A 115,343-nucleotide genomic window follows, 5' to 3' on the forward strand; every position below is an offset into this window, starting at 1 on the left:
TAACTTTAGGCTTGTATTTGACAAATGGATCTCTATCAAGCCAGCCGTTTGCTATACAGATCAGAATGATCTTCTTAAAGTTTTTTAGGTACTTAACGGTTGAGTTATTGTTGCAACTCCTTTCCGAACGTAGATAAAAATCATAAGCCATGATAAACTCGTGATCAATCGCGCGGATATCAATATCTGATGAATTAAATTTCCATTGCAGAAACGCCTGTGTATGTTTGAGGCTTGTTTCGTACCGATCAAGCGTCCCCTTTGCATATTCTTTGCCAATAAGCACAGCAACCTGACGGTTATGTTCCTGGAATATCGGCACCAGCATTTTTCCAGGCGAGGGTTTTCCGCCAAGGAGTCTGTCTTTTAAGTTGGGGGCAGTGATCAGCAACTTACGTTCTATCATGTCCCGGTGGACATCGTACACCTGGTGTTCTAATGTTTTCAGGTAAGTATTGATGCTTTCTGTATCCTTATTGTTCCCGGTTAACTTCTGAGCGTTTGTATTCCATTTGTCGGGATTGATATAGCGTTTAGAGGAGCGCAAGCCATCAATAGTGATACGCAGGTAAACAGGGGCGAGGCCTTCGGCATTTGTTTTTGATCTCTTTACGTAAAAGAGGAGGTTAAAAGATTTGTTCATCGCTGAAGCTTTTAAGTGAATAAAATTAGTTACATATCCTCCTGTAATCAAGATGTTTAAATACTAAACCAGCTCAATAACAGTAACTTATAAGCATTCCGGTGACCTGCAAAAGTACCTTGAAAAAGGTCACCGGCAGGTCACTGGAGCAAAGCGATTCATTGGTTTATTTTGGTGTGGGCTAAAAACAGAAAACGCCGTAAATAATTCATTTACAGCGTTTTGATTCTAATTGAATAATACTTGGCGGAGAGTTAGGGATTCGAACCCCAGGAACCTTTCACAGTTCAACAGTTTTCAAGACTGCCGCAATCGACCACTCTGCCAACTCTCCGGGCGCAAAAGTACAAATCTGAACCGAATTGCCAAATCCTAATTGGTACTTTAAGCTTAGGTTAAGTAAATGTTATAATACAATGCCTGTTTATCAGGTTATTATAAATGCATTTTTTTTTAAGGCCGGCCATTTTTAACTGCGAAAAATGGCTAAAAATGCCCGTTAAATGCCTTTAATAACTTTGCAGGTCATGCTCAGCAGGTCTTATGTTTTCAAATAATGTGGCAAAGCCGTCGGCCATCTGCTTAAATAGTTGCTCATCGAGGCTATACTTAATTGAGCCGCGAAACCCATGCGCCTTGATTATTCCCATCCGTTTTAATTCGGCAAGATGCTTGGTTGTTGTTTCATGGTTAAATGGAATTGTGTACAAACTTTCTTTAGATATTGAATTGTTGTTAGCTATGATGATGCGGACAATAGCAATCCTGACAGGTAAAGCCAGGGCTTTTGCAAAGTTGGCCAGCTCGTTATCGGTATTTGAAAATTTTAAGTTAAAATAAGGCATAACTTATCCGTACGTTTTTTTGCATTTGACATAGCAGCGATGGTGGCCGTAAAATGCAGGTGATAAAAATTAAGAAACATTGTAAAAGGTATCAGCAGGAGAGGAGCGATAGCTCAGATTTTCCAGGTACGGATAATGGAAAAGATATTGGCGGTGTAAAATATCTTGTGGGCCCTAAATCTATTCTGAACATCATTTTTTGTTAAATATCGGAACGGACAAAACTCAAAAGCGCGTATTAATCTGAATTGATTAGTTAAGGCTACCAGGTTTTTACCAAAGACAACACGAGGGCGCGATAAAAAAAGAACCGGTATAGATTTGCTGTTAGTGGTACTTGAAATGACAGTGTTACTTTGTTTTACCTGATTGTTAAATAAGTAATACGCTCCGGTTTTAGTATGGCCGGCAACTTTAGGACACCGTGTAACATACAGGCATGAGAAAAAGAAGTACCCAATTGCTATAAATAAACAAAGTATTCTTTTTCCTAATGATACTGACCTCATAAACCGGATTTTCAAAATACAAATTTAGCTGCGCAGTGTTATTATTGTGTTTATCAATGATTAAAATAATATTAATTGAATTGGCGTTTAATTGTTAACTTGTATAAAAGTTATAAGCCCGGGCTCTTTTCAATTCTTTTGCAGGTAATAATTCCTTTTTGATGAACGAATATGTTAAGCTTTTATTAGCTTGTTTGTCGCTTTTTAGTACGATTAACTTGTATGCTCAAAACAACAGGAGGCTTTGCTTTGCTTTTTATGATGGTACATTTAATGCTGATGCAGGTACCTTGCTTCTTTCCGATACTGCACATGAGCCATCTTTAAAAAACATCGAAAACTTTTATGATAATGTCAACGCGGGTAATTATAATTCTTTACTTCAGGCATTGTTAAGTTATAAAGAGGAGCACAAATTAAACGACTGGCTTTACTATCAGCTTGTGCGCAAAACTGCACAGCAAATAAGCCCCAAAGAAAAAAACTATAGTAACTATACCTTATATAAATGGTTCCTGATGGTTAAATCTGGGTATGATGCCCGGTTAGCACTGGCTGGGAAAAAGATCATTTTTTATGTGTACAACAACGAGGATATATCCGATATACCTTCATATACCGTTGACGGCAAAAAGTATATGTGCCTGAATATTCATGATTATCCGGGTACAGATCTCACAACAGAGCCTGCTATGCCTGTTAATATCGATGTACCTGGGGCTGTTAACCCGTTTTCATATAAAGTTACACGGATGCCTGAATTTACGCCGGCGGATTATATTGAAAAAGATTTGCAGTTTACCTACAGGCACAAGGCATACTATTTCAAAATTAAGCTTAATCCATTGGTTGATTCTATTTTCAGGAACTACCCGGTTGTTGATTTTGAATCATATTTCAATATCCCTTTAAGTAAGGAAACTTATGGATCACTGATCCCTTTACTTAAACAAAATGTGAGCAGGATGGATGTCACAAAAGGAGTTGATTACCTGATGCATTTTACCCGGTATGCCTTTTTGTATGAAAATGATAATATAAATTTTGGCAAGGAGAAGCGGCTAAGCCCGGAAGAAACCTTGTTTGCACAGTATAGCGACTGCGATGACCGCGCTGCGCTGTTTTTTTACCTGGTAAAAGAGATCTACAATTTGCCTATGATAGCTGTGTTATATCCTACGCACATAACTATGGCAGTGCAATTTGAAAAACCGGTTGGGAAACCTTTGCTTTATAAAGGAAAAGCTTATTCATTTTGTGAACCTACACCACAATTGCACGATTTAAAGATAGGGCAGGTGTCAGCCTCGCTTACACAAATACCGTACAAGGTTGTGTATGAATATACCCCATAAACTAAATTCGGGGAATATGTCAGGCTTGTTGTTCTGCGTTGTTAATGGCACTAAGCATATTCTCAAACTCAGCTGTATACCTGTTCCAGGTGGGCCAGTTTACATCATATAACGATTTTTTGCCATCAATTGCAACGGTGATTAGCCGGGCATCCAATAATTCTTTTAAATGATGTGATACAGTTGGCTGCGCTAACGGAAGTATTTCAACTATTTCGCCGCAGGTAAAATGTTTATGCTGCGCCAAAATGCGCATAATGGCAATCCTGGCGGGGTGAGAAAGCGCCCTTGCTACCATTGATATATCCTGATCTGTTGCGGCAAACTCAGCCTTTTTGTGATTAGCCATGTTTAAATGTGTGCTGCAAATATATAATTCATATTAAAATCGAAGTCATTAGAAATTTGCCTCTTCATTTAATCTTCATGATATTAGATAAAATCCATTCTTTTCTATTTAATTTAATATTTAAGATATTCGATTTGATAATTCTGACTTAACATGAATTTAATTTAACGGGAATACTTTTGACCCGTCATTAAAAATTTATGAACAGAATCAAAACGCTACTCCTGTTAACCTTATCCGTATTTTTCATTACCTCCGGTGCTTTTGCCCAGGGTAACGGGAAAATAGTTGGTAAAATCATTGATCAAAAAACAAGCGAGACCCTTATTGGTGCTACTGTTGGTATTGAAGGTTCCCAAAGGGGGGCAGCCACTAACGTGGACGGAAGCTATGTATTAACTGATGTAAAACCAGGAAGATATACCTTGATCATTAAATATATTGGTTATCAAACCAAGTCAATTTCGGATGTTGAGGTAAAAGCCGGGGCCGCTACTTCACTTGATATTGCTTTAAGTGCAGCAACTTCAACTACACTTAAAGAGGTGGTTGTGAAAGCTACTTATAGGCAGGCTTCTGTGGCTGCCCTGTATGCGGTTCAAAAAAACAGTGCTTCAATATCCGATGGCATTTCATCAGAATTAATTAAAAGGTCGCCAGACCGTAGTACAAGCGATGTTTTGAAAAGGGTAAGCGGCACAACCATACAAGACAACAAATTTGTGGTGGTAAGAGGTTTGAGCGATCGTTATAATACGGCCTCGTTAGATGGCTCTCCGCTGCCAAGCACCGAACCCAACCGCAAAGCCTTTTCTTTTGATATAGTTCCTGCAAGTTTGATCGAAAACATCATTATCAGCAAAACTGCTACGCCTGATATCCAGGGAGATTTTGCAGGTGGTAACGTGCAAATCATAACAAAGGATATACCCGATCAGAACTTTGTAAGCCTCGGAGTAGGTGTGGGGTATAATTCACAAAGTACCTTTAAAGATTTTCAAAGCGGTTTTCGTGCTACCAGCGACTACTTTGGTTTTGACGACGGAACACGTAAGCTGGTGAGCAATTTTCCCACAACAACTCAAATTGTTAACAAACAGTTAAGTACCACTCAAACAATCCAGTCTATAAGGAGCCTGAATAACGATTTTAATATTTACAAGAGCACTGCCTTACCAAGTCAAAATTACCAGTTTACCATAGGGAATGTAAAAGAACTTGGCGCTAATAAAAACAGGCTGGGTACCACGGTGGCGTTAACTTACCGCAACACACAGACTATAATACCCGACCTGATACAACAATTTGATAACTATAATTATAGCAATACGCAATATAAGTTTTCGACCAATGTTGGCGCCCTCGCCAACCTGGCATACAGCTTTGGTAAAAATAAGATCACTTTAAAAAATCTCTACAATCGGGTTTTTGATGATCAGTTTACTTACCGTACAGGCTCAAACTCCAGCAACGGAAGCTATGACAGTCGTTTTTATGCTAATGACCTGCTCGAAAAATCGTTGTTCAAAACTACACTTGAAGGCGAACACGCCCTTGGCGCTAAAAGCTCAAAGTTGAAATGGAACCTTGGCTATAGTAATATCATTAATGATCAGCCCGATCAGCGTAAAACCAATTACAGGCAAAGCGCTGCCAGCGAGCCATTTTATGCCCAGGTTACCAACCTAAGCAAAGAAAACGCCCGTGTTTTCTCTCACTTAAACGAAAATATCTACTCTGGTAAAGTGGATTTTAACCTGCCCGTTAACTTATTTAAACAAAGTACACTTAAGCTGGGTGTTAATTCGCAATACCGCGACAGGAAATTTGATGCAAGGTTCATCGGACTTGTTATCAATACTAACAATCCTGATTATGATATCAATACCATATTGCAACGTCCAATCCAAACCATTTTTGGGCCAAATCTTGTCAATACCGGTCTTTATTCGCTTGATGAAATTTCAAACCCGACAGATAGGTATAACGCACATAGCTTAACTAACGCCGGCTATGCAATGCTTGATAGTAAGTTCAGCGAAAAAATCAGGATAGTATACGGTTTAAGGGTTGAGAAGTTTAATTTAAAGCTTCGTACAGAAGAGGTTGCTGTTCACCAACCCCGCGCCCAGCTGGATAATACAGACTTTTTACCATCGGTAAACTTTACCTACAGCCTAACGCAAAAAGCAAATTTCAGGGCTTCATATTACCGAACTGTTGCCCGTCCCGAATTCAGGGAACTTGCACCTTTTGCTTATTACGATTACGAACTATTGGCAACCCTGCAGGGCGAGCCTGATTTGAAACGTACACTTATCGACAATGCCGATTTGAGGTATGAATTTTATCCTTCAGCAGGGCAGATCTTATCCTTCTCTGTTTTCTATAAAAAATTCCAGAATGCTATTGAACCTAAGATCGAAGATCAGAATTCTTCAACTACTATCAGCTACTTCAACTCAAAATCGGCATACGTATATGGTTTTGAGATGGAAGCCCGTAAAACGCTTGATTTTATAAATGGTGGTTCTTTCTTTAAAACTACAACGGCATATGCTAACCTTTCCATCAACAAATCAAAAGTAACCAACCCTGATGACGGGGTAGTGAGGCTTGAAAAAGACCGTGCCCTGGTAGGACAATCGCCTTATGTGGTAAATGCAGGTTTGCAACATACCGAATTTGACAACAAATTATCGGTGAATGTATTATTCAACAGACTTGGTAAAAGGATCTTTTATGCTGGCGGCGAAAGGTTTTCAAGCGTTTACGAACAACCGAGAAACGTGCTCGACTGCCAGATTGGCTACAAAGTGCTGAAAAGCAAAGGCGAAATAAAGTTAAGTGCTACGGATATACTTAACCAGAAATACAGTTTCATATATGAGCTTGATGGCAAGCCTTATATCCCATCCGGATCGGGCTATATATTCAAAAGCTACCGCACAGGCTCAAGCTACGCACTTTCATTCAACTATACCTTTTAACAACGGATAAGAATAACTTAAAACAAACTGATTCAAATCGAAAAAAGCAAAATTATGAAAAAACAAGGATTATTATTAGCGTGTATTGTGGCTCTTTTCACAGCTGCTTGTAGCAAGAAAGAAGCTGTTATTGACACTAATCCGCCAAAAGATACTACCAAAGTAAGTAATGTTGTTACTGTAACCGGCGATATTGCTGCCAACACTACCTGGAAAGCTGATAAAATTTATTTATTGAAAGGGTTTGTGTACGTTACCAATGGTGCTACACTTACTATTGAGCCAGGAACAATAATTAAAGGCGAAAAATCAAGCAAAGCTGCCCTTACAATAACCCGTGGCGCCAAGATCATGGCGGTTGGTACTGCCGATAAGCCGATTGTATTTACATCGCAATTTGATGCCGGCGCACGTGCAAACGGCGATTGGGGTGGCATTATCCTGTTGGGAAAAGCCCCTGTTAACCAGGGCGATAACGTTGGTATAGAAGGTGGCCTGGACGCAAAAGGCGACCCCGCCAAATATATCCAATACGGTGGTACAGATGTTAACGACAACTCCGGTACTTTGAAATATGTACGTATAGAGTATGCCGGTATCCCTTTTTCGCCTGATAATGAAATTAACGGTTTAACTTTCGGTGGTGTTGGTAAAGGAACTACTATTGATTATGTTGAAGTTTACCGTTCAGGTGATGACGCTTTTGAATGGTTTGGTGGTACAGTACAATGTAAACACCTTATTGCAATGGGTAGTTTAGATGACGATTTTGATACCGACTTTGGATTTGCCGGTAAAATACAGTTTGGTTTAAGCCAGCGCTTCAAAACCATCGCCGATATCTCTGGCTCAAACAGCTTTGAAAGCGATAACGATGGTTCTGGTTCAGACAAAACACCGCAAACTTCTGCGGTGTTCACTAACATGACATTGTTAGGCCCAATCACTAAAGATGGCGAAACTAACGTTAACGCTAACTATCAGCACGCTGCTCAAATTCGTCGTAACTCAGCTATAAGTATCTTTAATTCAATCTTCTCAGGTTATGTTGAAGGCATTTATATCGATGATACAAAAGAAACCACACCTAACTCAACTTTAGCTAACTACACTGCAGGTCGTTTGGTGTTCAAAAACAACATTATTTTAGGCAGCAACAAAAAAAGCAACGAGGTTAAAGGCGAAAACAAAGCATCATTTGAAACCAAACTTAGGGCTGATAACGTTTTTGATGCTCTTAAATATGCTGATTTAGTTATCAATGCCCCATTCAAATTCTCATCTGATTTTGCTAATGCAGGTACTCCTGACTTTACTGTGAAAGCAGGTTCAATTGCTGCCACCGGTGCTTTGTTTACTGATGCAAAATTAACCGATGCCTTCTTTGATAAAGTTGATTACAAAGGTGCTTTCGGTTCAACCGACTGGACTGCTGGTTGGGCTAACTTTGATCCTCAAACAATGCCATATACAACACCCGGCGCTGTTAAAAAATAATTAAACTACATGTTGAAAAAGGTCTCTCAGCAAGCTGGGAGGCCTTTTTACATTCATGAATATCATCCTGTTTTTTAGTGCTTATCTCATATCTATGCTTACATTAAAATCAAAATTTACTGAAACTGATAGTGAACTGGCCCGCTTTGCCCGCATACTTGCACTTCCTGTAAGAGTTTATATCATCAGGATGATTGTTGAAAATGGTAATTCCATCAGTAAAAAGGAGATTTGTAATGTGCCATTTGAAATGGAAAATATCCTGAAGCACGTAGCCGAACTTAAAGCAACAGGAATTATAAAAGTAAGCGGGGTAAAACCTAATACAATATACAGTATAGATATCCCTCTGTTTAACCGGATGGTATCGCGTTTTTTTTCGTTGTTTGATAATTTAAACAACATTGAGCAATTGCAGGCGCCAGCCTTAAAAGAAACCCAAACCGTAAGTAACATAGCCGGCACGGCATTGGAAACTCCTGGTAACAACCTTAGTTTTGGAGCATTTATAAAGAAACATCGTTTAGCATTAAAAATTTCGCAGGAAAAATTGAGCCGGGAAATGAATATCGACAGGGCCGAATTAAGCAGGATTGAATGCGGAAAGAAAAACCCCGGTTCTGAAAAGCTAATATTACTGTCGAAAGCCCTTTATATCGATCTGGATAGCCTTACCAGGGAGTACTACAGCTCAAGGATAGTAAATATGGTTGAAGAAAGCGGTTTTAGCGATGTAATATTAAAAAGTGTATTAGCCAGGCTCAATTATTTTTTGCCTGCGGTTTGATAGTTTTTGGATATGTGTAAATTAATATAAAATTAATATAGTTAATTGTAGCACAATAGGTTATCTGTACGTTATATTCAGTATAAATAACCTTTAATATGAAATCAAAACTTATCCTGCCATTATTATTACTAAGTAGCGCCGCTTTTTTTAGCTCATGCAGTAAACAAAAGAGTGAAAAAGACGAATTAAAAATAGACGACAAGAATTTGACTACATGTACAGCAGGCGCCAATTGTAGTTTCATGTTTACCGAACAAGCTGATTTTGAAGGCTACACTACGCTTAAACCAGGTACATACCGTGTATTTTGGAGCATTCAACAGGGTTCAGGTATTACCTCTACTTTATATATCAAAGCCCCTATGCCGGGTAAAAGTTTTTCGCTCACAAAAGCCGACATCCTTGCCGGTAAAATACAAGTTAACAGTTCATGTCCCGCTTGTTATATGATCCCATTTAAGCCGGTGGATGGTTACGTAAAAGGTATTAATACCACTCCGGGTAAGCCGGCCGATCAAACAAAATGGCTTGTAGAGGCAAAGATATTTTTACAGGCCGATGAAAACCCTCAATTAAAAGACACTGTTTTTATTAAACAATATTTTTATCCAAATTTTGTAATTGATTAGTCGTAATAATTGATTTCTTCCGTGGCACTCCAGGTTAATAAGAGTACCGTTTCATTGTATAGGTTCAGCTAAATTCCTTGAAAAAAGCTGAACGTTATGGATCATGCTGAAATTTGTAATAATTCTTTTTATGCACATTTGTTAATTGTAACGTGTTTTTTGCATTGATAGCATAACTTTTAAGAAAATTATAGCGTATAAAGAAATGCCTAAAAACAACGAGCGCAAAACAATTTGAAAACGAGCTATCTGAAAATAACCCTGCTGTCAATCTGTGCACTCTTAATAAATATACGCGCTTTTGCAGCTACTTTTGATTGGAACGGAACTATTTCAACAAGTTGGACCACCGCCGCAAACTGGACTGTAGGAGGGGTTGTCGCACTCGAATATCCAGGTCAAAACAGGAATACCGACGTCGTGCAGTTTGGTGTAAACATAATCGCTTTATACCTTACTCAACCCACTTTAACATTAACCACCAATCAAACATTAACCGTAGCGTCAATTACATTTGGGCCAAGAGAATATAGCATCACCTCTGGTGTTACCGGCACTACTTTAACAGTCAATGGCACAACAGGGAAACTAATGGTAACAGGCGATATCAGCCAAACCCCTAATACCACCAATGGCTCCAATACAACCGTTAATAACTTTATAAATGGCACAGCTTCCGTTCAATGTGCCAACATAAGAGTTGGTACTTCCGGCACTACAGGGGGGCAAAACAGTTTCCTTTTTTCGCATGTAGCTAACTTATATGTAACCGGTAGCGTTTATCTCATCCCGAGTACAAGTTTAGTTAATGGCAGTGGTTTCAGATTAGAGGATGGCATTATGAAGCTTGATGGGCAGATAGTCATTACAAATCCCAATGGGTATACTTCAGGTAATAACCTGGTATATTTCACTGTAAATGGAACCTATAACACAAACTCCCCTAAAAGTAGTCCAAGTCTGTATCTTAGTAACAGTAGTGCGATAGCTTCAATAACGCCTCCCTACGGTTCTGTTAACTTTAATGGCAACAGACAGGGGGGGACTTCGGGGGGCAGGGTTACTATTCACTATACAGGGGCAAATCCTACAATTTATACTTCATCTTATACTGGCTTTGGATCTGGTGGAGGTTCATATAATGGCACTACGCCAACTTATGATAACCTCGTTATAGAAGGTACGGGTACTGCCACAATAGGTACCTCAGGCGCAACCAATGCTAGTACCTTAATACTTGATTCTGCATTTACAACTACAAGCAATGTAACGTTTGCTACATATAGTACTGCTACCACTGTAGGTACCGACTGGACCAATAGCGCTACCGTTACAGGTGGTGCAGGTACAACAGATATTAACCGCGACCTTAGCAATTCAGGAACAATGACCATGGGGGCGGGGAATGCAACCATTGCCCGCAATTATACCAATACAGGCACTTTTACACCAAACGTGTCTGCACTGATATCATTTGATGGTACAACGCAGACTCTTACAGATGCAACAAGCACCGGTACGAATTTTTATAACGTAACCTTTACAGGTGGTAATACCAAAACAATGGCATCAGGCAGCAAATTTACTGTTGCTCCATTATATACATTAAATGTAAATTCATCGTCAACTCTTGCGGTAGGTAGTAGTTCAAGCACAACGGCGCTTACCTTACTATCCACACAGTCAGGAGATGCCAGTATTGGTACACTTGCGGCTGGTACTATTACTGGCAATATAAATGTTCAACGTTATGTGAAAGGTACTTTACGCCGGTATATGTTGCTTTCATCGCCGGTGCTTAATGGTACAACTACGTTTTTAACAACTGGGTCGCTTTCTACTTATAATCTCCTTCCACTTATTGCAACAACTTATATCACCGGGCCTGGCGGTTCAACAAACGGGTTTGATAATGCCACCGCCACGAATAATAGCCCTTCGGTTTTTGTTTATGATGAAAACGCACCTGCCAGTACAGATCCCAACCAGGTCGTAAATAATGAATATAAACCATTTAGTTCAACAAGCCAGGGGTTACCGGCCGCCAACGGTTTTTTATATTATTTCAGAGGGAGCAGGAGCGTAGCTAATCCATTTGTAAGGCCATTCCCCGCAACAGATAACGCCACTTTAAATTTTTTTGGAGCAGTCATTAAAGGTTCAGGAGCCACCAACGCACAACTAACAGCCAATATTGTCAATTTTCCTTCTACGCCGCCAACTTATTATACCGCTACAGCGGTAAGTGCTCCGCAAACCCTGTCGTTCAGTTCAAGTAATTCTACAAAAAAGGGGCTTAATCTTATTGGTAACCCTTATGCCTCGGTAATTGACCTGCACGCACTTTACCTGGCAAATACTACTAATAAATTTTACTACATGCTGGTAAAAGATGCCAGTACCGGAACCAACAGTTCGTCTACCAAGTTTGCGTTGTATGATGCCAGCACAGGCTCTGTAGGTGCGGGCTCAAGCCGTTATGCTTTATCCGGGCAGGGTTTTTTCACTTTAGCAGCTTCGGCATCGGCCATCAAATTTGATGAAAGTATGAAAGTGGCCTATTCGGCATATACAGGCGCCCCTTCATCCAATCCGATATTTAATGTGGTAGGTAATCCTGGTAAAAATATTGCCGCTTCATTTGCAAGCAAGGCTACCAATGATATTGAAAGCCCCTTGCCCCGCCTTACTATGGAACTGGTGCAGGATACAGTAGTTCACAACTCAACCGATATTAATTTCGATGGTAATGCCAGCTCTAAATTTGTTCCGGGCGAAGATGCTCCATACTATCAGCCATCCGGGCAGGGCGATTTGTTCTACTCGTTAAGCAGCGATTCGATAGGTTGCTTTGCTAACTACACCGGCAATCTCGAAAAATTAAAACGGGTAAACCTGATTGTTACTTTCTCCAATTATGGAACATATAAACTTACCTCGCCGGTAAAAAAGAATATCGACGCAAGGTATTCAATCTACCTCAAAGATAAATACACCAACGATTCGCTTGATGTTGTGCATAATGCCGAGTATGCATTTAAGGTTGAGTCAAACCCGGCGAGCTACGCTCATGACAGGTTTTATCTTAAAATTGGCATAGTACCCGGACATGATTACCGCCTATTGACCTTTACAGGGAAGAAAGTTACTGAAGGGATAGCCCTGAACTGGGAAACCAATAATGAAAGCAGCTTTACCAAATTCGCGGTTCAGAAAAGTGCCGATGGCGGTAAAACTTTTTTAACTATTGATAGCCTGCAATCAACAGGGGCGGGTAAATATACCTATACCGATCAAACTCCGGGCAGCGGCCGGATCATTTACCGGCTGAGCCAAAACCTGGTAACCGGCGAAAATAAATTGTCTGATAACCTCAGTTTTGAAATACAGCCAGGCCCTGGTTTAAATAAATTCCTGGTATATCCAACCGTAGTTTCGGCCAGTACCGTTAATATAAAGTTAGAACAAACATCCTCCAGGCCTGTTAGGATAAGTATAGTTAGTCCTTCGGGGGCTATTGTCAGAAAGCTGTCGGCAACAGGTACAAATACCTTACAGGAAAATGTTAATAGCCTGGGCAGGGGACTTTACATAGTGGTTGCAGTTAATGAAAGCACGGGAGACAGAATTGGAAGCGGAATGTTCTTTAAACAATAACAGCATGTACATATTACCTATGATTACATCAAAATGGAAAACAATATTAGCTATTATAATAATCAACCTATTCGCTGTATCCTGGAGTTTTGCCGATCCGGGAGATGGTCTTTGCGATGGCAATGATGGCGGGCCGGATGGGTGTCCGTTAGATACATGGGTTTGGGTGTTAATTTTAGTAGCTGCGGCGTTTACCATAAAGCACCTGAGCCGGAGAAATAACGTAAAGACAGCGCCGCAACAAGCCGGCTGATCTGGGTACTCATTTTAAACCAGGGCGCAATGGCATGCGGGTTGGGGCTTTCATTCTTTTAAGGAAGCCTGCTATCATTGTATCGGTAACTCAACCAAACCTTCCCGCATATTTAAGGACATTAGCATGGTACCAAACCTCATAGCGCTTGTATTAATACAAAGCGTATAGCATGAATAAATTTATATGGGTTGTTTCCATAGCCCTTTTTTATAGTTCGGCTGTTGTAAATGCACAAACCGGTAAGGCAATAATGATCAATACCGATAATGTAAGCATGGTGCTTAACATTGGTGCAAATAGCAGGGTGTATCAATCGTACCTGGGTAAGCGGCTTTTAAATAGCGAAGAAATCAGCCTTATCCCTATCGGAAAACATGAGGCATATATTACCGGTGGGATGGAAGATTTATTGCAGCCTGCCATCCGTTTAATACATAAAGATCATAATCCTTCGCTTGAGTTGAGATATGTTAGCCATGTCACGAAAAAGTTCGACTATAATGTTAGTGAAACAACCATTAAGTTGCAGGACCCGAAATATCCCATACAAGTGATTTTGCACTACCTGGCCTATAACAGGGAAGATGTTATAAAAGCATGGACCGAAATCACCAACAATGAAAAAGGAAGCGTAACCCTCGAAGACTATGCCTCATGCATGCTTCACCTGGATGCTAAGGACTATTGGCTTACCCAATTTCACGGCGACTGGGCATCTGAGATGAAAATGCAGGAAAGCAAATTGACCAGCGGCGTAAAAGAGATTGAGAGCAAATTAGGTACAAGGGCCGATATGTATCAAACTCCGGTTTTTTTTCTTGCAATGAATAAACCGGCAGATGAAACAAGGGGCGAGTTAATAGCCGGAACGCTGGCCTGGACGGGCAACTTTAAATTTCACTTTGAAATTGATGAGCGCAACGCCTTGAGGATCATACCGGGTATTAACTCTTATGCATCGGCATATGAGCTAAAGAATGGCGAAACTTTTACAACTCCGGCCTTTATTTTTACTTATTCGGCTAAAGGAAAAGGGCAGGCCAGTCGTAATTTACATAAATGGGCCCGTAATTATGGGGTACTTGATGGTAATAAACCGCGCCTCACTTTGCTCAATAATTGGGAGGCTACGCACGTTAATTTCGATGAAAAGGAATTAGTTAATTTATTTGATGGCGCCAAAAAGCTGGGTACCGATCTGTTTTTATTAGATGACGGATGGTTTGGAAATAAATATCCCCGCAATAATGACAAAGCAGGATTGGGCGACTGGCAGGAAGATAAATCAAAATTGCCAAATGGTATTGCTTACCTGGTGAAACAGGCCGAAGCCAAAGGCCTTAAGTTTGGTATCTGGCTTGAACCTGAAATGGTAAACCCCAAAAGTGAACTATATGAGCAGCATCCCGACTGGATCCTGAAATTGCCCAACCGTGATGAAAATTACCAGCGAAATCAACTGGTGCTTGACATTACCAACCCCAAGGTGGCAGATTATGTGTATCATATTGTAGATGATATGCTGACTAAAAATCCTGGTTTGGCTTATATCAAATGGGATTGTAACCGCAATATGACCAATGCCTGGTCGCCTTATTTAAAAGATAAACAGTCGTCTTTATATATTGATTATACTTTGAACTTGTATAAGATCCTGGATCGTTTACGCCAAAAATATCCGCATTTGCCGATTATGTTATGTGCCGGAGGCGGCGGGCGCACCGATTACGGAGCTTTAAAATATTTCACCGAATTTTGGCCCAGCGATGATACCGACCCTTTGGAGCGTGTGTATATTCAATGGGGCTACAGCAATTTCTTTCCATCGTTAACGATATCGAGTCATGTTACTTCGTGGGGTAAGCAATCCATTAAATTTAAAACGGATGTTGCCATGATGGATAAGTTGGGATATGATATCAAGGTTAATAAAATGACGGATGAGGAGCTCCAGTTTAGCCAACAGGCGGTCAAAAACTATAACCGCCTCAGCAATATCATTTGGTTTGGCGATCTGTACCGTATTATCTCGCCATATGAGGAAAACCGTATGGTGGCTATGTATGTAAATGACGAAAAATCAAAAGCTGTACTGTTCAACTATAACCTGAATACACGTTACAAAGAAGTACTTAACCGTGTACGTTTACAAGGGTTGGACAGCCACAAATTGTATCGGATAGAAGAAACAAACCTGATGCCGGGCATTAAATCAAGCCTTGCAGAAAACGGTGGCACATTTAGCGGGGATTACCTGATGACCATCGGACTTAATTTAACTCCCGGAAAACTGATGCCTTTAAGCAGCATGATAATAGAAATAAACGCCTCAAATTAAAAATATCTCATAACACTAAGCTATAGCCCGTTGATTAAACAGGGTACGTACACGTTATTACTGCGTTTGCAATAGTCATAACGCAAACGTTTGCGTATTTTGTAGTAAATTATCATTTTACTATTAAATTTTATCTCTACTTTAGTTTTACCAATTATAGCCCGGCAATGCATAATCATAACTTTTGCAACATGGTTGTTGATTTTTAACATTGATAAGGGTATTAATAAAACAAATAACATTGCCGCCATGTTTAAACTCCGTTTGTTTATTGTTGCTTAAACGCAAAAAAGGCAGGGTTTAATGTGTATCCAATACACTAAGTTGGGCGGGTTGTGTTGTTTGTTGTTGTTTAATTTTAGTAAACTTAAAGTTTGATGTTTATGCCTGAAGCAATTTCAATGGTGGCATTTCAAAATGGGGACAAGGAAGCTTTTAATCATATTTTTAATATGTTTTATAAGCGGGTGTGCTTTTTTGCCGCGGGGATTGTTAGTGAAGATGCTGCGGAGGATCTTGTTCAGGATGCGTTTGTAAAGTTATGGGAGCGCCGCTTAAGTTTCGATAGTTTAACATCAATAAAAGCTTTTTTATACTTAACCACCAAAAACAGTTGTCTTAATACCTATAAGCATCAAAAGGTGGTTGAAAAATTTGAGAGCTATCAGGCTGAAAGCACAGATGAATCAAACATAATTTATCGGCTTATAGAGGCCGAAGTGTTGGATGAAGTTCAGCAGGCCGTACAGCAGTTGCCGCAAAGCTATCGTAAGGTTATTTACCTTAGTTATTTTGAGGGACTTAGTAATCAGGAGACTGCCGATTACTTAAATGTTTCCATCAATACAGTTAAAACACAAAAAGTGCGCAGCCTGCGCATCCTTCGTGAAATATTGAAGCATTCTCCAACAGCCTTGGTATTGCTGATGCATAAAGTTCTGTAATAGCGTTAACTTCTTTCTTTTTTTAATAAGATTTCGGTTCCGAAAGGCTGCAAATTGTGATTGTTTACAGATAATCATTAACCCATAACCATAAATATTTTAATGGTTACTGGGCAACTGCGTGACAGGATTTGAACTTGACCAATGCAACGGTTCACGTTGTTTAATTACCGGCTCTTTTTTGTTCTTCCTCTGACCCCGACCGTTGCTGGGTCTTCCGGGTCTTGCCTATGCCGAAACGGTAGGTCAGGGTAGCGATGAGCGCCTGCGAGTAAATATGCGAAGAACCATGCTGGTAAAGGTTCAGGTATCGGTCCGTCGAGCGGCGCCGGTCTGTATTCAGCGCATTGATCGCGTTGAGCGTGAGCGATCCCTTGCCATGAAACAGCTTTTGCCGCACTGCCGCGTCTACCGTTGCATAGGCCCCGAAAATCGAGCCCACAAACTGGCGTTTGGATTCATATTCAAAATCGGCTTCCAGCGATAAACCTTCATTGCAGCGGAAGGTATTATTAGAAACCAGGTCAATGGTCGCCATACCCGGATCGTTCAGGCTATAACCTTGAAAGGTACTGCCGTTAAAGTAATTCTGATAGATCGTCGCACTGGTGTTGGTAGTTAACCATTTCGTCAATTCTTTTGTATAACTGACGTCTAAGTTCCAGGAATGTGCGCCCTGTATGTTGGTCGGCATCCGGGTGATCGTCGTTTGATTAGCATCGAGATAATACAGCGTGCGCATATAATTGCGGTTGATATCATAAGCCGCGGTGATTGCCAATGTATGCTTCCACGACCAGGTGAATTCCGTATGCCAGTTGAAGGCAGGCAGCAAGTTGGGATTACCCTGGAAATAGATTGTGGGGGAAAGCGCTCTTCGGAAAGGCACATATTCGTGATAATCGGGGCGGTCTGTCCTGCGCCCAAACTGAAAATTCAAAGTCTGCTGGTCGTTTAACTGATCACTCAAAAACAGGGTTGGAAACAGGCCAATGTAATTTTGATCGACTGATTCACCGGTCAGCACTTGCTGCCCTTTCAGCACGGTTTGCTCAGCACGCAAACCCGCCTGCACGGTTAGCTTTTGATATTGGCGATTAAAGTTGATATAAGCCGCGTTGATGTTTTCAGTGTTGATATCATCATCGCTTTGCGAGGGGTCAGGAATATTTTGCCCGTTCAACTGGTTGTAATAGATGCTGTTATTAACAGTTTTGACATAGCTGGATTTCAGCCCGGCCTCCAGCTTGCCGCCGCCGCTTAGCGGCCGGACATAATCCACCCTTGCACCAAACACCCTCAGCGTCCGCGATTCATCGATAAACACATTGTCCTGGCTTGCGTAATTACCGGCTGCGTCAAAGTTTAGTGCCGTATTATACTGACCTGGCTGGTAACGGTAACTGGCATAATTCACATCAGCGGACCACTGCCTGCCTGCCGTGTCCAGTTTGTGTAATAATTGCAGCCCTGCCGTGTAATTCAGCGGCTGATCCCGGTTGAGCGCGGAAAAGTTTTCGCTGCCAGTTTTGTTCCGGTTGCTGTCCGCGAGCGTCATCCCCGAAGTCAGGAGATTATAATAGCGGCGTGCCGACACGCTGCCCGTCAGGCTCAGGGTTGTTTGTTTAGACAAAAACAGATCCAGCCCGCCCGATGTATTGCACGTGCGGTTCATTGTAACACCCGTATTAACAGACATCTGTTCCGAAGCCAGTGCGTTACGATTCAGCACGTCGGTCGTCACCTGGTTCAGGTTATAACCCTTGTTATAGCCATAGCTGTTATTCAGGTACACATTGTATTTGCCTGTTTGATAAGCCAGCGCCAGGCTACTACTATTTCGGCCGTAAAAGCCTTGTCCCGCGCTTGTAGTAAAACTGCCGTTCAGCCCGTTTTGGTGGCTTTTTTTGCGGATGATATTGATGATACCACCGGTGCCCTGTGCATCATACTTAGCTGAAGGGTTGGTCATCAGTTCTATCCTGGAAATGTCTGAAGAGGGCGTATTAGTCAGCAGGCTTGCCAGGTCATCAGCTGATAAAAAAGTGGTCTTGCCATCCAAAATGACATTCACCCCCGATTTCCCGTTGAGAGAGATCTGCCCCTCCGGGCCCACCGTCACACCCGGCAGCTTTTTCAGTAGTTCCAGCGCGTTTGTACCGGTATTGGTAATATTCTGTTCGATATTCACGACGGTTTTATCCAGCTGCCGGTCGATCAAAGGCATGGTTGAGCGGATCGCAACTTCCTTTAGCTGCGTGGCAACTGGTGTCAAAGCGATCTTGCCAACTTCCAAAGTATCCGCCGAACCCATGACCAGTCCCATCCGTACAGTGGTTTGATAACCTATCATCAAGGTTTGCAGCCGGTAGTTTCCCGGAGCAACTTTTTTAAAAACGAATCTCCCGGAGGTGTCGGTGGCCGCCGCTTGCAGCAGCGCCGTATCCGGCAGCTTTTGCAAACGCACGACCACGCCCGGCAAAGGCAAGCCCTTGTCATCGGTAACGCGGCCGCTCATGTACCCTTGCGCATAGCATAGGTTCGCATAAACCATACCTGAAAAAAGGAGGAAGTAACGGAATGCAGATTTCATTTGTCAATAATAAACTACACTGGCATCCGAAAATCAAAATGACGGCAGACCGTCTGAGTCCGGTGACAGATAGGCCCATACGACCTTTCAATCCGGTCTGTGCGCAAAAAACGCCGGTTCAGGGGGCGCTTTTGCCTTTTTGTCGACGATACAACTGGAACGGTGTTCAGATCGTTATACTTGTATATGAATTTGCTGGACCGCCTCCTTGAGTTTCACCGCAAGCACCGCTGGCCGAGCCACGTGGCTTACTGGACGGCGGTATTGCTTGTGGACGTGAGCTCCAGCAAGTACAGCGACGGGGCAAAAGGTAGTTATGGCTTTGAGTTCCTGTCAGATTTTTTGTATGAGCTGACATATATGATCGCCGCTTATACGGTAGCCTATGTGATCATCCCCAAACTGTTTGAGCGAAAAAAATATGTCTGGTCTGTCCTCGCCTTCATTGGCATCAGTTATCTCACCAGTGCACTTGGCCGAATCATCATTGTCAAAGTCTGTGAGCCGCTGGCGGGCGTCCCTCCAAAAGCCTTTGAAACGTATAAAGAAATTCTCACCGATATCCCCAAACTGATCTACGTCTATTTTTTCCAGATCATGGCCGGTGCCTTTGTGTTCGTTTGCTTTAAACTATTCAAAGACCAGATCGAAGTGAAACAACATGCCCTTGAACTGGAAAAAGGAAGAACCGAAGCCGAACTCAAGCTGCTGAAGACCCAGCTTCACCCGCATTTTTTGTTCAACACGCTGAATAATATCTATTCACTTTCTTTAACCGGTTCACCTGTAGCCCCGGTATCCATTGCGCGGCTGGCCGATATCTTGGATCATATCCTGTACCGCTGCAACAATCCGCTGGTGCCGCTGTCCGCCGAGATCGAACTCATCAACAATTATATCGGCCTGGAAAAACTGCGTTACGATGAACGCCTGACCATCGACTTTCACACGCATATCGAAAACGAAGTTTACATTGCGCCACTGATCCTGCTATCCCTGGTGGAGAACGCTTTTAAACACGGCGCTGGCCACGATGCAGGTGCACCTACCATCCATATCCGGCTGTTAGTTAACCGCGATGCACTTCAATTCAATATCACCAACTCCATCGCAGGCGCCGCCGAAAAGCAGCTAAAGGGTGAACGGATCGGGCTGAGTAACCTGCGACGGCAACTGGACCTGATCTATGGAGACGAGTACCGGTTAGTGGTAACACCGGAGGAAAAACAATTTATGGTAACCCTGGATATTCCATTAAACCAGCAATACGCATGAAAAAGATCAGGTGTTTATTAGTGGACGACGAACCACTGGCGATTTCGTTGCTGCAAAACCATATCAGGCAACTGGATTTCCTAGAAGTCGCAACCACCTGCCCGAACGCACTGAAAGCGGTTGAAGTACTGAAAAACACCACTATCGATCTCCTTTTCCTGGATATCCGCATGCCTGCCATCAGCGGTATCGATTTCCTGAAAACACTCCACCATCCGCCCAAAGTCATTCTTACCACCGCTTATCGCGAATATGCCCTGGAAGGCTATGATCTCGACATCGTTGATTACCTGCTCAAGCCTATTACCTTCGAGCGTTTCTTTAAAGCCGTGGAGCGCTATCTGCGCACCCATGAACTGCCTTCGTCAGCATCTGAAATCTTACCGGATTCGATCTGTATCAAATCCGGGAGTAAAAATATCAGGTTACAGACCGATAACATCCTGTACATCGAAAGCCTGAAAGACTATGTCAAGATCGTCACCACAGGCGAAACCCTCCAGGCGAAATACCGGATCAGTGACCTGGAAACCGAACTAACACCTAAAGGCTTCCTCCGCATCCACCGTTCATTCATTGTCAACCCCCAAAAAGTAACGGCCTTTACCGCAAATGATGTGGAAATTGGTAAAACCGAACTGCCCATCGGCGAAAGCTACAAGGCTACGGTGATGAAACTTTTGAAGGGGTGTTGAACAGTAAAAACAGATGCAGTAAATACTTGCAGACTATCTGTGAATCCTCACACAGATCAAAAAAATAAAAAAATATCACGCTGCTGTCACCCGTTGGCTTCCTTTAGTTGTTTGTATAGTATTAAATGGAAAAAAACGAGCGTGAATTTTATGTAGCTGAGCTAATCGGCAAACTTTTAAAAGGTGATATATCACCGGAGGAAGATCTGTGGTTAAAAGGCTGGATTAATGAAAGCACTGAAAACCGGGTACAATTTGAAAAGCTGACGGATGCTGGTTCCCTCGAAAATAAACTAAGCTTTTGGAACAAAATTGATAATGATAAAGCGTGGAATGAGTTGCTGGGGAAGTTACCTGAAGCAGAGCTGGGGCCGGCAAAACGTTTTAATTATTTATCGTTATTGAAATATGCTGCTATTGTGATATTGGTATTAAGCGTTTCCGTTTTACTATATCGTGACAACACAAGCAGGATGAAAAATTATGATAGTAAGTCTATCGCTCAAAATCAAATCCGCCCGGGAAGTAATAACGCTATACTGATTTTAGGCAACGGCCAAAAGGTGGCGCTTAAAAATCACACACAGGTATCTATCAATGAAGATGATGGAACTGCAGTATCTAACAAAAATGAAATATTGGCTTATAAACATACCGGAAATGCAAGCGCCGGACGGGAGGTAATATATAATACTATTGTAATTCCACGCGGGGGCGAATATCAACTGGTATTAGCCGATGGATCAAAGATCTGGATGAATTCCGCATCCTCATTACGTTACCCAACTTCCTTTTCGGGCAGCGAACGTAAAGTTTATTTAACAGGTGAGGCATATTTTGAAGTGGCTAAAAACGCCAGGATGCCTTTCATTGTTAAAACCGATAAAGCTGAGGTTCAGGTATTAGGAACTCATTTTAATGTGAAAGCTTATAACGATGAAGACCTTTGCAAGACCACGCTTTTGGAAGGGGCTGTTAGGGTACGGTCATCGGCTATGATAAATGAGATTAAGCCGGGGCAGCAGGCAATAATTGATAACGGTGGCCAGCAAAAAATAACCAGCGACATTGACGTTGATGAAGAGGTAGCCTGGAAAAACGGATTGTTCATGTTCAATAAGGCTAATATTAAAGATGTTTTGCAACAGGTTTCGCGGTGGTATGATATTGAGGTGGTTTATGAGGGAAAGGTGCCAGAGCTTCAGTTTTCGGGCCAGCTATCGCGCAAAGTTGATTTTTACGGATTTACCAATATATTAAAATACGCCGGATTAAACTTTACCATCAAAGGTAAAACGGTAATTGTAGCAAAATAATGACAGGGGTTAATGTGTGAGAAGATTAACCCGCTGAATATATATATAACAACCAGTTATTCACTTAAATTAAAAATGATGAGAAAACAAATACTTATCTCTCCCTAAAGGGAATTTACTCCGCCCGTATTTATAGCAGCAGATGCTTATAATGCGATTTTACGAAAAACGAAGATAATAACCGGGAAGTGCTCGTAACACCGCCCGGTAGTATCTGGGTAAACCAATTAGCCCTGGAAAGCATAATTGAAATTCAACGTCTAACCCAAACCGTACAAAAGTATGAAATTCATTTCTAAGTCTGTAGCGGGCGTGTGGCCTGCTATAACTAAAGTTTTATTGGTTATGAAACTGATTGCCATCATCATGATTACTGTTTTTACCAGTGTAAGCGCCAAAAGCTTTAGTCAAACTGTTACCCTCCATGAAAAAAATGTATCTGTTAAACAGGTGCTGAAATATATTGAAAAACAAAGCGGGTACCACGTTATGCTGGTAAATGTGAAGCCCGAAATAGCCCTGATGGGCAAGGTAAATATTAACCTGGAGAATGCCACGGTAGAAGAGGCGTTAAACGTATGCTTCAGGGATAAGCCAATTACTTATACCATAATCCAGGGGACTATCATCGTAAAAAAAAAGGAAGAGGAGATAAAGGCAGAAGCAACGGCAAGCATTGAGATCCGCGGTAAAGTAGTTGATGAAAAAGGGCAGCCTTTACCCGGCGTTAATGTAAAAGTGAAAGGGGCTACATTGGGGAGCATAACCGGGGCACAGGGAGAGTATACCATAAAAGTACCGGATGAGCAAGCGGTGTTAGTATTCTCCTACGTGAGTTTTGAAACCCAGGAAGTGGTAGTAGGTGATAAAAGGGCCATCAACATCACTATGAAAGAAGCTTCTAACAGGCTTAGCGAAGTAATAGTTGTAGGTTATGGAACGCAAAAGAAAGTTGATTTAACAGGCGCCGTTGTTACTGTAACAGGATCAGAGTTAAATAAAAGGGTAGCTACAGACCCAACTCAATTACTGCAGGGAAAATTGCCGGGTTTGTCGGTTGTACAAGGCTCTGGTGAGGCCGGTAATGAAGGAACGTCGCTTCGCATAAGGGGCACCGGCACTTTCAGCAGCGCGGGCAATTCGCCGTTCATCATTGTTGACGGTTTACCCGGAAGCATTACGGCCCTTGATCCGCAGAATATCGAATCGGTAACAGTATTAAAAGATGCGGCTTCTGCATCTATATACGGTACCCGCGCTGCAAACGGCGTTATATTGATAACTACCAAGCAAGGCAAAGAGGGTAAGATGCAGCTCTCTTATGATTATAACCTTGGCATCACCAGGGCTACTTCACTGCCCAAAAATCTTATATATAATTCGGCCCAGTACATGACCCTCTGGAACCAGGCCGCAACCAATTCAAATTATCCCAATAAATATAGCGATGCGCAGATAGCACTTTATACCAATGCTACGGATCATAAATTATATCCGGATTATAACTGGTTAGATGCCATATTCAATACGGTTAATGTGCAAACACATCATTTGGGGATAACCGGTGGCAGTAACGGAACTACCTATAATGTAGGTTTAGGTTACGTTGATCAGCCGGATGTTATGCTGGGTTACTATTATAAAAAATACAATATTCAATTAAATCTCAACTCAAAGCTAAATAAATGGGCAGCATTTGGCGCAAGTGTTACTTTAAACAGCAGTGAAAGAGGTTATACCTCAAGGGGAAGCCAGGATCAGTTTTTATCGGCGTTGTCTCAACAACCGATGTATGGCCCCATATTGCCCGATGGCAGCGGAAGGTATACCAATTCGGTGTTCCCGAGTGTTCAAACACCCAATAAAAACCCAATTGCAATTGCCCAAAATGCCATCAATAAGCAAAACGACTATTATTTACAAAGCAGCTTTTATTTAAACATCCATCTTTTAAAAGGGCTGGAATGGCGAACCAACGGTGGTTTTAACTTTGATTATAATAAAACCATTGATTTTAAGCCCGTAATTAATCAGTATAACTGGTTTGCAAAACCCGGCGATGCACCCGAACGCACCCTGGATGTAAACGGACAGGGCATTGATGTAACCGATAACAATTCATTTTACCCGGTTGCCTATACGCAGTTTACATATTCACGGTCAATCAATAATGAGCATAACTTTAAGTTGTTAGCCGGTACACAGGTTGAATATAATAAATCACAAAACCTGGAAGGGTTGCGCAATTTGCCCTTTGCATCCAATACTTTACAGGAAATTGATGCCGGGCCGATAGCTTCACAACTAACCAACGGAACAAGTAATATTTACTCACTGCATTCATACTACGGCCGTTTAAATTACGACTACCAGGAGAAATACCTGCTGGAGGCCAATGCCAGGTATGATGCTTCGTCACGTTTTCCGGCAAACAACAGGTGGGCGTTCTTTCCATCAGTATCATTAGGTTGGGCAGCTACCAAAGAAAAATTTCTGCAAAATGTAAGTTGGTTAAATAATTTAAAGGTAAGGGCGTCGCTGGGTAACTTAGGCAACCAAAATATTGGTAACTATCCTTACCAGGAAACTTATAACTTCAAAAGCTACTATAATAACAAAACAAGCTACGCTTATCCGTTTGTTGGCACTACAGTAACAAGCGGCGTTATTAATAATTCACTAACCAATCCTAATATTAAATGGGAAACCACCCGGGTATTTGATATTGGTACAGATGTTACAGTGTTGAATAATAAACTCAGCTTTTCATTCGATTGGTATGATAAATTAACATCGGGCATTCTTGAAACGGCCACCACGCTTACCCCGCTTTATTTTGGTTTGAACGCGCCGGTTATAAACTATGGTAAAATGAAAAATACCGGTATTGAAGCCTCATTTGAATACAACGACCGCTTTGGAAACGTGGGCTTTTCATTCGGCGGAAATATTCAGGCCAATAAAAATACTTTAGTTTCTTACGGTGCTCCGGCCATCAGCACCGGTACCAATACCATTAACCAGGAAGGGCAACCCTATGGCAGCTTTTACATGCTCAAATACGTGGGCATCTTTCAGTCGGCGGCAGAAATTGCAGCCTCACCAACACAGCAGTATAACCCTCAGCCAGGTTACATGAAATATGCGGATACGAATGGCGATGGAAAGGTTGATGACAGTGACAGGGTAATAGTACCTGGTGCCTATCCTAAATTTAATTATGCTTTCAACACTGGTGTCAACTGGAATAATTTTGACCTCACGGTGTTTTTTTATGGATCATACGGGCAAAAATTATACGTTAATGGCTGGGGCATACAGCCGTTTAACCAGGGATCGCCTCCGCCCAAAGAGTGGTTAAATGCCTGGACACCATCAAACCCAAGTACAACCATGCCTATGGTATATGTTTTGGGCCAGGGAAACATCAGCAGCAACGCCAACACGGCATCTACCTATTATTTAAAAGACGCTTCCTTTTTAAGGTTAAAAAACGTTCAGCTTGGCTATAATTTACCTAAGAATTTTGTTAAACACCTGTTTATGTCGGGATTGCGGATTTATTTTGCAGGCGATAACCTTGTTACGTTCACCAAGTTCCCCGGTCTTGATCCCGAACGGATAGTTTCCAACACAAGGTATGTTACCCACCCGCAAAATCAGGTTTACTCTTTTGGTGTAAGAGCTACATTTTAACATTTATTATTTGAAACGATCATGAAAACAACGATAAAATATTTGATGCTTTTTTTGACTGCCGTTTTAATGGTTAGTAGTTGTAAAAAGGACCTTTTAGATCAAAACCCACCGGCGGATATGGCCAGTTCAGTATATTGGAAAACACAAAACGACGCTGATCTTGCTTTGGCCGGGATCTATAGCTTTTTTATCCAGGGTTTTAATTATACCGCATCAGGTAATACCGGGCAAGGCTTTGGGGCAGGTACACCTTATTGGGATAGCCTTAGCGATAATGCGTATAGCGGCGCATACTCAAATATTGCGCAAGGTGCAATAACCCCAACTGTTGGCGGTCTGCAAACAGATGCCTATTCAACTGCATACAGGGCTATTCAGGCATGTAATACTTTTTTAGATAACGTACGTAAGATCAACCTGCCACCGGCTACATTAAACCAATATTTGGCTGAAGTAAGGTTTGTAAGGGCTTATTGGTATTTTATGCTTACGCAATTATATGGGGATGTTGTATTATCACTTCACCAAATCACCATTAACCCGGTAAATGCCCAAATGGGGAGAACCCCAAAATCAGTAGTAATTGACACCATTTTAAACGATCTCACTTTTGCTGCTAATAACCTGCCCAATACCGCTTATACCGGCCACGCTGTTAAAGGCACTGCTATGGGTTATATGGTTAAAGTGTATTTGGCCAGGCATCAATATCAGTTGGCAGCCACTACCGCCAATACTATTATAACAGATGGTAAGTTTCGTATTTATACAGGTGGGTACAGGAATTTATTTTTAAAGCCGGGACAAAACAGCAACCCCGAGATCATGTTCTCGGGGCGTTACCAGGTGCCTACAGCTTTTAGCCCGGCAGATTATTTATATACCTACAGCTCAAGCTTTCAGCCTTTAAGTTACCTGGTTAATGATTATGAGTGTACCGATGGGCAGCCTATCAGCACATCGCCGTTATATAATTCGGCAACACCATACGCCAACCGCGACCCGAGGTTATTAGCTACCATATTAACTCCAGGCGTTTTATATAAGGGCGGAATCCCATTTGTTCCTGCAGCTATTGGCGCTTCAGCCGGATTTCTGAACAAGAAAGGAGTTGACTCCACCCGGGCGACAGTTATCGGTACCCAAAGCGACCAGGACTGGGTTTATTTACGCTACGCAGATGTTTTACTGATGTATGCCGAGGCGCAAAATGAAGTTGCAGGCCCCGATGCCAGTGTGTATGCTGCAATTAATGCGGTTCGTACCCGCCCCGGGGTGAATATGCCGCCAATACCCGCCGGACTTTTACAGAATGATATGCGTACACGGATCCGTCACGAACGGCGGATTGAGCTGGCGCTGGAAGGGCAAAGGTATTTTGATTTAAAAAGATGGGCATTAGACAGGGTAATTATACCAACCATTAAAGACCCAAATGCTGCGCAGCGAACATTCCCGCTTCGGGATACCATTTGGCCGATTCCGCAAACAGAGATTGATATTGCCAAAGCAGTGGGCAACACTGCATTTACACAAACGCCGGGCTATTAATCAAACCGGAGACAATGAAAATTATTAAACGTGAGAGTGGCTACACGCATAGCACTCTCTTTGATGAGGTGTTCGTCAGGTTTGTTTACTGCCGCTAATGTGGCAGTAAACAAACCTGATAACCCGGGGGGTAGGTGGCGATGCTTGCCGGTTAGTGTCCCGGCCCATTTTAATACGGATAATATTAATGATTACGATATACAAAGCCGATGCAATTTAATATGAGAAAGATTAAAAGTTACATCATACTACTGGTATTTAACTTACTGGCAGCACCTGCGATAATGGCGCAGAGTAAGACGGTTACTTTAGACTATTTTTTTAACAACGAATACCGTAAAAACTCAGCCGGTGCTTTAGAACGATACCATTATACCTGGGAAGACCAAAGGAGCAGTGGTTATTCTATATGGGGAGAAGTATTTAAAAAGAATGGCGCCAGTCTTAAAAGCCTTGAAACAGAGCCAACTGTTCAAAGTTTAAGCGCGACGGATATCTACATTATAGTCGATCCCGATACTAAAAAAGAAACAGCCAACCCCAACTATATTGAAACCAGGCATATTAAAGCTATTACCGATTGGGTTAAGCGCGGAGGGGTACTGGTATTGATGGCAAATGATAGTGCAAACGCTGAGCTACCTCACCTTAATAAACTGGCCGAAAAATTCGGGATTCATTTTAATGATGATTTATACAAACATGTAATTGGTACCCAGTTTGAAATGGGCGCTATAACAGTTTCTGCAAATGATCCTGTATTTAAAACCGCAAAAAAGATTTATCTCAAGGATATCGCCACGCTTAAATTATCATCTCCGGCAACCCCGCTGTTAACCGATAGTACACGGGTAATTATCGGCACAGCCAAATACGGAACAGGTACAGTAATGGCTGTTGGCGACCCCTGGTTGTATAATGAGTATACCAACGGGCGGCTGCCTGCAGTAATGGGTTTTGATAATGATAAGGCCGCCGATGACGTAACCAAATGGCTGTTATCCAAAATTCCTGCAAAAATTAAATAATAAGATACGGCAATTAATGCCTGTTGTTCAGGCAAAAGCTATTTATATACCGATGATAATTTAAGTCAATTAGTTTAAAGTAATGCTTTCAGAAGTTGAATTAATCACATTAATAAAAGCCGGGGACATAAACGCCTTTGATGAGTTTTACAAACGGAATTGGCGGCCTTTATATCACACAGCTTATCGTTCAACAGGCTCATCTGATGATGCGAAGGACCTTGTGCAAACTGTTTTTATTAATTTATGGAATTGCCGGTACAGCTTACAGCCGGACAGATATAATGGCTCATATCTATTCAGAAGTTTAAAAAATAGTATCATCAATTTCCACAAAAAGGACTCAGTAAGAAAAAGAGGTATGGATAACCTGTTATACCTGGAAGATGATGATCAGTACACACAGGAAGATAGTTTAATTGCAAAAGAGCTTTCGGTAACAATAGAAGGAGAGATTAGGGAACTACCCAAAAAAATGCAGGAGGTTTTTATTTTATCAAGGCAGCAAAACTTATCCGTTAATGAAATTTCGGAAACCCTGAATATCACTCCCCGAACAGTTAAGAACCAGCTCTCAAACGCATTGAAGATATTACGGACGAAGCTGGGGATGTTTTGAAGGCGGGTTGAAAATATAGGAGTACCATTATGTTCAAAATCCTGATAGCTTTTTTACCCAGGAAGATAATTTGTTTATTTAAATGGGTTCTTTAAAATGAAATGCCTAACTGCAGCCCTGTACTGATGGAAGCAGGCAAGTCATTGCCAAATCTTACCGGAATAGGAACCGAAACAAAAAAACTGGCATCCTTACCTTTCTTAATAACCTGGTTAAAAACCGGTGTTACACCGAAGCGGCCATTTGTTTCAAATGCCATGCGCCCAATAAAAGTAAAACCATGCTTAAAACGAAACATAGCACCGGGATGGAATAAAACTGTATTAACCTTTGAAATATTTCTTTCTGTGCGGATTGCAGGAGCAACTTCAAAGCTTATACCAAACCGATCACTTTTAAGAATATTCATCCCGAAGGGAAAGCCAACCGTGTAGACATCACGAAAATTACTCTTAAAGCCATCCTTCGTCCAGGTGCCGATTGGGTTGAGGATACTGAAATACCCCGTTACCCTTGGATAGGCTGGCTGCTGCTGGGCGAAGCCAATCTTGAAAATGAACAATAATAAAACAATAGTGGTAAGGTGTTTAAACATGTTAAAGGGTTTTGATCAGGAAGCCTATGATAGCGGCGATCCCAATGATATAAGGTTCCTGTAGTTTTTTTACATAAATCAACGCTAGTACAGCAGCAGCGGCAATCAGTAGGGTAGGAATATCTATCACCGACCGTAATCCAATGACAATCACGGACCCTACCAATGCGCCGATCACAGCAGCAGTTATACCGTCCACAAATGCCTTGATACTTGTATTTTTGGCTATCTTTTTAAATGATGGCGCAAGGGCCACTGTAAATACGTAACACGGTAAAAATGTAGCCAACGCGGCCACACACGCCCCGGGAAAACCGGCTACCACGTAACCGATAAAGCCTACTGTTATAACCACCGGGCCGGGTGTGATCATAGCTACAGCAACCGCATCAATAAATTGATGTTCATTCAGCCAGCCAAATTCTTTCACCACCCCCCCATGTAAAAATGGTACGATAGCGAGGCCGCTGCCAAAAACAAATGCGCCTGCTTTAGCGAAAAACCAACCGATCTCCTGCAAGGTTTTTCCATCATATTTCCAGAAGCTTGTACTTACTAAAATTCCGGTTGGCAATACCGACGGCTTTTTGAGCCATTGCGGCGGTGCTTTAATCAACATGTATAAAACACCACAAGCCAGGAACAAAAGGATTTCTTCACGCTCGGTAATTACGGTAATTACTATACCTGCGATATAGAAAAGCCACAAGAGCCATTTGGCTTTCATGACAGGTAATTCAAACTTACTGATCGACTTAATGGTCAATTTATAGGCGCTCATAGCTATAATTCCGATAACAGCTGCGCCAACGCCATAAAATACCGCCTGCATCCAGGCCAAACCTCCATAAAGCTGATAGGCCATACCCAGCAATACCACCATTACAAAGGAGGGTAGCACGAAAGCCAGCCCGGTCAATGTAGCGCCGATAAGGCCATAATGCACAAAGCCGATATAAATACCTAACTGTGCTGCCAACGGCCCCGGAGCCAGTTGGGCAAGGGCTAAGCCCTCTTTATATTCTTCTTCGGTAAGCCAGCCTTTATTCTCTACGAGGTCGCGCTGCATATAGCCAACTAAAGCAACAGGGCCGCCAAAACCCCATGTACCTAACTTGAGGAAATACCTGGTGATATCCAATAGCGAGTAGGCTGGTTTAATGAATTGTCCTTTCATTACATCTTCATATTATCCATACCGCCATTTTTCTTGCCTAATACATCCAATGCTGCCCGAAAGCCCTGCGCCAGCGTTGCGGCGTTGCCACGGCCATAATAATGCAGAAAGATCATATGTGGTTCATCGCCCAGCATATGATTATGCACGGCCACAACTGCCAGGTTATGCGCACGGAGGATTTTGATCACACCATTCACTTCACTCTGCAGCATCGCGATATCACCTGCGATATGCGCATCCTCCTGTTTACCAGCGAAAGAAGCCCAACTGTTCAACCCAATATTGGTCGTCATTTCCACACCCATCGCTATGATCTTTAGATCAGCACGTCCAATGGTGTATTTATATGTAGGGCCATTCACAGTTCCGGTATATTTTACAATAGCATCCAAAGCAAGCAGATCAAAGTTCTCTTTACCTGTGATAGTGGCAGGTGCGGATGGTGCTGGTTGATTAGCTGGAAACAGCTTACTGTCCCTGATCGTATCGGCATACTTTTTAGCTATTTCTGCAACGGTGCCCATTCCGTGGATGTGCATATAGAAGATGCGTGGTTCTTCGTAAAAGAAGTGGTTATGAATGGCAGCGATTTCCAAACCATTAGCATGAGCTGCCGAAATGAGCGGGTTAACTTCGTCCATTTGCAATACTGTATCGCTCATAACCATAGCTGATTTACCATCAACAGTTTTCTTAAACGACACCCAGCCACCAAAACCAAAAGGAATTGGCACCGGCTCCCCCTTAATCTTCATCTTTAGGTCATTACGGGGCAACGGTATGGTGTAAACAGCTTCAACCTCCTTATAACTGCCTTTTTTACCCAAAGCAGCATCTATCGCAGCTATTTCATCAGGAGTTAAGGGCGGTGTGTTGTCCGCTGGAGGTAATACAGCAGCTTCTGTTTTACCAATCGGTAAAAATAAGGCGGTACCCAAAACCGCAGTGGCCTGTAAGGCTTGCCTGCGCGTAAACATATTTGTTTTCATGAGAGGTAAATTGTGTTGATAATACAATACTACCTACTTGAAACTCCTTAAACTTGTATGGAATTAACTATTTGTATCCTTTTTACTTTTCAGGATACTTTTTTTATAAATGGATGGGGTTTGCCCGGTTTGCTTTTTGAAGATCCTGTTAAAATGGCTTTGATCAGAAAAGCCGGTAAGGTAAGCGATCTCAGTTAATGAATAGGAGGTACTTGTCATCAAACCAATCGCTTTCTCTATCCTGAGTTTACGGATATAATCTCCAAACGAAAGGTTATCAAAATACTTGGAGAACTCACGCGACAGATAAGCCGGATTGATCTCCAACTCATTTGATACTTGCTGCAAACTCAGGGTCATGTTGGTGTCAAGTTGATCCTGTATCATTTCCCTGAGATCTTTCGTCCAATCAGGTGCTTTCTTTGAGGTACTTTGTTTGATGTATTTATGAAACACTTCCAGCAGTATCCGTTCAACCGGCCCTGCCTGGGAATGTTTTAACTGGTGCAGGTGTTTTGCCCAACTATATAATCCATCATAAATAGTCATCCCCAATTCCAGCAGTTTCTGGTCGTCTTTGATATTATAGGCCAATCCCGAAAAAATTGCTTCGAGTCCTGCAGATTGTGGTGCAAAATCATGCCGGTCGGTATCTGCCCCACGCACAATTGCGGCAATCCTGTTTAGCGCCTCATTTTTGAGCTGGTGTTTTTTGATAAAGTAATCAAAAGTGCATTGATCTTCATAATGGGTGTACTCCACATCGGGCAGGTCAAATGGGATCGCTTTCAACTCGTCGGCTTTTGCCAGTACCTGGTGAAAGGGGACAAAGATGATCTCAGCTTCGGCATCAATAAATCGCTTGATGAGCCAGGGACAAGCAATGCGGTCAATCTTCGGGCGTTCGCGGGTGATCCATTTCATCTGTTTAATTCGAGCTACAAATGTAATCAAGAACCTGACAGTCTCATTAATGGAGAAAAATCACATTTAATAAAAAAATGCAAATTGATCTGGTACCAATGCCGGTTAGCCCTGTATATAGTATCAAAGCCAAAAACTGCTTTAAGCGGTTGAGATAAACTTAAAATACTAATCATAATGATACAAAGGCGCAAGCCTGGCCATAATCCCGGAGACGACCATCTTCAGGATGAAAAAGCAATGCTGGCCATAGAGAAGGAAATGCTTCATAACATCCATAAAGAAATTTATGGCAGATGGCATTTTATAAAAACATCAGCAGCTAAATATGCCATCGCCGCTTCATTGGTATTGATGTGCAGTGCGGTGCTTTTTTACTTCAAATTGTCGGTTAAAGATAAAGCCGCCATGATTGCCGTAACTGCAAAAAAAGGCAATCTCAAAACAATAACACTTCCCGACGGATCAACTGTATGGTTAAACTCAGGTTCAACAATAAAATTCCCCGAACGCTTTGGCAAAACCAGGGAGGTACAACTGGTTAATGGCGAAGCTTACTTCGATGTAAAACACGATAATTCTTCTCCTTTTATTGTTAACTACGGCCGGTTACATGCGCAGGTATTGGGGACGGCTTTTAATGTAAAGTTTTACAAAAACATCAGTGATGTAAGGTTAACAGTTACAAGAGGTTGTGTAGCCGTTGGTAACAAGGGCGAAACCTTCGGTTTGCTTACAGCTGATAAAGAAATGGTTTACGATCAGGAAAAGACTACCCATCACATAAGGACAATTGACGCAGAGAAAGTAGCGGCCTGGAAATCAAGTGAAATTAATTTATACAGTGTTTCATTTGGCGAATTAGTGATGAGGCTGGAAAATACCTATGGCGTTCATGTAAACTACAACCATAAAAAGAATGATCACTTAATAACAACTATTCATTTTTCAAATAATAACACGCTATCCTATGTGCTTGAAATCATCAAAACCATCCATCATTTAGATTATGTTTTGAAAGGAAAGGAGGTTTACCTGGCAAAAAACGAAAACAGTTAAACCCAAAAAGCCAGTACCCCCGAAGCCGGGCTGCAGGGGTATAGGCAGAGAGTGCAGATATAAATTATTGGCAGGTTCCAAGCTAATCCAATAATTCATATAGTTTTTTAGGATAAAAACCTCGTAAAGATGAAAAAAAAATCGACTAAATTTTTTAATTTTTTCATGAAGGTATCGATGGTTGTTATGGTTAGTTCACTGGTTTTTTGCCAGGTGTTGCTTGCCAAACATGCAGAGAGCCAGATTTCAGATTTCCCTGTAAAGATTACGTTTGATAACGAATCGTTGCAAAGTTCAATTGATAAGCTTGAAAAGCAAACCAACATCAAATTTTCTTATAACCCGGTTGAATTAAGCGGATATAAAGTAAACCCGCGTAAATTCAAAGATGAGCCGCTGGGCAAAATCCTTAATTATTTATTTGCTAAAACCCGTTTGTCATTTAAAGAGATCAATACCGGAATTGTAATTTATGATAAATCAGCTTCTGCTAAACCCACCGTACTAACCAACAAAACCAATGAGCAAAATATTGAAGCTGCTGATATTACAGTTACAGGTAAGGTGACCGACGCAAATGGCGCGCTGCCGGGTGTCTCTGTAAGTATAGAAGGCGGGGGAAGAGGGGTGATCACGGACCCTAAAGGCGAGTATACTATTAAAGTACCTGCCAATGCCACGCTGATATTTTCTTCAGTGGGCTATAAAACCCAAAAAATCGCTGTAAACAATCAAACAACCATCAACGTAACCATGACAGGCGACCTGAAGTCATTAAGTGATGTTATCGTCGTTGGTTACGGTGTTCAGAAAAAATCTGATGTAACGGGTTCAATCGTTTCTGTTAGCGAGCAATCGCTGCGTGATGTTCCGGCCGCTAACCTTGGCCAGGCCTTACAGGGGCAAGCCGCGGGTGTGGACATTCAGAAAAGCGCGGGTAACAGTCATCCGGGTGCTTCTCCATCTATCTTAATCCGTGGCAACAGGTCTATAAACGCCTCCAACTCACCCTTAATCGTAGTTGACGGGATCCCGTTTAATGGCAGTTTGAATGATATCAACCCTGATGATATAACCTCATTAGAGGTATTAAAAGATGCTTCATCTACAGCTATTTATGGTTCAAGAGGTGCAAACGGCGTTTTGCTGGTTTCTACCCGAAGGGGTAAAAAGGGCGGTACAGCAATAACTTACAGTGCTTATGCAGGTTTTAATAAACCGCTGGGCCAATATAATATCATGAACGGCCCTCAGTTTGAAGATCTGAAAAAATGGGGCCTGATCAACGGTAATCCCGGTAAATATACCGGGATTGATGATCCTGCCTTTTTAACCGATGGTTCTTTCGCGCCGCAGGAGGTGGCTTCTATAAAAAGCGGACGCAGTACCGACTGGCAAAAACTGATCTATAAAAACGGCTTTGTGACCGATCATCAGTTGGGTGTTGCGGGAGGCAATGAGCTTACCCAGTATGCCATATCCGGCGGATACTACAACGAAACTGGTATTTATTTCGGTCAGTCATTTGTACGTTATTCTGTTAAACTTAGTGTTGACCAGCAATTGGGCAAATATGTAAAGGTTGGCTTAAGTAGCTTAAATACTTTGAGCTATACCAATGGAGAAAATGCAAATCCGCTTGGGCAGGCGCTTAGGGCAAGTCCGCTTTCAACACCTTATGATGATGCTACCGGCACCCTGGTAGGTTTTACAGCCGGAAGTGCCAACCAGGTATGGAACCCGCTTGCAAATTTTGTTCCGGGCGCTGCTGTTGAAACCCGTAAAAGGTTTGGAACTTTTACAACAGCTTACCTCGAAGCCACGCTTGCACCAGGATTAAAATACAGGTTTAACGGCGGTGCCGAAATAAGGCCCGACATCTACGGTAACTACTACGGCAGCGCCACTACCAATAACCTTGGCGGTGCATCAACAGCAAATAACCAAAGTACTTACAGCTATAACTATACGCTTGAAAACATATTGACTTATGATAAAGTGTTTGCGCAAAAGCACCATGTAAACTTTACCGGCCTTTACAGCCTGCAGGAAAGCCAGTCGCAGTCAAATTCATTTAGTTATAATAATATCCTGTCGGATGGGATCCAGTATTTCAACCCACAGTACGGAGCAAACTTAAGCGGCTCGGGATCATATTCTAAGTGGGATATCATTTCTTACATGGCCAGGGTGAATTATGGTTACGCCAATAAATACCTGCTTACCTTAACCATGCGTTCAGACGGCTCATCCCGCCTGGCGCCGGGAAATAAATATCATGTGTTCCCTTCGGCGGCAGTTGCATGGAATGTTACCAAGGAGCCTTTTTTAATGAACTCAAACATACTGTCAAATCTTAAATTGAGGGCAAGTTATGGTACGGTTGGTAATACAGCTATTAACCCTTATCAAACTTTGGGTGCTTTATCATCGGTTAACTATAATTTTGGTTCTACAAACCTAACCGGAGCTTATCCAACAAACGTTCCTAATCCAAAGCTAACATGGGAGTATACTTCTACATTAAATGCAGGTGTTGATTTCGGCCTTTTCCAGGGACGGATTACAGGTACAGTTGAAGCTTATCATCAGTATACCAGGTCTTTACTATTGCCATTATCATTGCCGCCAACATCCGGTATTCCAAACAGCATTTTAACCAATGTGGGGCAAACGCAAAATAAAGGTATCGAGGTAAGCATAAGCACTATCAACTTACCCGGCAACGGCAGGAACACGGTTAGCTGGACAACCAATTTCAACATCGCCTTTAACAGGGGAAAAGTGACCAAATTAGCAAGCGGGGTTACCCAGGATATAACAAACGGCTTGTTTGTAGGGCAACCTATCAATGCCATATTTGATTATAAAAAAATTGGCATCTGGCAAAACACAGCAGCCGATACAGCCCAGGCTAAAAGTTTAGGACTTACAACCACCGGCACAGGCTCTGTAATTGGTACCATCAGGGTAGAGGATGTAAATAAAGATGGAAAGATCAGCGCTGCCGACAGGATCGTGCTTGGATCTGATCAGCCTACTTATACCGGAGGTTTCACCAACCGCATAGGTTATAAAGGGTTTGATTTTACGGTAGTGGCTGCCTACAGGGTGGGGGGATTAATCACCTCTAAAATGTTCCAGAGCGGGAGCTTTATTAATACTTTCCAGGGTAATTATAATAACCTGAATGAGGATTACTGGACACCAACCAATCATCAAAATTATTATCCTAAGCCAAATTCCGCTTCAACCAATACGCCTTATTCATCAACACTAAGTTATTTTGACGGCACATTTTTGAAGATCAGGAGCCTCACTTTGGGCTATAATATGCCTGAGTCAATAACTAGGCGTATCAGTGCACGGTCTTTAAGGGTATATGCTACGGCGCAAAATCCATTTATTCTTTTTTCTCCGTATCGTAATACTTATCACGGCCTCGATCCTGAAACAGCCGGGGCTTTAAACGTAGATACGCCTCCTACAAAGTCATTTACATTCGGTATTAACATGACACTTTAAATTTAAATAAGATGAAAAGGATATCTATATATTTATACACCTGTTTGTTTTTAGGTCTTGCAACTACAGCTTGTAAAAAAACACTGTTAGAAGATCCAAAATCAACACTTACCCCAACTTTTTTTACAACAAGCCAGGGTTTTCAAGCCGGCCTCACTGCAGCCTACGCTGGTTTCAGAACTATTTGGGGCCCGGATACCTATTTTGAAATGACCGTTCCCGGCACCGATGAATTTATTGCCGGTAACGATGGTAACAACGGCATGGTGAAATACAACAGTAACTTTAATACTGCCGATGGTACTGTTGCCACGATCTGGAAAAACTGTTACACGTATATCAACACCTGTAACGGTTTGATCGGTAGCGTTCCGGCCGGTATTGACGCCACATCGGCAGCAAGCATGGTTGGTGAAGCCAAATTTTTGCGGGCAAATTATTACTTCATATTAGTTCAGTTTTGGGGCGATGTAACTCTAAATAAAACATTCCAGTCGGTACCCACAACATCAGCCACCAGGGCCCCTATGGCTGATGTTTATAATTTTATCGTTCAGGACTTGAAGGATGCCATAGCGGCTCTTCCTGCAACTCCTTTAACCAACGGCGTGCAGCCGGGCAGGGCAACAAAAGCCGCAGCAATGCATATGCTTGCAAAAGTATACTTAACAAGGGCAGGCTCATCGGCCAAACAGGCAGATGATTATAAAAATGCTTACAATACAGCAATTGACCTTATCACCAATGTTGCGCCTGCAGGTAGCTTAAAGCTGCAGCAGGATTTTGGAAAGGTTTTTGCCGAAGGTAACGAGGCCAACAGCGAAATACTTTGGACTGTACAGCATACCACTACACTGGCCTACAATGGTTCGGCTACACAAAATAACAGTGGCCCGGACAACCTGTTGTGCCACTTATTTGTACCTAAATATGAAGTGCAGCCTGGTATGCAGCGTAGCACCCTTTATGGGCGCCCTTACATCCGCGTGGTGCCTACCCATTGGCTTACTGATACCGTGTTTAGCGAAAGGATTAATGACCAGCGTTATACTAAAACGTTTCAAACAACCTGGTTATGTAATAATGCTGCCTCAATACCTACCTGGTCTAATCCACTGCCGGCCGGGGCTCCAGCTGGTGCGCAACCTGGTGCTCCTAAATTTACAGTGGGCGATACTGCTATATGGATGCCCGGTTATGCTATGACCTCAGCTCAAATTGCAAAGTATCGTTACCAGGTTATTCCGCCTGCTAAATACAGCATTGCTTTGTCGCCCGCTATGATCAAGTATTTTGACACTAAACGTCCCGATCAAAATTCACCCTCAAGCAGGCCGATTATTATCTACCGCTTAGCCGAGACTTATTTAATTGCTGCCGAAGCATTATTTATGGATGGTCGTGCGGCAGACGCGGTGCCTTATATCAATGCCATCCGCGAAAGGGCTGCTTATCCTTCGGGCAACGCCGCAGCAATGGATATCACTGTTGATAAGCTTTCACTGGATTTCATTTTGGACGAACGCTCAAGAGAACTGTGCGGTGAGCTTGTGCGCTGGCTTGACCTTGCTCGGACAGGTAAATTACTGGAAAGGGTAAAACTGCATAATACAGACGGCAAAGCTAATATTAAGCCATTCCACGTACTGCGCCCTATCCCACAAACCCAAATTGATGCAACAATTACAGGTACTCCATATCCGCAAAATCCGGGCTGGTAGGCCGGGGTAAATTAAACGTGTAGATAAACGCAAGCGATAAAAATACCATGAAAAAACACAACACGATACTTCGTATTCTTTTAGTTTTTCTTTTGCCTTTTTGTTTTATTGAAGCGCAGGCAAATGGTAATGCATCGCCCGAAACATCCCCATATAACGTAAAGTTATATGGGGCAAAGGGCGATGGAAAAGCCATTGATACCCAAAATATCAATAAAGCAATTGAGGCTGCAGCAGCGGCTGGTGGCGGAACAGTTTATTTTCCGGCCGGAAATTATTTAAGCGGTTCCATTCATCTGAAAAGCGGTATCAGCCTATATATCGATCAAGGAGCTACCATAATAGCCGCGCCTATTGAAGCCAGTTCTGGTTATGACGAGCCCGAAGCCAAAATCGATAATAACTACCAGGATTTTGGGCACAGGCACTGGCATAACAGCCTGATCTGGGGCGAAAACCTGCATGATATTTCCATATTGGGTCCCGGTACCCTTTGGGGAAAGGATTTGGTGCGGAGCAATAAAGGCGAAGACGATAAACGCCCTAACAAAACCATCAGTCTTTATTTATGCCGTAATGTAATTATCAGGGACATTTCCATATTGCATGGCGGCTGGTTTGGGATCCTGGCGACGGGGATAGACAATTTTACTATTGATAATGTAAAAATGGATACCAACCGCGACGGTATGGATGTTGATTGCTGCCGTAACGTACGGATCTCAAATTGCAGTATAAACTCGCCTTATGATGATGGTATTTGTTTGAAAAGCACCTACGGGCTTGGATTTGCCAGGGCTACCGAAAATGTTACCATTACCAACTGCCAGGTAAGCGGCTATGATGAGGGCTCATTTTTGGCCGGTACTTTTACCCGTAATGAAAAAAAATATTCGGACGGTAACCCTACGGGCCGCATAAAAATGGGTACCGAATCAAACGGAGGCTTTAAGAATGTCACTATTTCAAACTGTGTGTTTGATTATTGCCGGGGCCTGGCGCTTGAAACTGTTGACGGTGCACTTTTAGAGGATGTCACTATCACCAATATCACAATGAGGGACATTGTTAATGCGCCAATTTTTGTAAGGCTTGGTGCACGCATGCGCGGGCCGGAAAGTGCACCTGTGGGCGCGCTCAGGCGTGTGATTATCAGCAATGTGGTATGTTATAATGCTGATAGCAAGCATGGGGCGATCATAAGCGGGATCCCCGGCCATGATATTGAAGATTTGCGCTTAAGCAATATCCGAATCTATTATAAAGGCGGAGGAACAAAAGAACAATCTGCACGCGAAGTACCTGCGCTTGAAAAGGAATATCCCGAGCCTTATCGTTTCGGTACGATGCCTTCTTATGGCTTCTTTATCCGCAATGTTAAAGATTTGAAAGTGAGTGATGTGGAAGTTAGCTATATCTCGGATGATTTTCGCCCGCCATTTATTCTTGATCGTGTAACCGGAGCCGATTTTCAACATATCAAGGCGCAAAAAGCGGTGGGCTCGCCAACCTTTATGTTAAATGAGGTAAAGGACTTCAATATTTATAACAGCCGCCCGATAGCAGATACTAAACTGGCGAATGCCAATAAAAAAGAATTATAATCAAATAAATAGCATGAAAAATATCCTATTTAAATGGGTGATGATACTTTCCATCCTGCCGGTAAGCATAGCACTTTATGCCCTGAAACCGGGCACAGAAGTAGTGCCCGATGCCGACAACGGAGGTTTAAAATTACCTGCAGGTTTTGGCGCCCTGAAAGTTGCCGAAACCGGTGCGAAGGCCCGGCATTTAGTAGTTACTCCACAGGGGGATATTTATGTAAAGCTGGCCAAACCCAATAAAGAGGGGAAGGGGATCTTAGTATTTCATGAAGCGCCCAATGGTAAGGCTGAACTTAAATCGGGCTTTGGTACTTATGGTGGTACCGAGGTTTATTTAAAGAACGGGTACCTGTACGCATCGTCAAATACCGAGGTCTTCAGGTATAAGGTAAATGATAAAAATGAAGTGATCAACCCCGATCAACCTGAAAAAATCATTACAGGCCTAAAGGCCGGCCGCCAGCATGAAACCAAATCATTTGCTTTGGATAACGATGGCAATATCTATGTAAACATAGGAGCCTGGTTCAACTCCTGCCAGGAAAAAGACCGCGGCCTGCATTCGCCGGGAATACCGGGATGCCCGATACTGGATTCGATGGGTGGGGTATGGCAGTTTAAAGCTGATAAGCTAAACCAAACCTATGGCGATGGTGTACGGTACGCAACCGGCTTAAGGAATATGGTTGGCATGGACTGGAGCCAGCAAGATAACCAGCTTTTTGTGATGCAGCATGGGAGGGACAACCTCAACAGTTCGTGGCCAGAGCTTTACACTACCAAACAATCTGCAGAATTGCCTGCCGAGTGTATGTATGCCCTTAAAAAAGGCGACAATGCGGGCTGGCCATTTATGTATTACGATCAAATCCAACATAAAAAGATCCAGGCCCCTGAATATGGCGGCGATGGCAAAAAAGAAGCTGATGCAAAGTTTCTTGATCCGGCTGCCGCCTATCCAGGACACATGGCCCCTAATGGTTTGCTATTTTATACCGGAAACCAATTCCCGGCGAAATATAAAAACGGCGCCTTTATAGCATTTCACGGCTCATGGAACAGGGCGCCTGAACCGCAGGCAGGATATTTTGTGGTTTTTCAGCCATTTAAAAATGGAAAACCTGATGGCGCATGGGAAGTATTTGCCGATGGATTTTCAGGTTCGCCCGAGAAAACGGCTGCCGGGCGTGCCGATCATCGTCCCTGCGGTCTTGCCCAGGGTGCCGATGGTTCATTATATGTAACGGACGATTCAAAAGGTACCATTTACCGTATTATCTACCTTAAAAAGTAATAAGCAAATGACTAAATACTTATTGATCCTCTTTTTTGCGTTTAGCTGCTTCCAGTTAAGGGCGCAGGTTAAAACCAGGACAAAAACAAAAGCGAAGCCGGCTACAGGGCTGGCTGCGTCAATAGCAAATGGCAAAGCTGTCTATGTAAATCATTGTTTAACCTGTCACCAGGCCGATGGTGGTGGTGTGCCAAATATGAACCCGCCATTAATCAAAACTTCTTATGTAACGGGCGATCATACACAGCTAATTAAAGTGGTGCTCAACGGATTTTCAGAAAACGTTGATATTGACGGCGAATCATACTCAAATGTGATGCCCGCGCATGACTTTTTAAAAGATCGTGAAATTGCTGATGTACTAACTTATGTAAGGAAAAGCTTCGGTAACAAGGGTGGAGCGATTACCGCAGCACAGGTAAAGGCGGTTCGCGCGAAGAACAAAAAGAAGACGGCTATTAAAAATATCTAACACCAAAAACAGCTAAAATGAAATCATTTTTATACTTATTACTAATTGCCTGCACGTCGGCAGCATTTGGGCAGGACGTAAATACCGGCGATGTTGTGCGTCGAGTTGCCGATAATGTTATTAAGGAAACTTCTTTCCAGTTTGTGAATAGCAAAACAAATGAAAAATATAATTCAACAAAAGGTTTGGCTTCATCGGCAGATCTTAAGGTTGACAGTAAATACAATAAGTGGGCATACGTAAATGGTGTTTTAACCATTGGCATGATGCAAACCGCGGATGTGCTTGGCGACAAAAAATATTCAGACTATTCCCAGCGCAATTTTGCATTCATTTTTGACAACCTTAATTATTTCGAAACGCTTTATAAAGCAAAAGCAGGTAAGGTTGAATATGGTTCTGTATTTAATATCACCAACCTTGATGCCTGCGGCGCGATGTCGGCCGGATTGTTTGATGTGGATGCCCTCGCACAAAGAAAGGATTATAAGGCTTATTTAGAAAGATCTGCCAATTATATCTTAACTAAACAAATGCGCTTGCCTGATGGTACACTTGCCCGTCCGCAGCCCCGCTTTGGTACCCTTTGGGCCGATGATATGTTTATGAGTATTCCGTTTTTGGCACGTATGGGCAAACTTACCGGCGATAGTAAATATTTTGATGATGCCATTAAGCAGGTTGAGAATTTTAACAAATACCTTTATGACCCGGCAACAGGCCTGTTCTTCCATAATTATTATGCTGATGATCAAACCAATGGTGTAGGCCACTGGGGCCGCAGCAATGGTTGGATAGCCATGGCACAGGTTGAACTATTAAACAATTTACCTGCAAACCACCCAAAACGTGCAGAGCTGATTAAATTGCTGTTGAGACAAATAGTGGGATACGCCCGCTACCAGGATCAAACCGGTTTGTGGCACCAGTTATTGGACAAGCCCGATTCATACCTTGAAACATCAGTCACTGCTATGTACACTTACGCGGTAGCCAGGGCTGTAAACCAGGGCTGGATAAATGAAAAATATATAGCCATTGCCCGTGAAGGATGGAAAGGCCTGGCCTCAAAAGTAACTGCTGAGGGGCAATTGCAGGATGTTTGTATTGGTACCAATATGGATACGGATATTAAATTTTATTACACCCGCCCAACCGAACTCAACGATACTCATGGCTTAGGCGCTTTGTTATTAGCCGGAACAGAAATGCTTAAAGCCGAAAAGAAGAAATAACCATGCAGAGGCTAACGAGGTTTTTGTTATGTATTATCGTAATAGTGCTGGCATCTGATTTTAATTTGTTTGCCGCCGATGTGAATATTACGGCTTACGGAGCTACCGGGAACGGTACTACCTTAAATACCAAAGCTATTCAAAAAGCCATTGACGCTTGTTATAAGAGCGGTGGTGGCAAAGTGGCGGTTCCTTCAGGGGTGTTTTTGACAGGTACCATTGCACTGAATGATAATATTACCCTTCATCTGGATAAAGGCGCTATTTTATTAGGGAGTACCGATGTTAACGACTATAAAAACCTCGATCCTTTTGTTGAGGGCCTTGGCATTAGCGTGGGCTGGGCGTTGGTTGTAGCTGTTGATAAAAAGAATATCAGTATTGAAGGCGAGGGTATTATCGATGGGCAAGGATCAAAATTAAAAGCGCAGCAAATACTAACTGATACCCGCGCCGAATCACAGCGCTGGGGGAGGCGCCCTTTTCTATTACGGGTTGTACGCTGTCAAAATGTTTCGGTAAAGGGAGTCACTTTAAATTACTCAGCCGCCTGGACCTCACATTACTTTCAATGCAAACAGGTAAACATTCAAAATGTAAAAATTGAAAGCAGGGGAGTTGCCCATAATGACGGCATGGATATAGACGGCTGCCAGGATGTAACTATCAAAAATTGCGATGTGGTAAGCGGCGATGATGCCCTGTGTTTTAAAACTACATCAAGCAAAATGGCCTGCCGGAATATTGTGATCTCGGGCTTGCGATTAAAAAGCGGCCAGGGGGCCATCAAGATCGGCACCGAATCAATGGCACCATTTGAAAATATCAGCATTTCAAAATGTTATATCTATGATACAGCCAATGGAGGGATCAAGCTGCTTTCTGTTGATGGTGCAAATATCAGGAACGTTGAAATTGATGATATTACCATGGTTGAAGTAAAAACGCCCATCCTGATCCGTTTAGGGGCAAGGTTAAGTGTGTTTCGCAAAGACCAGGATACGCAGCAGCCAATAGGAACGCTTGAAAACGTAACCATAAAAAATGTAAAGGCAAAAGCAGCGGATAACGCGCAACTGATGCCACCTTCAGGGATACTGATAACCGGCATCCCCGGACATAATATTAAAGGGCTTACTTTAAAAAATATCGGGATAAACCTTGCAGGTGGCGGAACTGAAGAAAATGCCCGGCAGGTTGTACCGGAAGCTATTGATAAGTACCCCGAAGTAAAAACATTTGGCCCCTTGGTACCTGCCTATGGCGTATGGGCACGTCATGTAGAAGGATTAAAACTTGATAATGTAAAATTCACATTAAGTCATAATGACCTCCGGCCGGCTTTCATTTGTGAGGACGGGAAAAACATTGAACTTAAATCCTGTGTAATTCCTGAAACTACAGGGGCCCAGGCTGTGATCAGGTTAGATAATGTTGCCGGAGCTTACATCAATAATACCAACGTTGCCGGCTCTGCCGATGCATTTGTGCGTATTGAAGGCAATGCAAGCGGTGACATCAGGATCCTGAAAAATAAAACACCGGGCATACAAAAAAAAGTCGACCTATTTGCCGGTCTGCAAGCAGGCACTGCCATTTTAGATTAATATTAATGAGCAATCGAATACAGCAAATGGAGATAAACACACATAAGATATTTTTAGCACTCCTGACATTTTTGTTCCCTTTTATGGTTTATGCCCAACAGGTTACTTTGCCCGCGCAAACAGATCGCTGGGTTATCCAGTCGGATGGAAGTATCAAATGGGCCATCAACGGCCGCTTGCCCCATACCGATCATATTGAAATGTCGGGCGAAAAGGTATCTGTATGGGTGCAGTATGGATTGGATAGCGCCGGCAGTGCTTCGGTTTCACGTACCGTTGTTTTCCCAACCTTCAGGATGCTGCCCGATGGCACCCGCACCCACATTGATTATACATTTCAGGATAATGAGTTGCCACGGTTCTTTGTTAATAACCGTAAGCTCAAGACAGATCTGGCCAACGGGAAAAAATCAGGTGATCTTTCGTACAATGTCACCGGTATCAGCCATAAGGGGATTATGAGGATAGCCGCCGCGGCAGGTAATCCGGCTCTGGTAAAAATAGACCGGAGTATTTTTCCATCTGTAGACAAACCACTGGTAATTGAAAAGTTTGTGTTTACCAACATAACGGATAAACCTGTTACCGTTACTATGGAATATCTGCGCCGTGAGGTACGGACGGATAGCGCTAAAAGCAAAGTAAGGCCCCATTCGGTAATTATGGGTTCTGTTGATCATGGCAGCAGGGTGGTACAACCCGGAGCAAACACCACCTTTTCAGTTTATTACCTGGCTACGGATTTTCCCGCCCAAGCGGTTAAAATTGATGCCGATGCTGAAGAAAAAGCCCGTGAAAATCGTATAAATACTATTTTATCACCATTACAATTAAAAACACCCGATACTTTATTGAATACAGCGTTCGCTTTTGCCAAGATCAGGGGAACGGAGAGTATTTACAAAACCAAGGTCGGTTACCTGCATGGCCCCGGCGGGCTTGCTTATTATGCCGCTATCTGGGCAAACGATCAGGCAGAATATATCAGTCCGTTTTTCGCTTTTTCCGGAGATAGTATAGGCAACCTCTCGGCAATGAACTGTTACCGGCTATTTGCAAAGTACATGAACCCGGAGTATAAACCAATCCCCAGCTCAATAGTAGCCGAGGGCGACGCCGTATGGAAAGGTGCCGGCGACCGGGGCGACCAGGCCATGATTGCCTATGGAGCATCAAGATATGCATTAACCTATGGTAAAGCCGATTCTGCCAAAAAGCTCTGGCCGCTTATCACCTGGTGCCTGGAATATAGTCACCGGAAATTGAACGATCAGGGGGTTGTTCTTTCAGATCATGATGAACTGGAAGGGCGCTTCCCATCTGGTAAAGCCAATCTGTCAACCAACAGCCTTTATTATGATGCATTGATCTCTGCCGCATACCTTGGCAAACAATTGCATCAGCCAAAAGCACAAACAGATGAATATTTAAAACAGGCCGCGACGCTTAAAAGTAATATCGAAAAGTACTTCGGGGCAACTATTGATGGGTTTGAAACCTATAAATACTACGAAACGAATGATGTACTGCGTGCCTGGATCTGTCTGCCGCTTACCATGGGTATTTTAGACAGGAGCGAGGGAACCATAAATGCCCTGTTTTCGCCCCGCCTGTGGACAGCCGACGGCTTAGCCACACAGGCGGGTAAAGAAACCTTTTGGGACCGTTCAACGCTGTACGCGCTTCGAGGTGTATTGCAGGCAGGCAAAACCGAAAAGGCAATGGAGTATCTGCGTTATTATTCGCGCAGGCGATTGTTAGGTGAACATGTTCCTTACCCGGTAGAAGCCTATCCTGAGGGAAATCAAAGGCATTTATCGGCCGAAAGCGGGCTTTATTGCAGGATCTTTACCGAAGGCTTATTTGGTATCAGGCCGACAGGTTTCAGCAATTTTAACTGTACCCCCCGTTTACCAAAGGGATGGAACGAGATGGCTTTGAATAATATTCATGCATTCGGCCATGTTTTTGATCTTCAAATTTCACGGATAGATAAAGCGAAATTGCTTATCTCTATTATAGAAAGTAACAAAGTGGTTAAATACAGGATAACTGATGGAGCAACGCAATCAGTCGTGTTATAAACTGTATCTTGATTTATAAAAACACAAGCTATGAAAAAAATATTGAAATGCACATTGCCTGCTTTAATTGTATTTATGGTACAGGGCGCTTTTGCTCAAACTCATCAATTGGAGAAACTTTGGGAAACGGATACCGTAGTGCGGATCCCGGAATCGGTTTTACCTGACTTTAAAAAGAAGATCTTATATGTATCAGAAATTGAAGGAAACCCCAGCGCTGTTGATGGTAAAGGAGGGGTCGCAAAGATCGGGCTGGATGGAAAGATCATCAACCTTGATTTTACAACCGGCTTAAACTCCCCCAAAGGCCTCGGGCGGGTTGGTGATCAATTGTACGCGGCAGACCTGTCGGAAGTGGTGGTTATTGACATCAAAATCGGTAAAGTGATCAATAAGATCCCGGTTGACAGCGCAAAAATGCTAAATGATATTACTGTGGATGAAAAAGGAATAGTTTACGTATCCGACAGTAAAACCAAAAAGATCCACCGGATTGAAAAAGGCAAGGTAACTACTTTTTTAACCAATGTAAATGGTGTAAACGGTCTTAAAGTTATTGGTAATGATCTTTATATCCTCGGCGGGCCAAAGTTCATGAAAGCTGATAGCAAAGGTAATTTAACCCAAATTACTACGCTCAGCTGCGGAGGTGATGGACTTGAGCCTGTTGGCAATGGCGATTTTTTGATCACCTGCTGGTCGGGCCATATATTTTATGTAACAGCTGATGGCAAAATAGAAACCCTGCTTGATTTGGAGGCACAAAAGATGAATACTGCCGATTTGGGTTACGATACCGTTAACCATATTTTGTATGTGCCCATGTTTTTCGGAAAAAAGGTAGTGGCTTATAAACTAATCACCCGTTAATATGCAGTTGAAACACCTGAAACTGTATTTAATAATGATCTGTGTTTTAAGTACTAAAACTTTATTCGCGCAGCAAAGTACCCGTTTAAATAACGGCTGGGAATTTTTGCAACGGGATTTAGGCGGAATCTGGGAGGCTATCCGCCCGGAAGATAAAGGCATTCCGCATGATGTTCCGCATTGGCAGCAGGTAACGCTTCCACATTGTTTTAACGCACGTGATGCGGTTGATCCCGATGTGAACTACTACCAGGGGCCGGGATGGTACCGTACACAGGTAAGCATTAATAATCCGTATACGGGAGGGCGTACACTGTTGCATTTTGAAGGTGCCGGGCAAAAAACGGATGTTTATGTGTATAATACGAAGGTAGGCTCGCATTTGGGCGGGTATGATGAATGGACAGTGGATATAACCGAGGCTGTTGATGATTTTAAGAAAACGGAGATTTGCCAAACTCAATTTAAGGGTAGTGTTCCTATCGAGATAAGATGCGACAACTCGCGTGATTTGGAAAGTATTCCTTCACGTTTGTCGGACTTTACGGTGTACGGAGGGCTTTATCGATATCTCAATTTGGTATACGTACAGGCTGTTTCATTGGATAAGGTTTTTGCCAAAGCAGCGGTTGATAAGGATGGTAAACAAGGTAGCTTAAATGTAGGTATCCGGATCTATGATCCTGAAAATATCAATGCAGTCGGAGGTGACATCAAAATCATTGATCCGCAAGGTAAAGTTATTCAGCAATCAAAATATAATTTATCATCCACCAAAGGGGATTTACCAATTGGTTCATTTATAGTAAAAAAACCGCAATTATGGTCGCCGGATCATCCTGCATTGTACACTGTTGAAGTTACTGCCCGTACAAGCGGAAGCATCTATACCCAAAAAGAAAAGATAGGGTTCAGGAATTTTGAATTTGTTGATCATGGCCCTTTTATGCTGAACGGCAAACGTTTATTGTTAAGAGGTACTCATCGGCATGAAGATCAGGCTGGTGTTGGCGCTGCCATGACAGAGGACATGATAAAGCGGGAAATGCAGTTGATGAAGGATATGGGCGTGAACTTCATTCGCCTGGGGCATTACCAGCAATCCCGTATTGTACTTAACCTGTGCGATAGCCTGGGGATCTTAGTCTGGGAGGAAGAACCCTGGTGCCGTGGCGGTTTAGGAGGAGAAGCTTATAAAAACCAGGCCCGGCAAATGCTTACCAATATGATTGAGCAGCATTATAATCATCCCGCCATAATTTTATGGGGACTGGGGAACGAGAACGATTGGGAAGGGGATTTCCCGGAGTTTGACAAGGCAAAGATCAGGGCATTTATGAGCGAGCAAAATGATCGGGCCCATAAGCTTGATCCATCGCGCAAAACCACCATTCGCCGCTGTGATTTTTGTAAGGATATAGTTGATGTGTATTCGCCTTCTATATGGGCAGGCTGGTACCGGGGTATTTATAACGAGTACAAGCAAACTACCCTTGATGAGTTTAATAAAGTGAACCACTTTTTTCATGCAGAGTGGGGAGGGGATAGCCATGCATTGAGGCATTCGGAAGATCCCGATAAAGCTTTTGTAAATATTAAAACTGGCGGCGGTGCCGATGAACGTGCAGGAGACGCATCACTTTCTGGCGGAGACTCACGGGTTTCAAAAGACGGTGACTGGAGCGAAAGCTATATCTGTAATCTGTTCGACTGGCATCTGAAAGAGCAGGAAACAATGCCCTGGCTCACCGGTTCTGCCTTTTGGGTGTTCAAAGATTTTGCTACACCCTTACGGCCTGATAATCCGATACCATATATGAACCAAAAAGGCGTTCTGGAACGGGACATGACCAAAAAGGAATCGTATTACGTTTTTCAATCGTATTGGGCAACCAAACCTATGGCACATATTTATGGCCATACCTGGCCCGTGCGGTGGGGAAACGATGGCGAGCAGAAAGTGATTAAGGTTTATTCTAACTGTGAAACGGCCGAACTGTTTCTGAACGGCAAAAGCTACGGTGTAAAAAAACGTAACAGCCAGGATTTTCCGGCCGCCGGTTTGCGTTGGGTGGTGACCTTTAAAAAAGGAGCCAATAATATCCGCGTAGTAGCCAAAAAAGGAAAAACCATAGTAACAGATGAGATCAACCAGGTGTATCAAACCGAGAAATGGGACAAGCCTGCTAAGCTGATATTGGAGAAAATAGCCGACGAAAATGGCTTTGCCACAGTGCAAGTGAAGGTTTTAGATAAAAATGGTGTCCAATGCCTTGATGCCGTGAACTGGATCAGTTTTTCATTAAGCGGAGATGGCATCCTACAAGATGATCTGGGCACATCCGGCGGATCAAGAAAAGTGCAGGCTTATAACGGGCGTGCTACTATAAAAGTGCAAACCCAAAATGGTAAAAGTGTCGTCGGCGTACAATCGCCGGGATTACAAACCGTATTTATAAACCTTTAATATGCATCAGCTTAAAAGATATTTAGTTTTTGCAGGATTGATAAGTGCTAAACTTGCTGTTGCGCAAACACAAAGCAACAGCACTGTATTAAAGCTTTGGTATAACAGGCCAGCGGCCGCCTGGGAGGAAGCGCTGCCTTTAGGCAACGCGACTACAGGGGCAATGGTATTTGGCGGCGTTAATCACGAGCGTTTTCAACTGAATGACCATAATCTTTGGTCAGGTTATCCCGAACCTGGAAACAATCCCCAGGGGCCTGCTCATTTGCCAGAAGTACGCAAAGCTGTATTTGAGGGCGATTATGATCAGGCGGCAGCAATATGGAAAAAGTATTTGCAGGGGCCTTACACCGCCCGGTATCTTCCCTTAGGTGATTTGTTACTCAATTTCAACTTGTCGGATAGCACTTGCAGTAATTATTATCGCGATTTGGATTTAAATAGTGCAGTATCTACAGTAAAATATAAGGTTAATGGAGCTAACTTTTCGCGTGAAACATTTATAAGTTATCCCGATAAGGTAATGATGGTGCGCATTACTGCCGATAAAAAGGGCGCAATAAACTTTACAGCTAACCTGCAAAGCAGGTTACGCTTTACTGTTACAGCTGAAGGCAGCAACAAATTGGTCTTGACCGGAAAAGCGCCCACTTATGTAGCCAATCGTGATTATGAACCCCGGCAGGTGATTTATGATGAGCCTAAAGGCGAGGGTATGGACTTTCGGATCAACCTCAAAATAAAGAACAAGGGCGGTAAGGTAATCGCTGTTGGTAATGCGTTGGAGGTAAGGGGAGCAAACGAAGTTATACTATATCTAACTGAGGCCACCAGTTTTAATGGCTTTGATAAATCGCCCGGATTACAAGGGAAAAAACCCGCTATCGAAGCTGAGGGAAACCTGTTGGCTGCGGAGCAAAAAACATATGAACAGCTTAAACAAAGGCATGTATCCGATTATCGGCATTTGTTTAAACGTGTGAGTTTTAATCTGGGGACAGATAACGCCATGGTAAATTTGCCTACGGATGAGCGGCTAAAAAACTTCAATATATCAAATCCTGACAGGCAACTCCAAACGCTGTATTATCAGTTTGGGCGTTATCTGCTCATTGCCAGTTCAAGGCCGGGCAGTGCTCCTGCCAATTTACAGGGGATCTGGAACGACCAGGTAATACCACCCTGGGGCAGCAATTATACCACCAATATCAATACAGAAATGAATTACTGGCTGGCCGAGAATACCAATCTCTCAGAATGCCATCAGCCTTTGTTTGATTTTCTGAAAGAGCTTGCGGTAAATGGTAAAGTTACAGCTAAAGTGAATTATAATATTGATGAAGGCTGGGTTGAGCATCACAACACGGATATCTGGGCTAAAACATCAACAGTCGGCAATTTTGACCAGGACCCTAAAAGTTCGGTAAGATGGTCGGCCTGGCCAATGGGCGGGGCCTGGATGAGCCTTCATCTGTATGATCATTATCTTTTTACCGGCGATAAGGATTTTTTAAGTAAAACCGCTTACCCGGTTATGAAAGGCGCCGCGCAATTTATGCTGCATTGGCTGGTTACTGATCCCAATACAGGTTACCTGGTAACAAATCCCTCAACATCACCCGAAAATACGGTAAAGATCAATGGTAAAGAATACCTGGTAAGCATGGCTTCTACCATGGATATGTCAATTATTCGCGAATTGTTTCAGGACTGTTTGAGTAGCGCTCAGGCCCTCAATGCTGATAAAGCCTTTGCAGCCCAGGTAAGAGAAGCATATTCCAAATTATATCCATTTCACATCGGCAGGCACGGTCAGTTACAGGAGTGGTTTAAAGACTGGGATGACACGGCAGATACACACAGGCATATTTCCCATCTGTTCAGCCTGTTTCCCGGAAAGCAGATCTCTGTATTCAATACGCCGGAGTTAGCAGCGGCGGCTAAACAATCCATGATCTACAGGGGAGATGTAAGTACCGGCTGGTCAATGGCCTGGAAAGTGAACTGGTGGGCGCGGATGCATGATGGTAACCATGCTTATAAAATACTGGCCGCTGCATTTAATTATATGGACCCATTGCAGCAAAAAGCGCAAATGAGCGGTGGCGGCACGTATCCCAACTTGTTTGATGCACATCCCCCTTTCCAGATAGATGGAAATTTTGGAGGAACAGCGGGCATGACCGAAATGCTGTTGCAAAGCCAGAACGGAGAAATTGAATTGTTACCGGCCCTGCCCGATGCCTGGCCCAATGGTAGTATCAAAGGTATTAAGGCGCGCGGAAATTTTGAGATAGCCATCGACTGGAAAAAAGGAAAGTTGAGTAAAGCGCTGATCAAATCAAACATTGGAGGAAATTGCAGGCTGCGTACACCTATCCCTGTAAAGGTTGTGGAAGTAAGCAGTAAAACTGCTGTCAGTACCAATGATAATGTATTAAATGTGGCACCCCCGATACCTGTCTATCAAAAAGCGGATGATGCAAAGCTTCCGCAAGTATCATTTAATAAAGGTTGTTTAATTGATTTTGCCACCCAAAAAGGCAAAACCTATACTGTTATTCCCAGGTAATACCATGAAGAATTTAAAATACTATTTGCTGTTTTGTTTGTTTTTAGGTTTGGCTGCAACAATCCACGCACAATCGCAATCCATCACATGGACGGAGGTGGAACCCGGAATCTGGAAAGGTGTAGTCGGCAAGCCCGAAGAGTTTGACCTGTTGAAAGCTTCAGGTGCGCAACCTTATCATGCCGGTTTACAACAAATGCCTGTAGCCGGTTTCCCTCTGGAACAGCAGGAAATTACCGCTCGGGTACAGGACGGTAAAACCTACCTTAGGTTCCCTCTCGAAAAAAAAGAACAGTTATTTGGGTTTGGTTTGAATTTTCAGACTGTATTTCAACGGGGCAAGGTGCTTACCCTACATGTTGATAATTATGCCGGTAAGGATAATGGCCGTACACATGCACCAACGCCGTTCTATGTATCATCAAAGGGCTATGGTGTATTTATTAATTCGGCTAGGTATATCAATGTATACGCCGGTACAGCGGTGAATCGCGATAGCAAAACCCCGCCTGATGTGAAAGACCGCAACCTGGATAAAACATGGAGCTCGCACCCGTATTCAGATGGTGTAGAAATGCTGGTACCGGCTGCAGGTACTGAGATCTACGTATTTGCAGGGCCAACCATGCTGGATGCTGTAAGGCGGTATAATTTATTAAATGGCGGTGGCTGTTTGCCGCCACGCTGGGGCTTGGGCTTTACTCAACGGATGCAGCGTTTAACCGATGCGCAGGGTGTTGAGGATGAAGCGGAGGCATTTGAAGAAAAAGGTTACCCGCTTGATTTTATTGGTCTTGAACCCGGCTGGCAAAGTAAATCGTATCCCTGCACTTTTGAATGGGATGCAAGCCGTTTTCCTGATCCCAAAACTTTTGTACAGGAGATGCTGAAAGAGAATATCAGGCTTAATTTATGGACTAATCCTTATGTATCGCCACAAGCGCCGGTTTATAAAAGTATGTTACCTTACAGTGGCTCGCATACGGTTTGGAACGGCATCGTGCCGGATATCAGTATGCCCGAAGCCCGGAAAGTATTCTTCGGCGAGTTGGAAAAGGGGAAGATAGATATCGGGATCAGCGGCTATAAAATGGATGAGGTTGACGGTGGCGACAATTATTTATGGCCCGATGTTGCTGTTTTCCCATCAGGGCATGCTGCCGAACAAATGCGCCAAACCTACGGGTTGATGATGCAGCGCTATACCAGCGAAATTTATCATCAGCGCAATCAACGCACATTCGGCCTGGTACGCGCGTCAAACGGTGGCGGGTCGTCGTTTCCTTACGTGATCTATAATGATTACTATGATCATCATGACTTCATTACCGCGTTGGTGAACAGCGGTTTTGCCGGGGTGCTTTGGACGCCCGAAGTACGATCATCCAAAACAGGCGAGGAGTGGCTGCGCAGGTTCCAATCTAACGTGTTTTCGCCCATGGCCATGATTAATGCCTGGGCAAGCGGCACCAAACCATGGTCGTTTCCCGAAGTTGCAGAACAGGTAAAAGCGATGGCTAATCTGCGCATGCAAATGATGCCATATTGGTACAGCGAATTTGCTAAATATCATTTTGAAGGCACGCCGCCTTTCAGGGCCATGTACATGGAAGACGGTTTTGGAAATTCGGAGGCGAAAACTGAAAAGAAGCAGCTTAACCTGGAAGAAAACCCCTATGAAGAAGCTACGACCAAAGAAGTTAAAGACCAGTATATGGCTGGCGAATATTTACTGGTAGCCCCGGTATTTGCGGGTGAAACCGGCAGAAAGGTGATATTACCCAAAGGTAAATGGTACGACTTTTATACCGGAAAGTATGCCGGTGATGGCGAAGTGATCGGTGTTACACCGGGCCTGGATAAAATCCCTGTATATGTAAAGGATGGCGGAATTATACCCATGATGCCTGTAATGCTGCACGCGCCAAAAGCAGGACAGAAGGTAGACCTCGAGATCAGGTATTATGGCAATAAACCAGGTGTGTATTCATTATATGATGACGACGGTGAAACATACAACTATGAAAAAGGCGATTACACGTTTCGTAAAATTACTGTAGTTAAAAAGAATGGGAAATTAATGGGTTCTATCACATCTGCAATAAAAGGTAAGCCCAATAATATCGGAAAAGTGACCTTCAAAGCCATGACCGAACAGTAAATTAAGGAAAATAAATTAGCGGCCGGTTGTATCAGCTCGAATGTTGAGGTTTTAAAGCCAGGGGATTAGGATAATTATCGCTCTGATCTTCGGCTACATTGTCAAGGCATTTAAAATCTTTTTCAACCAGCAGGTACATCTGGCTGTTGTTGTTTTCGTAACCAACCCGGTCGGTACTTGTCCATTCAATAGCCATGTTAGCCGGCATGTGCATAGTTATCGTATTGTTGCCAAAATCTGCAGTTAAAAATTCGGTTGCAGAGCGTTGCAGCGCATATTTAAATGTTTGCGAACCAAAATTAGTGCTTTCTTCCAGATATCCGTCCCTGTCAAAGTTTTCAACATCTGTTTTAGTTAAGCGATAGCGTAGCGAGTTGCCTTTTATTCTGATCTTCATTTTTTTAATTTTTTACGTTAACAACGTCACCTATAATAATAATAGCGGGGTAGGTAAGCTGATGATCTGCAGCGATTGCTTCCAGATCACATACTTTTCCCTTTGCCGATTTTTGATTCGGCAATGATGCGTGCTGAATAATAGCTGCCGGTGTGTCTCCTTTACCAGCCTTTATATAGGCCGAAGCTATTTCTGCCAGCTTTTTCATTCCCATATATATAACTACTGTTGCATTGCTATGCATAGCGCAGGTTAAATCGGCGGATAGGCTGCCATCTTTTTTGGTGCCGGTAACCATCCAAACGCTTTCACTTACCTGCCTGTGGGTTAGGGGGATGTCTTCCAGCCCGGATGCCTGCATGCTGGTTACACCTGGTATATAGTGGGTAGTGATACCGTGTTGACGGGCATATATAATTTCTTCGAACCCGCGGCCAAATATAAACGGGTCGCCACCTTTTAACCTTACTACATTGCCTTTGGTAAATGCATAATGCCTTATCATTTCATGAATGGTTTCCTGCGGAGTATAATCGCCGTAAGGTTGCTTGCCAACGTATACTTTCTCGCAGTCGTCCCGGCTTATGGCCAGTAATTCTTTGTTAGCCAGGTTGTCATATAATATAACATTTGCTTGTTGTAATGCCTTAAATCCCTTGATTGTCATCAATTCCGGGTCTCCCGGACCTGCTCCAAGTACAAAAAGCTCTGGTTTTTGTATATTTTTTTGCATTTTATTAAATTAGTGATTAAAAAAACAGACTTTTTGGCCTTTTAATTTTGCTGATTTTGCTAAAAATTCAAAATAAATCAAAATATTGTCTCTTAATAATGATGTAAATTATATTAATAGTACTAATTTATGAAATTAAATGCCAATAATCATGATTTAGCTAATAAAAAATTGAAATTAAATTTTTATTTGATGTTTTTTTGAGTTATAATTGTGATATAAATGAAATCAGGGTCGCAGTTGGTTCATTTTTAGTTTGAAAATTGCTTTAACATTTAAAAAATTTCGATATGTCAAAACCAACCATCATTGTTGTTGGCAACGGTATGGTAGGTTATAAGTTTTGTGAGAAACTTTTAGCCAGATCAACGCAGTTCCAAATAATTGTTTTTGGCGAAGAGCCGCGTCATGCTTACGACAGGGTGCATCTTAGCGAGTATTTTAACGGCAAAACCGCTGATGACCTGTCGCTCTCTACTTTATCATGGTATTCAGATAATGGCATTGCGCTGCATTTGGACGACCCGATCCAGGAAATCAATCGCTCCGAAAAAACAATTCACTCTTTAAAAGGCGTTACTTTAAAATATGATTACCTGGTTTTGGCAACCGGCTCCTCTGCCTTTGTGCCCGATATTCCGGGCATTGAAAAGGAAGGTGTATTTGTGTATCGCACCATTGAGGATCTGGAGCTGATTAGGGCTTGCGCTGCTAATGCAAAATCAGGTGCCGTAATGGGTGGTGGTTTGCTGGGGCTGGAAGCTGCCAAGGCTTTAATAGATCTTGGTATAGCTGAAACTCATGTTATTGAATTTGCGCCCCGTTTGATGCCGCGCCAGATAGACTCTGCAGGAAGCAATATGCTGCAGATGAAATTAAGTCAGCTGGGCTTGCATGTGCATCTCAATAAAAGTACGGCTGCTATTACCGGCGATAAAAAAATTCATGCATTAAAATTTAATGATGATAGTCAGCTTGCGGTAGATATGCTGGTGATTTCTGCAGGTATTCGCCCACGCGACGAGTTGGCTAAGCTTGCGGGTCTGCATGTGGGTACCCGTGGCGGCATTGCAGTGAATGAGAAAATGCAAACCAGCGATGAATGCATTTATGCTATCGGCGAGTGTGCTTTATACGAAGGTATGATCTATGGCCTGGTTGCGCCGGGCTATGAAATGGCCGATATTGTAGCTGCTCATCTAACCGAGGCCGACAAAAGCTTTTACGGCTACGATATGAGCACTAAGTTAAAGTTGATTGGTGTCGATGTGGCCAGCTTTGGTGATGCTTTTATTACCGAGCCTGATTGTCGCACTATTTTGTTTGAGGATACGCATAAGGGTATTTACAAGCGCATTAATATTACAAACGATGGCAAGAATCTTTTGGGCGGCATCTTAATTGGTGATGCGGATGCTTATAATATGCTGCTCCAAACCGTTAATAATAAAATAGTATTACCGCCCGATCCGGAAGATTTAATATTAGGGTCAAGAGGAGGCGAATCTAATGCGGGGGCGGGTGTAATGAGTTTGCCTGATGACGCACTAATTTGTTCATGCGAGGCGGTTACTAAAGGGGTGATCTGTTCGGCTGTGAATGATAGCGGTGTAACCGGTATTGATGGTATGAAAAAATGCACCAAGGCTGGCACTGGCTGTGGTGGTTGCGTGCCGTTGGTGAAAGATTTGATTGCCGGCACCATGAAGGCGAATGGTCAGTATATTAAAAATGTTATCTGTGAGCATTTCGATTACTCGCGCCAGGAGCTGTTTGATCTTGTTAAGATAAATGGCTTAAAAAACTATGATCTCGTATTAGACCATTATGGCAAAGGTGATGGCTGTGAGGTTTGCAAGCCGGTTGTAGCCAGTATTCTATCCAGTTTATGGAATGATGTTATTGTGAAGCAGGAAGTTATACAGGATAGCAACGATCGTTTTTTAGCTAATATTCAAAAGGGTGGTACTTATTCTGTTGTGCCCCGCATTCCGGGTGGTGAAATTACACCTGATAAATTGATTGTAATAGGCCAGGTTGCCAAAAAATACGGATTGTACACCAAAATAACGGGCGGACAGCGTATTGATATGTTTGGCGCACACCTGAGTGATCTGCCTTTGATCTGGGAGGAGCTTATTGATGCTGGCTTTGAAAGTGGTCATGCTTATGGTAAGGCGCTTCGTACTGTAAAAAGTTGCGTGGGTAGTACCTGGTGCAGGTTTGGCCTGCATGATAGTGTGACTTTTGCCATAGAGGTAGAGGATAGATATAAAGGTATCCGTGCGCCGCATAAAATCAAGGGTGGCGTAAGCGGCTGTGTACGTGAGTGTGCCGAAGCGCAATCGAAGGATTTTGGAATTATCGCTACCGAAAAAGGCTGGAATTTATATGTATGCGGTAATGGTGGGTCTAAGCCGCAACATGCTCAGTTATTGGCTACCGATATTGATAAAGAAACTGTAGTTAAATATCTCGACAGGTTCCTGATGTTTTATATAAAAACCGCAGACCAATTAACGCGTACTGCAACCTGGCTCAATAAGCTGGATGGCGGCATGAGTTACCTTAAAAATGTAATAGTAAATGATAGTCTTGGTTTGGGCGAGCAGTTAGAGGAGGAAATGCAGGCATTGGTAAATAGCTATCACTGCGAGTGGAAAGAAGCTATTAATAACCCTTCAATGCGCAAGCGTTTTGCTCATTTTATAAATGCACCCGACGAAAAGGATCCTCATGCGCAATTTGAACCAATGCGCGAGCAGGTGCGTGCTAAGGAATGGTAGGTTTTAATCTCAAGTTAGATTGGTATTATTTAAAAGAAAACACAATGGAAACAACAATAGTAACTCAATGGATAATGGCTTGTTATGTTGATGATGTGCCCGAAAATGGTGGTTCATGTATTAAGCATGGCGATGAGCAGATAGCAATTTTTAATTTTGCACGCCGCAATGAGTGGTATGCTACTCAAAATCTTTGTCCGCATAAGCAACAGATGGCTATATCGCGCGGGATGATAGGTAGCGCAGGTGAAAGTTGTGAGCCAAAAGTGGCTTGTCCTTTTCATAAAAAAACATTCTCACTCCTTACTGGCGAATGTTTGGGTGAGGAGGAATTGGTTATAAAAACCTATCCCGTAAAAATCGCCGACGGGAAGGTTTTTGTAGGAATTGATTAAAAAAGGGTATCTCCGGACTAAAGGCCGAGTAAAATTTACATTAAGCGTCGTTGTTAAATAGGGCAATGGCGCTTTTTTATGCACTTTTTTCAGGGATTGATGTGTATTAGATACACTATTGGCAGTGTTTTGGATTTTTGTTTCTTTTTTGAATGTTATTCTTTTGATTTTTTAAGCTTCTATGAAATTTTAGCGCTTATTTATTGTATTATTTGGTTTTCAATGATGGTTTTTATTGTTTTTATGGATTTTAATTTGGGTTTGGTAGTTATTTGTCTGCTTTTTATTCATTAAAAAATTGTTAAAAATACATTTCAGTTGTTTTTGATTATTTAAGAAATGAATTTTTGTTAAAAAAATGTGTTTTTAATGATTTTTATCATAAAAATTCATTTTAAAATTCAATTACTTGTACTTAATCATTAAATAAGTTATATTTATCATAATTAAACGGATAAATAAATCAAAAAAAGATTGAGCCTATGGTAAAAACCCCAAACGCATAAAAAAGCCCTGCCGGGAGGTCGCATTCCCAGACAGGGTTAAATAGTTTTTAATCGCTTTAACAAATAAAAAACCAATTCAAATGTACAAAAATGTATCTAATCAATACACTATTGGGAAAATTCTATTAATTATATCATGTTTCGTTTCTTACAGCGCTTCAGCGCAGCTGTCTTTAACCGGGCAAATTAAAACAAGAGGCGAATTACGTGATGGTTATGGAACTTTAGAACCGATAGGTAACAAAAACGCGGCCTTTGTGTCACAACGAACGCGGCTTACCTTCAATTATAAAAGCAGCAAGCTTATTTTTCAAACATCGGTACAGGATGTTAGGCTTTGGGGTCAGGATGCCTCAACCATTACTATTAATGACGGCAGCCGGCTAAGCCTGCATGAAGCCTGGGCCGAACTGATCCTCTCCAACAAAAAAGATACTTCCTTTAAAAAATCACCTGTCGATTACTTTGCTATCAAAGCAGGCCGCCAGGAAATTAGCTATGACGATGAACGCTTGCTTGGTGCTACTGATTGGATCCAGCAAGCCCGCCGGCACGATGCCATCGTGTTAAAGCTCCTTCAATCGGGCTGGCAGGTTGATCTCGGCGCAGCCTTTAATCAAAGTTCTGACGCTATTAACTATAATGGCACCTATTATACTCCCGCCAATGTGCCCGCTACAGTAAAGGATAGCAAAGGTAATTTGGCAAATACGCCCGCCGGGCTTATTCCGCTGGTAAACGCTTCGGGTATTAGTTCAAAAACCGGTAATCTTTCATTCTTAAACCCGCCCGGTACTAATGGGCAAAACCAAAACTATAAAGCACTTGAATATCTCTACTTTGCAAAGAAATTTAATAAAACTAAACTAACAGGCCTTTTCCTTGCCGATCAGTTTGCCAAATACAAACTCGACTCGGTAAAAAATGTATCCGGCGAGGATGTTGGTTATATCTATGGCCGCCGGTTTAACCAGCCAGGTGTTAATACACGATATACAACCGGGCTGCTTGTAAATCCCGTTTTCGGCAGTAAAGATGAATGGGCTGCCACCGCTGGATTTTATTACCAGGGAGGTCATGATCGCGACGGCGCTGAGTTGAGTGCCTATACTTATACCGCATCTTTATCATACAAAAGCAGTAACCTGGCCTATACGGCCGGCTGGGATTATCTGTCAGGAAATGATGCGCTATCTACCTCAAAAACCAATCATCGGTTTGATCCATTGTATGGCACGCCGCATAAGTTTTGGGGCTACATGGATTATTTCTATGCAGGCAGCGGATCTCCTACAGGCGGCTTGAGCAATCCTTATGTTAAAGTTAAATATCTGTCAGATAATAAGCGCTTTAGTGTCGATTTAGCCAATCATTACTTCTTGTTAGCTAAAGATCAGAAAGGGGTAAACGGGCAGCCGATTAACAAATATCTGGGTACCGAATTTGACCTGACCAACAGCTATAAGCTTAACAAATTTACTGTTGTTGACCTGGGTTTATCTTACATGGCGGCAACCCACAGTATGGAATATGCCAAAGGCTTAACACCTGACAATAATAAGCTACACCCCTTTTGGGCATACCTGCAGCTTAATATCAAACCCGAGTTTTTAAACAAGTAATACATGGGCTATAATCCATAAGATAATATTTAATGACCTGCTTTTAATTTAAAACGATCATGGAAAAACAACTTACCAAACTCAACATATTCTCATTTAAGGGTGTTCAAATGCGCACCTTCCATATTACCTGGCTCATGTTTTTTGTGTGCTTTTTTGGATGGTTCGGTTTGGCGCCGTTAATGCCAACCATACGTGCCGAATTACATCTGAGTAAAGGACAGGTGGGTAACACCATCATTGCATCGGTGGCTGCAACAATTATAGCCCGCCTTATTATAGGTAAACTTTGTGATACCTGGGGCCCGCGTAAAACAGCGGTCAGGTTATTGATTGTTGGGTCGTTACCTGTGTTTTTAGTAGGCCTGGCTCATGATTACACTTCATTTTTATTGTTTCGCCTGGCTATTGGTGTAATTGGTTCATCGTTTGTAATTACCCAGTTTCATACTTCCATGATGTTTGCCCCTAATATAAAAGGTACTGCCAATGCAGTAACCGGCGGCTGGGGTAACCTTGGCGGCGGTGTAACTAATATGGTGATGCCTTTAATATTTGCAGCCATAGTAGGTGCAGGCTTTACCAAAGCCGAAGCCTGGCGATATGCTATGATAGTTCCGGGTATAATGATGCTGATAATTGCCTTTTTATATTGGAAGTTTACCAAAGATACCCCTAACGGCAACTACGACGAAGTAGGCTACGCCAAAACCAATCCATCAAAAACCGATTGGTCAATATTAGCCGACTGGCGCGTTTGGGCATTGACCATGGCCTACGCTATGTGCTTTGGTATGGAAATCACTTTTGATAACGTGGCTTCATTACATTTTGTAGATACTTTCCACTTGTCGCAAAGTTCTGCCGGTTTCTGGGCAGGTATATTCGGCTTCATGAACATTTTTGCCCGTGCCTTGGGCGGTATTGTGTCTGATAAGGTTGGTGGCAAATTCGGTATGCGGGGCAAGGGCCTGCTTTTGGCCGGGGTGTTACTGTTGGAAGGTATCGGCCTTATCCTGTTCGCTCAGTCGGGTAGCCTTACAATGGCCATTATTTCTATGCTTTCATTCGCGTTGTTCCTCAAAATGTCAAACGGTGCTACTTACGGTATAGTGCCTTTTATCAACAGCAAAAATGTGGGGATGGTAAGCGGCATTGTAGGCGCCGGTGGTAATCTTGGCGGAATGCTGTTCGGGTTTCTTTTCAAATCGGAGCATATTACCTATATACAAGCATTTACCTACATCGGTATAACTGTTATGGTGATTTCCGCAATTGTTTTGATCACCCGTTTTCAAAAACAAGCCGAACCTCAAACAGTAGAGGAACCTGCTTTAGCCTTATAAGCCTAAAGCAGAAGGCCGAAAGCGAAAAGCTGTAAGGCTGATTAAAGCTTTCGGCCTTAAGTACAGAATAAATAATAATATATAAAGAGCTTTCGGCTTTCAGCCGTAAGCTTTTAGCTTAAAAAGAATGTCTAAACGCCCTCAAAATACATTTAAAAGTACTTGCTGCTACTGCGGGGTAGGCTGTGGCGTGGTAATTAACAAAGAGAAAAATGGCAGCATAACACTTGAGGGCGACAAGGATTATCCCGTAAATAAAGGGATGCTGTGCAGTAAGGGGCTTAACCTGCACTATACAGCCAATGATAAAACCGACAGGCTGCTGTACCCTCAAATGCGCTACAATAAAAGCATGCCCATGCAAAGGGTAAGCTGGGATGATGCTCTGGAGCGTACAGCAGCCATTTTTAAAACCTTCATCAATAAATACGGCCCGGATTCGGTTGCGTTTTACGCTTCCGGTCAATGTCTTACTGAAGAGTATTATGTTGTAAATAAGTTGATTAAGGGGTTTATCGGTAGTAATAATATCGATACAAATTCGCGTTTGTGCATGAGCAGCGCCGTTGCTGCCTATAAAATTGCGCTGGGCGAGGATACAGTACCTGTTTGTTACGACGATATTGAGTTGGCGGATTGCTTTTACGTTACAGGGGCTAACCCAGCCTGGTGTCATCCCATTTTATGGAGAAGGGTTGAGGCGCATAAAGCCGCAAATCCCGATGTAAAGATCATTGTGGTTGATCCCCGGGTTACAGATACATGCAGCAATGCCGATTTGCATCTGCAGTTAAACCCGGGCACTGATATTACCTTAAATCATGCTATAGGGAGGGTATTGATAGAAAACGGTGATATTGACGTTGACTTTGTAACCAAACATGCCGATGGTTTTGAGCAGTACAGTAAATTAGTATTTGAACGTACGCTTGCCGAATCAGCCGCCATTTGTGGCGTGAGCGAAAGTGATATCCGCCTTGCCGCCCTTCATATCGGTGAAGCAAAAGGCTTTATTTCGATGTGGACAATGGGTTTAAACCAAAGCTCAGTCGGAGTAAATAAAAACTTAAGCCTGCTAAATCTCAATTTAATAACCGGTCATATTGGTAAACCGGGTTCGGGCCCGTTGTCATTAACCGGGCAACCCAATGCCATGGGCGGGCGCGAAGTAGGCGGGCTTGCCAATCTTTTACCGGCCCACCGTGTCCTGACAAATCCGGCAGACAGGGCAGAGGTACAAAAGTTTTGGGGAGGTACCGAGATAGCGGCGAAACCGGGCCTTACAGCCACGGAGATGTTTGAGGCCCTAAATGATGACCGTCTTAAAGCTATCTGGATCATGTGCACCAATCCGCTCACCAGCCTGCCGAATGTGCGCCTGGCCGAAGAAGCGCTGAAAAAAGCAAAATTTGTGGTGGTTCAGGAGATCAGTAATAAGCCCGAGACTTTAGCTTATGCCGACGTGATCCTCCCGGCAGCGGCCTGGGCCGAAAAAGAGGGGACTATGACCAACTCTGAAAGGCGCATCAGTTATCTGAGTAAGGTGCTAGACCCTCCGGGAGAGGCTATGCCAGATAGCGAGATCATTTGTCGCTTTGCAAAAAAAATGGGGTACAAAGGCTTTGATTTTAAAAATGCCGCTGAAATTTATGCTGAGCACGCTAAACTCACGGGTAAAACCAATATTGATATCAGCGGGCTCACCCACGATACTATCATACAGCAACGATCAATGCAATGGCCTTATAAAAAGCGTAATGCAGCATTTGGTACGCCACGTTTGTTTACCGACAAACAGTTTTATACAGCAACCGGCAATGCGCAGATCAGCGCTGTACCGGATGCGCATACCAGCGAAAGTACTGATGGTGATTACCCTTTTATCCTTACCACCGGCCGTATTCGCGATCAATGGCATACCATGAGCAAAACAGGTAAGGTTAATAAGCTTAATCAGCATATTAAAGAGTCGTTTGTGGAGATTAACCCTATTGATGCTGCGGCTTTGGAAATCAAAGAAGGCGATGTTACCATTATTACATCACGGAGGGGAGAAGCAAGGATAAAAGCTCGCATTACCGAACAGATAAAACAGGGCGTTATTTTTGTGCCGATGCATTGGGGCAAGATCCTGAATAATGACCTGCACCGCATTAACAACGTTACCAATGATGCGCTCGACCCGATATCAAAGGAACCGGATTTTAAGTATTGTGCGGTAAAGATTGAGAAATATAAAAAGCCTTTTCAAAGAATTGTAGTTGTGGGCGCAGGCGCAGGGGCGCATGGTTTTGTCCGGTCATACCGGGAGTTGAACAAAGATGATGAGATCATCATTTTCAGTAAAGAGGATCATCCTTTTTACAACCGCGTAATGCTTCCGGATTATATCAGTGGTGAACAACGCTGGGAGCAGTTGGTGAAAATGACCGATGAAGAGGAACCTGAACTTAAAATAAGGCTGCTACGTGGTGTAAGCGTTGAGAAAATAGACCGTGCCAATAAATATGTGCTGGATAGCCGTGGCGTAAAAACGTACTATGATGTATTATTGCTGGCTACCGGTAGCCGGGCAGCAATTCCTAAAAACGTGCCGTCCTTGCCGGGTATCTTCAGCATGCGCAGCCGTAATGATGCGGACAATTTCAAAAAACACGTACCTAAAAGTGGCCATGTGGTTATTGTTGGTGGTGGTTTGTTAGGATTGGAGATGGCCGCGTCTTTACGCGAAATAGGAATTACCATCACTATTATTCAACGTACATCAAGGTTTTTGAATCGTCAGTTGGATGAACTGGGGAGCCGACTATTACACGAAGAAATGGTTGACCAGGGCTGCGACATCTTTTATGATGATGAAGTGCAGTTATTTTACGGTCGCAACAAGCTTACCGGTATAGGTTTAAAAAGCGGACGGAAGATTGATTGCGATGCCATGATCCTGGCTATTGGTACAACGCCAAACCTTGAAATAGCCAAGGATTGCGGCCTTGAAATTAAACGCGGTGTAATTGTAAATGAACGCTTGATTACCAGCGATCCGAACATATATGCCATTGGCGAAATAGCGGAGTTTAACGGTACTTTATACGGTATAACTGCCGCAGCAGAACAGCAGGCAGCAGTAGTTGCGGGTTATATGAATGGCGATATTGCCAGCTACTACAAGGGTAGCCTGTTTATGAATATCATCAAAATCCATGGTTTTGATTTGTGCAGTATAGGTTTATCTGATTGCCCCAATGATAAAGATTATGAGGAGATTGTGTTTATAGATAAGGCTAAACGCTATTATAAAAAATGCATTATTCACCAGGACAGGCTGGTGGGTACCATTTTAATTGGCGATAAAGGCGAGTTCCAGGAGTTTAGGGAGCTGATAGCCAACAAAACAGAACTAAGCGATAAGCGCCTCAAACTACTTCGCAGCGGCAAAACGGCCGAGCCTGTTTTAGGCAAACTGGTATGTAGCTGTAACAACGTTGGTGCCGATAATATTCGCAATAAGGTAAAAAGCGGGTGCACGCAACTGGCCGATGTTTGCAGCCAGACCGGAGCAGGAACAGGCTGTGGCTCATGCAGACCCGAAGTAAAGCGACTGCTTGAAGAAGTACTTGAACAACAATTGTTAAAAGCTTGATTTTATGGAGAATAAGCAACTGATTAAGATTAATCTTCCGGGAGGTGTAGCATCTGCCGGTGATTTTTACGAGATGCTCATTATTGCGCAAAATGCAGGTGCTAAACAGGTGCGCTTCGGAAACCGGCAGCAGCTTTATTTTGAAGTTGAAGAAGCTCAATTGGAGGATCTGGAGTTTGATATGTTAGGCGCCGGTATCGACCATGAAATTAATGAAGACATTTATCCCAACATTACCAGCTCATACATAGCCGATGGTATATTTAACCAGGAAAACTGGCTCAAAGAAGGGGTTTATAAAGATATCTTCGATTTGTTTGATTATCAGCCCCAGCTAAAAATAAACCTGGTTGACAGTAGCCAGACCTTTGCTCCATTTTTTACGGGCAACCTTAATTTTATCTCTTCGCCAGTGAGTAATTACTGGTACCTGTATATCAGGTTTCCAAAAACCAATATCCTGTATTGCTGGCCTGTGTTGGTTTATTCGGATGATATTCCTGCTATGGGCAAAGCAATACAGCAGGTGATATTTGCCAACAAAAAGCTGTTTTACGATCAGGTTGAAATTAATCCGGATGAGCTTTATCAATTAGTTGCTGCCGGTTACCAGTTTGTAATTCAGGAAATTGATCAGCCTTTGGTTATCCCGGAGTTTCAGTTGCCTTATTACGAAGGTTTTAACAAGCAAGGGAATAGATATTGGTTGGGCATTTATAGGCGTCATGAACTTTTTGATATTGAGTTTTTGAAGGAGATCTGTAACCTGTGTATGCAAACCAGGGTAGGGCAATTGTACATCAGCCCATGGAAATCTTTGCTCATCAAAAACATTGAGGCGAAACACAGGCCATTATGGGGTAATTTGCTTAATAAATACCGGGTAAACATCAGGCACGCTTCAAACGAACTCAACTGGCAGGTTGAAGACCTTTGCAGCCCCTGCCTTGAGCTTAAGCAGCAATTGGTTAGTGAATTTGAGGAAGCAGATTTGCGGACTTATGGCCTTAGCTTTGCTATTAAGCGATCTCCTAAATCAGGTATTTATGGTTCGGTGATGATTCGTGCGCGAATACCTGATGAATATGAAATTGTACATACCCGTGATTTTAACCATAATACCCGCGAGTTTGTGATATATAAACAAGGCGTTACAAAAGCAGATTTAAGCAGGCACCTGATAGCACTTTGCGATTTGTTTTATGAACAGCAAATCAATAATCAATCGCCATTACAGGTGAGTAAAGCCAGCAATGAAATTAAATCGTCTGCTCAAAAAACTGTTCATCAATGTAAAAGCTGCTTCACCATTTATGACGAGTTGTATGGGGATATATTTAATGAAATAGAGCCAGGGGTGCCTTTTGAAAACTTAGGCGATTACGAATGCCCTACCTGTGGCGCCGGAAAAGAAAACTTTGCAGAGCTGATATATCAGGTTGCTTAATTAACCTCGTCCAAAGCGGCTTTATCATAAATTAAATTGACCATCCTGGGTCTTGTGTTACCTATGAATTTAAATTTAAGTGATAATATTTATATCAAGAGGGGTTAACACATTTTTGTTATAAATTTCACTTAATTACTTGATTATAAGAAATTTAAATAAATATTAGCCCTAAATTGTGTTAACCCTGTTAACCCCATTTTATTAATAAAGTTAATTAAATGGAAACTATGTATCGCTTAAGTATCTGAAAATAAAATGAGGCTGATAAATCTATGATATAGCCTGAAAAAAAAGCCTCTCTAAATCTCTTCCAAAAGGAGAGACTTAGAGAGGTTTTTTACCTGAAATCTCCGTATAACGATTTTATTAATTTATTTTGCCGGAGTAATGATAATGTTCCTGTAATCTATAGGTCCATGATCCCCCTGGATCAGGAGAGGCCCAGGTTCGCCTTCTTTGCTATCGATAGCCCCACCGGTAATACCCGGGATCTCCTGCTGGCATATCACCATAGTGCCATTGGCTACTATAGTAACTAAGCGTCCTACGAGGGTAATATCGTATGTCTGCCATTCTCCGGCGTCTTTTGCCATCATTTTGTTAGGTGGCAGGAAACCATAAATAGCACTGAACTGGTTATTGATAGGTTCTGGTTCGCCGGTTTTCGTGTCAATTACCTGTACTTCATAGCGCCCTCTGAGGTAAACACCACTGTTACTGCCTTTTTGATAACGAAATTCGATATGTAATTTAAAGTCGCTGAATTTTTGATCGGTAATAAGGTTTGCACCCGAGTGCTTGCTTCTCAAAATGCCCGATTCAACTACCCATTGGTTTTTTCCGTCGGTATGCCAGCCTTTGGTATCTTTACCGTTAAACAGTTTAACAGGCTTGCCCCAAACCGGTGCCTTTGCCCTTGTCATTAACGGAGCTCTAACTCCGGTGAAATGGTAGGTAACCCCATCTGTATATACCATAGTCCCGGTTAGTTCTTCGCCTTTAAGCTCAAATTCAAAATCCATATTGCGATTTCCTTCTTCCCATTGTGGCGGAATGGAAAAGCTGTATTTACCGTCATGTGGCTTAACCTCTGATATAGGGCGCGCGCTACCAAAAGCGTAGGTAAAACGACCGATCAGCGTGTGTGTACCTGATTTTTGAACTTCCAGCCATGAGGGCAGGCTTTTGCCGCCTTTATCAATTGTAATATCCCAGCGCCCGATAACCGCAGGGTCTTTTACTTGTTGAGCTTTAACTCCTGAAATTATTAAAAGCAGTAATCCCGCAATGAGTTGTACGCGGATAAACCTGCGGATTAGGTTCTTTTTATTGGTAGTTTGGTTTCTCATAATTTTTAAATCTACAAACTAACATTCAATATTTAATTAAACGGGTGATTTTTTGATTGCTGTGCAACCGGTGGTTGCGTTGTGCCCTTTTGCTATTATTTTTTATCTATTTTTTCGAGCAATGCTAAGATTTTGTCGAGCTTATCTACCTCAATAGCATTTAAGCGCAGTTGTAATTCTTCAATTTCTTTTTTTGCCTCCACATTAGTCCGGAAATCCTCGTTTGCCTGGGCACGATCGCGTTCATTCTGGCGATTTTGGGCCATCATGATAATGGGGGCCGCATATGCCGCCTGGGTCGAAAACAATAAATTTAATAAAATGTAAGGGTAGGGGTCCCAGTGGCCAACAAAAGCTACTACGTTTAGCGCCATCCATAATGCAACGATTATGGTTTGAATAATAATGAACCTCCAGGACCCCATGCCTGCTGCTACCGAATCAGCCAATCGCTGACCAAAGTTCATGGAATCGATATGTCTTTGATACCAGTTTTTTTTGTTGTTTGCCATTTTTTAATAATTAAGATTTACATAATAAATATATAAAATTAATTGTCATGACCGATTTTGCTGGGCTGTACATACTGTGGGTAATACGTTTTCATTTTGCTTTAACCTTTCTGCCTGTTAAGGCACTATTTTAGAATAATCATAATATTTAGAGAGTCAATAGTATTTTCATTGCCGTTGACTTTAGTCAACGGAATAATAAATGGACGGCAAACGGCTTTAGCCAAAAATGCCGCATGAATGGTTGGGCTAAAGCCCGGCAATTCGTTTTTCTTGACCGTTGACTGAAGTCAACGGCAATGAATAGACTTGCATTTTTACCGGCATTATTGTTAGTAATCAAATATTTCTCCCCTTAATCTTCAAATCTCTGTAACTTTAAACACATATCATTATGTTAGATAGCCAAGAACATACACCTCAGTATTGGCTCACACGTTTTGTGATCCTGCGTCTGCTGGGCTTGGTTTATGCGGTGGCTTTTCTGGTAGCCATAAATCAGGTGTTGCCATTGGTCGGTTCGCATGGGTTGTTGCCGGTAGATAAATACCTGCAACAGATTAGCATTGCATTGGGCTCAAAGAGTGCAGCTTTCTTTCGGTTGCCTTCGCTGTTTTGGTTCTGGCATTCAGATACGGCATTACTGCTGGCTTCATGGACGGGTTTTATTTTATCGTTAATTGTGGTGGCCGGTTATGCAAATGCGCTTTCAATGGGTATACTATGGATATTATATCTTTCCCTTGTACATGTTGGGCAGGACTGGTATGGCTACGGCTGGGAGATCCAACTAACAGAAACCGGTTTTCTTGCCATATTTTTGTGCCCCTTGCTGGATATGCGGCCTTTTCCCAAACGCCCGCCGCCTTTGCTCATCATTATCCTGTTTCGCTGGCTCATCTTCCGGATCATGTTTGGTGCCGGGATGATCAAATACAGAGGCGATGAGGTGTGGCGAAAAGGAACTGCGCTTTATTATTATTTTGAAACCCAGCCGATACCAGGGCCGTTTAGCCGTTGGTTCCACTTTTTACCGCGTGTGCTTTTACGGTTGGGTGTCTGGTTCAACTGGCTGGCCGAACTGTTGGCCCCCTGGTTCGTTTTCGGTCCGCGGGTATTCAGGCATATTGCCGGTATCATTATTATTTTGCTTCAATGTGCAATCATATTGAGTGGTAACCTCTCTTTTTTGAACTGGCTTACCATCGTACCTGCGCTGGCTTGTATGGATGATGGTTTTTGGGCTAAGCTTTTGCCGGGAGTACTTGTGCGCAAAGCTGCGAAAGCTGAAGAGGAAGCGGAAATTTCGCAGCCGATGCAGTATACGGCCCTTGTAATAGCCTGCATTGTGGGGCTACTGAGCTTCCAGCCAGCATTTAATTTGCTATCTCCTAAACAAATTATGAATACCTCGTTTGATCCCCTGGAGCTCGTTAACACCTATGGGGCATTTGGCAGCGTGGGGCAGGAACGTTATAACGTAGTTTTTGAAGGCACAAGGGGTTTTAATCCCGATAGTGCAAATTGGCAGGCCTATCCTTACAAAGGTTTGCCTGTAGATCTGAATCAGCAGCCGAGTCAGGTAGCACCTTATCAATTGCGGCTGGACTGGCAGATGTGGTTTGCCGCTATGTCTACGGCAGATCAGTATCCCTGGACCTATCACCTCGCCTGGAAATTGCTGCACAACGATCCGGGAGCAGTTGGCTTATTTGCCGGAAATCCCTTTCCCGGAAAGCCACCCCGTTATATTCGTGCTGTAATTTACCGTTATCGTTTTGCCCGCCCCGGGCATGCTGCAGGCCCTTACTGGGAGCGGGAGAGGTTAGGATTATGGCTGCCAGTACTTTCTGTTCAAAACCCTCAATTTGTTGCATACCTGAAAGGCCAGGGATGGATAAAATAGTATTGTCACTAATAAAGTACATTTCCACAAACGATATTAAGATAGCTTTGTAGTACACATGGTATTATAACAGAGCCATTTAATGATAACAATCACTCAGTTTATAAAAGGGGCCCGAACCTGCTTCGCTGCTATTGCATTTTTCATTGGGGTTTATTTTGCGCCCATGCAGTGCGTATTGGCTCAGGATGGAACGGGATTTACTTTTAAACTCGACAGCAGAGCTAAAACCAGTGCAGGAGTATACTCAAAAGACGGAACATTAATACGCACGCTTTGGAGTGGTGTAATCTATAACGCAGGTAGTCATCAGTTTACGTGGGATGGTATTGATGATGAAGGTCGCCTTGCTACAAATGGAAGCTATGTGGTTAAAGTACTGTCAAACAATGTAAAATATAAATGGGAGGGTGTGATAGGTAATACATCTGATTCTCTTAGCGGGGCATCTGTTTACCACGCTATTGAGCGGATGTATGGGATGGCCGTCAGCGGTAATAATGCCTATTTTGCGGTTGGGTATAATGAGCAAAGCAGCAGCACCTTTAAATTCAATATCCATAGTCCTCAAAAGAAAGCGGTAATACTGGGCAAAGGATTGTCGGTTAAATATGTTGCTACCGATGGCATAAACGTTTACTGGGCAGGGAATGATGCAGGTGTTGTTAACAACTGGATGGTATTTGGCACTAAGGTAGCCAATGATTTTGAAAGTAGTTTTCCCAACGGCCAGCCTGCAATAACAAAATATGGCCGCAAGTATAAAAGCGTGGTCGATGTTGTAAATAATGAAAGATCAGAAATCTCGGGACTTGCTGTACAAAAATATGGCAGGTATTTGTTTGTGTCGCATAAAAATTTAAACGAGTTACATGTACTTGATAAAACGACTGGCGCACTGGTTCAAAAGCAATCGTTTGATACCCCATTAAATATAACCGCCGATGATAAAGGCCATGTTTGGCTTATCTATTCAAAAAATGGTAAGCGCATTGCAGAAAAATTTACCGTTGAGGCCAACGGACAATTAAATCCCTCAAATGTTACACCGGCGGGACTAACCGAGCCGCAGGCATTGGCTATAAGTCCAAGCGGTAAAACACTCATAGTGGCTGATGGTGGGGACAGTCAGCAGCTAAAAGCATTTGATGTTGATAAAGGTTCGCCTTTGTGGACGTATGGCACTGCCGGTGGCTATGCAACCGATCCTAATGTGCGTAACGATAAGTTCTATTTCTATGAAACCAAAGGGCCCGGTACTTTTATTGCCTTTCAGCCCGATGGGAGTTTTTGGGTGGAAGATGCCGGTAACTCAAGGGCGCAGCATTTTACCGGAGATAGAAAATTTATTAACAGGATCATGTACCTTCAAACATCATACAGCTCGTTTGTTGATGCCAATGATCCGTCGCGCGTGTTTTCTGATTACCTTGAATTTAAGGTAGATTATAGTAAACCGCTCGGCGCTAATAATGGTTCGTGGCAACTGGTACGTAACTGGGGCTATAATCTACCTGCCGAATATGATGATAAATATAACAGACTGCGGGGAGTAGCTACCTTGAGTAATGGTAAAACCTATGCTTTATTGGCACACAGGATCAGGTCATTTTTTAGCTGGAAACTTGTTGAATTACCCAAAACAGGACCGTTGCGAATAACCGGGGTTGATATCCCTATGGATAATACACAATTATATCCCGATGGTTCGCTTTATAAGGTTTCAACATTCAGGGCTGGAGTGCCAACCGTTTTTACCAAAAAAGAGCTTTTAAAATTTACGCCGGAGGGCGATCCTGTATGGGGACCGCAAAATACGATCGCCCAAACCCAACCCGCCGAATTGACGGATCCGGGCTATCATGGCAACAATACCTTGTTGAAATCAGGTGAGATTACTTCTTCAGGAGTTATTGCATTATTTGATGGTACTACTGCCAATTGCTGGCACCTTGGAGGAATAAAAGTTGGCGGTGACAAATGGCTTTGGCGCACAGCAATGAGCACTACAAAAGAATACTGGGGACTGTTTCCCTCGGACGGGACTTTTGATATTGGTAACCATACCAATTACCCGGGCTGCATTGCCATGGCAAGCGGACGCAGTATTTTTTGGGGCTATCATGGCGAGTTTTGGAAAAACAGCGAGGTGAACAAATGGACAGAGGTTTATGATGACGGTTTATTTATTGGCCAGTTTGGTGTTGCCGGTCCTGAAGCCGGGAGCGTTGAAGCCGCCGCCGAAATGGCGGGCAACTGCTTTGCCGCATCATTGGTGAAATTGCCCAATGGCGATATTTATCTGTATCATAATGATGAAAGCATGCATGGCGGCGTGCACCGGTGGAAAATAAGCGGGTTATCAAGTATAAAAGAGCAGGTTATCCCTATCAGTTTAGCTATTAATACGCATGGTTTATCAACTAAAATTATATTGACGGCTTCGGGCTCGGCGCGTAGTTATAATGGTTTTGCAGAACCATCATATTCAGAGCGATATGATTTTTTTTTAAAAGGCGATAATATAGCCGGTTGCAGGCTGTGGGCGGATGGGAAATTGATAATCCCCCAGAAAGGCACTTCAATAGAATTGAACAAAGGCATACGATATCCGGTACGTTTAGAATGCCCTGCCGGCGTTGATAACAAAAATTCAGTACAACTTTATTGGAAAAGCACAAGTCAGCCCGAACAGGTAATTCCTGACGCACAGCTTTATAGTTTAAAATCATCCGGCGCTTCATCTACCATTCAACTGATGGCCGACCTCCCGTATAACAGCACCCTCGAAAATGGCCGCTATGGCTGGAAGCGACAACCGGCTCTTGATGATAGCACAAATAAATACACCCAATGGTGGAATGTGCACACCAATATCAAAAGCTACCGCAAAACCAACCCGGATATTTACGTAGACTTTCGGCAGCAAAACAAACAGGCTGTTTTAAGCCGGGACCTTGGTAATCAGCCGAATCTTGAATCATGGACATTATCGGGCATTGTTAACTTTACTCAAAATTGTGTTAACGTTGGCGCAGGCAATAGCTTTGATGAAAACAACGGGGTTTACCTGGAGGTATTAGATAAAGTACAAAGAGTAATAGCCCGCGTGTTTTTGCACTCTGCTGTTTATCGCGGTGACGTAAGTTTATTGGTGAATGAAACTCCTATTTACAGGTTAAAATACGATAGTGTTAAAAAACTGGAAGATTACTGGCCGCCGATTACTGTCAAGATGAGTAATGGCCAATTACTTGCTGCTTTCAACAATAATAAATTTATAGGAATCCAAATCTTTGATAAGCAGGCAGATATTAAAAGTCCCTCATCTATGCGCCTGGTATGCTCATCACTCAGTAAAAAAGGGGGGTATACTTTGGGTTTGGATGCATGGAAGTTTGAGAAGAAATAGAATGGGATGTACGCTATTCTATCTCTTGATTGGGACAACCTTTTTCATTCTCGTCTTTTTTCCCTGTTCCACGATGAATTGCTTGCACGGAACAATACTTTGCGATTCCTTATGCATAAAAAGAAAGGTTGTTGTTTCCTGTGCTGATAACGGCTTTTAAATTTATTTTCGCAAAAAATATTCTCTTAATGAAAGAACAACTATCAGCATTACTTATAGCCTTAAAAGAAGGTGCCGTAACATTTAATGAAGTAATTGAATTTATAGCAGATCATTATCTGCATCAGCCAACGGCATTTAAAAACGGCGATTTTTATAACGAAGCCACACAGAACCAGGGCAGCGCCCGTGTGTTTGCGTTTGCGAAAATCAAGAACCTGACTGCAGCGGATACGCTTTATTTATTTGCTGAACACTACAGGGCAGTTTTGGCAACGCCCGCTGGTACAGATCATCAAAATATCCGGCAGTTTATGGCTCATGGCTGGGCTGGGATTGCGTTTGAAGGAGAGGCGCTTGTATCTAAATTGGGGCAGGTTTAACCGGAAAGGCTAAGTATTGAGTTTATAAAAAGGAGGTATCTTTATTAAGATACCTCCCTAAGCGATACCCGGGGTTGGTATTAGCCTCGGATATTTTAATCTCTCATATTGATGTATTGCAGCGGTTGCCCAAAATCTTCGGCACGGCAAAGGCTGATAACTGCCTGCAGGTCATCTATCTTTTTGCCTTGCACACGTACCTGGTCATCCATAATTGAAGCCTGTACCTTAAGGCCGCTGTCTTTAATTTTCTTTACGATCTTTTTGGCGGCTTCCTTATCAATACCTTCCCTGATCTTAATTTCCTTGCGGATCATGTTGCCCGAAGCATATTGCTCCTTGCCAAAATCAAGTGCTTTGGGGTCAAGATGCTGTTTCACCATTCGGCTGATGATGCTGTCCTGTATGGCTTTAAGGCGCATATCGTTTTCAGTAACTATGGTAACCTGGTTTGTTTTTTTATCCAGGTCGATAGTGCTTTTTGAATCGTTAAAGTCGTAACGGTTCAGAATCTCTTTTTTGGCGGTATTTATCGCGTTATCAAGCGTTTGCCCGTCTATCTTACTAACTATATCAAATGTTGGCATAAGTAGTGTATTGGTTATAAATGATTTGCAAAACTAATGTATTGTTAACATACGGCGCAATATTGCAACAAATTGTTTAACTTCTGCAATAAATAATGGTGAACGAAAACAGGTTAATTCCTCATGAGTTAATATTAAGTTAACAAATAAATAAGCAGATTTGTAACATCTGGCTGTAAAGCAAGAAATTCTTATGGATAAACAGGTTCCCTTAATTAACAGAGAAATAAGTTGGTTATATTTTAACGATCGGGTTTTGCAGGAAGCAGCCGACCCAACAGTCCCGCTGATTGACAGGATCCGTTTTTTAGCCATATTTTCGTCTAATCTTGATGAATTTTACAGGGTAAGGGTAGCCACACTGAGCCGTTTGGCAGCCCTGAACGAAAAATCGAAAGAAATACTTGGTTATAACCCTAAAAAGGTACTTAACCAGATCAAAAATATCGTGGTAAGGCAGGAACGTAAGTTCAATAACCTTTACGAAAATATTATTGTTAAGCAGCTTGCCGAAGAAAAGATCTTTATCCTGAATGATAAACAGCTTAACGTAACCCGCGGTACCTTCGTTAAAAATTATTTCAGGGAGAAGTTGCTTGCTACATTGGTGCCTATCATGCTCAATGATACTTTACCGCTGCCCGAGCTTAGGGACAGGGCTGTTTACTTTTTTGTAAAGCTTACTACCAATAAAAAAACAAGGTTTGCCCTTATCGAGTTTCCGGATAATCTTTCGCGTTTCGTAAAGCTACCCGATACCAATAACCTGAAGTTTATTATCCTGCTTGATGATATTATCAGGTACAGCCTGGAGGATATCTTTTTCATTTTTGAACACGACAGCATCGAGGCATATTCCATTCAGCTTACCCGCGATGCGGAGCTTGATTTGGACAAAGAAGTGAGCGAAAAGTTTGTCGATTCGCTTGCTAAGAGCCTTCAAAAGCGTAAAAAGGGTAAACCGATGCGCCTGCTGTATGATTCGGACATGCCTATGGACATGCTGAAGTATCTGGTAAATAAAATGGGCCTTCATGGTGAAAGCCTTATTCCGGGTAACAGGTATCATAATTTTAAAAATTTTATCTCGTTCCCTAACGTTGGCGGTCCCGAGTTAGAATACAGCAAATATGTGCCGTTACCGGTAGCTGACCTTTCGTTTGGAAAAAGCCTGATCGACCTGATTGCAAAAAAGGATTACCTGGTAAGTACACCATATCAGTCATATGACTATGTAATTCACTTTTTACGTGAGGCTGCTATCGACCCGAAAGTAAAAGAGATCAGTATTTCTGTATATCGCTTAGCCGAAAATTCAAGGGTTATTCACGCGCTGATCAATGCTGCAAAAAACGGCAAAAAAGTAAACTGTTTGGTGGAGTTGCGTGCCCGCTTTGACGAGCAAAATAATATCCACTGGAGTAACAGGCTTGAAGAGGAAGGGGTAACCGTACTTTATGGTGTTCCGGGTTATAAAGTACACTCAAAAATTTGCTTGGTAAGCCGTACCGAAAAAGGGAAGCTGGCTTATTATGCCTGTCTTTCGACAGGAAACTTCAACGAAAAAACCGCGCAAATCTACGCAGATCATACCTTGCTTACAGCTAACAAAAAGATCACTGATGATCTGGTGAATGTTTTTAAAGCTATTAACAGGGGGCAACTGGCCAAGGGGCTAAAAAGCCTTATTGTATCGCCAATTGATTCGAGGCCTGCAATTTACAGGTTGATTGACAATGAGATCAAAAATGCAAAGGCTGGTAAACAGGCATACATGATCCTGAAAATGAACAGTCTTGCTGATGAGGAGATGATCAATAAACTTTACCAGGCCAGCAATGCCGGGGTAAAGATCAAGATGATCATCAGGGGGATGTGCTGTTTAATAGCAGGGGTGAAGGGCTACAGCGAAAATATTGAGGTGATTAGTATTGTAGATAAGTACCTTGAACATGCCCGCGTACATATTTATTGCAATGGTGGTAAGGAGCTCATCTACCTTACATCGGCCGATTTCATGACCCGTAATATTGATAACCGAGTTGAGGTTGGCTTCCCGATTTACGATGAAAAATTACAGCAGGAGATAAGGGATATTATTGATATCCAGCTTGAGGATAATACCAAAGCCCGCGAAATCAACAGCCAAAACACTAACAAATATCATAAAACAAACTCGCCCGAAAGTCACCGTGCGCAGATAGAGATATATAATTATTTAAAAAGTAAAACAAAATAACATTGAGATACGCCGCTATTGATATAGGTTCAAACGCCGTGAGGCTTTTAATTGCCGACATAATTCAAAACACCGGATCGGTGTCATTTAAAAAAAATACCCTGATCCGTGTTCCGTTGCGTTTGGGCGATGATGCTTTTATACAGCAGCATATATCCGAGAAAAAAACTACGGAACTGGTTAAATCGATGGTTGCTTTCCGTAACCTGATGGACGTATATAAGGTTACCGATTATTTAGCCTGTGCAACATCGGCCATGCGCGAAGCCAAAAACGGAGAAGATGTTGTTAAACAGGTTAAAGAAGAGGCGAATATTGATATTGAAATTGTACATGGATCGAAAGAAGCCAGTATTATTTATGCCAGCCATGCCGAGCAAAATATTGATAGAAGCAAAAACTACCTTTACATAGATGTGGGTGGCGGCAGTACAGAGCTTTCGTTGTTTTCTGCAGGAGAGCTGATTGTTTCGCGCTCGTTTAATATCGGTACCATCCGCATTCTGGACAATCAGGATACAGAAGAAACCTGGAATGAAATGAAAGATTTTGTGCGCGATAATACGCGTAACTTTAAGCAATTATCAGGCATTGGCACCGGAGGCAATATCAATAAGCTTTTCAGGCTGTCCGAAGAAAAGGAAGATATGCCGCTAACTTTTGCTAAGTTGAGATCATTATATACTTACCTGAGCTCATTTTCATTAAAAGACAGGATCAATGTGCTTGGCCTTAATCAGGACAGGGCCGATGTTATTATCCCTGCATGTGAAATTTACCTTACCTTAATGAAAAACGCCAATATTAAAAATATCTATGTGCCAAGGGTAGGTATGGTTGATGGTATTATTCAAACTTTAATAGAGAAAAATTTGCAATAAACAGGTTAAAATTATTTTAACAAATTGTTTAATAATTTAAAAACTCTTATTACATTTGTAGTGCCCTCTCAAGGGCATGTTTTTCATAGGTAGATGTAGGGTCGGGTACAAGTTATTCGACCCTTTTTTGTGCCCCTAACTTTTTGTGTGTTCGGGTGGTTGAAGGAGTAATTATGAAGAAAAAGATAGTTGTTGCTATTACGGGTGCCAGTGGTTCTATATATGCCAGTCTGCTGCTAAAAAAACTAAACCAGTTACAGGATCAGATTGCCGAAGTAGGGGTTGTCATGTCAGACAACGCCAAAGACGTTTGGAAATTTGAGCTCGATAACGAGGACTACGCCCGGTTTCCCTTTAAATTTTATGCTAAAAATGATTTCATGGCGCCTTTTGCCTCCGGTTCGGCAAAATTTGATACTATGGTAATTGTTCCATGCTCAATGGGGACTCTTGGGAGGATAGCAGGAGGGATTTCAGATGATCTGATTACCCGGGCCGCTGATGTAGTCCTTAAAGAACGCCGTAAGCTGGTGTTAGTGGCCCGCGATACCCCGCTCAACCTGATCCATATCCGCAACATGTCTACGGTTACTGAAGCCGGCGGTATTATCTGCCCTGCAATACCGTCTTATTACAGCAAGCCTCAAACTATTGAAGAACTGGCTATGACAGTAGTAAACCGCGTGATTGATTTGATAGGGTTGGAGAATGAGAGCTATGAGTGGAAAGGGATGTAGCTCTTTAGGTGATGAATTATTACTAAATTCATACCATGAACCTTAAATACATTTTCCTTGCAACTGCTGTTTTCGTATTACTATGCCACAATAGTTTCGCGCAAGTAACCAAAGCAAAAGTTAACCAACTGGCTTTTTATGGCCGGCACCTGGACACAAAAACTGGAGTGGGGCGATATGGAGGAATTCTGGAGTGAGCCAATGGGCGATAGCATGATCAGCAGCTTTCGGGTAGTTAAAGATGGTAGAGCGGTATTTTATGAGTTTGTTGTTATTGAAGAACAAAACCAGGTGCCGGTTTTTAAAATGCGTCATTTCAACCGCGGCAGTATAGGCTGGGAAGAGAAAGACAAACCGCTTTTATTTTACCTGGTCGGCATCGAAAAGAACAAAGCTGATTTTGAGTTGAAAGATAAATCTGTTCATCTCACATACCAATTGGTTGCGCCCGATAAGCTGGATGTAATTCTTGCCGAAAAAGACAAAAAAGGCAAATTGAAAAAGGATGTATTTAACTATTCGCAAAAAAAATAACTGTCTTGGTTTTTATATCAAAACACACTGAAAATTAGATTTTCATTATTATCTTACCCTCAGTTTTGCTGATACAAGTTGTACCTGAACCATGCGTAAAGTAACTGCTTTATTAATCATAGTAGTTTTTGTTTTTTGTACCGAACATGTAAGTGCACAGCGCGATACAGTGATAGCTTATATGAAGAATTTTGTTGCCGCCCCCTGGCTGCCTTTGGCAGCAAGAATAACCGACAGTAAAGATAGTGCCGACTTTATTCGCATGGTAAGCAGCCCCGACATCAGCACCGATAAGCTTGCTTTTCCCGTAAATGATTATTATTTAAATGGAAATCCAAAACTTCAAGGTTATTCAAATAATGGTTTTGTTGAAGCGCAGTTACAAGGCGCTTGTATCGAATACTTTCCTAACGGCAAAAGAAAATGCATTAGCAATTACGATAAGGGGCACCTTTCAGGTGACATAACCAAATACTTCCCCAATGGCCAATTTTATTTGTCTGGAGTTTATAAAAAAGACACCTTAATAATAAATAAGTGTAGCGATTCAACAGGGCGGGTATTGGCAGAGGATGGTAACGGGACCTTAGTACTTTATTCTGATGGCTTTAAAAATATGATTGGCTCCGGCCCAATAAAGGGAGGCCTGAAGGACGGTATATGGAAAGGAACTTTAAATGACACTCTAAGCTATGATGCTACTTATAAAAATGGGAGCGTTATTGCGGGAACAAGTTATGCCAAAAGTGGAAATAAATACTTATTCAATAAAGAATATACTGCCCCTGACTTCGCAGGAGGGCTAAATAAATTGGGAAGCTATCTTGCAAAAAACATAAGATACCCAAGTGAAGCACTATACAAAAACATACAGGGAATTGCGTATATCACTTTTTTGGTTGACCGTAAAGGCTTTTTGAATGATATACACCCGGTACAAGGAAATGAAATGCTGGCTGAAGAAGCGCTGCGTGTAGTCCGTTTATCTCCGCCCTGGGAGCCTGCTACAAGCTACGGAATTACCGTTGAAGTAATACACACCGTACCAATTAGTTTTTCAATAGCAAGGGAATAATGAAATATATTCCCTAATTCAAATAACTACTACACCAATCCCAGCGCTTTACTCGTCCTTGCCCTCATTTCATCGCTTAATGCCTCATTGTTAGCCAGCGACTCACCATACGAAGGGATCATTTGCTTAAATTTTTGTTTCCAGGCTTCTGTTTTAGCCTGGTTTTTAAAGCAACGTTCAATAAGCTGGATCATGATAGGTACCGATGTTGACGCACCTGGTGAAGCACCTAACAAGGCCGAGATACTGCCATCCGCAGAAGTTACTACCTCGGTTCCGAACTCCAGCACACCAGTGTGTTTCGGATCTTTTTTAATAACCTGCACGCGCTGTCCAGCTATATCCAGATCCCAGTCTTCGGCCTTGGCTGTTGGCATATAGTCCTTGAGTGCGTTAAGCCGGTCGGCAGGTGATTGCAATACCTGCGAAATAAGATATTTGGTTAAAGGCCAGTTATCGCGCCCTACAGCAAGGAGGGGAAGTATATTGTTTAGTTTAATGGAGCCGAAAAGGTCAAGCAGAGAACCCCTTTTCAGGAAGCGGGTTGAAAAACCTGCATAGGGGCCAAAAAGTAAAGCCCGCTTACCATCAATCATACGGGTATCCAGGTGAGGAACCGACATAGGCGGCGAACCAACCGATGCTTTTCCATAAACCTTGGCTTCGTGTTGTTTTACCACATCGGGGTTGTTACACACCAGCCACTGGCCGCTTACCGGGAAGCCGCCAAAACCTTTACTTTCCGGAATGCCCGATTTTTGAAGCAAGGGCAACGCACCTCCGCCGGCGCCAACAAAAATAAATTTGGCGTTCAGTTTCCTTTTATTTCCGGTGGTTTTATCTTTTACCGTAACCTTCCAGGTACCGTCGGCATTACGTTTAATGTCCTTAACATCATGGTTAAGGCTAATATTTACATTTTGTTTTTGTTTAAGCTCATCAATCAACGCGCTGGTGAGGCTGCCGAAATTCACATCGGTGCCAATATCCATAAACGTTGCGGATACTTTTTCATTAGGATCACGCCCTTCCATAACCAAAGGGATCCATTGTTTTATCTGAGCTTTATCCTCCGAATATTCCATCCCTTTAAAAAAGTGATGTTTGGTAAGCGCTTGCTGGCGCTTTTTCAGGTAGTCAACATTTTCGGCACCCCAAACAAAACTCATATGCGGCACTTTACGGATAAAGCTTTGCGGGTTACTGATCAGGCCCTGATCAATAAGATAAGCCCAAAATTGTTTGCTGATTTCAAATTGTTCGGCAATTTTAATGGCTTTTTTTATTTCAATGCTGCCGTCAGGAAGCTGCGGGGTATAATTTAACTCACAAAAAGCCGAGTGGCCGGTACCTGCGTTGTTCATTGGGGCCGAGCTTTCGGCTGCAATGACGTCCAGGCGTTCAAAAATTTCAATCGTCAAATCGGGCTGCAGCTCTTTAAGCATTACACCAAGGGTGGCGCTCATAATACCTGCGCCAATTAAAACCACATCAACCGTTAAATTTGAACCTGTACCGCTATTAGTCATTTTATTATGATATCCTGCATTAGTTTGCAGTGTTATTTATACCAAGGTAAACCTCGTTTTTGAAAAATTGTTATGATGGTTTAAGTCCTGCCGGCAGTCAACCCGACCGGGTCAAAATAAATCAGGCAATTTTAAGAAATTTTTATAGAAAAACTGTCCTTTACTTATCCAATAAATGCAATAAAATCTATGTTTAAATTGTTTAAACTTAATTTATAGATTAATACTGCATTTGGTATATCCAAAACACATTAACACAAAACAGTTAAAATGATGTATATAAATAAAGTGCTAATTTATAAACCATGAATCTGTTTAAACCCTGTATTTATTTTTGTGTTTTGGCGATGACAATATCGGCCTGTAAGCAATCCGGCAATCAAACCAAAGCTAAACCTGTATCAAATGATATTTCGAAAACAACGGTAACAGTGGCCGGAAAAAAAGATAGCGTGATTAACAACCCGCGTAAAAAATATGGAGAGGCAACAGTGAGCGACCCGTGTGTAAAATGTTTGCTGGCCGTTATACAGGATAGCAAAAGCTATAAAGAAAACACAAACGGCATTTCGCCGCAAAGTATAAATTTTACAATTAACTGGGTAAAAGCATCGGCGCCGGCATTAAGACCCGATACAAGCAACAAAACCAATGGTTTACGGGTTGATGTAAAGAAAGAGGAAGATGGTGAGGACACCCGTTTATGCTCATATATCTATAATAACACAAGTGGTACCATGTACCTGCTTGATAATCAAAGTAAATATAAAAATGAGGTCTCAAGCATCACGCCGGCTATTCTGAAAAAAATCCGGAATAGTTGCTATTGGGGCGTGGCCTCACGATAATGACTAAACATACTTGCCCTTTACGTTTTTCGTCATTTTATAAGCACCTTTTAAAACATTGATCAGCGCTTCGGTTTTCATGGGTTTGGCTATATAGTCGTCCATACCCTCGCTTATACACATGTCCCGGTCATCGGGACCTGCATTCGCTGTCATTGCAATAATAAAAGGTTGCTTAAAGGCATATTGACGAATATGGCGGGTTGCCTCAAAACCATCCATCTCTGGCATCTGCACATCCATGAAAATCACGTCAAATTTTGGATTGGCTTTTAATTTATCGAGGGTCTCGTACCCGTTATGGGCCATGTCAAATTCATAGCCCAGCTTTTCCAGCATGCGGCTAATAAGTTTTTGGTTAACGGTATTATCCTCGGCCACGAGTATATTAAGGGGATGTTTCTTTGCAAAATTCACATCGAGCAGCTTATCCGGCCTTATTTCGGGTGCTGGTGGTTGCATTTTACCCTCGAACTCGGCCTGCAGGCTTTTACCCAATTGCGATTGTTTTACCGGTTTGGTTAAAATGGACGAAAATAAGCCCGGGTATTTTTTCTTTGACCCATCGCCAATGGAGCTAAGCATAATTACCGGAAGGCCTTTATAGTTATTTTTGATCTCCCGCGCTAATCCAACACCATCCATTTCGGGCATTTCCATATCAGTTATAACCAGGTTAAAACCATTATTAGCGGCAAGTACATCAAGCGCCTGTTTACCCGAAGCTGCAGCTACGGTTTGAATTCCCCATTGTTCAAGCTGTGTTTGCAGTATAAAGCGGTTGGTTTTATTATCATCAATAATAAGCACCTTTTTGCCTTCAAGCTCTTCCGCATTAAAAACAATAGGTACTTGCTTGGATTGTTTGCTGCTGATGGCGGTTTTTATGGTAAATACAAATACAGAACCCTCACCAAAAACACTTTCGGCCCATATTTCGCCGCCCATCAATTTTACCAGGCGTTCACTGATGACAAGCCCTAAGCCGGTGCCGCCATATTTGCGCGTGGTTGATGAATCAACCTGCGAGAAGGCGTTAAATAAAGTTGTTAGCTTATCTTCCGGGATACCTATACCGGTATCCATAACACTAAAGCCTATCTCAATTTCTTTATCATTAATTTTCTTTGACAAAAACACTTTGATAAACACCTCGCCTCGCTCGGTAAACTTCAACGCGTTTCCTGTTAAATTGGTAAGCACCTGTTTTAGCCTTAAACTATCGCCAATAACCTGATGAGGCAGAGCCGGATCGATCTGGTAAACGAGTTCCAGCTCACGCTTGGCTGCATTTTGCGAAAAGATATCCATTACCTCTTCAATACACTGGCGCAGGTCAAAATCTTCCTGCTCCATTTCCATTTTTCCTGATTCTATCTTGGAGAAATCAAGAATATCGTTGATCACATTTACCAAACTGTCGCCGCAAGATATAATGGTATCGGTATAATCACGTTGCTCTGCATTCAGTTCGGTTTCGCCTAATAAGGAGGCCATGCCGATAACTCCATTCATCGGTGTCCTGATTTCATGGCTCATCGTAGCTAAAAATATGCTTTTGGCCTGGTTGGCTTTATCGGCTTCTTCCCGCGCTTCACGTTCCTGTTCTTTTTGTAGTTGCAATTCCTCTGATTGCGCCTGTAACTCTTCATTTAGGGCCTGTAACTCTTCCGACTGATTTTGGAGCTCGATATTCAAAGTCTGTAAATTTTCGGACTGGGCCTTCAATTCTTCCGATTGCTGCATAACTTCGGCAGTGCGTTCGGTAACCTGTTCTTCAAGCAGGTTCTTTTGTTGTACGATGGCATTTATCCTAAGTCGGTGCCATGTATAAATAATTACCGCAACAAACAAAACAAGTAAACTGATAAACCACCAGGTGAGCCAGAAAGGGGGGAGTACGGTAACATTTAAACTTACTTGCCTTACAGACCATTTTCCGTCGGTGCTGCGGCTTTTTACCCTGAAAACATAATTACCGGCGGGTAAATTGGTGTAAGTTGCTGTATTTTTATTGCCAACGTAGTTCCAGCTTTTATCAAAGCCTTCCAATTGATAAGCGTACGATTCCTTATTACTTAAGGCATAATCCATCGACACATATTCAAATGATATAACTGATTGGTCGTGTGTTAAGGTAATAGACTTTGTTTCTGCAATGTCTTCCTTCAATGGCGAGGAATCATCACTGTTTTGAGCTACGCGGATAGACTTGTTATAGATCTGAAAATCGGTGAGTATCAACGGCGGGTCATATATGTTATTCCTGATGCTTTCTGGGTTGAACATGTTAAATCCGTTAACACCACCAAAGTACATGACCCCATCATGGCTTTTTACTGCCGAGTGAGGTTTAAACTCTTCGGCCTGCAGGCCATCTTCAATAGTAAAATTTCTGAATTTATTGGTTTTAGGATTGTATCTCGAAAGACCTTTATTAGTACTTATCCATAAATTACCGCTGCTGTCTTCTTCAACAGCATAAGTATAATTATTGGGCAGGCCATCCTTTACTTTGAAATTTGCAACTTTACCTGTAACCGGATTTAAACGATAGATACCACCATAAGTACAGATCCAGATATTACCCAGATGATCTTCAAAAAGGTCAAGCGCAGTGTTGTTGCCAAGTGCGCTGTTCAGTTTTTCGTATTGTACCGGTTTAAATGAATTCGTCGCCGCATCATATAAATTAACGCCACCATCATTGGTGCCTATCCACAGGTTCCCTTTTGAATCGCCAAGTAACGAGTTAATATTATCGCTGCTGATACTTTTGGGGTTGTTGGCATCATGACGGTAATGAATAAATTTGTTGATTTTAGGGTCAAACAGATCAAGCCCTGTTCCGAGGGTGCCAAACCACAGTTTCCCGTCGAGCGTTTTGGCTATGGCATAAATATTATTGCCGCTAATGCTGGTGCTGTCATTGGCATTATGCTTAAATGACCTGAAACTGCGGGTTTGCGGGTTCATCATGCTTACCCCATCGCCCCAGGTGCCTATCCACAAATTGTTTTTAGCATCCTCCTGAATAGTCAAAACATAATTGCCGCAGATATTGCTATTGTTGGTTTTATAAGCTTTGAACTCGCCTTTTTCAGGGTCAAAAAGGTTAAGGCCGCCACCATCTGTGCCAATCCAGATGTTGTTCTTTTTATCTTCGTACACACTTAGTACAAAGTTGTTGGATAAGCTGCCGGTTTGCGCGCCATGCTGGTAATGAGTGAAATTTTCGCTTGTTTTTTTATAAAAATTAAGTCCCGAGGCAAATGCACCTATCCACATGTTTCCGCTTTTGTCTTTCAGCATCACATCAACCGAATTATTGGCGATACTGCTGTTATCTACATCATCTTCCTGATGGTTACTAAATTTATTCTGGGCGTAGTTGAAAATATTCAGTCCGCCATTTTCGGTACCTATCCATAAGTCGTGGTTGCTGTCTTCGGCAAGGCACTGTACGCTATTATAAGAAAGGGAGTTTTTGTTGCGGGGATCGTTTTTGTAGTGAGTAAAGGTTTTGGTTGCCGGATCAAACAGGTTAAGCCCGCCGTCGCTTACACCCACCCATAAGCGGTGGCTGCTATCTTCTAAAATAGCATTGATCTTATTTGCCGAAAGAGAAGATGATTTGTTTCCGTCATGTGCAAAACGGGTGAAATTATGGCTTTGCTGATTGTAAAGGTTTAAGCCCCCATAGGTTGTACCCACCCATAATTTATTTTGGCTGTCTACATAAACATTGCGGACATTATTATCGCTTAAACTGCCTGTATCGGCAGCATTGTACCGGTAATGTGTGAATTTTTTCTGGGTTATATTAAACTGGTCAAGACCTTCTTTTTGATTTGCGATCCACAGGTTGCCGCTTTTATCGAGCGCTATCTTAACCAAAATATCACTTGCTAATGAATTAATATTACCGGGATTATGGCGATAATGGATAAAACGATCGAATTTACGGTCGTACATATTTAACCCGCCGCCGCTGGTCGAGATCCAAAGGTTACCATTATGATCCTCAACTATATCCTGAACAAAGCTATTACTGATGCTATTATTATCGCCGACAATATTTTTAAAAATTTTGAATTTGTAGCCGTCATAACGGTTAAGGCCATCGCGGGTACCTACCCATATGAAACCCCGGCTATCCTGCATGATGCAGTTTGTATTTAATTCGGAAAGTCCTTCACGACTACCAATGTGCTGAAAATGAATAGGATGGTTTTGTGAGTATGCGCATAACGAAATAGCTTGCAATAATAAAACAAGGTAACACTTATAGCTATTCATTAAAATAAATTTGGGCAAATTGAAGAAAGCGGTTTTAAACAAGCCTATTAGCTGCACTAAATTTAATAATTTTAAACATTTATTAAATAGCAGTTAATATCATTTTAGTATTTAAACGAGATGGCAACAGATTTGGTTATATTATTTTAACGAAACAAACATTTACTTTTGCGCTATGCAGCAACAGCCCAACAATCCCTTACATGGTAAAACCCTTGAGATGATACTTAACGAACTGGTAGCCCATTTTGGTTGGAAAGAGTTAGGCACACGGATCCGGATAAATTGTTTTAATGATAATCCGAGTATAAAATCAAGCCTTAAATTTTTGAGGAAAACAGATTGGGCAAGGAAAAAGGTAGAAGAGTTGTATTTGGAGATAGTGTGATACTTTCCACATATGTCATTGTGATAGAGACTTACGAAGTTTTTAAAACTTCGTAAGTCTGGATATAACGGATTTTTTACCCGTGCTTTTTCTTCTTATTCATTTTGGCCTTGGTACTGGCACTTAAATTATAAGTTTTAGCATTTGATGCTTTCTTTTCGTGAAAAGCTTCGCCAACACCCGCCGGTTTAACATCTTCTTTAGCATCGGCTTTTTTAGGTTTTGACTCGGTTACAATCACCAAATCATCCGGTAAATCGGCTACAGGGATCTTGCTGCCGATCATCTGTTCAATCTTTTTTACCTGGCTCAATTCAATATCAGTGGCAAAGGTCATGGCCAGTGTTTCTTCCTTAGTATCCTGGGTATGGTTTGCAACACGGCTAATAAACAGGTTATTATCGGCAGGTAAATCAAAATGAATAATGAAGGGGATACCGCCCAGGTCAAGTTCTTCCTCGTTTTCGTTGATTACGATCAGGATCCTTGCGCCGGCTTCAGCTTTAAAAGCGTCAATATCTTTAAAACCTTTTGTATCAAAAAACTTTGGATTTAGGTAAGCGACTCCGGTACGCAAACGGCTTTTGAGGCTTTGGAAAAGTTTTTCGGCGGTAGTTTGACTGTTTACAAACACAACTGTTTTGGTGAACAGCTCTTCATCGTACATGAACAAATTAAGCAAGTTTAGCTTGGTGCCAAAGTTAGGCACGTTATATAGCAACTGCTCGTAGGTTTCAATAGCCGTATCGCTCAATTCATCAACCTCAATTATAGCCGGTTGCCTCATGAACGGATCAATCATTTTCTCAAGCTTAGCATGCATTACCTCCGTAAATACCAGGTGCTGGGCTTTGTCAATGCTGTTGGCCAACTCAACAACCGGCAACTGTAAGCCTTTTTTAATTATCTGGTCGGCATCATCAACCACCAGCAAATCAACCTTATTTAAATTTAAGGCTAATTTAAGATAGATAGCCCTTGCCCTGTCGGGAGTGGCTACAACAATATCGGCGCCATCGGCAAGGTCATCCATCTGGCTTTCAAAGCCAGGGGTAACGTATAAACCAACTATGCGGATAGATTTATTTTTGTTGAGCCTGTCAAACTGTTCTATAACAGCAAATACATTTTCTTTTTCGGGTACGAGGATCAACACGCGCGGAACACCTTCCGGGGCGTAGTTAAAGCGGTTTAAAACACCCAATACATAAGTGGTGGTTTTGCCGCTGCCCTCCGGGCCAATAGCAATGATATCCTGCCCGCCAATAATACGGTTGATGGTTTTAAGCTGGAGCTCTTTAGGATTTGCAAAACCGGCTTCGTTTACCGAACGCAATAATTGCTTGTTAAGCTTCAATTTATCAGACCACGCCATCAGGATATCAATTAAAATTTAAAATGAGGGTGCAAAAGTACCAAATTAACGCGTCATATTTTTATAAATCAACAGATAAGCGTTATATAGGGTACCAGTCGGTACTGTTGAGCAATGAAAATGCCGACCTCGGTTCAAGATCGAGGTAACGGTAAGTAACTTTTGAAAGGTATAAACCCTGCGGATGCGCCGGGATAATGATTTTGGGCGTTTGTTTGTTGGCAATATAAAACTCAAATTCATCTGTGCTTATCTTTCCCTGACCAATTTCAAGCAACCGCCCCACAGTAATCCTGATCATCTTATACAAAAAACGGTTGGCGGTAATGTTAAACCTCAGTTTACTACCGTTCCCATCGATATAAAGGCCGGCAGATTTTACGTGACAGATAGTATGCTCTATTTTATCGGGTGTTTTACACAAGGCGCGGAAATCTGTATAATCAGGCAGAATTGAAACAGCCTTTTTCATGGCATCCAAATCAAGGTCCTGATCAGGATAAAGCGAGCTGAAACGGCCCAGGAAAGGGTCTTTATAATTATGGATGAAATAATCATATGATCGGATCACACCATCAAAGCGGGCATGTGGATCGCCCTGCATCGGGATAATATCAAATATGGCAATATCATCCGGAAGCAGCTTATTTAGGCGAAACAAAAGGTCAAAGTCTAAATTATCATTAATATCGGCATGAAAAAAATACTGACTTGCGTGTACTTTTGCATCAGTACGGCCACAGCCGTTAATGGCAACCGGGTGTTTCAGAATTTTTTCCAGGGCTGTTTCAATTACCTCCTGTACAGTAATAGCTTTAGAAAGTTTTTGCCAGCCCGAATACCTGGCGCCGTGATAACCTATATGAAAAAAGTAACGCATTATTATTTATAAGTATAGTTTTCAAAAATGCAGATTATTTTAAGAACACTGCATAAAACAAAAGCCCAATGTAATTAAACACCGGGCTTTATCTATACAAAACAATTGTTTATACTTTTTTAGGTGGCAGATCAAATGCGATAGCATTGTGCTCAAAATGGCCTTTGTGCGACCCATCGCAGAATGGCTTATTTGCTGATAAACCACAACGGCAAATTGAAAGCACCGTACGGCCCTGTAAGCCATAAGCATTGCCTTGCATATCTACAATTTCAAAATCGCCTTCTATTTTAACCGAACCGTTATTATTAATGGTAAGTTTAGTTTTTTCCATGTTTTAAATTTTGCGCAAAGTTAAAATATGGCATCGGCCCAAAAGGGTTTATTTGTTATTTAGAAGTGTTCCTGATTGGATAAAACAGGGAAGGTAATTCAATTAAAGGATTGGTTGAACGCAACCAATACCTGCAAAAAAACACCCCTGTCAAGCGCAAATGAAGATGGCTGTTCGGGTTTTACCGGTTTGCCATTTTTTATTTTAAGCGGAAATAAGGCAATAAAATCACGGATACTGATCTCATACCTCAGCATAGGGTCGCGGCGATGGATTTCTTCCAGCCTCATTTCAAAAATGGAAACGCTTAACGGGTCTGCAATCATTACCCAAAACTAATATTTGTTTATGTGTGTACGATGAAACGTCAGCCATAAATGACAAACTTATGATGTGTAAAAATCCCCCCGGCAATCCATTCCGCCTAAATTTGTGATAGAGGCCGCGGTCTTTTACATCACAAAAACATTAAACTATGGAATACAGACAATTAGGCGCATCGGGATTACGGGTGCCCGTATTAAGCTTTGGTACTGCCACATTTGGCGGTGGTAACGAATTTTTTAAAGCATGGGGAAATACCCAGGTTGACGAGGCCAGGAAGCTGGTTAATATTTGCCTTGATGCCGGTGTTAACTTATTTGATACAGCAAACGTTTATTCGCAGGGTATTTCTGAAGAAATATTGGGCAAGGCCCTGGAAGGTATTCGTAATGAGGTGCTGATCTCAACCAAAGCCACTTTTACCATGGGAAAAGGAGCTAACGACTTCGGTTCATCGCGATATCATTTGATTAAATCTGCCGAAGATAGCCTGCGCCGTTTAAATACCGACAGGATCGACATCTATCATATGCACGGCTTTGATGCCAACACCCCGGTTGAAGAAACATTAAGGGCGCTTGATGACCTGGTAACCAGTGGTAAAGTACGTTACATTGCCTGCTCCAACTTTTCGGGCTGGCATTTAATGAAATCACTGTCTGTATCTGAAAGATATGGATGGAGCCGTTATGTGGCCCATCAGGCATATTATTCGCTGCTTAACCGCGAGTTTGAATGGGAACTGATGCCTTTAGGGATCGATCAGAAAGTAAGCACCATTGTTTGGAGCCCGCTATCATCGGGTCAGCTAAGTGGTAAGTTTAGGAGAGGCCTGCCAATCCCCGAAAGTTCAAGAACAGTACAGGGTGGCGCACATGGCCCGGCCACAAATTTTGATCATTTATACAATATTATTGATGCACTTGATGAGGTTGCCGAAGAAACAGGGAAATCAGTTGCACAGGTGGCACTGAACTGGTTACTGCAAAGGCCTACCGTTGCCAACCTGGTGATTGGTGCACGCAATGAGGAGCAGCTTAGGCAAAACCTTGGTGCCATTGGTTGGAATTTAACCATCGACCAGGTTAAAAAACTGGATGTCGCCAGTGAAGTAGATCCAATATACCCGTATTGGCACCAGCGCCAAAACTTAAAACTGGTACCGCTGCCAATACAGTATTAAATGCATTTAACAATAAAGCTTACGTAAAACTACGTAAGCTTTATTGTTAAATACCGTAACAGCACGCTGTTATTGTTATGGCGATTCCTTTAGTTTTGTTTTAAAGGTAATGAGATATCCGCCATTACGATATCTAAACCTTATCACTATTTAAACCCCTGCTTTATGATCAAAAAACAGTACCTCAAGGAGATAGTTATATCGGCTACCCAGCAAAAAGGCAGCGCTTCAAATAATCAAAAAGAAGTATCTAAAATTCAAAGCTGGCTTAACCTGTATGCGGTTACTAATCCTTCGGCAGGTACGGCTACAGGTATTGATGGTAGTTTTGGCCCGGGTACCGAAACGGCGGTTAAAAATTTTCAGAAGGCAAAAGGTCTCCCACAAACAGGTATTGTTGACAGCAGTGTTTTTTCAGCTTTAACCCAACCTATGGTAAATGCATTCAAGAGTCCTGTTGCCGGTACCGGCCTTAGGGAGTTGATTGTAAATACAGCAATGCAGCATTTAAGCAATGCGCCTTTTGAACTTGTTATTAAAGGCCAAAGTAATAGTGGGCCGTGGGTGAGGGCTTACATGGATAATAATGAAGGAACACCCTGGTTTTGGTGCATGGGCTTTGTACAAACTATCATTGATCAGGCTGCAACCCAATTAGGAAAAGATTTCCGCACGTTGATGCCGCTCACCTATAGCTGCGATACCGTGGGCACAACCGGCATCAGTAAGGGTTTGCTGAGCCGCGTGGCAACAGTAAGGGCTAATCCTTCGGTAGTTAAGCCTGGTGATATTTTCCTTGTTCAAAAAACACCTAACGATTGGTTTCATACCGGGCTTATCACCGGTGTGCACGGCGATTTATTTGATACTATTGAAGGAAATACCAATACCGATGGCAGCAGCAACGGAAACGGTGTATACAAGCGTGTCCGTAATTTTCAAACTTCAAAGCTGGATGTGTTTTCAATACAACCACTTGTATAATAGCTTTCCCTGCAATTAATACCCCCTTGAGCCCCGTTTAGGGGCTTTCTGTTTTTATAAGCTAAAAGCAAAAGGCGGAAAGCTTAAAGCTAATTGAGCAGCAAATAATATGAACAGCAGCTTTTTGCTTTAAGCCTTCGGCTTTCAGCTCAATTAAGTAACAGTTAAATTACAATTGCTTCATAAAAAAAACAACGGATGGTTTTAGTCCTTTACAAAACTTAGCTAATTTGCGGGGCTGCCCGCCGAGGCATGCTTATAAATCCAATTAACCTGTTTTGAAAAATGATTAACCGTCGAAAGTTTATTCAATCAACCGCTGTAGCGGGTACAAGTTTTTTACTTGCACCTCAACTGTCAAAAGCTGCCGGATTTTTTAAAGGATCGCCCAATGAAAAAGTTGTATTAGGCATGATGGGCACCAACAGCCGTGGGCTGTATCTCGCTCAAAGCTTTGCTAAATTGCCCAATGTTGAGATCGGGTATATCTGCGATGTTGATTCGAATGTGGTTGCTAAAACGATTGATGCGATCTACAAACAAACGGGGAAAAAGCCGCAGGGTTTAACAGATATCCGCAAAATGCTGGAGATAAAGGATATTGATGCTGTAGTAGTTGCGCCGCCCGATCATTGGCACGCGCCGGCAACTATCATGGCTTGCCAGGCCGGTAAACATGTTTATGTTGAAAAACCATGCAGCCATAATCCGCATGAAGGGGAGATGGCTGTTGAAGCTGCAAATAAATATAAACGACTAGTGCAAATGGGGAGCCAGCGCCGTTCGTTTTCTAACGTGCAGGCCATGGTAAAAGAACTGCATGACGGTGTAATCGGCCGTACTTATTATGCGAAGGGCTGGTATACCAATCATCGGGCAAGCATTGGCAAAGGCAAACAGGTACCGGTACCTGCTAATTTAAATTACGATTTATGGCAGGGCCCAGCGCCAAGAAAGCCTTACCAGGATAACCTGATCCACTATAATTGGCATTGGTTTTGGAACTGGGGCACAGGTGAGGCCTTGAACAATGGCACGCACGAACTTGACGTAATTCGCTGGGGGCTTGGCGTCGACTATCCAAATAAGGTAGTGTCAACAGGTGGCCGCTTCCATTTTGATGACGATTGGCAAACACCCGATACGCAAAATGTACTTTACAATTTCCCCAATAACACAGCGGCCGAATGGGAATGCCGCAGTTGCAATGGCTTCGATATTGAAAAATTAAGCAGGGGAGTGGTGTTTTATGGCGATAAAGGAACGCTGTTTTATGACAGTGGCAATAGTTATCGCGTTTATGACGGCGATAACAAACTGGTGAAAGAGATTAAAGATGATACCAAAGTAGATGGCACCAATAAAGTAAGCCCAACCGAAGCACTGGATGGTTTCCATATGAAAAACTTTGCCGATTCGATACGGGGGACGGATAAGCTGAACTGCCCGATTGAGATTGGTTTTAAATCAACCCTGTTGCCGCAATTAGGCAATATCTCATATCGCGTTGACCGGGTGCTGCACATCGATCCCAACAACGGTCATATATTGAAAGATCCCGAAGCACAAAAGCTTTGGAGCAGGGAGTATGAGAAAGGTTGGGAGGTAAAGGTATAATGCCAGTATCGCTAACTAAAAAACGACCGCGATAACCTTTTGTCATCCTGAGCGATAGCGAAGGATCTTCTTCGATAAGCAAAATCGCTATACAGAGTGAAGAAGATGCTTCGTTCCTCAGCATGACAGCCGGTTTAAACTTGCCGCGCTATCGCTCGCAATGACATCTATTTAAAATCAAACAAGAAAATATCAATCAATGAAAAAAATAATCTACCCAGCAATTATGCTTTTGGCGTCAACGGCATTGAGCCCTGTAAGCGCGCAAACCAAATTATTTGATGGTAAAACCCTTAAAGGATGGAAACGGCTTGCCGGCAATGCCGATTATAAAGTAGAAGATGGAGCTATTGTTGGTACCACCGTACTTAACTCAGGTAATTCATTCTTAGTTACCGAGAAGGAATATGGCAATTTCATATTAGAACTGGATGCTAAAATTGAAAGTGAACTAAGTAACTCGGGCGTGCAAACCCGTAGCCATTTTGACCCGGAAGGTAATAAGGGCAAAGGCAAAGTTTATGGCCGGCAGTTTGAAATTGACCCGTCATCACGCAAATGGACTGGTGGCATTTATGACGAAGGTCGGCGCGATTGGCTTTATCCGCTTGATCTCAATCCCAAAGCCAAAGATGCTTTTAAAGTAGGCGAATACAATCACATCAAAATTGAATGCATCGGCAACGAAATGAAAACCTGGGTAAACGGAATGCCAGCCGGCGATGTAGTTGATACTATTGATAGCAAAGGCTTTATAGCTTTGCAGGTACATGCTGTAAGCGAAGAAAAACAAGCAGGGAAAAAGGTGTACTTCAAAAATATTAATCTGAAGACCACCAACTTAAAGGCTACCCCGTTTCCAAAGGATGTGTATGTAGTTAATCTTACACCCAACAGCTTAACCGCTGCCGAAAAGGCAAACGGCTGGAAACTTTTATACGATGGTAAAACCAATACCGGCTGGCGCGGTGCAACCCTTAAAGGTTTCCCTGAAAAAGGCTGGGAATACGCTGATGGCACTATGCACGTATTGCCATCTGCCGGGCAGGAAGAATCAGGCGGCGGCGATATTGTAACCAATGATAATTATAGTGCTTTTGACCTGTCGTTTGAATTTAAACTTACTCCGGGGGCTAATAGTGGTGTTAAATATTTTGTAACCCTGTCCGAGGTTACCAAGGGTTCGGCTATTGGTCTGGAGTACCAGGTGCTTGATGATAAACTGCACCCAGATGCCAAACTTGGCCGCGACGGTGACCGCACCTTAGCTTCATTATACGACCTGATAAAAGCCAACAAACAGGATCGTTTTGTTCACCCGATAGGAGCATGGAATATTGGCCGCGTGGTGGTTTATCCAAACAATCATGTTGAACATTATCTGAATGGGGTAAAAGTATTGGAATATGAACGCGGTTCAACAGCTTTCCGCGACCTGGTAGCCATAAGCAAGTATAAGATCTGGAAAAACTTTGGCGAAGCTGCCGAAGGTCATTTGTTATTGCAGGATCATGGGAATGAGGTGTTTTTCAGGAGTATCAAGGTTAGGGAATTGAAGTAAGGGGGCTCTTTATTCTTCTATATATCTTGCGCTCATTGCTAACAAACGCAAGAATTGAACCCAGACTTACGAAGTTTCTGAAACTTCGTAAGTCTTCGCTACGCTTCAACCTCTCTAACTATCGTTCCCCCCTTTAGGTGGTTAAGGGGGTTACAACGAACTCCTCAACCTCACGGTAAATGGCACTGCAAAATGCTCATGGCAATTGTTCAAAGCAAACTCAGCTGCTTTGCTGCCCATGAGTTTAAAATCGGTTGATATGGTGGTAATACCGTCAAGAATGATCTCCTTAAGCGCTGTTTCGTTATAAGATATCACACCTACATCTTTGGCTACTTTTAAGTCGGAGGCGATGATGTTTTTAATGAGGTCAACCAGGTCGTCCTCTGTAAGACTAATATATACGGTATTTTTCTGGATAGTTTCTGTAGATAATGTTTCAACTATACCGTATTCAAAAGCGTATTGCCTGCAAAAATTCAGGAAACCCTTCATAATCTCCTTAGAGTGATAGGTTTTACCGGGGAAGATTAGCTTGAGCGTATGGTATTTGCTCAGGTTGTCCAGCATGCTTTTAAGGGCTTCGTAAACATCAGTAGCGAAGTTTTCGTAGATCGCTGCAAATTTGCCGTTTACACCCGGAACCAGGTTATCCAACAAAATCAGTTTATCCTTAGGAATGGTGTTGATGATCTCATGCGCCTTGGTTTCATTATCTATGAAATGGGGGATAACAATGTATTTTGCATAATCGGCCTGGATACTTTCGGTTATGATCTTTTTAAAAAAGTAAAAATCATTATTGTAGATATAAAAATCAATTGCAGCCTGTTCGCCAATAGTAGCTACAAAGGCATCGTAAATGATTTTTTTATGAGCGCTAAGTTTATTGAACAGCAAGAAGATCTTAACCGGCTTCTGAAAATCGGTATTTGAAATAAAAAAACCTTTGCCTGGCACCGAGCTTACAATGCCTTTCTCTTTTAGTTCCTTGTAAACACGTTCAATGGTATTGCGTGAAGTATCCAGCGCATAGCTCAGGTCATTAATAGAAGGAAGCATATCGTCCTTTACTATCTGCCCGCTTTCAATAGCCCCGATGATAGCATTAGATAGCTGCAGGTATTTAGGCGTAATGGAGTACTCGTCTATCGATAAGATCTTTAAATAATTCTTCACATCACAAATGTAATATTTGAAAGCGCATTTTTACCCTCGACAGGATAGACAAAGATGGCTATGTCGAGCTTTACCGGTCAATATAGAATCAACGAAATCAGCGTAATCAAAAAACTCAGCGGTCTTTCTTTTTAAACGCATAATACAAATACCCCAACGCCGGCAATATAAATAAACTGCCTACCAATAAACCAATGCCTAAGTCATCTATACTGTTGCTGTTGGCGTGTTCGGTAAGTAAAGACATCGAACTGCCATCCTTAAAAATAACAAACCTTGGGAAGCGTGAAAACCCAACCGATATCAATATCATACACACCTGGAAAGCTGCCAGTACCCTGATCCATTGCCGGTTTCGGCGATGTGATATGATCAGATAAAGCACAGCTAATGAAATTGTTGCAGCTATTACTGCAACTAAACTTACGGGGTTGCCAAAAATCCAGTTTGCAAGACGAACATGTTCAAAATGAGATGCTAAGAACACTAATGCACCACATATTACCGCAGCAATGTTCATGATTTTTGCCTTGCGGATATAACGCTTGATTTCGTCAACGTCTTCAGTTTCGCCTACTATATATATAGCTGCAAGGAAGCCGCACAGTGCCACGGTAAAAAAGCCAACGGATACCGAAAACCAATTAAACCAGCTAAATATGTAAGCATGTACGAAGTCAGTAGCTTTTGGATCAATTTGACCCGATAAAGCACTGCCAGCGATGATGCCCAAGAACAGCGGTGTAACAAAGCTAGAATAAACGAATATGTGGGTATAAAAAGCCTGTGTTTTTTCGTCTTTAATAGCATCATAGTTACGGAATGAAAATGCCGTACCCCGGGCAATTACACCAAGTAGCATTATCAATAACGGAATATGTAGGTAAATACACATTTCGCTGTAAATAACCGGGAATCCAACAAATAGCACCACCACAGTAATGATGAGCCACATGTGGTTGGCCTCCCAAATAGGGCCGATGGCCTGGTACATGATCTTACGGGTGCGGTGTTTATTATCTGTTGATGTAAAAAGTTCGATTATGCCTGCACCGAAATCGGCCCCGCCTAATAAAAAGTAAAGCGTGATTGCCGCAAAAAGGAAGAGGATTACAATATATAGCATCATGGCTGTGCAGTTTTACGGTCATACAATTCGGGCACCATCTGTATCTGCCTTTTCAATAAAAATATAACAGCAACACTCAGCGTAAAATAAATAAAGCTGAACAGGTAAAACGAATACTGAATGCCGGGCATGGGGGTAACCGCCTCGCTGGTGCGCATAACACCCTGTATAATCCAGGGCTGTCGACCAACTTCTGTAACTGTCCACCCGGCTTCAAGGGCTATAAAACCAAGTGGGGTAGCCCAAATGAAGGTTTTCAGAAACCAGGGTTTGGAGATCAGGTCTTTCTTTTTCCAGAGTTCATAAAAATAGATGATCCCGATCAGCATCATCAAAACGCCTATACCTACCATGATCTGGAACGCGTAGTGCGTAACGGCTACCGGTGGTTGATTTTTTACAGGGATCTTATCCAACCCGTTTACCGGCGTTTTAAAGTTATCATGTACTAAGAAGCTTAATAAACCAGGAATTTCTATACCGTAATTTACCTTTTTAGCTGCTGTATCCGGAATGCCGCCAATAACCAGCGGTGCATATTCCTGAGTGTGGAAGTATGCCTCCATTGCGGCCAGTTTTGCAGGCTGACGTTTGGCTGCGTTTTTGGCCGAAAGGTCACCGCTAAAGGGTTGCAGAATTGCTGCTGCTGCTCCGAATATAATGGCGATTTTAAATGCCTTGGTATGGAAAGCAATGTTTTTCTTTCTGTATATCATTAACGCATGGATGCCCGCTACTGCGAAACCTGTTGCTGAAAACGCTGCAATGATCATATGTAATGATTCGGAAAACCAGGCCTTGTTGAACATGGCTTTTACCGGGTCGATATTAATATACTGCCCGTTCACAAAATCAAATCCTGACGGACTATTCATCCACGAATTGGCGGCTACAACCAGGATGCCGGATGCAACACCGCTCACACCAACAATGATTCCGGCTGTCCAGTGTACCCAGTTATTTAACCGGTTCCACCCGTAAAGGAATAAGCCTAATGCTATCGCCTCAATAAAAAAGGCCACACCTTCCAGGGAGAATGGCATACCAAAGATAGGTCCGGCATGCCTCATAAAGCCCGGCCAAAGCAAACCAAGCTCAAACGAGAGCATGGTGCCCGATACAGCACCGGTGGCAAAAAAGATAGCCACGCCCTTGCTCCAGGCAACAGTGATGTTTTTATAAACAGGATCCTGCGTCTTTATCCATTTGAAGTGTGATATGGCCATAAAAACCGGCATCACCATACCGATACAGGAGTATATGATATGAAAACCTAACGATAAGGCCATTTGGGATCTGGCCGCTAAAAAATCATCCATAAGTATTATACTTAAATAATGGTTGAAATTAAGGCTTAATGTAACAAATCTGTAACTAAATGCTTATCGATATTGAATTTAAAGTGTGTTTTTTATTGAAGAAAAGTTGGATTAGTAGTGATTATTTAGTAATAATTGAGCTATAAAACCTTTTTCTGGCGCGAGCATGCAGCGCTGGCCGAAAGCGTAAAGTACCCGTGACTGTTTTAGATCGTCACAATTAACCTTTCTGCTCTTTGCCAGCTCTTCATACTTGCGCCAGTTGCTTTTTTCAAGTCTCCCCTTCAGGGGAGATTTAGAGGGGCTCGGGCTTACCCTTTTTTCGTCGTTGATCCCCTGATGATCAATTCCGGTTTTATACTGATGATCTTTGGTTTAACCGAAACCTCAGTACTGGCGTTCTCCTGGAAAAACAGATTGCCAATGGTTTTGCCCATATAAATACTGAACTGATCTATAGTAGTTATCGACGGACTGGTTATCTCTGTAAACGCTTCATTGGAGTAACCGCAAATGCCCAATTCTGCAGGTACCTTGATATTCATAACATTAGCAACCTCCAAAACACCTAAAGCCGAAAAATCAGATGTCGATGCAAATATGGCGTCCGGTGGGTGGGGGAGATTAAGCAGTTTACGGGTAGCTTCGGCACCAAGCTCTTTTGTCCAGGCGTTTTCAACTACCAATTCATCAATAACTTTCACTTTATGTGTTTCCAAGGCCCGCAGGTACCCATTTTTACGCTGGCGAAAAATATTCAGGTTTTGCGGGCCTTCCAGTAAAGCAATACGTTTATATCCGTTTTCTATCAGGTGCGATACCGCTTCAAATGAAGCCTGTTCGTTATCATTGATCACTTTAAGCGTTTCCAGTTCTTCCGCAACGCGGTCAAACTGAATCAATTGAATACCATGGTCAAGTACGTTTTGCAGGTGCTGGTAATCATAGCTATCAGCTGATACAGAGATCACAATGCAATCCACATGTTGGTTAATCAAAGTATTTACGCACTGAATTTCTTTATCATGCACCTCGCCCGACTGGCAGATGATCAGGTTGTATCCTTTTTGATAGGTTGTTTCCTCAATCCCGGCTATTACATTACTGAAAAAGTTCTGGTTTATCCGTGGTACCACCACGCCAATGGTTTTTGAATGCCCCTTGCGCAGGTTTGAAGCAAGGGTATTGCGTTTGTAATTCAGCTCATCGGCAGTTTTAATGATCAGCTCCCTTGTTTTTTCGTTTACCTGGCTGCTGTTGTTCAGTGCCCTTGATACCGAAGAGGCAGTTATGCCGAGCTTGGCGGCAATGTCATAAATGGTGGTACGTTTAACTTTCTTCATTATAGCGTGCAAGTTGGAAAAAATATTTTACGCAATCGATTGCAATTTTTATTTATTTCTTTATTTTCGTTGCGTTAAGTTACCAATTAATAAATACAACCAAAAAATCATACAAAAATCTGAATAGGCTATGCTGTTATTAGGGATCGATATAGGTACGTCGTCGGTAAAGGTAAGTGTTGTTGATGCCGCAACTCAAAATACAATTGCTTCGGCACAATACCCCGACCAGGAGTCGCCAATAAAAGCATTGCACCCCGGCTGGGCCGAGCAATCACCATCAATGTGGTGGGAGCAGGCACAAAAAGCATTGGAGCGCTGTCATGCTAAAGGCGGTTACAACCCAAGCGATATAGCTGCCATTGGTATCGCTTATCAAATGCACGGGCTTGTACTTGTTGATAAGGATCAAAACGTACTTCGCGATAGTATTATATGGTGCGATAGCCGCGCCGTTGAAATTGGTGATAAAGCTTTTGCAGCAATAGGCGAGGAGCATTGCCTGTCGCATCTGCTTAATTCTCCGGGGAACTTTACGGCTTCCAAACTGGCCTGGGTAAAGGAAAATGAACCGGAGATTTACAGCAAAATTGATAAGATCATGCTGCCTGGCGATTATATTGCCATGAAACTAACCGGGGAGATTACCACATCGGTATCGGCGCTGTCTGAAGGTGTGTTCTTTGATTTCAAGACTAATGGCATCTCCAAAGAGGTTGTCAGTTACTTTGGTTTTGATGAAAGCCTGTTTCCGGTTATTAACCCCGTATTTTCTTCACACGGAACTTTGCAGGCATCCGTCGCCGAAAAACTGAATTTAAAAGCCGGCATCCCGGTTACCTATAAATCAGGCGATCAGCCTAATAATGCTTTATCGTTAAATGTGTTAAACCCTGGCGAAGTAGCAGCTACTGCGGGCACATCAGGCGTTATATATGGTGTTGATGATCAACTGGTTTACGATCAGCAATCGCGCATCAACACTTTTGCGCACGTCAACTATGCCTCCGAACAAAAAAGACTTGGTGTACTGCTTTGCATTAACGGAACAGGTAGTTTGTATCGCTGGGTAAAAAACACCTTCGGAACCGGCTACAGCTACAACCAAATGAATGCCGAAGCCGAAAAAGCGCCTTTAGGCAGCGAAGGGCTGCAGGTATTGCCCTTTGGCAATGGTGCCGAACGCATGTTAAATAACAAGCAGGTAGGCGCGCATTTTCAAAACATCGATCTTAACCTGCATACCCCGGCACATATTTTCAGGGCTGTGCAGGAGGGGATAGCCTCATCATTCCGCTATGGCTTTGACATTATGCGCGGCAATGGCATGAACCCAACTGTGATCCGTGCAGGCAAAAGCAACCTTTTCCTGAGCGATCTGTTTACCCAAACCTTTGTAAATGCTACAGGTGTACCCGTTGAGCTTTATAATAATGATGGCAGCGTTGGCGCAGCATTAGGGGCAGGGATCGGCGCAGGAATTTTCAAATCACCATCCGAAGCATTCAGCAATATTAAAGCCATTAAACTGGTTGAACCAACAACCGATCAGTTTGAACCTGTTTACCAGGAGTGGAAAGCCCTTTTAGAGGCGAAACTGAGGTGAAAGGGAAAAGGTTAAAGGTGAAAAGTGTTGCCCGTGTATCCAAATAAATAATTCAACAATTATCCAATAAAAAAATCACTAATTCAATAACTCACTAATTCAATAATTAAAATGATAGTAACAGGAGAAAAGGAATTTTTCAAAGAAATAGGCCAGATAAAATTTGAAGGCCTTGAATCAGATAACCCACTGGCGTTTCGCTGGTACGACGCTGATAGGGTAGTGGCTGGCAAAACCATGAAAGATCATTTACGCTTTGCAGGTGCTTACTGGCATTCGTTCTGCGGTAATGGTGCCGATCCATTTGGTGGCGCAACGCATGTTTTCCCCTGGGATGAAAAAGCAGACGCTGTAGAGCGTGCTAAAGACAAGATGGATGCAGCATTTGAGTTCCTGACTAAAATGAACCTGCCTTATTACTGTTTCCACGATGTTGACGTAGTTGACTATGGCAATGACGTTGCCGAAAATGACCGTCGTTTACAGGCTTTGGTTGATTATGCTAAACAAAAACAGGCTGCCAGCGGCGTAAAACTGCTTTGGGGCACCGCAAACTTATTTAGCCACAAACGTTACATGAACGGCGCTTCAACCAATCCCGATTTTCATGTATTGGCACATGCCGGTGCGCAGGTAAAAGCTGCAATGGACGCAACTATCGCTTTAGGTGGTGAAAACTATGTTTTCTGGGGTGGCCGCGAAGGTTATATGAGCCTGCTTAACACCAATATGAAACGCGAGCAGGAGCATTTGGCTAAGTTTTTACACACAGCTAAAGATTATGCCCGTAAACAAGGCTTTAAAGGCACATTCTTTATCGAGCCAAAACCATGTGAGCCAACCAAGCATCAATATGATTATGATGCAGCTACTGTATTAGGCTTTTTACAGAAATACGATTTGATCAATGATTTTAAACTGAACCTTGAAGTTAACCACGCTACATTGGCCGGCCATACTTTCCAGCATGAGCTTCAGGTAGCTGCTGATTCAGGTTTATTGGGTTCGATAGATGCCAACCGTGGCGATTACCAAAACGGCTGGGATACCGACCAGTTCCCGAATGATATCAACGAGATCACTGAGTGCATGCTGATTATTCTTGAAGCAGGCGGCTTCCAGGGTGGTGGTATTAACTTCGATGCCAAGATCCGTCGTAACTCAACTGATCCTGCTGATTTGTTCTATGCGCACATTGGTGGTATGGATCTTTTTGCAAGGGCGTTGATAACTGCCGATAACATCCTGCAGAAATCAGAATACAAAAAATTACGTACCGAAAGGTATGCCTCATTTGATGCCGGCACCGGGAAAGATTTTGAAGAAGGCAAGGTTTCTTTGGAAGATTTGCGTAACTATGCGATCGCTAATGGTGAACCAAAAGTGACAAGCGGTAAACAAGAATACATCGAAAATTTGATAAATCGATATATATAGTTTATAATTGTCAATCATACATATTAAACCCAAAGACAAACCAAAACAATGAACCTGAAAACCCTCTCGAATGGCGATTATGCTGTTTTCTTTATCTACTTTGTAATTGTTGCCAGTTACGGCTGGTGGGTGTATAAGCGTAAACATAACGCTGATGCCACCTCAAAGGACTATTTTTTGGCCGAAGGATCTTTAACCTGGTGGGCTATCGGCGCATCGCTCATCGCTTCAAATATTTCTGCCGAACAATTTATAGGTACAAGTGGGTCTGCATTTAAAATGGGGCTGGCAATATCTACTTACGAGTGGATGGCTGCTATTACCCTCATCATTGTGGCGGTTTTCTTTATCCCGGTATATCTTAAAAACAAGATCTTTACCATGCCGCAGTTCCTGCATCAGCGGTATAACGGAACAGTAGCCATGATCATGGCCATCTTTTGGCTGTTGCTGTACATCGTGGTTAACTTAATGTCGATCCTTTACCTTGGTGCATTAGCTGTAAGCGGAATATCAGGCCTGGATATTCACCTGTGTATCTGGCTGCTTGCTATATTCTCGGCTGTTATTACCCTGGGAGGTATGAAAGTTATTGGCTATACCGACGTTATCCAGGTAGCGGTATTGATACTGGGTGGGTTAATGGCGTCTTACCTTGCACTTACTTTATTAAGTGAAAAAGAAGGTACTACGGGCCTATTAAACGGTTTCAAGATCCTGCATAACGAAGCTACAGATCACTTCCATATGATCTTTAAAAAGGATAATCCAAATTATATGGATCTTCCGGGCTTATCGGTACTGATAGGCGGTATGTGGATCACCAACCTTAACTACTGGGGCTGTAATCAGTATATAACGCAAAGGGCCCTGGGTGCAAACCTTAAAACAGCCCGTGGCGGTATCCTGTTTGCGGCTTTCCTTAAGTTGCTGATGCCTGTTATTGTGGTATTGCCTGGTATTGCTGCTTACCTGTTATATCAAAAAGGTATGTTCCACCAGGAAATGGCAAGCTCATCAGGTGTATTGGATCCTAACAAAGCGTATCCATCACTGTTAAACTTATTGCCAAGCGGCTTAAAAGGTCTTTCATTTGCTGCGTTAACAGCTGCAATTGTGGCCTCGTTAGCAGGTAAAGCAAACAGTATTGCTACCATCTTTACGTTAGATATTTACAAAAAAGCAATCAACCCTGAGGCTACCGATAAAAAACTGGTTAACCTGGGTAAGATCTCCGTACTTGTTGCCTTGTTATTAGGTATCCTGTTATCTGAGCTTATCGGTAAAGCATTAATGGGCGAAGGCAAACAGGGCTTCCAATACATTCAGGAGTATACAGGCTTCGTTTCTCCTGGTATCTTTGCTATGTTTATCCTTGGTTTCTTTTGGAAAAAAGCGACTTCAAATGCCGCGTTATTTGCAACCATTGGCGGGTTCATATTCTCATGCTTCTTTAAACTTTGCCCAAGGTTTATTGATCTGAGTTTCCTGTCGCCGTATGGTTTCTCAAAATTAGCCCTGCAGGATGATAAGGTAACCAAGTTATATGAAATCCCTTTCCTTGACCGTATGGGTTTTGTATTTATTCTCTGCGTTATCGGTATGTATATTATTTCAAAAATTGACCAGGCCAGGGGCATTACAACAAACGGCCTTGAAATTGATGGTTCAATGTTTAAAACTTCAAGAGGTTTCTTAGCAGGCGCCTTAATTGTAACCGGCATCGTAGTTGCATTGTACTCAATTTTCTGGTAGCAGAAATTTTACCAATAGACAGGAAAAGGCGATGGGTTAATACTCGTCGCCTTTTTTGTGTAATTGCCGATAACTTTTACCCGCTAACGAAAACGTTTGCGTGGATTGTTTGGGCTTATTACTTCCAACTTGCCTATATGATGTGTAATTTGCCGCTTACAAGTATAAACTACTATGTCACTAACCCTGGCATACATCCGTTAACAACCAATGAAGAATTTTTTAGACCAGGATTTTTTGCTTCAAACTAAAACGGCACAGCGCTTATATCACGAGTTTGCGAGCCATCAGCCTATTATTGATTACCACTGCCATCTTCCGCCAGATCAGATTGCCGACGATATCAATTTTAAAAATATCACCCAGATCTGGCTTTATGGCGATCATTATAAATGGCGTGCTATGCGTGCAAATGGAGTTAATGAAGCCTATATCACCGGTAATAAAACGGATGAGGAAAAGTTTACAGCCTGGGCTGCTACCGTACCTTATACTTTAAGAAACCCATTGTATCATTGGACACACCTTGAGTTGCAGCGGTATTTTGGCATCGATGAGTTACTTTCACCTGTATCGGCACAAAAAATATATGCCCAGTGTAACGAAAAACTACAATCGCCAGAATTCAGCATCCGCAATATCCTGAAAAGTAAAAACGTAGAGGTTGTAGGTACAACCGATGATCCACTGGATAATCTTAGTTATCATCAGAAACTGAAACAGGATGCATTCAGTGTAAAAGTCTTGCCCGCTTACCGCCCTGATAAAGCTATGAATGCAGACGATATTGCCGGGCTCAACAAATACATCGACCAGTTGGAAGCAGTGGCAAATGTATCCATATCCAACATTGATGAATATCTTTCGGCGTTAAAAGCAAGGCATGATTACTTCGCCGAAAACGGCTGCAAATTATCCGATCACGGCCTGGAGCAAATTTATGCCGAAGATTATACTGATGCTGAGATAGCTGCCATTTTTACCAAAATCAGGAGCAACGAAGTATTGTTGCCATTAGAGATCCTGAAATTCAAATCGGCTATGTTGTATTACTTTGCCATTTGGGATCACGAAAAAGGCTGGGTGCAGCAATTTCACCTTGGCGCATTACGAAATAACAACGCTCGCGCATTAACCAATTTAGGTCCTGATACAGGCTGGGATTCTATAGGTGATTTTGCACAAGGCAGGGCGTTGTCGAAATTCCTGAACCGATTGGATACTACTAACCAGTTGGCCAAAACGATTATCTATAACCTTAACCCGGCCGATAATGAGCTGTTTGCTACCATGGTGGGCAATTACAATGACGGTTCGGTTGCAGGCAAAATGCAGTTTGGTTCGGCCTGGTGGTTTTTGGATCAGAAAGACGGCATGATCAAGCAATTGAACGCTTTATCAAACATGGGTTTGCTGAGCCGTTTAGTGGGGATGCTTACCGATTCACGAAGCTTTATGTCATTCCCGAGGCATGAGTATTTCCGCAGGTTGCTTTGTAACCTGTTGGGCGATGATATTGAAAATGGCGAACTGCCAAATGATATTGAATGGACAGGGAAGATCGTGAGTGATATTTGCTACTTTAACGCCAAAAACTATTTCAATTTTTAAATGAGCAATATTGAAAATACAAAGGGAAGCATCTTGTCTTTTGGCGAACTGTTATTACGTATGTGTCCGGATGGCGAAGGCCAGTGGCTTGCGGAAAATAAGCTGCCATTTTTTATAGGCGGCGCTGAGCTTAATGTTGCCAACGCCTTAGCCTTGTGGGAGCAGCCGATAAAATACTTTACTGCTTTGCCTGATAATGCACTTTCCGAACAGATCGTCAGCTATCTGCAAGGCAAAAATATTGATACCTCGGCGATTCACAAAAGCGGCAACAGGATAGGGCTTTATTACCTTACCCGCGGTAAAGACGTAAAGAATAACGCCATTGTATATGACCGTGCAGGTTCGGCCTTTGCCGATCTTAAACCGGGCATGGTTAATTGGGATGTTGTTTTGGAAGGCGTAAGCTGGTTTCATTTCAGTGCGATTTGCCCGGCCTTGAGCCAATTGGCCGCCGATGTTTGCGAAGAGGTTTTGCAGGCAGCCAGCAGAAAGCACATTACCATATCTGTCGATCTTAATTATCGCCCCAAATTATGGCAGTATGGCAAGAAGCCTGTGGAGATCATGCCAAAGTTGGTACAATATGCCGATATTATTATGGGCAATGTTTGGGCCGAAGAAACGATGCTTGGTATCCCGGTTACGCCAGATATGCATGAGTCGGGCCAGCAAAGCATCTACCTGAAAGAAGGGCTTTATTCGTCCGAAAGGATTATGGATGCTTACCCGCGTTGCCGGGCTGTAGCTAATACTTTCCGTTTTGATGCCGGCAAAGGTGTTGAATATTACACTTCGCTTTATACAGGCAACCGCTTTTATCATTCACCAACCTATACAACCGAAACAGTGGTTGACAAGGTAGGTAGCGGCGACTGCTTTATGGCCGGACTTATTTACGGCTTTTATAACAAGCTGGATCCGCAGCAATTATTAGATTTTGCTACAGCAGCTGCTTTTGAAAAGCTGTTTATTGAAGGTGATGCAACAACAAAAACAGTTAATGAAATTTATAATGCTATGAAACAATGAGTAAAAAAGATATAGTACTTGACGCGATATTAAAGCAGGGCACATTACCGCTGTTCTTTTACAAAGATCCGGAGGTGAGCCTGCAGATAACCCGTACACTTTATAAAGCCGGCATCCGGGTATTTGAATATACCAACCGCGGTGAAGCTGCTCTTGAAAATTTTAAGGTTTTAAAACAAGCATTAGCCAATGGCGAAATGCCGGGGCTTGAATTAGGTATAGGCACCATTAAGAGCGTGCAGGAAGCCGAGGCTTTTATTGCTGCCGGGGCTGATTTTATCGTGTCGCCGATTGTTAACCCCGAAGTAGGCAAACTTGCAGCGCAGCATAACTTGTTGTGGATTCCGGGGAGCATGACACCAACCGAGATCTATTTAGCCCAACAAAACGGTGTTGCTTTAATAAAAATATTCCCGGCCAATATATTGGGGCCGGAATTTGTATCGTCTATCAGGGATTTATTTGCCGGTCAGTTGTTCATGCCAACGGGTGGGGTTGACTTGAGCCATGACAGCATCAGTACCTGGTTTAAAGCCGGTGTATGCGCGGTGGGAATGGGCAGCAAGCTCATTAGCAAAAGCGTACTCGAAAACCAGGAGTACGACAAGCTGTATAACGATACTTTGAAGCTGCTGGAAATAGTACAAACCATTAAATAGCCAGTTAACCTAAATTATAATGAGAGAAGAAAAAGTTGGAAACTACCGGTGGGTTATCTGCTCATTGGTGTTTTTCGCAACAACCGTTAATTACCTTGACCGGGCAGTGATCAGTCTGCTTAAATCAGACCTTACAAAGGAGTTTAAGTGGAATGATGGCGATTATGCCAATATTGAGATAGCGTTTAAAATAGCATATTCTATAGGTCTGCTGGCTGCCGGCAGGATCATTGACAAGATCGGCACCAAGCTTGGATATTTCCTTTCAACGCTGCTGTGGAGTATTTCGGCTGTGTGCCATGCTTTTGTAGGCAGCACATTCGGCTTTGGTGTAGTACGTTCTGCCTTGGGTATCAGTGAAGCCGGAAACTTTCCTGCAGCTATTAAAACCGTTGCAGAGTGGTTCCCCAAAAAGGAGCGTGCTTTTGCTACAGGAATTTTTAATTCAGGAGCTAACATAGGTGCGATAGTAGCTCCGTTAACGGTTCCGTTTATAGCGGTTGCCTGGGGATGGCGTTGGGCATTTATTATAACCGGTTCAATCGGTTTTATTTGGCTGGTACTTTGGCAGGTAATTTACCGCGCACCTGCGCAACACAGTAAAGTATCAAAGGCCGAGCTTGATTACATTAACAGCGATCATGACAGCCAAACCGAAGCTTTGCAGCCTGTTGAACAAAAGAAAATATCATGGGGTAAACTGCTTTCGTTTAAGCAAACCTGGGCATTTGTAATAGGGAAATTCCTTACCGACCCTATATGGTGGTTTTACCTGTTTTGGTTACCCGATTTTTTGGAGAGCCAGTATAACTTAAAGGGCACGCAAATAGCTATACCTGTTGCGCTGGTTTATACCATGTCTACTTTTGGTAGCGTTGGCGGTGGCTGGTTGCCCATGAACCTGATCAAAAAAGATTGGCCGGTGTTTAAAGCCCGTAAAACATCTATGTTTATTTACGCACTGGCAGTAATACCCATCATATTTGCTCAAATTTTGGGCGGTGTAAATATGTGGCTTGCGGTTATAGTAATAGGAATAGCAGCATCAGCGCACCAGGCCTGGAGTGCCAATATTTTCACTACAGTTTCCGATATGTTCCCCAAACGTACTATTGGTTCGGTAACTGGTTTGGGTGGAATGTTTGGGTCTATTGGAGGGGTTTTCCTGTCGCTTGCCGTACAAAAAAACTTGTTCGTTTATTACCGTTCAATCCATAAAATTGAGATTGCCTATTACATTATGTTTTTTGTTTGCGGAAGCGCTTACATTTTAGCCTGGCTCATCATGCACTTTTTAGTGCCCCGGATGAAACCAATTGAGTTAGACTAAACTGATTGAATTATTACGCAGAAAGCCGGGGCATTAGCCCCGGCTTTCTTTTTTATAAAGAATGACTTACTGCCTGTTCGGCAAGTTCATCTATCCAGCTTGAAAGGTAGGGCTCTGTGCCATCAAGCCTGATCCATTCGCCGTCTTGATCCCTGGCTATTACCAAATGCAGCGTTTCATCTATCGATTTAAATTCATAGGCATTTGGGTAACCGGGACGGGTTACCTGTTGCGCTATACCGTCAATTTCACTATCGGTTCCTGTAAGTGTAGCATCAAATTGCTGTTCCATAATATTTACGATTTATTAACCTAACATGGCTTAGGTAACTTCTGTTTGCGCCGGCATCAGGTAAGTCGCTATATTATTTGTTTTTAAGCTGATAAAATTGTTTTTTAAATTTAACACAGCTAAAACTTTTAATATACGAGTTATGTTTTGTTAACAATTATAAACCATGAACAGAAGGCTCAGCACAAAATATTTCCAGGTATCGCAAAGGGTATGGGGAACCAAATTATTGTTTGTTAACGTTTACATGATAGCTAACCGTCCCGGTGCTGCTAAGGGCTGGGTTTTGGTTGACACGGGGTTAAAAGGTTCGGCAGGTAAGATCATTGCCATGGCCGAGGACCTTTTTGGCCCGGGAACAAGGCCGGCCGCTATTGTGCTTACACACGGCCATGGCGACCACGCAGGTGGCCTTGAAGAACTATTGAAGATATGGAATGTACCCGTTTATGCCCATGCGCTGGAGCTGCCTTATTTAACCGGACTGTCGTCGTACCCTCCGGCCGACCCTTCATTACGTGATGGGGTAATGAGCCTGCTATCGGTATTTTTTCCTACAGCGCCCATAAACCTCGGTACTAAAGTAAAGGCAATCGATATGGAGGAAGGGATCCCTGAACTGCCCGAATGGAAGGTCATTCACACACCTGGCCATACACCGGGGCATATTTCGCTGTTCCTGCCAATAAATTCAACCCTTGTAGTAGGCGATGCGTTTTCAACCACTAAGGCCGAATCAGCTTTGTATTCCTTTAGTTCGTTTAAGAAGTTAACCGGCCCGCCCCGATATTTCACTACCGACTGGGAAGCAGCAGCCGAATCTGTCCGCAGGCTTACTGCTCTTGAGCCTCGCGCGGTGGCAGCTGGCCACGGCCCGGTAATGCGCGGTCGTGAGCTTCATGATGAACTGCACGAGCTGGCAGATAATTTTGAGCAGTTGGCAATACCCGCAAAAGGCCGCTATGTAGGCCACCCTGCCATTGCCGATGAAATGGGCGTAAAATATATCCCGCCATATGTAAGCAGCGGGATATTAAAAGCAAGTATCGGTATTGCAGCTGCACTGGCAACTTTTTTTATTATCCGAGGATTACAGGAATAAAGAAGAATCCCGCCGGTTTGTGCTTACCTTTACCGTGTGGAAAATTTAAAACCAGACCCCAAAATACTCATCGATATTGTACAAACCAGGATGCCTTACGGCAAATATAAAGGTACTATCATAGCCGATATTCCCGTATCATACCTAGAGTGGATGGCCGGCAAGGGTTTTACTAAAGATAAAATGGGGATGTTGTTATCAACCACATTCGAGATCAAAACAAATGGCCTGGGTGAGATCCTTTTCATGGTGAAGAAACAAATCCAAGCCCCCCGGCCCCCTAAAGGGGGAGGATTCTGATAGTGTTTGTTACCACCCTAAATAAAAAAGAAGCACTACACACTGTAATGCTTCTTTCTGTTTTTTGTCGATAACTCCCTTTTGAGGACAGGGACTTTACAACCTGTTAAACCACCCCTTTTTCCAAAACACAAACACCTGTATTACGGCAATCAGCAACATAAATACAATGGCATAAATATAGCCATGGTGCCAGTACAACTCGGGCATGTTATCCGGAAGGATATGGCCTTTATCATCCTGGCGCGAAAAGTTCATGCCGTAAATACCGGCAATGAAGGTAAGCGGGATAAATATCACCGAAATAATAGTAAGCACCTTCATGATCTCGTTCATACGGTTGCTAACCATTGATAAGTACAGGTCGATAATGCTTGAGGTTACCTCTTTATAATTTTCAATAAGGTCCATCGCCTGGATGCAGTGATCATAGGCATCGCGTAAAAACAATTTAACTTCTGGGGTTATCAGCGGGCTTTCCGACCGGATCATATCATTGATTTTATCACGCTCGGGCCAGCTGGCACGGCGTACAACAATAAGCGTGCGTTTTAGCTGCTGGGCATCAAACATGATTGTTTTATCGGCACTCTCATAAAGCTTATCTTCAAGCGCATCCAGATGATCTCCAATTTGAGCCAATAAAACAAAATAGTTGTCGATTATGGTATCGGTAAGCGCATAACACATATAACCCGGACCTGCAGTACGAATAGCCCCTTTACCGGCTTTCAATCGAGCCTTTACTGCATCAAAACGATCTGTGTGATCTTCCTCAAAGCTAACAATAATGTTATCTTTAATAATGGCCGAAAACTGGCAGTTGATAATCTCATTTTCTTTATTGAAATGAACTATCCTGCTGGTGCAAAAAGCATAATCATCATACTCGTCAAATTTAGGGCGTTGATGGGTGTTAGCAATATCCTCCAACACTAAAGGATTAATATTGCAATGCAAGCCAATTTGCTCAATCAGGTCGGCATCGCCCAAACCGTTTATTTTAATCCAATGGGTATGATTATCACATTTATTGAGCTGCTTTAGTGCAGTTTTTATGTCCTTGCCTTCACAGGTTACCAATTCATCCTTATTGTAAGAATAAACTGAGATAATGGGCTTAAGCGCATCGCTGGGCACGTTGATAGTGCCCGGTCTGTCGCCTACATTGCCTGCATGTTTATGTTTTTTAAAGCGTAAACGCTTCAGGTTGCCATTCATTTACAAATAGTTTATTGTTTGCGGTCCCTGGTTAAATAGCAGGTCAATAATGCTCAGGTTTTTCATAAAGCCCTTCCGGTCTTCAAATACCTGAAAATATGGCTTCTGCTGTATTTC

The 115,343-nt window shown here is 42.6% G+C and carries 84 protein-coding genes and 1 tRNA gene (2 of these 85 running past the window's edge); 58 read left to right on the plus strand and 27 right to left on the minus strand.

Features of this window, described 5'->3' with window-relative positions; genetic code table 11:
- The 3 genes from ACEN9X_RS26390 to ACEN9X_RS26400 form a co-directional block, all read right to left on the minus strand.
- Positions 1-643: the 5' portion of a phage integrase SAM-like domain and Arm DNA-binding domain-containing protein gene (locus tag ACEN9X_RS26390; RefSeq protein WP_413667977.1), read on the minus strand. 32 nt of this gene lie to the left of the window's left edge; the window shows 643 of its 675 coding nt (coding positions 1-643); the start codon lies at positions 641-643; its stop codon lies beyond the left edge, outside the window.
- 244 nt (positions 644-887) lie between these two features.
- Positions 888-977 (minus strand) — tRNA-Ser (locus tag ACEN9X_RS26395).
- Positions 978-1,152: 175 nt separating this feature from the next.
- A complete protein-coding gene (locus ACEN9X_RS26400; protein ID WP_413667978.1) occupies positions 1,153-1,488 on the minus strand; it encodes a hypothetical protein in 336 nt (111 codons plus the stop codon).
- A 670-nt stretch (positions 1,489-2,158) separates the two neighbouring features.
- Here ACEN9X_RS26400 and ACEN9X_RS26405 point away from each other — a divergent pair.
- Complete coding sequence (locus tag ACEN9X_RS26405) at positions 2,159-3,352, plus strand: hypothetical protein (protein WP_413667979.1); 1,194 nt, start codon at positions 2,159-2,161, stop codon at positions 3,350-3,352.
- Between the two features lie 19 nt (positions 3,353-3,371).
- On the opposite strand, the gene ACEN9X_RS26410 is transcribed toward ACEN9X_RS26405, so the two are convergent.
- Positions 3,372-3,701, minus strand: coding sequence for an ArsR/SmtB family transcription factor (locus ACEN9X_RS26410; protein WP_413667980.1), 330 nt, complete (start codon positions 3,699-3,701; stop codon positions 3,372-3,374).
- Positions 3,702-3,901: 200 nt separating this feature from the next.
- Between ACEN9X_RS26410 and ACEN9X_RS26415 the strand changes: the two genes are divergently transcribed.
- The 8 genes from ACEN9X_RS26415 to ACEN9X_RS26450 all read left to right on the plus strand — a co-directional run bounded on the left by ACEN9X_RS26415 (position 3,902) and on the right by ACEN9X_RS26450 (position 16,802).
- Complete coding sequence (locus ACEN9X_RS26415) at positions 3,902-6,691, plus strand: TonB-dependent receptor domain-containing protein (protein WP_413667981.1); 2,790 nt, start codon at positions 3,902-3,904, stop codon at positions 6,689-6,691.
- Positions 6,692-6,745: 54 nt separating this feature from the next.
- On the plus strand, positions 6,746-8,188 hold the full coding sequence (locus ACEN9X_RS26420; protein WP_413667982.1) for a hypothetical protein: 1,443 nt from the start codon (positions 6,746-6,748) through the stop codon (positions 8,186-8,188).
- Between the two features lie 94 nt (positions 8,189-8,282).
- Positions 8,283-8,975, plus strand: coding sequence for a helix-turn-helix domain-containing protein (locus ACEN9X_RS26425; RefSeq protein WP_413667983.1), 693 nt, complete (start codon positions 8,283-8,285; stop codon positions 8,973-8,975).
- A 98-nt stretch (positions 8,976-9,073) separates the two neighbouring features.
- Positions 9,074-9,607 (plus strand): hypothetical protein, encoded by a 534-nt coding sequence (locus tag ACEN9X_RS26430; protein WP_413667984.1) that lies wholly within the window; start codon positions 9,074-9,076, stop codon positions 9,605-9,607.
- Between the two features lie 234 nt (positions 9,608-9,841).
- Positions 9,842-13,264, plus strand: coding sequence for a hypothetical protein (locus tag ACEN9X_RS26435; protein ID WP_413667985.1), 3,423 nt, complete (start codon positions 9,842-9,844; stop codon positions 13,262-13,264).
- 4 nt (positions 13,265-13,268) lie between these two features.
- Positions 13,269-13,517 (plus strand): hypothetical protein, encoded by a 249-nt coding sequence (locus ACEN9X_RS26440; protein ID WP_413667986.1) that lies wholly within the window; start codon positions 13,269-13,271, stop codon positions 13,515-13,517.
- A gap of 172 nt (positions 13,518-13,689) precedes the next feature.
- Positions 13,690-15,858, plus strand: coding sequence for an alpha-galactosidase (locus ACEN9X_RS26445; protein WP_413667987.1), 2,169 nt, complete (start codon positions 13,690-13,692; stop codon positions 15,856-15,858).
- Between the two features lie 383 nt (positions 15,859-16,241).
- Complete coding sequence (locus tag ACEN9X_RS26450) at positions 16,242-16,802, plus strand: RNA polymerase sigma-70 factor (protein WP_413667988.1); 561 nt, start codon at positions 16,242-16,244, stop codon at positions 16,800-16,802.
- Positions 16,803-16,965: 163 nt separating this feature from the next.
- Here ACEN9X_RS26450 and ACEN9X_RS26455 read toward each other — a convergent pair whose 3' ends face one another.
- On the minus strand, positions 16,966-19,395 hold the full coding sequence (locus ACEN9X_RS26455; protein WP_413667989.1) for an outer membrane beta-barrel protein: 2,430 nt from the start codon (positions 19,393-19,395) through the stop codon (positions 16,966-16,968).
- Between the two features lie 186 nt (positions 19,396-19,581).
- Between ACEN9X_RS26455 and ACEN9X_RS26460 the strand changes: the two genes are divergently transcribed.
- The 7 genes from ACEN9X_RS26460 to ACEN9X_RS26490 all read left to right on the plus strand — a co-directional run bounded on the left by ACEN9X_RS26460 (position 19,582) and on the right by ACEN9X_RS26490 (position 29,578).
- Entirely contained in the window at positions 19,582-20,670 is a 1,089-nt protein-coding gene (locus ACEN9X_RS26460; protein WP_413667990.1) for a sensor histidine kinase, read from the plus strand.
- Positions 20,667-21,365 carry a LytR/AlgR family response regulator transcription factor gene (locus tag ACEN9X_RS26465; RefSeq protein WP_413667991.1) on the plus strand — a complete coding sequence of 233 codons (699 nt, stop codon included), beginning with the start codon at positions 20,667-20,669 and terminating at the stop codon, positions 21,363-21,365. The genes ACEN9X_RS26460 and ACEN9X_RS26465 overlap by 4 nt, the downstream gene beginning before the upstream one ends.
- Before the next feature lie 125 nt (positions 21,366-21,490).
- A complete protein-coding gene (locus ACEN9X_RS26470; RefSeq protein ID WP_413667992.1) occupies positions 21,491-22,681 on the plus strand; it encodes a FecR family protein in 1,191 nt (396 codons plus the stop codon).
- A 282-nt stretch (positions 22,682-22,963) separates the two neighbouring features.
- Positions 22,964-26,377, plus strand: a complete 3,414-nt coding sequence (locus tag ACEN9X_RS26475) for a SusC/RagA family TonB-linked outer membrane protein (protein ID WP_413667993.1) — start codon at positions 22,964-22,966, stop codon at positions 26,375-26,377.
- A gap of 21 nt (positions 26,378-26,398) precedes the next feature.
- The gene (locus tag ACEN9X_RS26480) at positions 26,399-27,931 is read left to right on the plus strand and encodes a RagB/SusD family nutrient uptake outer membrane protein (protein ID WP_413667994.1); all 1,533 of its coding nucleotides are present in this window, start codon (positions 26,399-26,401) and stop codon (positions 27,929-27,931) included.
- 221 nt (positions 27,932-28,152) lie between these two features.
- Positions 28,153-28,959, plus strand: coding sequence for a DUF4350 domain-containing protein (locus ACEN9X_RS26485; protein WP_413667995.1), 807 nt, complete (start codon positions 28,153-28,155; stop codon positions 28,957-28,959).
- A gap of 82 nt (positions 28,960-29,041) precedes the next feature.
- Entirely contained in the window at positions 29,042-29,578 is a 537-nt protein-coding gene (locus ACEN9X_RS26490) for an RNA polymerase sigma factor (RefSeq protein WP_413667996.1), read from the plus strand.
- A 91-nt stretch (positions 29,579-29,669) separates the two neighbouring features.
- Here the strand turns inward: ACEN9X_RS26490 and ACEN9X_RS26495 are convergent, their stop codons facing one another.
- From ACEN9X_RS26495 to ACEN9X_RS26510, 4 genes are all read right to left on the minus strand, one after another.
- Entirely contained in the window at positions 29,670-30,173 is a 504-nt protein-coding gene (locus ACEN9X_RS26495; protein WP_413667997.1) for a hypothetical protein, read from the minus strand.
- 1 nt (position 30,174) lies between these two features.
- Positions 30,175-31,350: a chromate transporter gene (locus tag ACEN9X_RS26500; protein ID WP_413667998.1), complete on the minus strand. Its 1,176-nt coding sequence runs from the start codon at positions 31,348-31,350 to the stop codon at positions 30,175-30,177.
- On the minus strand, positions 31,350-32,342 hold the full coding sequence (locus tag ACEN9X_RS26505; protein ID WP_413667999.1) for a DUF1259 domain-containing protein: 993 nt from the start codon (positions 32,340-32,342) through the stop codon (positions 31,350-31,352). Before ACEN9X_RS26505 ends, ACEN9X_RS26500 begins: the two co-directional genes overlap by 1 nt.
- Positions 32,343-32,405: 63 nt before the next feature.
- Complete coding sequence (locus ACEN9X_RS26510) at positions 32,406-33,266, minus strand: chromate resistance protein ChrB domain-containing protein (protein ID WP_413668000.1); 861 nt, start codon at positions 33,264-33,266, stop codon at positions 32,406-32,408.
- A gap of 177 nt (positions 33,267-33,443) precedes the next feature.
- Here ACEN9X_RS26510 and ACEN9X_RS26515 point away from each other — a divergent pair, with 177 nt between their 5' ends.
- From ACEN9X_RS26515 to ACEN9X_RS26575, 13 genes are all read left to right on the plus strand, one after another.
- Positions 33,444-34,325, plus strand: a complete 882-nt coding sequence (locus ACEN9X_RS26515; RefSeq protein ID WP_413668001.1) for a FecR family protein — start codon at positions 33,444-33,446, stop codon at positions 34,323-34,325.
- Between the two features lie 129 nt (positions 34,326-34,454).
- Complete coding sequence (locus ACEN9X_RS26520; protein WP_413668002.1) at positions 34,455-37,850, plus strand: SusC/RagA family TonB-linked outer membrane protein; 3,396 nt, start codon at positions 34,455-34,457, stop codon at positions 37,848-37,850.
- 11 nt (positions 37,851-37,861) lie between these two features.
- On the plus strand, positions 37,862-39,571 hold the full coding sequence (locus ACEN9X_RS26525) for a RagB/SusD family nutrient uptake outer membrane protein (RefSeq protein ID WP_413668003.1): 1,710 nt from the start codon (positions 37,862-37,864) through the stop codon (positions 39,569-39,571).
- A gap of 47 nt (positions 39,572-39,618) precedes the next feature.
- Entirely contained in the window at positions 39,619-41,175 is a 1,557-nt protein-coding gene (locus tag ACEN9X_RS26530; protein WP_413668004.1) for a glycoside hydrolase family 28 protein, read from the plus strand.
- 13 nt (positions 41,176-41,188) lie between these two features.
- Complete coding sequence (locus ACEN9X_RS26535) at positions 41,189-42,472, plus strand: PQQ-dependent sugar dehydrogenase (RefSeq protein ID WP_413668005.1); 1,284 nt, start codon at positions 41,189-41,191, stop codon at positions 42,470-42,472.
- A 7-nt stretch (positions 42,473-42,479) separates the two neighbouring features.
- Positions 42,480-42,944: a c-type cytochrome gene (locus ACEN9X_RS26540; protein ID WP_413668006.1), complete on the plus strand. Its 465-nt coding sequence runs from the start codon at positions 42,480-42,482 to the stop codon at positions 42,942-42,944.
- Between the two features lie 17 nt (positions 42,945-42,961).
- Complete coding sequence (locus tag ACEN9X_RS26545) at positions 42,962-44,179, plus strand: glycoside hydrolase family 88/105 protein (protein ID WP_413668007.1); 1,218 nt, start codon at positions 42,962-42,964, stop codon at positions 44,177-44,179.
- 2 nt (positions 44,180-44,181) lie between these two features.
- Positions 44,182-45,786, plus strand: a complete 1,605-nt coding sequence (locus ACEN9X_RS26550) for a glycoside hydrolase family 28 protein (protein ID WP_413668008.1) — start codon at positions 44,182-44,184, stop codon at positions 45,784-45,786.
- A gap of 5 nt (positions 45,787-45,791) precedes the next feature.
- Positions 45,792-47,870: a hypothetical protein gene (locus ACEN9X_RS26555; protein WP_413668009.1), complete on the plus strand. Its 2,079-nt coding sequence runs from the start codon at positions 45,792-45,794 to the stop codon at positions 47,868-47,870.
- Between the two features lie 30 nt (positions 47,871-47,900).
- Entirely contained in the window at positions 47,901-48,740 is an 840-nt protein-coding gene (locus ACEN9X_RS26560; RefSeq protein WP_413668010.1) for an ATP-binding protein, read from the plus strand.
- A 1-nt stretch (position 48,741) separates the two neighbouring features.
- Positions 48,742-51,207 carry a glycoside hydrolase family 2 TIM barrel-domain containing protein gene (locus ACEN9X_RS26565; RefSeq protein WP_413668011.1) on the plus strand — a complete coding sequence of 822 codons (2,466 nt, stop codon included), beginning with the start codon at positions 48,742-48,744 and terminating at the stop codon, positions 51,205-51,207.
- A gap of 1 nt (position 51,208) precedes the next feature.
- A complete protein-coding gene (locus tag ACEN9X_RS26570) occupies positions 51,209-53,779 on the plus strand; it encodes a glycosyl hydrolase family 95 catalytic domain-containing protein (RefSeq protein WP_413668012.1) in 2,571 nt (856 codons plus the stop codon).
- A 4-nt stretch (positions 53,780-53,783) separates the two neighbouring features.
- Positions 53,784-55,940: a TIM-barrel domain-containing protein gene (locus ACEN9X_RS26575; protein ID WP_413668013.1), complete on the plus strand. Its 2,157-nt coding sequence runs from the start codon at positions 53,784-53,786 to the stop codon at positions 55,938-55,940.
- A gap of 31 nt (positions 55,941-55,971) precedes the next feature.
- Here the strand turns inward: ACEN9X_RS26575 and ACEN9X_RS26580 are convergent, their stop codons facing one another.
- Positions 55,972-56,337, minus strand: coding sequence for a DUF7009 family protein (locus ACEN9X_RS26580; RefSeq protein WP_413668014.1), 366 nt, complete (start codon positions 56,335-56,337; stop codon positions 55,972-55,974).
- 4 nt (positions 56,338-56,341) lie between these two features.
- Entirely contained in the window at positions 56,342-57,070 is a 729-nt protein-coding gene (gene cobA / locus ACEN9X_RS26585) for a uroporphyrinogen-III C-methyltransferase (RefSeq protein WP_413668015.1), read from the minus strand.
- Positions 57,071-57,360: 290 nt separating this feature from the next.
- Between cobA and nirB the strand changes: the two genes are divergently transcribed.
- The 6 genes from nirB to ACEN9X_RS26615 all read left to right on the plus strand — a co-directional run bounded on the left by nirB (position 57,361) and on the right by ACEN9X_RS26615 (position 68,812).
- On the plus strand, positions 57,361-59,856 hold the full coding sequence (gene nirB, locus ACEN9X_RS26590; RefSeq protein ID WP_413668016.1) for a nitrite reductase large subunit NirB: 2,496 nt from the start codon (positions 57,361-57,363) through the stop codon (positions 59,854-59,856).
- Positions 59,857-59,900: 44 nt separating this feature from the next.
- Positions 59,901-60,251, plus strand: coding sequence for a nitrite reductase small subunit NirD (nirD, locus tag ACEN9X_RS26595; protein WP_413668017.1), 351 nt, complete (start codon positions 59,901-59,903; stop codon positions 60,249-60,251).
- A 586-nt stretch (positions 60,252-60,837) separates the two neighbouring features.
- Positions 60,838-62,379, plus strand: a complete 1,542-nt coding sequence (locus ACEN9X_RS26600) for an alginate export family protein (RefSeq protein WP_413668018.1) — start codon at positions 60,838-60,840, stop codon at positions 62,377-62,379.
- Positions 62,380-62,438: 59 nt separating this feature from the next.
- Positions 62,439-63,725 (plus strand): MFS transporter, encoded by a 1,287-nt coding sequence (locus ACEN9X_RS26605; protein WP_413668019.1) that lies wholly within the window; start codon positions 62,439-62,441, stop codon positions 63,723-63,725.
- A 127-nt stretch (positions 63,726-63,852) separates the two neighbouring features.
- The gene (locus tag ACEN9X_RS26610) at positions 63,853-67,365 is read left to right on the plus strand and encodes a molybdopterin-dependent oxidoreductase (protein ID WP_413668020.1); all 3,513 of its coding nucleotides are present in this window, start codon (positions 63,853-63,855) and stop codon (positions 67,363-67,365) included.
- 4 nt (positions 67,366-67,369) lie between these two features.
- Positions 67,370-68,812, plus strand: coding sequence for a rubredoxin (locus ACEN9X_RS26615; protein ID WP_413668021.1), 1,443 nt, complete (start codon positions 67,370-67,372; stop codon positions 68,810-68,812).
- A 374-nt stretch (positions 68,813-69,186) separates the two neighbouring features.
- Here ACEN9X_RS26615 and ACEN9X_RS26620 read toward each other — a convergent pair whose 3' ends face one another.
- The gene (locus ACEN9X_RS26620; protein ID WP_413668022.1) at positions 69,187-70,164 is read right to left on the minus strand and encodes a DUF1080 domain-containing protein; all 978 of its coding nucleotides are present in this window, start codon (positions 70,162-70,164) and stop codon (positions 69,187-69,189) included.
- 95 nt (positions 70,165-70,259) lie between these two features.
- A complete protein-coding gene (locus tag ACEN9X_RS26625) occupies positions 70,260-70,676 on the minus strand; it encodes a DUF1003 domain-containing protein (RefSeq protein WP_413668023.1) in 417 nt (138 codons plus the stop codon).
- Between the two features lie 394 nt (positions 70,677-71,070).
- On the opposite strand from ACEN9X_RS26625, the gene ACEN9X_RS26630 reads away from it, so the two are divergent.
- From ACEN9X_RS26630 to ACEN9X_RS26640, 3 genes are all read left to right on the plus strand, one after another.
- Entirely contained in the window at positions 71,071-72,582 is a 1,512-nt protein-coding gene (locus tag ACEN9X_RS26630) for a lipase maturation factor family protein (protein ID WP_413668024.1), read from the plus strand.
- A gap of 82 nt (positions 72,583-72,664) precedes the next feature.
- Positions 72,665-75,994, plus strand: a complete 3,330-nt coding sequence (locus ACEN9X_RS26635; RefSeq protein WP_413668025.1) for a FlgD immunoglobulin-like domain containing protein — start codon at positions 72,665-72,667, stop codon at positions 75,992-75,994.
- 188 nt (positions 75,995-76,182) lie between these two features.
- Positions 76,183-76,536 carry a HopJ type III effector protein gene (locus ACEN9X_RS26640; protein WP_413668026.1) on the plus strand — a complete coding sequence of 118 codons (354 nt, stop codon included), beginning with the start codon at positions 76,183-76,185 and terminating at the stop codon, positions 76,534-76,536.
- Positions 76,537-76,631: 95 nt separating this feature from the next.
- Here ACEN9X_RS26640 and ACEN9X_RS26645 read toward each other — a convergent pair whose 3' ends face one another.
- Positions 76,632-77,123 (minus strand): YajQ family cyclic di-GMP-binding protein, encoded by a 492-nt coding sequence (locus tag ACEN9X_RS26645; protein ID WP_091206519.1) that lies wholly within the window; start codon positions 77,121-77,123, stop codon positions 76,632-76,634.
- 193 nt (positions 77,124-77,316) lie between these two features.
- Here ACEN9X_RS26645 and ppk1 point away from each other — a divergent pair, with 193 nt between their 5' ends.
- From ppk1 to ACEN9X_RS26670, 5 genes are all read left to right on the plus strand, one after another.
- Entirely contained in the window at positions 77,317-79,362 is a 2,046-nt protein-coding gene (ppk1, locus tag ACEN9X_RS26650; RefSeq protein WP_413668027.1) for a polyphosphate kinase 1, read from the plus strand.
- A 2-nt stretch (positions 79,363-79,364) separates the two neighbouring features.
- Complete coding sequence (locus ACEN9X_RS26655; RefSeq protein WP_413668028.1) at positions 79,365-80,243, plus strand: exopolyphosphatase; 879 nt, start codon at positions 79,365-79,367, stop codon at positions 80,241-80,243.
- 173 nt (positions 80,244-80,416) lie between these two features.
- Complete coding sequence (locus tag ACEN9X_RS26660) at positions 80,417-80,980, plus strand: UbiX family flavin prenyltransferase (protein ID WP_413668029.1); 564 nt, start codon at positions 80,417-80,419, stop codon at positions 80,978-80,980.
- Between the two features lie 138 nt (positions 80,981-81,118).
- Positions 81,119-81,514, plus strand: a complete 396-nt coding sequence (locus ACEN9X_RS26665) for a DUF6265 family protein (protein ID WP_413668030.1) — start codon at positions 81,119-81,121, stop codon at positions 81,512-81,514.
- A gap of 91 nt (positions 81,515-81,605) precedes the next feature.
- Positions 81,606-82,589, plus strand: coding sequence for an energy transducer TonB (locus tag ACEN9X_RS26670; RefSeq protein ID WP_413668031.1), 984 nt, complete (start codon positions 81,606-81,608; stop codon positions 82,587-82,589).
- Positions 82,590-82,618: 29 nt separating this feature from the next.
- On the opposite strand, the gene ACEN9X_RS26675 is transcribed toward ACEN9X_RS26670, so the two are convergent.
- Positions 82,619-84,118 carry a malate:quinone oxidoreductase gene (locus ACEN9X_RS26675; RefSeq protein WP_413668032.1) on the minus strand — a complete coding sequence of 500 codons (1,500 nt, stop codon included), beginning with the start codon at positions 84,116-84,118 and terminating at the stop codon, positions 82,619-82,621.
- Between the two features lie 305 nt (positions 84,119-84,423).
- Between ACEN9X_RS26675 and ACEN9X_RS26680 the strand changes: the two genes are divergently transcribed.
- Positions 84,424-84,966 (plus strand): hypothetical protein, encoded by a 543-nt coding sequence (locus ACEN9X_RS26680; RefSeq protein ID WP_413668033.1) that lies wholly within the window; start codon positions 84,424-84,426, stop codon positions 84,964-84,966.
- A 3-nt stretch (positions 84,967-84,969) separates the two neighbouring features.
- Here ACEN9X_RS26680 and ACEN9X_RS26685 read toward each other — a convergent pair whose 3' ends face one another.
- Positions 84,970-89,265, minus strand: coding sequence for a two-component regulator propeller domain-containing protein (locus tag ACEN9X_RS26685; protein ID WP_413668034.1), 4,296 nt, complete (start codon positions 89,263-89,265; stop codon positions 84,970-84,972).
- A gap of 175 nt (positions 89,266-89,440) precedes the next feature.
- Between ACEN9X_RS26685 and ACEN9X_RS26690 the strand changes: the two genes are divergently transcribed.
- Entirely contained in the window at positions 89,441-89,653 is a 213-nt protein-coding gene (locus ACEN9X_RS26690) for a VF530 family DNA-binding protein (RefSeq protein ID WP_413668035.1), read from the plus strand.
- Between the two features lie 76 nt (positions 89,654-89,729).
- Here ACEN9X_RS26690 and ACEN9X_RS26695 read toward each other — a convergent pair whose 3' ends face one another.
- The 4 genes from ACEN9X_RS26695 to ACEN9X_RS26710 all read right to left on the minus strand — a co-directional run bounded on the left by ACEN9X_RS26695 (position 89,730) and on the right by ACEN9X_RS26710 (position 92,568).
- Positions 89,730-91,028, minus strand: coding sequence for a DEAD/DEAH box helicase (locus ACEN9X_RS26695; RefSeq protein WP_413668036.1), 1,299 nt, complete (start codon positions 91,026-91,028; stop codon positions 89,730-89,732).
- Positions 91,029-91,110: 82 nt separating this feature from the next.
- Entirely contained in the window at positions 91,111-91,908 is a 798-nt protein-coding gene (locus ACEN9X_RS26700; protein ID WP_413668037.1) for a tRNA pseudouridine synthase A, read from the minus strand.
- A 109-nt stretch (positions 91,909-92,017) separates the two neighbouring features.
- Positions 92,018-92,242, minus strand: a complete 225-nt coding sequence (locus ACEN9X_RS26705) for a CDGSH iron-sulfur domain-containing protein (RefSeq protein WP_110583172.1) — start codon at positions 92,240-92,242, stop codon at positions 92,018-92,020.
- Positions 92,243-92,340: 98 nt separating this feature from the next.
- On the minus strand, positions 92,341-92,568 hold the full coding sequence (locus ACEN9X_RS26710) for a hypothetical protein (RefSeq protein ID WP_413668038.1): 228 nt from the start codon (positions 92,566-92,568) through the stop codon (positions 92,341-92,343).
- A 149-nt stretch (positions 92,569-92,717) separates the two neighbouring features.
- Here ACEN9X_RS26710 and ACEN9X_RS26715 point away from each other — a divergent pair, with 149 nt between their 5' ends.
- From ACEN9X_RS26715 to ACEN9X_RS26730, 4 genes are all read left to right on the plus strand, one after another.
- The gene (locus ACEN9X_RS26715) at positions 92,718-93,749 is read left to right on the plus strand and encodes an aldo/keto reductase (protein ID WP_413668039.1); all 1,032 of its coding nucleotides are present in this window, start codon (positions 92,718-92,720) and stop codon (positions 93,747-93,749) included.
- A gap of 165 nt (positions 93,750-93,914) precedes the next feature.
- On the plus strand, positions 93,915-94,733 hold the full coding sequence (locus ACEN9X_RS26720) for a peptidoglycan-binding domain-containing protein (protein WP_413668040.1): 819 nt from the start codon (positions 93,915-93,917) through the stop codon (positions 94,731-94,733).
- Positions 94,734-95,018: 285 nt separating this feature from the next.
- Positions 95,019-96,350: a Gfo/Idh/MocA family protein gene (locus tag ACEN9X_RS26725; RefSeq protein WP_413668041.1), complete on the plus strand. Its 1,332-nt coding sequence runs from the start codon at positions 95,019-95,021 to the stop codon at positions 96,348-96,350.
- 199 nt (positions 96,351-96,549) lie between these two features.
- Positions 96,550-97,911 carry a DUF1080 domain-containing protein gene (locus ACEN9X_RS26730; protein WP_413668042.1) on the plus strand — a complete coding sequence of 454 codons (1,362 nt, stop codon included), beginning with the start codon at positions 96,550-96,552 and terminating at the stop codon, positions 97,909-97,911.
- Between the two features lie 150 nt (positions 97,912-98,061).
- Here the strand turns inward: ACEN9X_RS26730 and ACEN9X_RS26735 are convergent, their stop codons facing one another.
- From ACEN9X_RS26735 to ACEN9X_RS26750, 4 genes are all read right to left on the minus strand, one after another.
- Positions 98,062-99,090 carry a GntR family transcriptional regulator gene (locus ACEN9X_RS26735; RefSeq protein WP_413668043.1) on the minus strand — a complete coding sequence of 343 codons (1,029 nt, stop codon included), beginning with the start codon at positions 99,088-99,090 and terminating at the stop codon, positions 98,062-98,064.
- A gap of 115 nt (positions 99,091-99,205) precedes the next feature.
- On the minus strand, positions 99,206-100,219 hold the full coding sequence (locus ACEN9X_RS26740; RefSeq protein WP_413668044.1) for a cytochrome d ubiquinol oxidase subunit II: 1,014 nt from the start codon (positions 100,217-100,219) through the stop codon (positions 99,206-99,208).
- Entirely contained in the window at positions 100,216-101,538 is a 1,323-nt protein-coding gene (locus tag ACEN9X_RS26745) for a cytochrome ubiquinol oxidase subunit I (protein WP_413668045.1), read from the minus strand. Before ACEN9X_RS26745 ends, ACEN9X_RS26740 begins: the two co-directional genes overlap by 4 nt.
- A 311-nt stretch (positions 101,539-101,849) precedes the next feature.
- Positions 101,850-102,881, minus strand: a complete 1,032-nt coding sequence (locus tag ACEN9X_RS26750) for a LacI family DNA-binding transcriptional regulator (RefSeq protein ID WP_413668046.1) — start codon at positions 102,879-102,881, stop codon at positions 101,850-101,852.
- A gap of 130 nt (positions 102,882-103,011) precedes the next feature.
- Between ACEN9X_RS26750 and ACEN9X_RS26755 the strand changes: the two genes are divergently transcribed.
- The 7 genes from ACEN9X_RS26755 to ACEN9X_RS26785 all read left to right on the plus strand — a co-directional run bounded on the left by ACEN9X_RS26755 (position 103,012) and on the right by ACEN9X_RS26785 (position 112,311).
- On the plus strand, positions 103,012-104,487 hold the full coding sequence (locus ACEN9X_RS26755) for a xylulokinase (RefSeq protein ID WP_413668047.1): 1,476 nt from the start codon (positions 103,012-103,014) through the stop codon (positions 104,485-104,487).
- A 111-nt stretch (positions 104,488-104,598) separates the two neighbouring features.
- Complete coding sequence (gene xylA, locus ACEN9X_RS26760) at positions 104,599-105,924, plus strand: xylose isomerase (RefSeq protein ID WP_413668048.1); 1,326 nt, start codon at positions 104,599-104,601, stop codon at positions 105,922-105,924.
- Between the two features lie 54 nt (positions 105,925-105,978).
- Complete coding sequence (locus tag ACEN9X_RS26765) at positions 105,979-107,679, plus strand: sodium/sugar symporter (protein ID WP_413671163.1); 1,701 nt, start codon at positions 105,979-105,981, stop codon at positions 107,677-107,679.
- 210 nt (positions 107,680-107,889) lie between these two features.
- Positions 107,890-109,290 carry a glucuronate isomerase gene (gene uxaC, locus ACEN9X_RS26770; RefSeq protein WP_413668049.1) on the plus strand — a complete coding sequence of 467 codons (1,401 nt, stop codon included), beginning with the start codon at positions 107,890-107,892 and terminating at the stop codon, positions 109,288-109,290.
- Positions 109,291-110,322 carry a PfkB family carbohydrate kinase gene (locus ACEN9X_RS26775; protein ID WP_413668050.1) on the plus strand — a complete coding sequence of 344 codons (1,032 nt, stop codon included), beginning with the start codon at positions 109,291-109,293 and terminating at the stop codon, positions 110,320-110,322.
- Positions 110,319-110,981, plus strand: coding sequence for a bifunctional 4-hydroxy-2-oxoglutarate aldolase/2-dehydro-3-deoxy-phosphogluconate aldolase (locus ACEN9X_RS26780; protein WP_413668051.1), 663 nt, complete (start codon positions 110,319-110,321; stop codon positions 110,979-110,981). The genes ACEN9X_RS26775 and ACEN9X_RS26780 overlap by 4 nt, the downstream gene beginning before the upstream one ends.
- 19 nt (positions 110,982-111,000) lie before the next feature.
- Positions 111,001-112,311 carry an MFS transporter gene (locus ACEN9X_RS26785; RefSeq protein WP_413668052.1) on the plus strand — a complete coding sequence of 437 codons (1,311 nt, stop codon included), beginning with the start codon at positions 111,001-111,003 and terminating at the stop codon, positions 112,309-112,311.
- A 52-nt stretch (positions 112,312-112,363) separates the two neighbouring features.
- Here the strand turns inward: ACEN9X_RS26785 and ACEN9X_RS26790 are convergent, their stop codons facing one another.
- Positions 112,364-112,603, minus strand: coding sequence for a hypothetical protein (locus tag ACEN9X_RS26790; protein WP_121225340.1), 240 nt, complete (start codon positions 112,601-112,603; stop codon positions 112,364-112,366).
- A gap of 166 nt (positions 112,604-112,769) precedes the next feature.
- Between ACEN9X_RS26790 and ACEN9X_RS26795 the strand changes: the two genes are divergently transcribed.
- Together ACEN9X_RS26795 and ACEN9X_RS26800 are read left to right on the plus strand one after the other, a co-directional pair.
- Positions 112,770-113,705 (plus strand): MBL fold metallo-hydrolase, encoded by a 936-nt coding sequence (locus tag ACEN9X_RS26795; protein ID WP_121225338.1) that lies wholly within the window; start codon positions 112,770-112,772, stop codon positions 113,703-113,705.
- A 36-nt stretch (positions 113,706-113,741) separates the two neighbouring features.
- Positions 113,742-114,005 (plus strand): DUF3820 family protein, encoded by a 264-nt coding sequence (locus ACEN9X_RS26800; protein WP_413668053.1) that lies wholly within the window; start codon positions 113,742-113,744, stop codon positions 114,003-114,005.
- A 96-nt stretch (positions 114,006-114,101) separates the two neighbouring features.
- Here the strand turns inward: ACEN9X_RS26800 and corA are convergent, their stop codons facing one another.
- Together corA and ACEN9X_RS26810 are read right to left on the minus strand one after the other, a co-directional pair.
- Complete coding sequence (gene corA / locus ACEN9X_RS26805; RefSeq protein WP_413668054.1) at positions 114,102-115,226, minus strand: magnesium/cobalt transporter CorA; 1,125 nt, start codon at positions 115,224-115,226, stop codon at positions 114,102-114,104.
- Positions 115,227-115,343, minus strand: the final stretch of a protein-coding gene (locus ACEN9X_RS26810; protein ID WP_413668055.1) for a WbqC family protein. Its footprint extends 495 nt past the window's final position; only the last 117 of its 612 coding nucleotides appear in the window; the start codon falls outside the window, past its right edge; the stop codon is at positions 115,227-115,229. It lies immediately after the preceding gene.

The sequence above is a fragment of the Mucilaginibacter sp. Mucisp86 genome (genome assembly GCF_047324315.1).
Lineage (GTDB): Bacteria > Bacteroidota > Bacteroidia > Sphingobacteriales > Sphingobacteriaceae > Mucilaginibacter.

Excerpts from the sequence above, each read along its gene's own strand:
- ACEN9X_RS26400 (WP_413667978.1), bottom strand. The coding sequence starts at position 1,488 with ATGCCTTATTTTAACTTAAAATTTTCAAATACCGATAACGAGCTGGCC.
- ACEN9X_RS26405 (WP_413667979.1), top strand. The coding sequence starts at position 2,159 with ATGAACGAATATGTTAAGCTTTTATTAGCTTGTTTGTCGCTTTTTAGT.
- ACEN9X_RS26410 (WP_413667980.1), bottom strand. The coding sequence starts at position 3,701 with ATGGCTAATCACAAAAAGGCTGAGTTTGCCGCAACAGATCAGGATATA.
- ACEN9X_RS26415 (WP_413667981.1), top strand. The coding sequence starts at position 3,902 with ATGAACAGAATCAAAACGCTACTCCTGTTAACCTTATCCGTATTTTTC.
- ACEN9X_RS26420 (WP_413667982.1), top strand. The coding sequence starts at position 6,746 with ATGAAAAAACAAGGATTATTATTAGCGTGTATTGTGGCTCTTTTCACA.
- ACEN9X_RS26425 (WP_413667983.1), top strand. The coding sequence starts at position 8,283 with ATGCTTACATTAAAATCAAAATTTACTGAAACTGATAGTGAACTGGCC.
- ACEN9X_RS26430 (WP_413667984.1), top strand. The coding sequence starts at position 9,074 with ATGAAATCAAAACTTATCCTGCCATTATTATTACTAAGTAGCGCCGCT.
- ACEN9X_RS26440 (WP_413667986.1), top strand. The coding sequence starts at position 13,269 with ATGTACATATTACCTATGATTACATCAAAATGGAAAACAATATTAGCT.
- ACEN9X_RS26445 (WP_413667987.1), top strand. The coding sequence starts at position 13,690 with ATGAATAAATTTATATGGGTTGTTTCCATAGCCCTTTTTTATAGTTCG.
- ACEN9X_RS26450 (WP_413667988.1), top strand. The coding sequence starts at position 16,242 with ATGCCTGAAGCAATTTCAATGGTGGCATTTCAAAATGGGGACAAGGAA.
- ACEN9X_RS26455 (WP_413667989.1), bottom strand. The coding sequence starts at position 19,395 with ATGAAATCTGCATTCCGTTACTTCCTCCTTTTTTCAGGTATGGTTTAT.
- ACEN9X_RS26460 (WP_413667990.1), top strand. The coding sequence starts at position 19,582 with ATGAATTTGCTGGACCGCCTCCTTGAGTTTCACCGCAAGCACCGCTGG.
- ACEN9X_RS26465 (WP_413667991.1), top strand. The coding sequence starts at position 20,667 with ATGAAAAAGATCAGGTGTTTATTAGTGGACGACGAACCACTGGCGATT.
- ACEN9X_RS26470 (WP_413667992.1), top strand. The coding sequence starts at position 21,491 with ATGGAAAAAAACGAGCGTGAATTTTATGTAGCTGAGCTAATCGGCAAA.
- ACEN9X_RS26475 (WP_413667993.1), top strand. The coding sequence starts at position 22,964 with ATGAAATTCATTTCTAAGTCTGTAGCGGGCGTGTGGCCTGCTATAACT.
- ACEN9X_RS26480 (WP_413667994.1), top strand. The coding sequence starts at position 26,399 with ATGAAAACAACGATAAAATATTTGATGCTTTTTTTGACTGCCGTTTTA.
- ACEN9X_RS26485 (WP_413667995.1), top strand. The coding sequence starts at position 28,153 with ATGAGAAAGATTAAAAGTTACATCATACTACTGGTATTTAACTTACTG.
- ACEN9X_RS26490 (WP_413667996.1), top strand. The coding sequence starts at position 29,042 with ATGCTTTCAGAAGTTGAATTAATCACATTAATAAAAGCCGGGGACATA.
- ACEN9X_RS26495 (WP_413667997.1), bottom strand. The coding sequence starts at position 30,173 with ATGTTTAAACACCTTACCACTATTGTTTTATTATTGTTCATTTTCAAG.
- ACEN9X_RS26500 (WP_413667998.1), bottom strand. The coding sequence starts at position 31,350 with ATGAAAGGACAATTCATTAAACCAGCCTACTCGCTATTGGATATCACC.
- ACEN9X_RS26505 (WP_413667999.1), bottom strand. The coding sequence starts at position 32,342 with ATGAAAACAAATATGTTTACGCGCAGGCAAGCCTTACAGGCCACTGCG.
- ACEN9X_RS26510 (WP_413668000.1), bottom strand. The coding sequence starts at position 33,266 with ATGAAATGGATCACCCGCGAACGCCCGAAGATTGACCGCATTGCTTGT.
- ACEN9X_RS26515 (WP_413668001.1), top strand. The coding sequence starts at position 33,444 with ATGATACAAAGGCGCAAGCCTGGCCATAATCCCGGAGACGACCATCTT.
- ACEN9X_RS26520 (WP_413668002.1), top strand. The coding sequence starts at position 34,455 with ATGAAAAAAAAATCGACTAAATTTTTTAATTTTTTCATGAAGGTATCG.
- ACEN9X_RS26525 (WP_413668003.1), top strand. The coding sequence starts at position 37,862 with ATGAAAAGGATATCTATATATTTATACACCTGTTTGTTTTTAGGTCTT.
- ACEN9X_RS26530 (WP_413668004.1), top strand. The coding sequence starts at position 39,619 with ATGAAAAAACACAACACGATACTTCGTATTCTTTTAGTTTTTCTTTTG.
- ACEN9X_RS26535 (WP_413668005.1), top strand. The coding sequence starts at position 41,189 with ATGAAAAATATCCTATTTAAATGGGTGATGATACTTTCCATCCTGCCG.
- ACEN9X_RS26540 (WP_413668006.1), top strand. The coding sequence starts at position 42,480 with ATGACTAAATACTTATTGATCCTCTTTTTTGCGTTTAGCTGCTTCCAG.
- ACEN9X_RS26545 (WP_413668007.1), top strand. The coding sequence starts at position 42,962 with ATGAAATCATTTTTATACTTATTACTAATTGCCTGCACGTCGGCAGCA.
- ACEN9X_RS26550 (WP_413668008.1), top strand. The coding sequence starts at position 44,182 with ATGCAGAGGCTAACGAGGTTTTTGTTATGTATTATCGTAATAGTGCTG.
- ACEN9X_RS26555 (WP_413668009.1), top strand. The coding sequence starts at position 45,792 with ATGAGCAATCGAATACAGCAAATGGAGATAAACACACATAAGATATTT.
- ACEN9X_RS26560 (WP_413668010.1), top strand. The coding sequence starts at position 47,901 with ATGAAAAAAATATTGAAATGCACATTGCCTGCTTTAATTGTATTTATG.
- ACEN9X_RS26565 (WP_413668011.1), top strand. The coding sequence starts at position 48,742 with ATGCAGTTGAAACACCTGAAACTGTATTTAATAATGATCTGTGTTTTA.
- ACEN9X_RS26570 (WP_413668012.1), top strand. The coding sequence starts at position 51,209 with ATGCATCAGCTTAAAAGATATTTAGTTTTTGCAGGATTGATAAGTGCT.
- ACEN9X_RS26575 (WP_413668013.1), top strand. The coding sequence starts at position 53,784 with ATGAAGAATTTAAAATACTATTTGCTGTTTTGTTTGTTTTTAGGTTTG.
- ACEN9X_RS26580 (WP_413668014.1), bottom strand. The coding sequence starts at position 56,337 with ATGAAGATCAGAATAAAAGGCAACTCGCTACGCTATCGCTTAACTAAA.
- cobA (WP_413668015.1), bottom strand. The coding sequence starts at position 57,070 with ATGCAAAAAAATATACAAAAACCAGAGCTTTTTGTACTTGGAGCAGGT.
- nirB (WP_413668016.1), top strand. The coding sequence starts at position 57,361 with ATGTCAAAACCAACCATCATTGTTGTTGGCAACGGTATGGTAGGTTAT.
- nirD (WP_413668017.1), top strand. The coding sequence starts at position 59,901 with ATGGAAACAACAATAGTAACTCAATGGATAATGGCTTGTTATGTTGAT.
- ACEN9X_RS26600 (WP_413668018.1), top strand. The coding sequence starts at position 60,838 with ATGTACAAAAATGTATCTAATCAATACACTATTGGGAAAATTCTATTA.
- ACEN9X_RS26605 (WP_413668019.1), top strand. The coding sequence starts at position 62,439 with ATGGAAAAACAACTTACCAAACTCAACATATTCTCATTTAAGGGTGTT.
- ACEN9X_RS26610 (WP_413668020.1), top strand. The coding sequence starts at position 63,853 with ATGTCTAAACGCCCTCAAAATACATTTAAAAGTACTTGCTGCTACTGC.
- ACEN9X_RS26615 (WP_413668021.1), top strand. The coding sequence starts at position 67,370 with ATGGAGAATAAGCAACTGATTAAGATTAATCTTCCGGGAGGTGTAGCA.
- ACEN9X_RS26620 (WP_413668022.1), bottom strand. The coding sequence starts at position 70,164 with ATGAGAAACCAAACTACCAATAAAAAGAACCTAATCCGCAGGTTTATC.
- ACEN9X_RS26625 (WP_413668023.1), bottom strand. The coding sequence starts at position 70,676 with ATGGCAAACAACAAAAAAAACTGGTATCAAAGACATATCGATTCCATG.
- ACEN9X_RS26630 (WP_413668024.1), top strand. The coding sequence starts at position 71,071 with ATGTTAGATAGCCAAGAACATACACCTCAGTATTGGCTCACACGTTTT.
- ACEN9X_RS26635 (WP_413668025.1), top strand. The coding sequence starts at position 72,665 with ATGATAACAATCACTCAGTTTATAAAAGGGGCCCGAACCTGCTTCGCT.
- ACEN9X_RS26640 (WP_413668026.1), top strand. The coding sequence starts at position 76,183 with ATGAAAGAACAACTATCAGCATTACTTATAGCCTTAAAAGAAGGTGCC.
- ACEN9X_RS26645 (WP_091206519.1), bottom strand. The coding sequence starts at position 77,123 with ATGCCAACATTTGATATAGTTAGTAAGATAGACGGGCAAACGCTTGAT.
- ppk1 (WP_413668027.1), top strand. The coding sequence starts at position 77,317 with ATGGATAAACAGGTTCCCTTAATTAACAGAGAAATAAGTTGGTTATAT.
- ACEN9X_RS26660 (WP_413668029.1), top strand. The coding sequence starts at position 80,417 with ATGAAGAAAAAGATAGTTGTTGCTATTACGGGTGCCAGTGGTTCTATA.
- ACEN9X_RS26665 (WP_413668030.1), top strand. The coding sequence starts at position 81,119 with ATGGCCGGCACCTGGACACAAAAACTGGAGTGGGGCGATATGGAGGAA.
- ACEN9X_RS26670 (WP_413668031.1), top strand. The coding sequence starts at position 81,606 with ATGCGTAAAGTAACTGCTTTATTAATCATAGTAGTTTTTGTTTTTTGT.
- ACEN9X_RS26675 (WP_413668032.1), bottom strand. The coding sequence starts at position 84,118 with ATGACTAATAGCGGTACAGGTTCAAATTTAACGGTTGATGTGGTTTTA.
- ACEN9X_RS26680 (WP_413668033.1), top strand. The coding sequence starts at position 84,424 with ATGAATCTGTTTAAACCCTGTATTTATTTTTGTGTTTTGGCGATGACA.
- ACEN9X_RS26685 (WP_413668034.1), bottom strand. The coding sequence starts at position 89,265 with ATGAATAGCTATAAGTGTTACCTTGTTTTATTATTGCAAGCTATTTCG.
- ACEN9X_RS26690 (WP_413668035.1), top strand. The coding sequence starts at position 89,441 with ATGCAGCAACAGCCCAACAATCCCTTACATGGTAAAACCCTTGAGATG.
- ACEN9X_RS26695 (WP_413668036.1), bottom strand. The coding sequence starts at position 91,028 with ATGGCGTGGTCTGATAAATTGAAGCTTAACAAGCAATTATTGCGTTCG.
- ACEN9X_RS26700 (WP_413668037.1), bottom strand. The coding sequence starts at position 91,908 with ATGCGTTACTTTTTTCATATAGGTTATCACGGCGCCAGGTATTCGGGC.
- ACEN9X_RS26705 (WP_110583172.1), bottom strand. The coding sequence starts at position 92,242 with ATGGAAAAAACTAAACTTACCATTAATAATAACGGTTCGGTTAAAATA.
- ACEN9X_RS26710 (WP_413668038.1), bottom strand. The coding sequence starts at position 92,568 with ATGATTGCAGACCCGTTAAGCGTTTCCATTTTTGAAATGAGGCTGGAA.
- ACEN9X_RS26715 (WP_413668039.1), top strand. The coding sequence starts at position 92,718 with ATGGAATACAGACAATTAGGCGCATCGGGATTACGGGTGCCCGTATTA.
- ACEN9X_RS26720 (WP_413668040.1), top strand. The coding sequence starts at position 93,915 with ATGATCAAAAAACAGTACCTCAAGGAGATAGTTATATCGGCTACCCAG.
- ACEN9X_RS26725 (WP_413668041.1), top strand. The coding sequence starts at position 95,019 with ATGATTAACCGTCGAAAGTTTATTCAATCAACCGCTGTAGCGGGTACA.
- ACEN9X_RS26730 (WP_413668042.1), top strand. The coding sequence starts at position 96,550 with ATGAAAAAAATAATCTACCCAGCAATTATGCTTTTGGCGTCAACGGCA.
- ACEN9X_RS26740 (WP_413668044.1), bottom strand. The coding sequence starts at position 100,219 with ATGATGCTATATATTGTAATCCTCTTCCTTTTTGCGGCAATCACGCTT.
- ACEN9X_RS26745 (WP_413668045.1), bottom strand. The coding sequence starts at position 101,538 with ATGGATGATTTTTTAGCGGCCAGATCCCAAATGGCCTTATCGTTAGGT.
- ACEN9X_RS26750 (WP_413668046.1), bottom strand. The coding sequence starts at position 102,881 with ATGAAGAAAGTTAAACGTACCACCATTTATGACATTGCCGCCAAGCTC.
- ACEN9X_RS26755 (WP_413668047.1), top strand. The coding sequence starts at position 103,012 with ATGCTGTTATTAGGGATCGATATAGGTACGTCGTCGGTAAAGGTAAGT.
- xylA (WP_413668048.1), top strand. The coding sequence starts at position 104,599 with ATGATAGTAACAGGAGAAAAGGAATTTTTCAAAGAAATAGGCCAGATA.
- uxaC (WP_413668049.1), top strand. The coding sequence starts at position 107,890 with ATGAAGAATTTTTTAGACCAGGATTTTTTGCTTCAAACTAAAACGGCA.
- ACEN9X_RS26775 (WP_413668050.1), top strand. The coding sequence starts at position 109,291 with ATGAGCAATATTGAAAATACAAAGGGAAGCATCTTGTCTTTTGGCGAA.
- ACEN9X_RS26780 (WP_413668051.1), top strand. The coding sequence starts at position 110,319 with ATGAGTAAAAAAGATATAGTACTTGACGCGATATTAAAGCAGGGCACA.
- ACEN9X_RS26785 (WP_413668052.1), top strand. The coding sequence starts at position 111,001 with ATGAGAGAAGAAAAAGTTGGAAACTACCGGTGGGTTATCTGCTCATTG.
- ACEN9X_RS26790 (WP_121225340.1), bottom strand. The coding sequence starts at position 112,603 with ATGGAACAGCAATTTGATGCTACACTTACAGGAACCGATAGTGAAATT.
- ACEN9X_RS26795 (WP_121225338.1), top strand. The coding sequence starts at position 112,770 with ATGAACAGAAGGCTCAGCACAAAATATTTCCAGGTATCGCAAAGGGTA.
- corA (WP_413668054.1), bottom strand. The coding sequence starts at position 115,226 with ATGAATGGCAACCTGAAGCGTTTACGCTTTAAAAAACATAAACATGCA.